The following is a 106,587-nucleotide window of genomic DNA, read 5'->3' as shown; positions in this document are numbered from 1 at the left end:
AAGGTCTTCACCATCCGCACCGCCAGCTTCGACGCGGCCGGCGAGGGCGGTTCGGCCAGCGTGGCCGAGACCGCCGCTGCCGCCGATCCCGGCCTGTCGGCCTGGGTCGCCGATGAGGTGGCCGAGAGCGACCGTCCCGAGCTGACCTCGGCCAAGCGNGTGGTCTCGGGCGGCCGCGGCCTCGGCTCGAAGGAGAGCTTCGCCATCATCGAGCAGCTGGCCGACAAGCTCGGCGCCGCGGTGGGCGCCAGCCGCGCGGCGGTGGATTCGGGCTATGCCCCGAACGACTGGCAGGTCGGGCAGACCGGCAAGGTCGTCGCCCCCGAGCTCTATGTCGCGGTGGGCATCTCCGGCGCCATCCAGCACCTGGCGGGGATGAAGGACAGCAAGGTGATCGTGGCGATCAACAAGGACGAGGAGGCGCCGATCTTCCAGATCGCCGATTACGGCTTGGTCGGCGACCTGTTCTCCGTGGTGCCCGAACTGACCGGGAAGCTCTGAGTAGGTTGAATCAGAGGAGTGACTACATGAGTCAGGAGCCGACTCCCTTCTCGTGGTCGGACCCGCTCCTGCGAGAGGATCAGCTGACCGGGGAAGAGCGGTTAACCCGCTAGACTCCAGCGCAGATATTTCGGAAGTGGCCTCGGTTCCGATTGAGGGTGTCACGTTCGGAAGAGCCTGGCTCAGTCCTCAGTTCGATCTATCGATTTTTTATTCTCAGTAGAGAAAATGACGCTCTGCCGAAGCCCTTTAGCCTTTCAGACCGACAGGCACATGTATTTGATCTCGAGATAGTCCTCGATGCCATAGCGGCTGCCCTCGCGGCCGAGGCCGGATTGCTTGACGCCGCCGAAGGGCGCCACCTCTGTCGAGATCAGGCCGGTGTTCACGCCCACCAGGCCGACCTCCAGCGCCTCGGCCACGCGCCAGACGCGGGACAGGTCGCGGGCGTAGAAATAGCCCGCCAGCCCGAATTCGCTGGCATTGGCCAGGGCTACCGCCTCGGCCTCGGTCTCGAAGCGCCAGACCGGGGCGACGGGGCCGAAGGTTTCCTCGCGCGCGATCTTCATCGAGGGCGTCATGCCGGACAGCACGGTCGGCTGGAAGAAGCCGCCGCCAAGCGCATGGCGCGCGCCGCCGGTGGCGATGGTCGCACCCTGGGCGCGGGCGTCGGCGATATGGTCCTCGACCTTGGCCAAGGGCCGCGGCCGCGCCGGCGGCCTGAAGCATCGCCCGACGGCTTATTGCATTCATGGTCAGGCAAGCTCCTTCCGAGCGATTGGAATGAAAACGGCCGGAGACGTCTCCGGCCGTTGCGATTTCACGCCTCTTCCTCCTGGAAGGCCTCCTCGCGCTTCTTGCGGAAGCCGGGCAGGATCATCAGCGCCAGCAGGATCACGGTCGCGATCAGCATCACCAGGCTGATCGGACGCTCGACGAAGATGCTGGCGTCGCCCTGGGTGATCAGCATGGTGCGGCGCAGGTTCGATTCCAGCAATGGACCAAGGACGAAGCCCAGCAGCAGCGGACCCGGCTCGCATTTCGCCTTGCGGAAGGCATAGCCCAGCAACCCGAAACCGGCCGCCAGCAGCACGTCGAAGATGCGGTTGTTCATCGAATAGACGCCGACGCAGCAGAACAGCAGGATTGCCGGATAAAGCAGGCGGTAAGGCACGGTCAGCAGCTTTACCCACAGTCCGATCAGCGGCATGTTGATGATGACCAGCAGGGCGTTGCCGATCCACATGCTGGCGACCAGGCCCCAGAAGATCTCGGGCTGGTTGGTCAGCACGCTGGGTCCCGGCGTGATGCCGTGGATCATGAAGGCCGAGAGCATCATCGCCATCATGTTGTTGGACGGGATGCCCAGCGTCAGCAGCGGGATGAAGGACGATTGCGCGGCGGCGTTGTTGGCGGCCTCGGGCGAGGCGACGCCCTGGACCGCGCCGGTGCCGAACTTTTCCGGCGTTCTCGAGACCTTCTTTTCCAGCGAATAGGCGCTGAAGGACGCCAGCGTGGCGCCACCCCCCGGCAGGATGCCGAGGAAGGTGCCGATGCCGGTGCCGCGCAGCACCGCGGGCCAGGCGCGGCGGAAATCCTCGCGCGTCGGCCACAGCCGGGTCAGGCGGGCAACCGTCACGCCGGCCGAGCCGCTGCGTTCCAGGTTCGCGATGATCTCGGAAAAGCCGAACAGGCCGATGGCGATGACGGTGAACTCGATTCCGTCGAACAGCTCCAGCGATCCGAAGGTCAGGCGCTCGGCCCCGGTGGCCTGATCGGTGCCGACCATGCCGAACAGCAGGCCGATCAGGATCATGCCGATGGCCTTCAGCACCGGGCCGCTGGCCAGGATCGTCGCGGCCAGCAGGCCGAAAATCATCAGCGAGACATATTCGGCCGGCCCGAAATTCAGCGCAAAGCCCGCCAGCATTGGACCGGCGATGGCGATGCCGAAGGTCGCGACCGTGCCGGCAAAGAACGATCCCAGCGCCGCGACGGCCAGCGCCGAACCCGCCCGGCCCTGCCGCGCCATCTGGTAGCCGTCCAGCGTCGTGACCACGGCCGAGGCCTCTCCCGGCAGGTTCACCAGGATGGCCGTGGTCGAGCCGCCGTATTGCGCGCCGTAATAGATGCCCGCCAGCATGATGATCCCGGCAAGGGGCGGCAGGAAGAAGGTGATCGGCAACAGGACCGCGATGGTCGCGGTCGGGCCGATCCCCGGCAGCACCCCGATCAGCGTGCCAAGAAGCGCGCCGATCAGGCAGAACCCGAGGTTTGCGGGGCTCATCGCCTCGGAAAACCCCAGCAACAGAAGATCAAAGATTTCCATGATGTTTTCCTCGGCTCAGAACGGCCAGATCGTCATCTGGACGCCAAGGCCGTAGATGAAGACCAATGCGCCAAACAGGGTCAGGCCGCCTGCCAGCAGCAATGTCGTGCGCCACCGCCCGCCGGGATCGGCCAGCGATCCGGCGATGATCAGCCACAGCGACGCGACGACGAAACCGGCATGTTCGGCAAGATAGGCAAAGCCGACGATCGACAGCACGATCACCGCCAGCGGCCGCAGCTTCATCGCCTCCAAGGGCTCGCCCTGGCGATGCAGGGCCGAAAAACCGATGACAGCGCCCAGGACGATCAGTCCCCCGCAGACAACGCGGGGCAGAAAGCCCGGCCCCATCTGCGCCAGCGTTCCCTGATCCAGCGGCCGCGAAAGCCACAGGCCGAGCACGCCGAATCCGATGAATAGCGCCGCCGTCAGAAGATCGGGCATGTCCCCCCTTTTCGTCGCGCCCGGCCCGGTCATCACTGTCCCTCTTTGATCAGCGCGAAGATATCGCGGTAGCGGTCCAGCCGTGCAGGCATGGCTTCCTTCCACTCGGCACCCGACTGGAACGCCAGGGGCAGGGATTGCTGCTTGGCCTGGGCCTGGAATTCGGGGTTGGCCAGGGCCGCGTCGACGGCCTCGGCCAGGCGGGCGCGGATTTCCTCGGGCACTTCGCAGCGCGCGGCAAGGCCACGCTCGGAGGACATGATGACGTCGAAGCCCTGTTCCTTGGCGGTCGGCAGATCCTCGGCCAGGACCGAGCGTTCCTCGGCGAACTGCGCCAGCGCGCGCATCGCGCCCTTGTCGGCGGTGGCGTATTCGCCGACATTCAGTCCGATGGCGGTGATGTGGCCGCCCAGAAGCGCGGTCTTGGCCTCGTTGGCGCCGGCAAAGGGAACCGCCGTCAGGTCCACGTCCGCCGAACGCTCCAGTTGCAGCATCGCCAGATGCTCGTCGGTGCCGACGCCGGTGGTGCCGATGGACACGGCACCCGGGTTTTCCTTGGCATGGGCGATGAGATCCTCCAGCGTCTGGAAGTCCGAGCCCGCGGGAACGATGAAGGTGCCGGGGTCCTCGACGATGCGCGCGATCGGGCAGATCTCCTCGGGGTCGAAGCGCGGCTTGCGGTCGATCTGCATGGTCAGGAAGCCGGGCGTGTTCAGCGACGAGACGGTGTAGCCATCCGGCCGCGCCTGCGCCAGCGCGGTATAGGTGATCTCGCCTGCCGCCCCGGGACGGTTCAGCACCGGAAACTGCGTGCCCAGTTCCGCCTCGAGATAGGGAGCAAGGGTGCGCAGCATGATGTCGGTGCCGCCGCCGGGAGCGAAGGCGACGATCATCTCGATCGGTCGATCAGTCGGCCAGTCGGCATGGGCCATGGTCGCGGCCGATGCGAACAGCGCCGCAGCAAGCGGCAGACTCGTTTTAGCGGACATAGGTTTCCTCCCTTTGGTCCTGGCTGTTGGACTTAGATCCCTTCAGGGATCTCGCAGCCCAGTTTCTTCAGTGCGGCATCAACCCAGGAACGGTCGTTCGTCCCGGCCTCGATCGCCGCCATCTGCTTGGTTTCGGCGTCCTGCTTGGCGCTGGTCCTGGCATAGACCTCTTCCACGATGTCGAAGGGGACCGCCAGCACGCCGTCGCTGTCGCCCAGGACCAGGTCACCCGGCTCGATCACCATGCCGTCGATGGCGATGGGCACGTTGATCTCGCCCGGGCCGTCCTTGTAGGGACCGCGATGGGTCACGCCTGCGGCAAAGACCGGCAGGTTGGTGGAAAGGAACGCGTCCGCATCGCGGATCGCGCCGTTCAGCACGAAGCCCGCCACGCCGCGCTTGACCGCATAGGCGAGCATCAGCTCGCCCATCAGCGAGTTGGTCAGGTCGCCACCCGCATCGACGACGATGACGTCGCCGGGCCGGGCCATGTCGATGGCCTTGTGCAGCATCAGGTTGTCTCCCGGGCGGGCCTTGACGGTGATGGCCGGGCCGGCAAGCTGGCCGTCGCGGTGCATCTTGGCCAGACGCGGCCCGGCGGCGGTCATGCGGTGCATGCTGTCGCTGACATTGGCGACGGGCAGCTTCAGAAAACGCCGCACCACGTCGGCGGAAACGGCGCGTTCGCGTTTCAGGACACGAAATCCGGTTGCCATGAAAATGTCTCCTTAGACGCTGATCTTCAGTTCTGCGCGGTTGACGATGCGCGCTTCGGGCACGGGACGGCCCTCCAGCAGGTCCACGATGCCCTGCGCGGCCTCGACCCCGACGCGGATGTTCGCGGCTTCGGTGACGCCACCGATATGCGGGCTGAGGACAAGGCGCGGCTCTGTCCAGAACGGATGTTCGGCGGGGGGTGGCTCTTGTGCGAAGGTATCGAGCCCGGCGCCGGAGATCCGGCCGCTTGCCAGTGCTTCGGCCAGCGCGGGCTCGTCGATCAGCCCGCCCCGCGCGGTGTTGATGATGATGGCGCCCGGTTTCATCCGCGACAGGCGCTGTGCGTTGACCATGTTCCTTGTCATGGGCGTCAGCGGGCAATGCAGGCTGATGATGTCGCAACTGGCGAACAGCTCGTCCAGGTCCTCGACCCGCTCGACCCCCTCGGCCGCAAAGGCCTCCGTGGGCGAGAACGGATCGTGGGCGCGAACGCTGATGCCGAGCCCCTTGGCAAAGCGCGCGGTCTGGCGAGAGATGGCGCCGAAGGCGACCAGCCCCATGACCGAGCCCGCCAGTTCGCGGCCCTGAAAGCCCGGCTTTTCCCAGCGGCCCTCTCGGATGCCGCGATCAAGCGGGATGATCCGCTTTGCCACGGCGAAGAGCAGCGCCATGGCCTGCTCCGCCACCGAGACCGCATTTGCGCCCGCCGCGTTCAGCACCGGGATGCCCCGGGCCGTGGCGGCCTCGACGTCGATATTGTCCACGCCCGCACCGTGCTTCGAAATCACGCGAAGCCGGGGCGCCGCCGCGAACACGGTTTCATCGATCCGACCCATGCGCGCCAGGATGCCGACCGGATCGGCCATGCGCACGACCTCGATCAGACCCTCGCCGTTGGTATAGGGCGGAACGTAGACCGGAACATAACCCGCTCGCGTCAGCACATCTGCGGCGGCGGGTGCCAGGCTTGGCCCCGTGATCAGGATATTCTGTGACATGATCCTCCGTGTGCCACACCCCGTGGCAGCTCCTCGGCTTGGAATTTATCATTTGGATATCTGAAGGAAAGCGGATAAAACTGTTTGGTATATTCAGAAAAACTGCATCAAATGGATACACGCCAGCTAAAGACACTTCTCGCCATTGTGGAAACCGGCAGCTTCGCCCGTGCCGCGAACCGCGTTGCGCTGACGCCCTCGGCAGTGAGCCAGCAGATCCAGGCCCTTGAAAACGAAGTCGGAGCTTCGCTTTTCAACCGCGAGAACCGCCCGCCGACGCTGACCGCGGCGGGACAGCAGATGGTCGAGGCGGCGGCAGAGCTTGTCAGGGCGGCGGAAAACGCCATCGATGCGATTTCAGGCCGCCGGATCGTGGGAAAATTCGTCATCGGCTCGGTTCGCACCAGCGCGATAGGGCTGCTGCCGCAAGCGGTATCGCGCGTCGTGGCGAATCATCCCGGCCTCAAGATCCGGCTTCTGGTCGGGAACTCGGAAAACCTGGTCCAGGATGTCTATGCCGGCAGGCTGGACGCCGCGATCATCGCCGAGAACAGCCTGTCCTCGCGCGATCTCGACTGGTCGCCCTTTATCCGCGAGCCGCTGTTCCTGATCGCGCCACCGGGAACCCCGGTCGTTGATGTCCGGCAGGCGTTGTCGGCGCTTCCCTACGTGCGGTTCCGCAGCAACGTGCCCCTGGCGCGGCTGATCGAAACCGAGCTGGGCCGGATGAACCTGCCGCTGAACGACATCGCCGAGATGGACACGATTTCGGCGGTGACCGCCTGTGTCGAAAACGGGCTCGGGGTGTCGATCGTGCCGCGGATCGCCGCGATCGAGCGCGGGGTGGACCTGGTCATGCTGCCCTTCGGCGATCCGCCGGTCTTTCGCCAGATCGGGCTGCTGCAACGCCCGAAAGGGCCTCGTGCCGGGCTGATCGCCGAATTGCACGAGCAACTGGCCCAGGTCAGCGGCGAGTATGGGGTCAAAAAAACCGCCTAAAGCCTTCCTGTTCTAATCCGCGACACATCCTGCGGCCTTGGTGAAGGTTCGTGCGCCGATCCTGCGCATGTGAGGGATGGGCAATACGGTTGCTGCATCATCTGCCGCTCGGATCGGAGCGAAATTGTACCGGGGCTGACGCCACAGGGCCGAGCGGTCCGGAACCACAGGCGAGGGCATCGGCCACGCGGCTTCTGTCTTTTTTAGAAGACTTGGCTTACCCGGGATCGTCTCGGATGAAGCTTCGGCCTTTGGCGAAAGCCTTGATCTGCAGGGAGAAAATAATCCGCGGCGATGTTAATTCACGAAGCCGCATCGCATTGGTCCCTTCAGGCCCGAAACCCGCGGCTAACGCGGACACTTCAATACCGACAAGGCCAGTTCGAGCGCGGGCGAGACAGTGGCGGAACGCATCCATGTCGCGCCGATTTCGCGCGTCATGGTGAAATCCTCGATGGCCAGGGGCGCGATCCGATCCCTGAGCGCAGGCAGCTCCATCTTCAGCCCCGAGATGAAGCTCAGATAGTCCGTCCCTGCGATCAGTTCCTCCAGGATGGCGATGGAGGATGTCTCGACATGCGGCTCCGGCGGCGCATAGCCCCGGGCAAGGAAAGCCGCGTCGAACCACTGGCGCATCGCGACCCGTTGCGAGGGCAGCACCCATTTCTGCGGCAGCACCTCCTCCAGGCCGACCTTTCGTCCCTGCAGGGGATGGTGCGTCGCGGCGACGATCCGAACGCGGTCCTCCGCCAGGACATGGCATTCGGCGGCGGCAGGATCGCTCCGGTCGATCACCCCCAGCACCATGTCGATCTCGCCGACGCGGAGGGCCCGGTGCAGGACATCGTTCATGCCGTTGACGATCGAAACGCGAAGATCCGGATGCGCAGAGGTCAGGCGGCGAAGGAACGAAGGCAGGTAAATGGCGGCCATTGTCGCCGCCACGCCCAGCCGGACGTGTCCGTGCCGCCCTTCGCTTACATCCCTGACCTGCCTGCGGATGATTTTCAGCTGCTCCACGACCCCCATGGTCCGTTCGGCAAGAAAGATCGCGGCCTCTGTCGGCTCGACGCCCCGGCCGACGCGCGTGAAGAGGGCAGCGCCCAATTGATCCTCCAGCCTTCGCACCGCCTTGGTCAGCGCGGGCGGGGTGCGCCCGACGGCGTCCGCCGCCGAGGCAACGCTGCCTTCGCGAATGATCGCGTGCAGATAGGCCAGATCCCGCACATCCATGATAGCGTCCCAGAAGTTTTCTTTTCCTGAATATAACTGAATTTTCTGATCCTGTCTTCTCTGTCATGTTCCCACCATGGAGGAGACTGGAATGCTGTCATTTGCCGGCTTCGCCATGATCGCGCTGTTTCTGGGGCTGATCATGACGAGAAGACTTTCCGCACTTGTCGCGCTGGCGCTGATCCCGGTGCTGTTCGGCCTGGTCATCGATCCCGCCGGCCTGGGCGAGATGATGCGCGAGGGTTTGGTCAAGCTTGCGCCCACCGGCGCCATGCTGATGTTCGGCATCCTGTTCTTCAGCATCATGACGGATGCGGGCCTGTTCGATCCGCTGATTTCCCGGGTGCTGCGAGTGGCCAGGGGCGATCCTCTGAAGATCCTCGTCGGCACGGCTGTGATCGGCACCTCGGTCGCCTTGGACGGCGACGGGGCGACCACCTATGTCATCTGCGTCACCGCGCTGCTGCCGATCTACCGGGCGATCGGTTTGCGCCCGCAATACATGGCGACGCTGCTGCTGATGTCGATCGGGATCATGAACATCCTGCCATGGGGCGGCCCCACGGCACGCGCGGCCTCGGCGATGCATGTGGACGTGGCGGATGTCTTCGTGCCGCTGATCCCGGCGATGGCGGTGGGCTTCGGCTACCTGCTGATCGTCGCCACCCTGTTCGGCTTGCGGGAGAGGCGGCGCGTCGGTGTCCTTTCCCCCGATCGGGAAGCCGCGCTGGAACATGACATGGAAGAAGCGCCCGCCTATCGCCGTCCGAAGCTGATGCCTGTCAATCTGGCGCTGACGGGTGGCCTGCTTGCCGGATTGATCACCGGCATCCTGCCGCTGCCGATCCTGTTCATCCTCGCGACCGCGCTCGCCCTGGCCATCAACTACCCGACCCTCGCGGAGCAGCGCGAGCGGATCCAGGCGCATTCCTACAACATCGTCTCCGTCGTCGGCCTGATCTTCGCAGCCGCCATCTTTACCGGCGTGCTGTCGGGAACCGGGATGGACGATGCCATGTCGCAAAGCCTGCTGGCGATCATGCCCGACAGCCTCGGCCCCTACATGGCGCCGGCCACGGCGCTGTTCAGCGCCGCCGCGACCTATGCGGTGACGAACGACGCCTTTTACTTCGGAATGCTGCCGATCCTCGCCTCGACCGCCGAGGTCTATGGCATCAGCGGGGTCGAGATGGCGCGCGCCTCGCTGATCGGGCAGCCGATCCATCTGCTCAGCCCGCTGGTCGCCTCCACCTACCTGCTCGTGAACCTTGTCGGTGTCGAATACGGCGACAACCAGCGTGCCTCGATCCTGTGGGTTGCAGGACTGGTTCTGGCGATGCTGGCCGGCGCCCTGGCCTTCGGCATCATCCCTCTTGCCGGAGCAATCGCATGAACGCGCAAACGGACATCACCTTGGGAAAAACCACCATGAAACCGCTGAACGGCATCCGTGTGCTGGATCTGACGAACGTCCTGGCCGGTCCCTTCTGCTGCCACCAGCTTGTCCATTTCGGGGCCGAGGTCATCAAGGTCGAAGCTGCCGGTCGCGGGGATCTGGCCCGCAACCTCGGCGCCGATGCCGCGCTGAACAAGGCCGGGATGGGCGTGTCCTTTCTGGCGCAGAACGCCGGCAAGAAATCGGTCACCGTCAATCTCAAGCACCCCGAGGGCAAGGCGCTGCTGAGGCGCCTGGTCCGGACGGCCGATGTGCTGGTCGAGAATTTCCGCCCCGGCGTGATGGACCGGCTGGGCGTCGGCTACGAGGTGCTGAAGGCCGAGAACCCCCGGCTGATCTATTGCGCCATCTCGGGCTTCGGCCAGGACGGGCCGTGGCGGGACCGCCCGGCCTATGACCAGATCATCCAGGGCGCGTCGGGGGTCATGTCGATCACCGGCGACAAGGACAGCGCGCCCCTGCGCGTCGGTTATCCGCTGGCGGATACGGTCGGCGGGCTGACGGCGGCCATGGCCATCGCGGCGGCGCTGAACGCGCCGGAGCGCGGCGGCTTCATCGACGTCTCGATGCTCGAAGCGGTGGTGGCGACGATGGGATGGGTGGTGTCGAACTATCTTGTCGCCGGTGTCGAGCCGCAGGCGAACGGCAACGAGAACGTCACCTCTGCCCCTTCGGGCGCCTTCGAGACGGCAGACGGCCCGATCAACATCGCCGCCAACAAGGACGAGCAGTGGCAGAGCCTGGCCAGCTATCTGGGCCGCGACGACCTGCTGGACGATCCGGATTTCGCGACGCGAGAGCTGCGCAAGGCCAATCGCATCCGCCTGCGCGGCGAGCTGGAAAAGACGCTGGCGACCCGCGGCGCCGAGGAATGGGCCGCCGACCTGAACCGCATCGGCGTTCCGGCCGGTGCGATCCTGACCGTGCCGCAAGTCCTGTCCGCCCCGCAGATCGCGGACCGGGGATTGCTGGCCACCTATCCCGCACCGGAAGGGGTCGGGCGCGACATCACCGTGGTGCGGACCGGGGTCAAGCTGAACGGCGCGGCGCCGGTGGTGGACAGCCCTCCGCCGCGGCTCGGGGCCGATAATGACGACATCTATGCCGCGCTGGGAATGTCCCCGAAGGACATCGCGCGGCTGAAATCAGAAGGGGTGATCTGATGGGCGACGACCGGAAACTGGCCGAAGACTGGTGGGCGACATCCATCATCAAGATGCGCCCCGGCGAAATCCGGATGCGCGGCTATGCCGTCGAGGATCTGATCGGGCGCGTCACCTATCCGCAGATGGTCTGGCTGATGACCCGCGGCGAACTGCCGACCGAGGCGCAGGCCCGGCTGCTTGAGGCGGCGATGGTGGCGGGCGTCGACCACGGCCCGCAGGCGCCCTCGATCGCGATCTCGCGCATCGCGGTGACGGGGGGCGTCGGGATCAACGGCGCGATGGCCTCGGCGATCAACGTGCTCGACGATGTCCATGGCGGCGCGGGCGAGCAGGCGGTGGAGCTTTATCACGAGATCGACGCGGCAGGCGGCCCCGAGGCGGTGCCGGAAGTGCTGGCGCGACAGGCGGCGGCCGGCATGAAATACCTGCCGGGATTCGGCCACCGCTTCCATCCGGTCGATCCGCGCGCGCCCCGGCTTTTGTCGCTGATCGACGATGCCGTGGCGGCGGGAACGGTCGAGGGGCGCTTTGCCGCCATCGCCCGCGCCATCGACGCGCATCTGCGCCGGACGAAGTCGCGCCCGGTGCCCATGAACATCGACGGGGCCACGGCCGCGATCTATGCCGAGCTGGGCTTTGCGCCGCCGCTCTGCCGGGGGCTGTTCATCCTGTCCCGCTCGGTCGGGATCCTGGCGCATGCCTATGAACAAAGCCTGGGGTCGCAGCGCAACAAGGGGCCGATCCCCCGGCAATGGCTCTGGACCTATGAGGGTCCCGAGAACCGCAAGCTTCCGGGCGACGGGGACTAGTCGCGCGGGACCGCACCTTCAGGGAGGAGAAGAGACCATGAACCGGAGAAACTTCATGATGACGACCGGCGCCATCGGCCTGATGGCGGCCATGCCGACCTTGACGCTGGCGCAAGAGATCGGCTCGCTCGAGATCTTCGTGCCGGCGGCGCCGGGCGGCGGCTGGGACCAGACCGCGCGCGTGATGGACCAGATCCTGCGCGGCGAAGGGCTGATCGGCTCGGCCCGGATCACCAATGTCGGCGGCGCCGGCGGCACCATCGGCCTGCCGCAGTTCATCAACCAGTATTCCGGCGAGGGCAATGCGCTGATGACCGGCGGCATGGTGATGATCGGCGCGATCATCACCAACAACGCGCCGGTGGACCTGACGATGGTGACGCCCATCGCGCGGCTGACGGGCGAATACCTGACCATCGTCGTGCCCGCCGCGTCCGACATCCAGACCATGGAGGACCTGGTGGCCAAGCTGAAGGCCGATCCCGGCTCGGTCTCCTGGGCGGGCGGCAGCGCGGGTGGCAGCGACCACATGCTGGCGGGCCTTGTCGCCCAGGCCGCGGGCGTCGATCCGCTGGCGCTGAGCTATGTCGCCTTTGCCGGCGGCGGCGAGGCCATGGCGGCGCTTCTGGGCAACCAGGTCACCTGCGGCGTGTCCGGCTGGGGCGAATTCTCGGAACAGGTGGGGGCGGGCAACCTGCGCGTCATCGGCATCTCGGCGCCCGAGCGGGTCGAGGGCATCGACGCGCCGACCATCCGCGAGCAAGGGCTTGATGTCGAACTGCTGAACTGGCGCGGCGTCTTCGCGCCTCCGGCGATCAGCGACGAGGACCGCGCCCGGTTGATCGACATGCTGACCCGGATGGACGCCTCCGAGGCCTGGCAGGCCGAATTGGCAAGCCGCTCCTGGGACCGGCTGTTCCTGGCCGGCGACGACTTCGCCGCCTATCTGGCCGAGGACACGGATCGGATCCGCTCCGTGCTCCAGGGCCTTGGCCTGGCAGCCGGGTAGGGCCATGGAACGGCGTTCGCGACTTGGGCCCACCATCGTCGCGCTGGCGGTTCTGGCGACGGGCATCGGCGTGGTCTGGGCGACCACGCTGGTCACCGTCTCGCCAGCCTATGCGCGCATCGGCCCGACCTTCTTTCCCCGCATCGTCGGCACGGCGCTTGTCGTGCTGGGCACGCTTCTGCTGGTTACTGCCCGGACCGGGACCTGGCGGTGCGAGGCCACCGACCCCGATGAGCCGCGCCCCGACCTGATCCCCATGGCCTGGGTCGGCGGGGGTCTGGTCCTGAACCTGCTCCTGATCGCGCCCCTCGGCTTCATCCTGTCCTCCAGCCTGATGTATCTGATGGTCGCCAAGGGGTTCGGCGCCCGGCGCATCTGGCTGGCGGCGCTGATCGGCTTCGTCCTGGCACTCGTCGCTTATTACGGCTTCGCGCAGCTTCTCGGGCTTCGCATGGGCGGCGGACTTATCGAGGATCTCCTCTGATGGAAGGCTTCACCTCACTCCTGCACGGCTTCTCGGTCGCGTTGACGCCGATGAACCTGCTCTGGTCGGTCGTCGGTGTCACGCTGGGCACCGCGATCGGCGTCTTGCCCGGCCTTGGGCCCGCACTGACCATTGCCCTGCTGCTGCCGATCACCTTCCAGGTCGAACCGGCCGCAGCCTTCATCCTGTTCGCCGGCATCTATTTCGGCGCGATGTTCGGCGGCTCGACGACCTCGATCCTCATCAACACGCCCGGCGAAAGCGCGACCATCGTCACGGCCCTCGAGGGGCACAAGATGGCCCGGTCCGGCCGCGGCGGCCCCGCGCTGGCCACCGCCGCCATCGGCTCCTTCGTGGCAGGCACCATCGGAGTCGTCGGCATCACGGTCCTGGCGCCGATCATCGTCAAGCTGGCGCTGCTCTTCTCGCCCGCCGATTACTTCGCCTTGATGGTGCTGGCCTTCGTCACCGTCTCGGCGGTGCTGGGCACATCGATCCTGCGGGGGTTGTCGGCGCTGGCGATCGGCCTCTTCATCGGGCTGATCGGCGTGGACCTGCAGACCGGCCAGGCGCGGTTCACCTTCGGGCAGATGGCGCTGCTGGACGGGATCGACGTGGTGATCGTCTGCGTCGGCCTGTTCGCCGTGGGCGAGACGCTGCACCTCGCCTCGCGCTATCGCCGGGGCCAGGACGAGATCGTGCCGATCAAGGGCTCGCTGTGGATGAATGCGCGTGACTGGGCCCGGTCCTGGAAAGCCTGGCTTCGCGGCGCGCTGATCGGCTTTCCCATCGGCGCCATGCCCGCGGGCGGCGCCGAGATCCCGACCTTCCTGTCCTACTTCATGGAAAAACGGCTCTCGAAACATCCTGAGGAGTTCGGCAAGGGCGCCATCGAAGGCGTGGCCGGTCCCGAGGCGGCAAACAACGCCTCCGCCGCAGGCGTGTTCGTGCCGCTGCTGACGCTTGGGCTGCCGACCTCGGCGACCGCCGCGATCATGCTGTCGGCGTTCCAGAGCTACGGCATCAATCCCGGGCCGCAGCTTCTCTCGACCCAGCCGGACCTGGTCTGGGGCCTGATCGCCAGCCTCTATATCGGCAACATCATGCTGCTGGTCCTCAACCTGCCGCTGGTCGGGCTGTGGGTGCAGATCCTGAAGATCCCGGCGCCCTATCTTTATGCCGGCATCCTGGTCTTCGCCACCATCGGCACCTACGGGATCAGCCGTTCGGTCTTCGACCTGGCTCTGCTTTACGGCATCGGCGTGATGGGTTTCTTCATGCGGCGCTATGACTTCCCCACCAGTCCGGTGATCATCGGCATGATCCTCGGCCCCTTTGCCGAACAGCAGTTCCGCCGCGCGATGACCATCAGCCAGGGCGACATGACCGTGTTCGTCACGCGTCCCATTGCCGCAACGCTGCTTGCGATCGCATTCCTCGCGATCCTGGTGCCGGTGCTGTTCGAGGTTGCGCGGCTCTATCGGTACCGGAACAACACGAGTTCCGCTTGATCTGGTGAGCGTCCCGTATCCTGCTCTACCCTATGTCCTCCACCACAAAGTTGTAGGCGCGTGGATGCAGAGGGTGGTGTTACAGGAATGCCGGTCGGCACCGCACACCATATCGGCGCGCCTGCAACATGGGCGCGCCGTTTCACAGGCGCGTCCGGGTGCGGTGTGCAGGTCGCGGACCGCTGGGACCTTCTCCGGACTGCGAGCAATGTTTTCCTGTCCGCTGTGGGCCGCGCCATGCCTCGGACCCGCAAGGGGACCTTTTTCCCATGGGCCTCACCCAGTCGCTCTTGCCCGGCTTTTCAGGGGCCCCAGCGCCGCCAGATGCTGGCGCATGAATTCCGAGGCTTCTTCGTTGCGGCCCATCAACACCAGGTGCAGCAGCTCGATATGCTCAAGGCAGCGTTCGCGCGCCACGTCGCGATCCAGCATCTGGCGATAGTCGATCAGGCGCCGCAGCCGGTCCACCCGCTTCAGCGCGTCGATGAAGAAGATGTTCTGGCTGCATTCGATGACCGATTCGTGCATGCCACTGTTCAGCTCGAACAGTTTCGCATCCGGCACGGTCCAGATCCCGCCCTCGACCAGCCAGCGTTGTTCGGCCAGCCGGCTTTCCAGCACCGGGCGGTTCAGCTGGAAGCGCGGTTCCAGCAGCGCCGCCGGCTCGATCAGCTGGCGGAAGCGATAGCTGTCGCGATAGGATTCCAGCGAGGTCAGCACCGGCAGGAATTCCCAGCCATGACCCGGAAGGCGCTCGATCCACCCCTCCTGCGCCATGCGCCGCAACAGCTTGGCCAGCCGGCCCTTGGTCAGGTCGTATCGGCGCTGAAACTCGCTTTCCATGATCCGCTCCGGCAGTTTTCCGGTCACGCGGTCGTCGGCGATCTGCAGATAGATCCTTTCATCTTCATCGACTTCCGCGACAGGGGCGTTGAACTGCTCGGCGGCTGCGGCATCGACCAGCCGATAGCCGCTGCGGTCGCCTGAGACCAGCACCCCGGCCTCTTCCAGCTGCTTCAGCGCCGCCCGCACCGGCGAGCGCGAGACGCGGAACTGCTCGGCCAGCTTGCGCTCGGTCAGCCGGTCGCCGGGTTGCAACCCGTCCGCACTGATATGCGCGGCGATCTGGCTGACGAGGGTGTTGGCGAGGTTGGTCATGCGAGCCTTTCCGAGGGGGTTTCCATGAAAATGGCATGCGGCAGGGCATCTGCCAAGACAATTGGTATTTTTGTGTTGCAAAATTCCGAATCATTACGTATCTGGCATTTACATACATCAAAAGACCACTGGAGGAGGTCGCGCCGGAAACGCGGACGGGATACCGGCTCGCGCCCCGACAGCTCTCCAGCAAACAACAAGGATGAACGACGTGCGCCTTCTGGTTCTGCCCGGAGACGGGATCGGCCCTGAAATCACCCAAGCCACCCTGCGCGTGCTGGATGCGGCCGACCGCCGTTTCGGCCTGGGGTTGCAGATCGAACAGGCCGATATCGGCCTGAAATCGCTGGCCGAGCAGGGCACCACGCTGTCCGATGCGGTGATGGAGCGCATCCCGCAGATGGACGGCGTCATCCTGGGCCCGGTTTCGCATTACGACTATCCGACTCGCGACAAGGGCGGCATCAACCCCTCGGGCGAGTTGCGGGTCAAGTTCGAGCTTTTCGCCAATGTCCGCCCCTGCAAGTCGCGGCCCGACCTGACGGTGCTGCGTAAGCCGATGGACCTGATCATCGTGCGCGAGAACACCGAGGGCTTCTATTCCGACCGCAACATGTTCGCCGGAACCGGCGAGTTCATGCCCGACCCGGACATGGCGCTGTCGGTCCGCAAGATCACCGCGCGTGCCTCGCGCAATGTCGCGAAAGCCGCCTTCGAACTGGCGCGCGGCCGCCGCAAGAAGGTGACGGCGGTGCACAAGGCCAATGTGGTGAAGCTGTCGGACGGCCTGTTCCTGCGCGAGGTGCGCAAGGTCGCCGCGGATTATCCGGACGTCGCTCTTGAGGAGCTGATCGTCGACGCGACGGCCGCGCTGCTGATCCGCAAGCCCGATGCCTTCGACGTGATCGTCACCACCAACATGTTCGGCGACATCCTGTCGGACGAGGCGTCCGAACTGTGCGGCAGCCTGGGCCTGGGCGGCTCGATCAACCAGGGCGCCGATGTCTGCGTGGCGCAGGCGCAGCACGGCTCGGCGCCCGACATTCAGGGCCAGGGCAAGGCCAACCCGACTTCGCTGATCCTGTCGGCGGCGATGCTTCTGGATCACCTGGGCAGCAAGCAAGGCAAGCCGGTGCTGAACCAGGCCGCCCGCGCCATCGGGGCCGCCGTCGAAGCCACACTGGACCGGCCCGAGAGCCGCACCGCCGATCTGGGCGGGCCGCTGGGCACTGCGGCCTTCACCGACGCGGTCGTCGCCGCGCTGGCCTGATTTTTCAACGAACGGTCCGGGAGGGACCGAAAGGGAGGAAGAGCCATGACCAGGATCACCCGTCGCGCCTTTGCCGTGCTGATGGCCGGCGCGCTGAGCGTCGCAAGCCTTGCCCCGGCGCAGGCCGACGCACTGCTGCCCTCGCTGGAGCTGCTGGCCCCGTCCAGCCCCGGCTCGGGCTATGACCAGCTGGCCCGCGCCGTGCAGGGCGTCTTGCAGGCCCGCGGCACCGTGCCGGCGGTCGAGGTGACGAATGTCGCCGGCGGCGGCGGCACCGTGGGGCTGGCGCAATTCGTGACCTCGCGGCCCAGGAAGCCCTCGGCCCTGATCGTGGGCTTTGCGCTGGTCGGCGGCGTGCTTTCGACCAAATCGGCGGTGACGCTGGAGGACGTGACGCCCATCGCCCGGCTGATGGGCGACGTCGATGCCATCGTCGTGCCGGCCAAGTCCGATATCAAGACGCTGGATGACCTGATCGCGAAGCTGAAATCCGATCCGGGCGCGGTGTCCTGGGCGGGCGGGTCCATCGGCGGGGTCGATCACATCACGGCGGGGCTGTTTGCCAAGACCGTGGGCGTCGATCCGACCGCGATCAACTACGTCGTCCATGCCGGCGGCGGCGAGGTTCTGGCCTCGGTCCTCGGCGGCCATGCCACGGTCGGGATTTCGGGGTATGAGGAGTTCCGCGCCCAGGTCGAGAATGGCGATCTGCGCGCTCTGGCGGTCTCGGGCGAGGAACGCATCGACGGCGTGGACGTGCCGACCTTCAAGGAGGCCGGGGTCGATCTGGCGGTGCAGAACTGGCGCGGGATCGTCGCCAATCCCAAGGCGAAGGATGCCGACCGCGAGGCGCTGAAAGCCGCCATCGACGACATGGTGAAATCCCCGGAATGGGCCGAGGCGCTGAAAACCCGCGGCTGGATCGACAGCTATCAGCCGGCCGAGGAATTCGATGCCTTCCTGCAATCCGAGACCGACCGCATCGGCCAGGCCCTGAAGGACGCGGGCGTCCTGTGATCGGGGCGCGGAGGGCTTCGTCATGAAACGCTTGCTGCGTCCTCACAATGCCGAACTGGTGCCGGGGGTCTTCTGCCTTGGCCTGGGCGCCTACATGCTGCTGGATGTCTGGTCGAAGCCCGGCATCGCCACCAAGGCTGCCGTCGGGCCGGGGCTGTTTCCGGCCATCATCGGCGCCGGGCTGGCGGCGGTCGGCGCCAAGCTTTGCCACGAGGCATGGCGCCGCCGGGGCCAGCTCGAACCTTTCCGCGAACTGGACCTGCGCGCGGCCTTCCAGGGCGCCATCGCCTTTCTGGTGATGATCCTGACGCTGGAATGGCTGGGCTGGGTCATCGCCGGGTCGCTGATGTATGCGACCGTCGCCCATGCCTTCGGCGAGCGCCGCATCGGCCGCTCGCTGGCGCTGGGACTGGCGCTGACCATCGTGACCTGGGGGCTCTTCGACCGCGTGCTGGATCTGGCGCTGCCGGTGGGCACCGTGGTCGAGCAGGTGCTGACCCATTTCGGCTACGAGATCTGAGGGGCAGGGATGGACACGTTTTCCGCATTGATGCACGGCTTTTCGGTTGCGACCACCATCGGCAACCTGGGCTGGTGCCTTCTGGGCGTGGTGCTGGGCACCGCCATCGGCGTGCTGCCCGGCATCGGCCCGGCGCTGACCGTGGCGCTGCTGCTGCCGGTGACTTACGGGATGGAGCCCGCCTCGGCCTTCATCATGTTCGCCGGCATCTATTACGGGGCGATGTATGGCGGATCGACCACCTCGATCCTGCTGAACACGCCGGGCGAAAGCGCCTCCATCGTCACCGCGCTGGACGGGCACGCCATGGCCCGGCAGGGACGCGGCGCGCAGGCCCTGGCGACGGCGGCCATCGGGTCCTTCGTCGCGGGCACCATCGCCACAGCCGCGCTGACCTTCGTCGCGCCGCTGATGGTCAAGCTGGCGCTGCTGTTCGGCCCGGCGGACTATTTTGCGCTGATGGTGCTGGCGCTGACCACGGTGACGGCGGTGCTGGGCGACTCGCTCTCGCGCGGGCTCGCCAGCCTGCTGTTCGGCCTGGCGCTGGGCCTTGTGGGCATCGACCTGCAGACCGGGCAGGCGCGCTTCACGCTGGGCATCCCCGAGCTGCTGGACGGCATCGACGTGGTCGTGGTCGCGGTGGGCCTGTTCGCCGTGGGCGAGACGCTCTACACGCTGGCCCGCCACCGCTACGAGAACGAGGAAATCTACGCCCTCAAGGGCTCGAAATGGATGGACCGCGAGGACTGGCGGCGGTCCTGGAAGCCCTGGCTGCGGGGCACCGCGCTGGGCTTCCCCATCGGCGCGCTGCCGGCCGGCGGCTCGGAAATCCCGACCTTCCTGTCCTACCTGACCGAAAAGCGGCTGTCGAAAAAACCCGAGGAATTCGGCAAGGGCGCCATCGAGGCCGTCGCCGGTCCCGAGGCCGCCAACAACGCCTCGGCCGCAGGTGTCCTGGCGCCGCTGCTGGCGCTTGGCCTGCCGACCTCGGCCACGGCGGCGATCATGCTGGCGGCTTTCCAGCAATACGGCATCCAGCCCGGCCCGACGCTGTTCGACAAGCAGCCAGAACTGGTCTGGGGCCTGATCGCGAGCCTTTATATCGGCAACCTGATGCTTCTGGTGCTGAACCTGCCGCTGGCCGGGGTCTGGGTGAAGGTTCTGGCCGTGCCGCGGCCCTGGCTCTATGCCGGCATCCTGCTGTTTGCCACCATGGGCGCCTATACGCTGAACAACAACATCACCGATGTGGTGCTGCTCTGGATCATCGGCATCATCGGCTTCGGGATGCGTTGCTATGACATCCCCATCGCGCCCTGCATCGTCGGCCTGATCCTTGGCCCGCTGGCCGAGCAGCAGTTCCGCCGCGCGCTGACCATCAGCCAGGGCGACGCCACGGTCTTCTTCACGCAGCCCCTGTCGCTGTCCCTGCTGATGATCGCTGCGGCTCTTGTCGTCCTTCCCATGATCCTGCGCCAAAGGAGCAAGCCATGACGCAGCTTTTCACCGCCGAGGCGCTGACCGATTATGCCCGGGCCATGTTCCTCGCCGCCGGGCTGCGCGAGGCCGATGCCGCCCTGGTCGCGGGCGATCTGGTCAAGGCCAACCTGCGCGGGGTGGACAGCCATGGCGTCAGCCGCATCCCGATGTATCTGGAGCGGCTGCGGCGCGGACTCGTCAATCCGCGCCCCGAAGTCCGGGTCGCCCAAGTCGCGGGCGCGGTCGCCCATGTCGATGGCGACAACGGCATGGGCTTCATCGCCTCGGACGTGGCGATGAATGCGGCCTGCGATCTGGCGGGCGAGATGGGAATCGGCCTCGCCGGCGTGCATCGCTCGACCCATTTCGGCATGGGGGCCTGCTATGCGCTGCGGGCGATCGAACGCGGCTATATCTCGCTGATCTTCACCAATTCCTCGCCGGCGATCCCGATGTGGGGCGGGCGGACCACCTTCCTGGGCGCCAGTCCCATCGCGGCAGGCATCCCGGGCGGCACGCATCCGCCCTATGTCATGGACATGGCGATGACCGTCATCGCGCGCGGCAAGATCCGGCTGGCGGCGATGAAGGGCGACCCGATCCCGCCCGGGCTGGCGCTGGATGTGGACGGCAACCCGACCACCGATGCGGCCAAGGCGTTCGAGGGCGTCTGCCTGCCCTTCGGCGGCGTCAAGGGCTCGGTCCTGGGCACGCTGATGGACCTTTTGTCGGGCGTGTTCACGGGGGCCAATTTCGGCGGTGACGTGAAGTCGCTCTATTTCGACCACTCGGAACCGCAGAACGTCGGCCACCTGTTCTTCGCCATCCGGCCCGACCTGTTCATGGCCCTGACCGATTTCCAGGCGCGGATGGATACGTTCTATGAACGCATCAAGGAACTGCCCCGCGCCGCTGGCGTCGATGAGATCATGCTGCCCGGCGAGCCCGAGCAGCGGCGCGAGGATCAGCGCCGCCGCGACGGCATCCCCGTCACCGACAACGTGATCGCCGATCTGACCGCCGAAGGCGCGCGGCTGGGCGTCGTCTTCCCTTCGGCGCTGGCGGCATGATCCGGCTTTCGGCCCATATCGGCTATCTCTACGCCGATGTGCCGCTGGCCGATCGGCTGGCGGCGGCCGCCCGCGACGGCTTCACCGCCGTCGAGCATCCGGGGCCTTACGAGATTCCGGCGGCCGAAATGCGCAGGCGGCTCGACGATCTGGGCCTGGGCTTCTCGCAGATCACCTCGGGGATGGGGCGCGAGGGCGAAAAGGGTCTTGCCTGCCTGAAGGGGCGAGAGGCCGAGTTCCGCGCCGGTTTCGACCGGGCGCTGGATTACGCACAGGCCATCGGCTGCCCCTATCTCCACCCGATGGCAGGCGTTGTCACAGGGGGCTGGCTGGACGCGGGCGAGGTCTATCGCGCCAATCTCGGCTGGGCGCTGGAGCACTGCGAAGGCACCGGCGTGCGCCTGCTGGTCGAGGCGATCACCATCCCCGGCTATTACATGGGCACGCTGCGGGCGGCGGCGGAATTGCAGGATGCCTTTGCCCGCCGCTTCGACCTGCTCTTCGACAGCTATCACGCCGCCGTCCTGGGCGAGGATCCGGCGGCATGGGTCGCGGCCAATGCCGACCGCATCGGCCATGTCCATATCGCCGATCATCCCGGGCGGCACGAGCCCGGCACGGGGCGCATCGACTTTTCGGCTCTGCTTTCGGCGCTGGCCGGCGCCGGCTACGGCGGCGCCATCGGCTTTGAATACATCCCCGGCATCCCCATGGCGGAAAGCGCGCGCTTTCTGTCCCGCTGGAAGCGCCTCCTCCCCGGCGCTTCCAGCCTTTCAACAGGAGTCACCGAATGAGCACGATCACCTCTGTCAACCCAGCGACCGGCCAGCCGATCCAGAGCTACGATTTGCAGGACGCCGCCGCCGTCGATGCCGCGCTGGAGGCCGCCGCGCGGGCGCAGCGCGCCTGGCGCCTTGTTCCCGTGGCCGAGCGGGTCGGGCTGCTGACCCGCATGGCCGAGGTGCTGCGCGCCGGCAAGACGCGCTATGCCGAGATGATCACCCGCGAAATGGGCAAGCCCATCGCGGAATCCGAGGCCGAGATCGAGAAATGCGCCTATAACTGCGATTTCTACGCCGAGCACGCGCCGCACTACCTGGCGGATGAACCGGTGCCCTCGAATGCCACCGAAAGCGTGGTCGAATTCGACCCGCTTGGCGTGGTGCTGGCGATCATGCCCTGGAACTATCCGTTCTGGCAGTATTTCCGCTTTGCCGCCCCGGCGCTGGCGGCGGGCAACGGCGCCATCCTGAAACACGCCAACAACGTGCCGGAATGCGCGCTGGCGGTGCAAGAGGTGATGGAGAAGGCCGGCGCGCCCAAGGGCCTGACCGCGACGCTGCTCATCGACAATTCGCAGGTCGCCGGCATCATCGCCGACGACCGCATCGCCGCCGTGACCCTGACCGGCTCGACCGAGGTCGGGGCCATCGTTGCCGCACAGGCAGGCCGCGCGCTGAAGAAGCAGGTGCTGGAACTGGGCGGCTCGGACCCGTTCATCGTGCTGGCCGACGCCGATCTGGAGGCCGCCGCCGAAACGGCCGTGAAGGCGCGCTACATCAATGTCGGGCAAAGCTGCGTCAACGCCAAGCGGTTCATCGTCGAGGAAAGCGTCGCCGACCGCTTCGTCGAGCTGTTCGTGCAGAAGGCGGCTGACCTGAAAATCGGCGATCCGATGGAGCGGGATACGAAAATCGGTCCCATGGCGCGCGGCAACCTGCTGGCCACCTTGCACGACCAGGTGCAGCGTTCGGTCGCCGAAGGCGCCGTGCTGAAGCTGGGCGGTGCGCCGGTCGAAGGTGACGGCTTCTATTATCCGCCGACCGTTCTGGATCATGTGAAACCCGGCATGGTCGCCTTCGTCGAGGAAACCTTCGGCCCGGTCGCCGCCATCGTGCGCGCCAGGGATGCCGACCACGCCATCGCCATGGCCAATGACAGCGAATACGGCCTTGGCTGTGCGTTGTGGTCTGGCGACGCCGCCCGCGCCCGCGATCTGGCGCGACGCATCGACGCCGGGGCGGTCTTCGTCAACGGCATGACCGCCTCGGACCCGCGCTATCCGTTCGGCGGCATCAAGCGTTCGGGCTATGGCCGCGAGCTTGGCGTCTACGGCATCCGCGAATTCGTCAACATCAAGACCGTCTGGATCGGTCCCGCAAAGTGAGGTGAAACCATGGCTGAACCCGCCATCCTTCGTCCGTCCGAACTGAAGACCAATGACCGCGGCGGCGGCGCGCGGACGACGCCGCTGGTCACGCGCCGCTGCGGCTCGACCAGCATGATCAACGGCATCACCCATTTCGACCCCGGCGCCGCCATCGGGCTGCACACGCATAATTGCGAGGAAAGCGTGATGGTGATCGAGGGCGAGGCGGTGGTCGAGATCGACGGCACCCGCCACCACCTGGGCACCTTCGACACCACCTGGGTGCCCGCGAACGTGCCGCATCGCTTCCTGAACGAAACCGACCGGCCGATGAAGATCTTCTGGACCTATGCCACGGTGGACGCGACCCGCACCATGATCGCCACCGGCGAGACGCGCAGCATCGATGCCGAACACGGCCACGCCAAGGCGTGAGTCCCTGCCGGGCCGGCATGGCCCGGCCTCATCCCGCAAACAGGAGTCCAGGCCATGTCCCATGTCCTTGAGGTGGCGGAGATTTCCGTGACCGAGCCCGCCGCATTCGAGCAAGCCGTTGCAGCCGCCCGCCCGCATTTCCTTGCCGCCGAGGGCTGTCTGGGTCTTGCACTGCGCCGCGTCCTCGAGGCGCCCGACACCTATCGCCTGCTGGTGAAATGGCGCAGCGTCGAGGATCACATGGTCACTTTCCGCGCCTCGGAAGGGTTCCAGAAATGGCGCGAACTGGCCTCGCCCTTCTTCGCGAAGCCGCCGGTCGTCACCCATTCCACAGAAGTCGAACTGGGCTGAGAGATGCCCGCCATGCTGTCCCTGGCTGGCCGGAAAGTGCTGACCCTTCTGCTGGGTCTGGGCGGAGTGGCGGCGTTCTGGCTGCTGGGGCTGCCGCTGCCTTTCCTGTTCGGACCGATGACGGCCTGCCTGGTCGCCGCGCTGCTGCGTGCGCCCCTGACCGGGCCGGGACGGATCTCGGTCGCGGCCCGCACGGTGCTCGGGGTCGCGATCGGCGCATCGGTGACGCCCGAGGTCATCCAGCGATTGCCCTCGATGCTGGCCTCGGTGGCGCTGGTGCCGGTCTATATCGTCGCCATCGTCCTTGTCGGGGTGCCCTTCTTTCGCCGGATCTGCGGTTTCGATCCGATAACGGCCTTCTATGCGGCGATGCCGGGCGGTGCGGCCGACATGACCATCTTCGGCCAGGAGGCCGGCGCCAATGTCCGGCAGCTGTCCCTGGTCCATGTCACCCGGCTGATGGTGATCCTGGTGCTGGTGCCGTTCCTGCTGGTCCATCTTTACGGTGTCGGTCTGGGCAATCCGGTCGGCCCGCCCGCGACCGACCTGCCTCTTTCCGAGCTGGCGACGATGCTGGCCGCGGCCATCCTGGGCTGGAAGGCGGCCGAGCGCGCCGGGCTTTTCGGCGCGGCCATCCTCGGGCCGCTGATCGTCGCCGCGATCCTGTCGCTGGCCGGATTCCTGCACATGCGCCCGCCGCGCGAGGCGCTTTGGGCCGCGCAATTCTTCATCGGGCTGGGCATCGGCATCGGCTATGCCGGCGTCACCCTGCGCGAGTTTCGCGACACCGTCATGGGCAGCGCGGCCTTCGTGCTGATCCTTGCCGCCCTGGCCGCGATCGTGACCGAGACCGTGACGCTGACCGGCATCGCCCCGCCGGTCGAGGGGTTCCTGGCCTTTGCCCCCGGCGGCCAGGCCGAGATGTCGATGCTGGCGATCATTGCCGGCGCCGACCTGGGCTTTGTCGTCATCCACCACCTGACCCGCATCCTGCTGGTCATCCTGGGCGCGCCGCTGGTCGCCCGCTGGCTGATCCGCGTGCCGGACGAAAGGAAACCCTCATGACCGCACTTCCCGCCGGAGCCTGCGACAGCCATGTCCACGTCTTCGACCCGGACCATTTCCCCTATGTCCCGGACCGGGCCTATACGCCCGGTCCCGCCGGCTGCGAGGCATTGCAACAGCATATGGCGCGCCTTGGCCTGGGTCGATGCGTCCTGGTGCAGCCCAGCGTTTACGGCACCGACAACCGCTGCTTGCTTTCGGCCCTGCAGGCGCTTGGCCCGCAGGTCTCGCGCGGGGTGGCGGTGATCGATCCGCAAACCGTCAGCGATGCCGAACTAGAGGCCCTGCACGCCGCCGGCATCCGCGCCCTGCGGGTGAATTTCGAGGCCGGTGGCGGCAAGGCGGTCGACAAGCTGGCCACGATTCAGGCCACGGCGCGGCGACTCGCCGGCACCGGCATGGCCGTGCAGCTTTACGTGGATACCGCGACTGCGGCCGCCGCGGTGCAGGCGGTCCGCGAGGTGCCGCTGATCCTTGACCATTATGCCGGCTTCAAGGCGGGAACTGAGGTATCCGGGCGCGATTTCACCGCCATCCTGCGGGCGCTGGAAAGCGGGAGGGTCTGGGTCAAGCTGTCGGCCCCCTATCGCTGCGGTTGCCGCAGCCCCGACCATTCGGAACTGCGCCCGGCGGCCGAGGCGATGATCGAGGCGGCGCCGCAGCGCATGGTCTGGGCGTCGGACTGGCCGCATACCGGCGGCGGCGCCGACCGGGCCGCCCGCAGCCCCGACCAGATCGAGCCGTTCCGCCAGATCGACAGCAACGCCGATCTTGGCCGGTTGCGGGCATGGGTGGCCGACGATGCGCGGATGGCCGCGATCCTGACCGCCAATCCGGCCACGCTCTTCGATTTTCCGTCTTTCGCCTGATCGCATTCCGGGAGGATGTCATGACCGCTTCTACCCCAACCCACGCCATTCCATCCGCCGAGCCGGAACGCCGCAGAAACGCATGGGCCCGCCTGATGGACCACGACCTCGGCATCATCCCGCTGCCCGCCTATGTGCTGCTGGTCGTCGTGCTGGCGAGCTTTGTTCATCTGGGCAAGGTCAAGGGCGACATTGCCACCGTCATCGGCATCATGGCCGCCTTCGCCTTCACCCTGGGCGAGATCGGCAAGCGCCTGCCCATCGTGCGCAATATCGGCGGCGCGGCGGTCGTCGTCACATTCGTGCCGTCCTATCTGGCCTATAAGGGCTGGATTCCCGAGCAGATGACCTCGGTGGTCGAGACCTTCTTCAAGTCCACCGGCGTGCTTTACGTGTTCATCGCGGCGGTGATCGTCGGCTCGATCCTCAGCATGGACCGCTCGACGCTGATCAAGGGCTTCATGAAGATCTTCGTGCCGCTGGCGGTCGGCTCGGTCTGCGCGGCGACGGTGGGCACCCTGGTCGGCACCTTGCTGGGGCTGGGTACCTGGGACACGTTCTTCTTCATCGTCGCGCCGATCATGGCCGGCGGCGTGGGCGAGGGGGCCATCCCGCTCTCGGTCGGCTATCATGGCATCACCGGCATGGACCAGGGCGAGGTGCTGGCCCGGGTGATGCCGGCCATCCTGGTCGGCAACCTGACCGCCATCATCTGCGCCGGCGCACTCAGCTGGCTGGGCCGTCGCAAGCCGGCACTTACCGGCAATGGACAGCTGCAACCGCATGGCGACGATGATCTTCTGGCCGGCGCCGAGCCGGTGAAACCCGACGGAAACGTCCAGAACATCGCTGCGGCCGGCATGATCGCGGTCACGCTTTATCTGGCGGGCGCCCTGTCCCAGCAGCTTTGGGGCTTTCCGGCGCCGGTGGTGATGCTGGCGCTGGCGGTGGCGCTGAAGTTGTTCCACGGCATCACGCCCCGCCTGCAGGCCGGCTCCTATACGGTCTACAAGTTCTGCCTGACCGCAATCGCCTATCCCATGCTTTTCGCCTTCGGCATCGTGCTGACGCCCTGGGAAAAGCTGAGCGAGGGCTTCGCGCCCGCCAATCTGATCACCATCGTGGCGACCGTGCTGACGATGACGGCCTCGGGCTTTCTGACCGCGCGGCTGGTCAATCTTTATCCGATCGAATCCGCCATCGTGACCAGCACGCATAGCGGCATGGGCGGGGCAGGGGATATCGCCATCCTGTCGGCTTCGAACCGGATGATGCTGATGCCCTTCGCGCAGATCGCCACCCGCATCGGCGGCGGCATCACCGTGGCGCTGGCGCTGATCCTGATGGCGGCACTGGCTTGACGCATCGCCGGCGGCGTGGCTTTCCGCGCCGCCGGTTCCCCTCCTCGGGTCAGTTCGCCGCCTTGGCCCGAGCCGCGCGGTCGAGGATCAGGGGCAGGAGGCCGCCTTGCGCCAGCGTCTCGATCTCAAGGCTGGTTTCGATGGCGGCGGTGGCGTCGAATTCCTCGACCGTGCCCGCGGTGCGATGGATCGCCACCGCGACAGGCGCGCGCGGTTGCAGCCGCGACGGATCGAGCGCGATCTCGATCCGGTCGGCGACCGTCAGCGCCAGCGATTGCGGCGATGTTCCGGCCGGCAGGCGCAGCGGCAGGATACCCATGCCGATCAGGTTCGCGCGGTGGATGCGCTCGAAGCTTGTCGCCAGCACCGCCCGCGTGCCCAGAAGCGCCGCGCCCTTGGCTGCCCAGTCGCGCGACGAGCCCATGCCGTAACGCTCGCCCGCGACGATGACGACCGGGGTGGAGCTCTCGCGGTAATGCTCGGCCGCGCGCCAGAGCGGCAGGATCCGCCCGTCGGGCAGGATGGTGCTGCCGGGCGGGATGTCCTCGGCCAGCAGGTTGCGCACCGATTTGTTGGTGAAGAGCCCGCGCAGCATCGCCTGCCAATTGCCGCGCCGCGAGGAGAAGACGTTGAGGTCGTCGGGTCTCTCGCCGCGCTCGATCAGGTAGCGGCCGGCCTCGCTGTCGGCCGAGATGGCGCCGGCGGGCGAGATGTGGTCGGTGGTGATGTCGTCGCCCAGCACCAGGATCGGCGCCGCAATGATCTGCCGCGGCCGCGTGCCGGCGAAATCCGCGAAGGGCGGCCGGCGGATATAGGTCGAGGCCGGATCCCAGGGAAACAGCGGCGCGTCCGGGGCGTCGAGGTCGCGCCAGAGCCCGCTCGCCTCGGCCTGGTCATAGGCGGCGGCATAGTCGTCGGCGTCCTGCGCCCGGGCCAGCGCCGCGTCGATCTCGGCCCCCGAGGGCCAGAGATCGGCCAGCCCCACGCCCGGCGCGATCTCGTCGTGCAGGATGTCGCGTTCCACGTCTCCGGCCAGGGCGAAGGCCACGACCAGCGGCGGCGAGGCAAGGAAGCCGGCCTCCAGCTGCGGATGCACCCGGCCGGGAAAGTTGCGATTGCCCGACAGGACCGCGACCTGCAGCCGTCCCGCGGCCTGTGCCTCGACGGCCGTGTCCGGCAGCGGACCGGAATTGCCGATGCAGGTGGTGCAGCCATAGCCGACGATGCCGAAACCGACGGCCTCCAGATCCTCCAGCAGGCCCGCGCGCTCCAGGTAGCGTTGCGCGGTGGGTGATCCCGGCGCCAGCGAGGTCTTGACATGGGCGGGCGGGCGCAGCCCCAGGGCGCGGGCCTTGCGCGCGACCAGGCCCGCGGCGACCAGCAGGCGCGGGTCGCTGGTATTGGTGCAACTGGTGATGGCGGCGATGGCGACGGCGCCGTCCGGCGACTGGCCCGGCGGGGCGGGAAGGGGCGCATGGCCGCGCATCGCCGCCGTGGCCTGGGCGGTGGCCGAGGCCGGGATGCGGTCCTGCGGCCGGCGCGGGCCGGCGACGCTGACCTCGACCGCGCCCAGGTCCAGGTCGATCACCTCGGTGAAGACCGGGCTCTGGCTTGGATCGAACCATAGGCCCTGACGGCGGCAATATTCCTCGACCAGCGCGCAATGGCCGGGCGTGCGGCCGGTCTGGCGCAGATAGGCGATAGTCGCCTGATCGACCGGGAAGAAGCCGGAATTGCCGCCGAATTCCGGCGTCATGTTGGCGACGACCGCGCGATCCCCGGCCGAGAGCGCCGAGACGCCGGGCCCGAAGAACTCGACGAAACGGTCGGCCAGATCGATGCGGCGCAGCCGTTCCGTGACGGTCAGCGCCAGATCGGTGGCGGTCACGCCCTCGCGCAGCCGCCCGGTCAGCCGCACGCCCACCACCTCGGGCACGCGCAGCATTACCGGCATGCCGAACATCACGCTTTCCGCCTCGATCCCGCCGACGCCCCAGGCCAGCACGCCGATGCCGTTGATCATCGGCGTATGGCTGTCGGTGCCGATCAGCGTGTCGGGCATGATCCTGCCGTCGCGTTCCGTCACCACCGTCGCCAGCCGTTCCAGGTTCAGCGTGTGCATGATGCCGGTCCCCGGCGGGTGGGCGCGAAAATTCGCCAGGCTGTTCGTTGCCCATTTCATGAAGCGGTAACGCTCGGCATTGCGGCGGTATTCGTTCCGGATGTTGCGGGCCATGGCGCCGGGCACGGCATAGGCGTCCACCGCCAGCGAATGATCGGTCGAGACATCGACCGGCAGCACCGGGTTCAGAAGCTGCGGGTCGTGCCCGGCCTCGGCCAGGGCCGAGCGCATGGCGGCGATATCGACCAGCGCCGGGCCGCAGGTGGTGTCGTGCATCAGCACGCGGCCCGGCAGGAAGGGGATCTCGGCTTCCGAGCGGCCGGTTTCCAGCCAGGCGAGGATCGCGGCACGGGCGGCCTGCGGGTCGGGCGCATTGCGCAGCACGTTTTCCAGCAGCAGGCGATGGATATGCGGCAGGCGGATCAGGTCGGCTCCTGCGGCGGCGGGCAGGTCGATGATCTTCTGGTCCTGCCGCAACATGTCGGACTGCTCATGCGGTTCGGGCGCCGGAATGTCGCAGCGGTCCGGACGTTCGACGGCGTCAAAGCCGTCGCGCCCTGCCGCACCCGGCCGCCCGGCCAACGGCAAGCCGCCATGCAGATGGGCAATATAAGCCGGCAGCCGGCTCATGTCGCAAAGCGCAGCAGGCCGCCGGGGGACGTGATCTTCCTGCGGATTTCGGCACGACATGATCCCGGTGTTTCCCTGTGTGACATGCTCATTGTCTCCGGACCTTTCTGCAGCGTTGACTCGGACGGCTCATTCCGGGATGACCGCATCCGCCATGCCATGCCGCCGGAAACTGTCGGCCACCGTGCCGTCCGCCTTCATCCGCGCGATCAATTCGCTGGCGGCGGCCAGAGCCTCGGGACGCCCCTTGGGAACGGCAATCGCGGTTTCTGCGATGTGAAAGTTGCCTTCGGTGATTCGGGTGCCCGGCAGGCGCCGCACCAGATCGTCGAGCGCAAGCCGGCCAAGCGCCAAAGCGTCGCATTCCCCGGCCTCGAACGCCGCGACCGCCTGGGGCAGGGCGGCCGCGCCTGTCACCTGCGCGCCCGCTGCCGCCTTCTGCGCGGAACGGATGGTCGCGGTTTCGGCCACGCCCATGATCCTGACGCCGGGGCGATGCAGATCCTCGGCCCGGAGGAAGGGACTGGTCTCTCGCACCAGATAGCTGCTTTCCCCGACATGATAGGCCGGGCCGAAATCGACGATCTCGCGGCGGGCTGCGTCGACAGGGGTGAAGGACAGGTCCCAGATGCCTTGGTCTGCGGTGGCGATGATCTCGCCCGAGCTGGACAGAGGCACCAGCCGCACCGGCAGGCCGGTGATCTCGCCGATACGGCGGGCCAGGTCGACGGTGACGCCTTCGGGTTCGGTCCCGCCCTCGGGGATCCGGGTCCAGACCGCGGATTTCGTCGGACCGACGGCGATCGCAATGCGGATTTCCCCGGTCGGGGCCAGAACTTCGAACATCTCGCTTCTCCTATCGCATGGCGGCGGCATAGCGCGCTTCCAGCGCCTCGATATCCGCGCCCTTCAGCAGCCGGACCTTGCGGCCGGCCAGCAGGACGGCCAGTTTCGCGGTTTCCTCCAGCTCCTCGGCGGCATAGACCGCCGAGCGCAGATTCCGGCCCGAGACGACCGGGCCGTGATTGGCCAGCAGCACGGCCGGATGCCGGCCCTCCAGCCCCCGGATCAGGTCGCCCGAGGCCGGATCGCCGGGGATGACATAAGGAAGCAGCGGCACCCGCCCGACACGCATCACCACATAGGGGGTCAGCGGCGGAATCGTATCCTCGGGGTCCAGATCCTCAAGGCAGGACAGCGCGGTCGCATGGGTCGAATGCAGATGCACCACCGCGCCGGTGCCGGGGCGGGTTTCGTAGAAGGCACGATGCAGGAAGACCTCTTTCGAGGGCCTGTCGCCGCCGACATGATTCCAGTCCCGGTCCAGCCGCGAGATGCGGTCGGCCTCAAGGAAACCCAGGCAGGAATTGGTCGGCGTCATCAGCCAGCCATCCGGCAGCGCCACGCTGATATTGCCGGCCGAGCCGACCGAGAAGCCGCGCTCGTAAAGCGAGCGCGCCAGGCGGACCAGTTCTTCGCGCAATTCCTGTTCGGTCATGCCTTGCCTCTCATCATGTCCAGAGCGCGGATGAAGAAATCCTCATCCCCGAAATTGCCGGATTTCAGCGCGAGGGCCAGCCCCTCCGCCGAGGTCAGGACCGGCACGCCCGGCGCGATCTCGGCTCCGATCTCCAGCGCGCCGAGGTCCAAAGCCGAGACCACCGCGCCCGAGGTCTCGCCCCCCGCAACCACCAGCCGGCCAACGCCCGAGGCGACCAGGCGGCGGGCAACATCGCCGAACAGGGCGTCAAGCCGTCCGGCGACCGCTTCGCGGCCATATCGCGCCTGCATCGCGGCGACCTGCCCGGGGTGGCCCGAAGAAAAGGCCAGAGGGGCGCGGTCCGGGTGATGCAGCAGGAAAGCGGCGATGTCATCCACGCCCAGCCGGTCCTGCATCACTGCCTCGACGTCGATTTCCAGCACCGGATGGTCGCGCCCATGCGCCTCGATCTGGCGGCGCGTCATGCCCGAGCAGCTTCCGGCAAGGATCGCGCCCGGCGCGTCATTGGCCCGGGCCGCCGCTGCACCGAGGCGGCCTGCGCCCGGGAAATTGCGCGCAAGGCCAAGCGCGATGCCGGAGCCGCCGGTCACCAGGCGCGCCCCGGCGACGGCGCGGCCGATCTGCATCAGATCGGCGTCGTCGATGGCGTCGACCACGACCAGCGTGGCATCGCTGTCGGCCAGCGCCTGCCGGATGGCGTCGGCGCCCTGTCGCACCACCGGCGCGGGCACCAGCCCGACCGGCCCCGGCACCTGATGGGACAGCCAGCGGCGGATATCCGGGTCGGTCATCGGGGTCAGGGGATGATCTTGCATCCCGCTTTCGCTCAGCAGGCGGTCATTGACGAAAAGGTGCCCCTGATAGATCGTGCGACCCATCGTCGGAAAGGCCGGGCAGACCACGACCCCGCTTGCGCCCAGCCGCTCGGCCAGCGCCTGCGCCACCGGGCCGATATTGCCCTCAGGTGTGGAATCGAAGGTCGAGCAGTATTTGAACACGATCTGCCGACAGCCCTGCGCCAGCAGCCAGTCCAGCGCGGCAAGCGACTCCCGCACCGCCTCGGCCACCGGGGTCGAGCGGCTTTTCAGCGACACCACCCCGGCCTCGACGCCGGAATCGGCGGGCCGGTCGGGAATGCCCAGATACTGCACGACGCGCAGGCCGGCACTGTCCTCATGCCCCTTGGCCAGCGTGTTGGCGATATCGCTCGCCCCGGTAAAATCGTCCGCGATCACCCCGATCAGCATGGTTTTCCTCTCTGCGCTCGGTCAGGCGCCAATGCCGTAGAGCGCCGCCGCATTGTCCACGAACAGCTTTTGCCGCGCTCCTCCGGCGCGATCACTTTTTCAGGCCAGAAGGCTTCTCAGCCTTGCGATTGCCGCCGGCGGGCTGGCGAAGACCGGAATCTCCGTCGCCGCCCGCACCGCCTCCAGCGCATGGGTCGTCGAAAAATGCGCCAGCGTGATCGCGTCGAAACCCGTCAGCCCCTTGGCGGCCTCGGCCACCAGCCGGTTATGCGTTGCGATATCCCCGGCCCTGACCGCCTCGATGGCGCCGGGCGCGAGGATCGAGGTCAGGCGGGCATCCGGGTTCAGCCGGGCGGCCTCGTCGCGGAATTCCTCCTCCATCGAGGCGGCGGCGGGCGGGAAGGTATAGATCATCGCCACCCGGCCGCCGGCGCGGATCGCGGACTGGAACATCGCCTCGTTGGGCTTCAGCACCGGCACCGGGCATTCCGCCGCCGCAGCCTCGATGGCGCTGCCGAAGGCGGAACAGGTGAACAGCACCGCCCGCGCGCCCGTGCTGACGCCGTAGCGGGCCAGTGCCGCGATCCGCTCGGCCAGTTGCGGGGTGATGCCGCCGCCGGCCGCCCGGTCGGCCGAGAGGCTGTAATCCATGATGTCGATGGGCTCGGCCTCGGGCCAGTCGCGTGCGAAGGCGGCATGGATCGGGTCCACCGCGATGGGGGTGGCGTGGATCAGGGCAATACGGGGCGGCATCGGATGGTCCTTGGGAAAATGGCGGACGCGCGGTCAGGCGCGCCCTTGCGACGTCATGCGGCCTGTGCCGGGAACACCCAGACATGTTCGGGCGAGATGTCGGCATAGACCCGGCCGGCGGGCAGGCTGTGCGCCCCGTGGGCCTTCAACGCGAAATCGCCGCGCCGCAGCCGGTATTCCCAGCGGTCGCCGAGATAGAGGCTGTCGTCCAGCTGCATCTCGATCCGGCCCGCGCCGGGCTCTTGCGCGACGCGGATCTGTTCGACCCGGATCACCGCCTGCGCCTCCGCGCCGGGCGCAAGGCCGGCCGGATCGCGCACCGCCCCGTTCAGCTGCCAGCCGTCGCCGCCCAGCAGGACCTGGGGCCCGTTCACCGACAGCACCTTGCCGCGCGCGATATTGTTCGCGCCAAGGAAATCCGCCGCGTAGAAGCTGGTCGGGTTGGTATAGATGTCATGCGGAGAGCCGTCCTGCACGATCCGCCCGTTTTCCAACAGCAGGATATGGTCGGCCGCGGCCAGCGCCTCGGTCTGGTCATGCGTCACCAGGATGGCGCAGATCTCCAGGTCCAGGATCAGCTTGCGGATCCAGTAGCGGGCTTCCTCGCGCAGCTTGGCGTCGAGGTTCGACAGCGGCTCGTCCAGCAGCAGCACGCGGGGCTCGTAGACCAGCGCCCGGCAGATGGCCACCCGCTGCTGCTGCCCGCCCGAAAGCTGGCTGGGATAGCGGTCGGCCAGATGGCCGAGGCCAAGGCGGTCCAGGATATGCTGGATGCGCCTGCCCATCTCGGCCGCGTTCACGCCGCGCAGCTTCAACCCGTAGCCCACGTTTTCCTTGACCGTGCGGTGCGGCCACAGCGCATAGGACTGGAACACCAGCCCGATATTGCGCTGTTCGGGCGGCAGCTGGATGGCTTTCTCGCTGTTCAGCGCGATCTTGTCGCCGATCTTGATATAGCCGATCTCGGGCTGTTCGAGCCCCGCGATGCAGCGCAAGAGCGTGGTCTTGCCCGAGCCCGAGGCGCCCAGCAGCGCCACGATCGAGCCGCGTTCCCCTTTCAGCGAGGCGCCTTTCAGGATCTGCAGGCCGCCCAGCCATTTCTGGACATTTTCGACGATGAGTTCAGTCATGGATTTTCGCTCCCAGACGAAGGGCAAGGGTCAGACCGGCGGCGGTCATGATGATCGAGATGAAGGCCAGCGCGGCGATCGTGTCCATCGCCCCGGTCTGCAGCAGCGTGACCATGAGCGAGCCGATCACCTCGGTTCCCGCGCCCATCAGATAGACGCCGGTGGCGTATTCGCGCAGGAAGATGATCATGATCAGCGCCCATGCGCCGGCCAGGCCGGGACGCACGATGGGGATCACTACGTCGCGCCATGTCCGGCCGATGGTGGCGCCGGTGGTGCGGGCGGATTCCTCAAGCTCGGGCGCGACCTGGATCAGCGTGCCCTGCAGCAGACGTAGGCCATAGGACAGGCCGACGATCATATAGGCCACGAACAGCGCGATCAGCGTCGGGCGCAGCGGGGTCAGGAAGGGCACGAACAGGAACACCCAGAAGAAGGCCAGCCCGACCACCAGCCCCGGCAGCGCGCGCGGCAGCAGCACGATATAGTCCAGCACCGTGTTGCTGTGGCCGGTGTTGCGATGCCCGGCAAGGCCGATCAGCAGATAGAGGAACACCGCCGCGGCCCCGCCCACCACGCTGAGCAGCAGCGTGTTCACGATCCCCCGGCTGAGGCTGGGCACGCTGAGCATCCGGTCGAAATTGGCCAGCGTCAGGTGATCCCACAGGCTGATGCCCTGTCCCCAGGCGCTGACGAAGGCGCGCACGGTGATGCCGCCGATGGGCAGGACCACAGACACGAACAGCCACAGCCCGATGATGGACAGCGCGATGGTCTGGCCCTTCGTTCCCAGCTTCAACCGCGTGGTCCGCGCGCCCTTGCCGCCAAGCGCGGCATAGCGGCGGCTGTTGCGCAGCAGGCGGCGCTGGAAGAAGACCAGCGGCAGGGTGATCAGGATCAGCACCACCGCGACCACCGCCATCAGCTGATAGGTCGGCACGCCGAACAGCGTCGTCAGCTTGTAGATATAGGTGGTCAGGACCAGGATCCCGTTCGGATCGCCCAGCACCAGCGGGATGCCGAAGGTCTCGAAACCCAAGAGCAGGTTCAGCGCGGCGGCGAAGATCAGCGCCGGCAGCACCATCGGCAGGGTCACGTCGCGCGAGACCTGCCAGATGCTGGCGCCCGAGGTGCGCGCCGCCTCTTCCAGGTCCGAGGGCAGGTTGCGCATCGCGGCCGAGACATACAGGTAGACATGCGGCACATGGCTGAGACCGGCGATCAGGATGATGCCCGGCAGCGAATAGAGGTTCCACGGCACGAAGCCGAAGACGCTGCGCATCCACATCGACACGAAGCCCGACGGCCCGACCGAGACGGTATAGCCGAAGGCCAGCACGATGGACGAGATGAACATCGGCACCAGCACCAGGATTTCCAGCGTCCGCTTGAAGCGGATGTCGGTCCGGGTCAGCAGGAAGGCCAAAAGCCCGCCAAGCGGGACCGCGATCGCGACCATGCCGACCGCGAAGACGGTCGTCGTCCACAAGGCCTTCCAGAACATCGGGTCGGTCAGCACATAGCTGTAGGCGCTGAAGCTCAGCGTGGCGCGGGGGCTGAAGAAGGGCCCGTCGAGAAAGCTTTGATAGATGATGAGGCCGACCGGCGCCATGACGGCGATGGCGAGCAGGCCGATGACGATGATGCGATACAGGCCCGCATCGCTGCGATGGCGGATCTTCGGCGGCGGGGCGGGGATCCCGGTCCCGGCACTTGCCCGCGCGGCAAGGATGGAATTGGCGGTCATGTCTGGTTACTCGTCCTGCAAGGGGGTGCCGCGCGAACGGCGACGGCACCCGGGAGGATCATTTGCCGATGGCGGCGTTCCACTCGCGGAAGAACTCCACGCGCTTTTGCGGCGCCATGTAGGTCAGCAGGTCCTCGCTGACCGCAATGGGCTTCAGGCTGCCGCCCACGCGCTCGTTGAGCGAGTCGATGTTCAATCCGGTCGTCACGTCGCTGCGCACCGAGGGCAGCCCGCCCGCGGCGAGTGCCGATTGCCCCTCATGCGAAAGCATGAAATCGATCAGCAGCTTGCCGGCGTCGGGATGCGGGGCGCCCTTGGTCAGAAGCGCAAGACGCGAGAAGGCGGCGGTGTAATCCTCGCCGAAGGCGACGCCCAGGTTCGGGCTGTCCTGGACCCATTCCAGCGCGTAGGAGCCGATGATGTTGATCGACATGACATTCTCGCCCGACACGACGGTCTCGCGCATCGAACCGGAGCTGGAATAGGTGCGCACGCCGACGGCGCCCAAGGCCTTTGCCAGATCCCAGAAATTGTCGGTCTGCTCGACGTCGTTGGTGTGATGCAGGAAGCCGGTGCCGCTTTTTTCCGGGTCGAAGGTGGCGACCTTGCCCCGCAGCTTGTCCCGGTTTTCGTTCAGATAGGCGATCAGATCGGCCCGGGTCCGGGGGAATTCCTCCTCGGAGATCGCGCCGGTATTGTAGATGATCCCGATCGGCTCGACCGTGGTGGCATAGATCTGGTCCTGATAGACCGCCCATTCCGGCAGGTTGCCGGTTTCGGGGGACGCGTAGGTTTCCGCATAGCCGTCGGCGGCCAGCACCATCTGCAGGTCCATGGCGGAACTCCAGACGATATCCGCGCCCATCTGGTTCGCGGCGGCCTCGGAAATCGCGCGGTTATAGGCGCCATTGGTGCCCAGGTCGTTATATTCGACCTGGATGCCGTATTTCTGCGTGAAGGCGTCCAGCATGGCCTGGGCCTGGGCAATGTCGGTAGAGGTGTAGACCACCACCTTTCCCTGCGATTTCGCCGCCTCGACAAGTTGCGCATAGTCGTCGGGATAGCCTGCGGGAACATCCTGGGCCCATCCCGCCCCGGCCGCCAGGGCCAGAGCGCAGCCGGCTGTCGCGAATGCGCGTCTTGTGAGTTTCATCGTCATTCCTCCCTGAATTACGAGATATGGTGATGCCGCTGCCGCCGATGCGCGGCTCGCCTGCCGATCTTTCCGGGCCCCTTCTGGCCCGATATCATTCGCGGAGCCCTCCTCCGGGCCCCGCGAAGCCGGTGCTTTCTCAGGCCGCCGACGAAGCCGCCGGCCTTGCGATCTCGGCCGCGACCAGCGCGCCGAAGGCGTCGGTATTGACCGAGCCGCCCAGATCGCGGGTGCGGTTTTCCGGCCTTTCCAGCACGGCATCCACCGCGCGGTCGATCTCGGCCCCGGCGGCGCACAGCGCCTCGTTGCCGTTGCGCTCGCCCAGCCAGCTCAGCATCATCGCCACCGACAGGATCAGCGAGCAGGGGTTGGCGATGTTCTGGTTCTCGATATCGGGCGCCGATCCGTGCTGTGCCTGCGCGCAGACCAGCCCGGTTTCCGCATTGGCGTTGATCGAGCCGGCCAGCCCGAGGCTGCCCGACAGTTCCGAGGCCAGATCCGAGATGATGTCGGAATAGAAATTGGTCGAGACGATGACGTCGTAGCGCGAGGGGTCGCGCACCAGATGCGCGGCCATGGCGTCGATGATGACATCGTTCAGCTCGACTTCGGGGAAGTCCTTGTGGACCTTGCGCACCCAGTCGAGAAAGAAGCCGTCGGTGATGATGAAGTTGTTGGCCTTGTGGACCGCCGTCACCTTCTTGCCCCGCCGCATGGCCAGCTTGAATGCCTCGCGGGCGATCCGCTCGCAGGCCTTCGAGGTCAGCTTGCGCACCGACAGCGCCACGTCCTCGGTCGGCATGAACTCACCAAGGCCCTTGAACATGTTGCGGTCGGGATAGAAGCCCTCGGTCGCCTCGCGCATGATGACCAGGTCCATCTTCTTGCCCGGCAGGAAGGGCCGGGTCCGCGCCGGGCGCACATTGGCGTAAAGGTCCAGCCTGACGCGGAACCCGCCCGAGACGTTCACCCCGCCCTGGTCGCGCGGCGGATAGTCCATATGCGATTGCGGGCCAAGGATGATCCCGTCATAGGTTTTGGCTTTTTCGATCACTTCATCGCGCAGCGTCGTGCCGTATTTCGCCAGGCTGGGGAACCCAACATCCTCGTAGTCGCTGGCGATACCCAGTCCGAAGCGCGCATTGGCCGCCTCGAGAACTTCCATTGTGGCCTTGGTAATTTCGGGCCCGATGCCGTCGCACGGCAGGACGAGGAAACGCATTCATCTTCTCCCTTCTGCCGCGCTGCGAATCGAGGCGGCCTGGGGTCAGATTGGCTTTGTTGCGAAATAAAGGCAATCATAATTTTGGATTTGTGCGTCAAGAAAATCATCTGTAGGATGGGGCCATGAAGAGCAGCAGGCGGAAAGCGATGCGAGACGAACCGGAAAGCAGCCGTTCCCCAGCTCCGACGCCGCTGGTGATCAGCCTGGCCGGCCGCATCCGGGACGACATCCTGGGCAAGGAGCTGCCGGTGGGGACGAAGCTTGTTACCCAGGGGCTGGCCGATCAGTTCGGGGTCTCACGCTCTCCGGTGCGCGAAGCCCTGGCGCTGCTTTGCGAGCAGAAGATCATCGAGCAGATTCCCAATCGCGGCTTTTTCACCTGTGCAGCGCCGCAGGAGGTGTTGAAATCCAGCGATCCGCTCCCACGAGAGGCGAACCGGGCCTATTACAGGCTGGCCGACGACTGGATCGACGACCGGATCGAGGCCGATGTCACCGAGCAGATGCTGCGCGACCGCTATGGCCTGACCCGCACGCAGGTGACCGATATCCTGATGCGCGCCTCGCGCGAGGGCTGGGCCGAGCGCAAGCAGGGCTATGGTTGGCGCCTGCTGCCGGTTGCCAAGACTCCGGAGTCCTTCGAGCAGATCTATCGTTTCCGGATGATCATCGAGCCTGCGGGGATGCTGGAGCCCAGCTTCCGGCTCGACCGCCAGATCCTGTCCGAACAGCGCCGCATCCAGGAGCGGATGCTGGAAACCGACATCGCCAATCTTCCCGCCGAGCGGCTGCTGGAGAACGGCTCGCTGTTTCACGAGGAATTGCTGCGCATGTCCGGAAATCCTTTCCTGCACACCTCGCTGGTGCGCATCAACCGGATGCGGCGCCTGCTGGAATATCGCGCCAATGTCGATCGCGACAGGTTCCGCATCCAGTGCTCCGACCATCTGCGAATTCTCGACGCGCTGGACCAGAACGAGGTGCTGGAGGCGTCCTATCTGATGCGAAAGCATCTCAGCGGCGCGCTGGAAAGAAAATCTCCGCTGCGTTGGACGCCCACCGGAGGCGTTTCACCAGAGGAAGCTTCCGATACGGCATAGCCGGAAAGCAGAAGCTGGGCCGTTTTGTCCGGATTGGCGAGCTTCCCCGCTTGCGCATGCCGGCGTGGCGAATGCGATGCCGCCGAGAAGGTCGGATCGGGCTTCGTCGCTGATGCGTTCCATCATGCGGACATAGCCCGCCCCGCCCATCGAGCGGGTGATGCCGCTGTCGGCAAGCAGGTGCTGGAACTGCGCGCCGGTGGATCGCGATCCCTGATCCGAACGATGGAGGAGCGCATCGGCCTTCTCCCACCGCCAGCGGCAAAGATGCGCCTTGCCCCGGCTTCCTCAACAACGCCTCCTTGACCGAGGCAGGGAAGCGCGCCGACCTCGGGTCCGGGCTCGTGTCCTGCCTCAGGCGACGGCCTGCGCGCCGGTGATCTCGACCAGAGAGCCGCACATGAAGGCGGCTTCGTCCGAGGCGAGGAAGGCGACCAGCGCCGCCACCTCCTCGGGCTTGCCGATGCGGCCGAAGGGCACCAGCCTGTCCAGGTCGGCGATGGTGCGGCCTGCGCGCCTGACCCCCGCCTCCAGCATCGGCGTGTGGATCTCGCCCGGGCAGACGGCGTTCACGCGGATCTTCTGGGGCGCATAGTCGCGGGCGAGGTTCTGGGTAAAGCTCGCCACCGCCGCCTTGGTCACGTTATAGGCGATGTGGTTCGGCGCCGGATGAAGCCCCCATTGCGAGGCGGTGTTGACGATGGCGCCGCCGCCCGCCGCGATCATGTGGGGCAGGGCGGCCTGGCACAGGTGGAACATCGCATCGATATTGATGGCGAAGGACAGCCGCCAGTCCTCGGGCGTCAGCGACAGCAGGTTGCCGCGCCGGTTGATGCCGGCATTGTTGCACAGCACGTCGATGGCGCCCTCGGTGGCGATGACGTTCTCGACGATCGCCCGGCAGCCTTCGGGCTGCGCGATGTCGCCGGCCAGCGCGCGCGCCGTGCCGCCCTGCGCCAGGATTTCGGCCACGGTCGCCTCGGCGCCTTCGGCGTTCACGTCGGTGACGACGACCTGCGCGCCCTCGGCGGCGAAGCGGGCGCTGATCGCCGCGCCGATGCCGCCCGCGGCGCCGGTGACGATGACGGTCTTGTTCTGGAAACGCATGGTGTTACCTCAGGTAGCTGCCGCCGTTCACATCCAGCACCGCACCGTTCAGCGACGCTTGCGAGGGACGGAAGGCGAATGCGGTGATTTCGCCGATCTCCTCGGGCGCGGCCATGCGGGCGATGGGGATGCCGGCCAGCGCCGCCGCCTCGCCATGCTGGGCGATATAGGCCTCGGCCATCTCGGTGCGCACCCAGCCGGGCGCCAGAGCGACCGAGGTCACGCCTTCATGGCCATGGCTTTGCGCGATGGATTTGGTCAGGTTGATCAGCGCGGCCTTGGAGGCGCCATAGGCCATGGCAGTCGAGGCATAGCCGCGCTGCCCGGCGCGGCTGGCCATGTTGACGATGCGCCCGCCGCCATTTTGCCGGAAATGCAGGATCGCCAGCTTCGACAGGTCCACGGCCGACAGGAAATTCACCCGCATCTCGCGGGCCCAGACCCGCTGCCATTCCTCCATGGGTGCGTTGACGGCGACCTCGGAACGGATGCCGGCATTGTTGACCAGCCCGGTCAGCCGCCCCGCCGCCGCCACGGCCCGATCCCACAGCGCCTGCGGGGCCGCGGGGTCGGACAGGTCGGCCGAAAGGCACCAGCCCCGGCCGTCCAGCGCGGCCAGCAGCGCCTCGGCCGCGTCCCGGTTGCGGCCGTAATGGATGACGACCCGCGCCCCCTCGGCCACCAGCGCGTGGCAGATCGCCCGGCCGATGGCGCCGGTCGCGCCGGTGACGAGGATGGATTGCCCGGACAGCGTCACAGCTCGCCCACCTGCGGACCCCAGGTGTCCGACATGGCAAAGCCCTGCGCAAACGGATCCTGCGGATCCAGCCGCAACTGCTGGCGGCCGAAGATATAGCCCTGTCCGGTGATGCGCGGCAGGACGGCGGGGCGGTTGCCGACGGTGGTTTCGCCCAGGATCTCGGCGGTGAAGGTGCCGCCGATGATGCTGTGCGACAGCCGCTTGTCGCCGGTCTTCGCCAGTCCGCGCGCATGCAGCACCGCCAGGTTGGCCGACGATCCGGTGCCGCAGGGCGAGCGGTCGACCCGGCCCGGCTTCAGCGTGGTGCAGGTCACGACCGAGCCGTCCGGCTGGTAGTCGCGGAACATCACATAGGCGATCTCGTTCAGGCTGGCGATCTCGGGGTGCTGGACCGCGACCTGCTCGGCCAGCAGCGCCTTGATCTCGGTCCCGGCCTCGGCCAGGGCGCGGGCCGCCTCGGGGACGATGCGCAGGCCGACCTGGTCCACGTCGATCTGGGCGTAGAAGACGCCGCCAAAGGCGATGTCGGCCTGGATCGTGCCCCATTCCGGGGTCGAGACCGGAACGTCGAGCTGCTGGACGAAGGCCGGCACGTTGTCGAGGCTGACCGAGAGGCAGCGGCCGTCCCTGCATTGCGCGCGCGCCACGATCAGCCCGGCGGCCGTGTCCAGCCGCACCACGGTTTCCGGCTCGACCATCTTGACCCACCCGGTTTCCAGCAGCGCCGTCACCACGCAGATGCAGTTCGAGCCGGACATGGGATGGGCGCGATCCGGCTGCAGGACGATGAAGCCCGCATCGGCATCGGGCCGGGTCGGTTCCAGCAGCAGGTTGGTGGTATGAACCACCTGCGCCCGCGGCTCGCGCGTCAGGAACAGGCGCAGCGAGGAATCCACCTGGTTGAGGTGGTTCATCTTGTCGAGGATGGTGGCGCCCGGAATCTCGGGCGCGCCGCCGACCAGCACGTTGCCGCTTTCGCCCTGGCAATGCACCAGCAGGATGTCGAGGGATTTCTCGAAGGTCATTTCAGATACCATCCCCAGGGCTCTTCGCTGGTGAAGCTGGTGATCTGCTTGGTTTCCAGGTAGTTATCCAGACCCCAGCGGCCCAGTTCGCGGCCGATGCCGGATTGCTTGTAGCCGCCCCAGGGCGCCTCGGTGAAGGTGGGCTGGCTGCAGTTGATCCAGACGATGCCGGCGCGGAAGGCGCGGGCCACCCGCTCGCAGCGCGCCTCGTCGGCGGACATCACCGCCGCGGCCAGGCCGAAGCGCGAATCGTTGGCCAGCCGGATCGCCTCGTCCTCGGTGTCGAAGGGACGGATGCAGACCACGGGGCCGAAGATCTCCTCGACCCAGGCGTCGCTGTCCAGCGCCATGTCGGTCAGGATGGTGGGCGCCACCCAGAAACCCTTGTCGAAGCCGTCGTAGCGGCCGCCGCAGGCGACGGTCGCGCCCTGTTCGACGGCGCGGTCGATATGGCGCAGCACGTCTTCATACTGGCTTTTGTTGACCAGCGGGCCAAGCAGGGTGCCCTCGTCCAGCCCGTTGCCGATGCGGATCTTTCCGGCTTCCTCGACCAGCCGCTCCAGCAGGCGCGGGTAAAGCGGCGCCTCGACCAGCACGCGGGAGGTGGCCGAGCAGACCTGTCCCTGGTTCCAGAAGATGCCGAACATGATCCATTCGACCGCCTTCTCGATATCGCTGTCGGCAAAGACCACGAAGGGCGACTTGCCGCCCAGTTCCAGGCTGATGCGCTTCACGTCCTTGGCGCCCGTGGCCATGATCCGCGACCCGACCGGACCCGAGCCGGTGAAGGCCACCTTGTCCACCTGCGGATGCTCGACCAGCGCCTGGCCGACGACCGAGCCCTTGCCCGACAGGATGTTCAGCACCCCCTTGGGCAGGCCCGCCGCCTCGGCGATGGCGCCCAGTTCCAGCGCGGTCAGCGAGGTGGTCTCGGCCGGCTTCAGGATCATGGTGCAGCCCGCGGCCAGCGCCGGGGCGACCTTCCACGAGGCCATCAGCAGCGGATAGTTCCAAGGCACGATGGCGACCGCGACGCCCAGCGGCTCGCGCACCGCCTTCGAGGCGAAGCGGTCGTCGGCCAGCTTCACCTCCTCGACCTCGCCGTCCAGTTCCTCGGCCAGATCCGCGTAGAAGTCGAAGCAGCCGGCCGCGTCGCTCAGATCCCATTCGGATTCGGGCAGCGGCTTGCCGTTGTCGCGGGTCTCGATATGCGCCAGTTCCGGCAGCCGGTCGCGGATGCCCTGGGCGATGGCGCGCAGGTATTTCGCGCGCTCGGCGCCGGTCAGGCGCGGCCAGGGGCCGTTGTCGAAGGCCTCGCGCGCGGCGGCGACGGCGATTTCGGCATCGGGGGCGGCGGCGGCGGGGATGTGGTGGAATACTTCCTCGGTCGCCGGGTCGATGACCGGCAGCGTCCCGCCCTCGACCGGGGCCACCCATTCGCCATTGATATAGAGTTTGGTCTGCATCTTGTTCCTCACATATGCCGGGTCAGACCGCCATCGACCCGAAGGCTCTGGCCGGTGATGTAGCTTGAATCGTCGGTCAGCAGGAAAGCGGCGGCCTTGGCCTGTTCCTCGACCTTGCCGATGCGTTTCAGCGCCGTCAGGTCGCCGAATTTCTCAACGTCCAGGCTGTCGGTGAAGCCCGGAAGCAGGCAGTTCATGCGGATGTTTTCCGGCCCGTAGCGGTCGGCGTAAAGCTTGGTAAAGGACGACACCCCGGCGCGATAGACGCAGGAGGCCGGAAACCACAGCGAGGGTTCGAAGGCCGCATAGGTGGTGATGTTGACGATGGACCCGCCGCCCTGCGCCTGCATGATCGGCGTCACCAGCCGCGCCATGCGGACGACCGATTTCACGATCATGTCGTTCGCCAGATCCCAGTTTTCATCCGTGATCTCAAGCAGATCGCCTTTCGGCGGGTGGCCGGTATGGTTCAGCACCGCATCGATGCGGCCATAGCTGGACATCGCCAGGTCGACGATGCCCTTCAGGTCCTCGGCGCTTTGCGCGACCCCGCGCCGGGCCACGCCGCCCAGTTCCGCCGCCAGCGCCTCGCAGCTTTCCGAGGGCGACATCAGCGCCAGGCGGTAGCCGCGGGTCTGCATCTCGCGCGCGACGGCGGCACCCATGCCGCGGCCGCCGCCGGTGATCAGACAAACCTTCTGGGTCATGGGATCTCCTTTCTCAGAAACGGTCGATGCGATAGGGGCGCATGTCGATGGGCGGGGGCGCCCCGGTGATCAGGTCGGCCATCAGCCTGGCATTGGTCGCGGCATAGGTCACGCCCAGATGGCCGTGGCCGGTGGCGTAGAACACGCCCGGCACCTTGCCCGAGGCCGACATGACCGGCACCGTATCGGGGAAGGCCGGCCGGTGGCCCATCCATTCGGTGAAATCCTCGCAACGCAGGTTCGGCAGCGCCTCGCGCGCGCGCTTCACGGTGATCTTGCTGCGCCGATAGTCGGGCGGCGCGTCCAGCCCCGCCATCTCGACCGTGCCGCCGACGCGGATGCCGCCCGCGGTGGGCGTGACCATGAAGGCGCGGGCGGGCCAGATGATCGAATGCCGCATCGCGATGCCGGGCGCCATGATCTGGGTGTGATAGCCGCGCTCGGTCTCCAGCGGCATCGGCTCGCCCAGCAGTTTCGAGAGCCGCGCGCTATGGGCGCCGGCGCAGATCACCACCTCGTCGGCAGGAATGGTGCGGCCGTCCGTCAGCCGCACGGCGGTGATGCGGTCGCTGCGGTCGAAGCCCGCGACCTCGCCCCGTTCGATGCGGCCGCCAAGCGCGGCGAAGCGGTCGGCAAGGGCGACGACCAGCCGATAGGGGTCGCGCAGGCTGCGATTCTGCGGGAACAGCACGGCGATGCCGATGCTGTCCGACAGCTCCGGTTCCAGCTCGCGCGCCTCGGCGCCGGTCAGCCGCCGGTGCGGAAAGCCGAAGCGTTCGAGGATCTCGATATGCTCGCGGTCGGCGCGGAATTCGGCCTCGTCGCTGTAAAGCGACAGGCAGCCTTCCTCGGTCAGCTCGCCCTCAAGGCCCGTTTCGCGCAGCAGCGGCAGCAGGTCGTCGTAGACGCGCGCGCACAGCGCCGCGCCCTGCGCCTCCAGCTGGCGGAGCTTCGAGGGGCGAGAGGCGGCGATGAACCGCATGAACCAGGGGATCAGTTTCGGCATGTAAGCGGGGCTGACGCGCACCGGGCCTTCGGGGTCCAGCATCCAGCCGGGGATCTGTTTCCAGACCGAGGGGCGCGAGGCGGGCATGAACTCCGTCACCGCGATCGAGGCCATGTTGCCATAGGAGGCGCCGCGTCCGACCTCGCCCTTGTCCAGCAGGATGACCTGCCGGCCGCGCTTTTGCAGCTCATAGGCAAGGCTTGTCCCGATGATGCCCGCGCCGACGATGACCGTGGCCATGCTTGTCCTCCTCCCGTTGATCGTGGGCCGGGCGGGGTCCGCCGCCCGGCCGGGTTGGCTTACCAGTTCAGGATCGGCTCCATGGCGGCGCGGAAATCGGCCTTTTCCTCATCCGTCAGCGGGCCAAGGGGCGCGCGGCATTCGCCGACCGGCATGCCCTGGATCTCGCAGCCGTATTTCAGCTTCTGCACGAACTTGCCCGATTCCAGGATGTTCATCGCGGTATAAAGCGTCGCCATCTGCGCGCGCGCCTTGTCGAGGTCGCCCGAGCGATAGGTGCGGTCGAGGTCGCAGACCGCCTTGGCCATGCAGTTCGCCGGCCCGCAGATCCAGGCGTCGGCGCCCCAGAACATGAAGTCCAGCGCGATGTCGTCCGAGCCCGAGACCAGCTGGATGCGGTCCTTGTAGCGGGTGGCGATGCCGATGGCGCGCTGCAGCGAGCCCGAGCTTTCCTTGATGCCGATGATGCGCGGATCGTCGGCCAGAGCGTCCAGCACCTCCCAGCCCAGCTCGATCCCGTCCTTGTCGGGATAGCTGTAAAGCACGATGGGCATGTCGGTGGCTTCCAGCACCGTCTGGAAATGCTTGATCAGCTCGGCCTGCGTCGGCTTGGTGTAGAAGGGCGTCGCCAGCAGCACGGCATCATAGCCCATTTCCTTGGCGCGCAGCGTGTTGGCGATGACGCCGGCGGTCGACGGCGCGTTGGTGCCGGCGATCAGGATCTCGCCCGGCTTGGCGAAGTCCTTGACGAATTTCAGCACGCTGTCGCGTTCCTCGTCGGACATGAAGTTGTATTCGCCCGAGGAGCCGCAGGGCACCCAGCCCGAGACGCCGGCTTCGCGCAGGTTGGTCAGCAGCTTCTCGAAAGCGGCGAAGTCGATCTTGCCGGCCGCGTCGAAGGGCGTGACAAGGGCGGGCATGACACCTTGCAGTTTCATGGTGTTTCCTTTCTTTTCAGTAAATTATGCGGAGAATTTGCGCAACAGCTTCTGCTCGACGACGGTGACGGCCCGCGTGAGGGGGAAGGCGATGACGAAGTAGATGCCGGCAACCACGGTCAGCACCTCGACCGGGCGGGCCGTGTTGTTCGAGATGTTCTGGCCGATGAACATCAGGTCGGCCATGCCCACCGCCGAGACCAGCGCGCTTTCCTTGAACAGCGACACGGCGTTCGACAGCAGCGTCGGCACGGCGCGCAGCACCGCCTGGGGCAGGATCACGTTCACGATCTGCGCCGCACGCGGCAGGCCAAGCGCCACGCAGGCATCCATCTGCTCGCGGCCCACCGAACGCAGCGAGGCGCGGAAGGTCTCGGAGGTGATCGCGCCCATATAGAGCGTCAGGGCGATGGTGGCCGAGACGAAGTTCGAGAATTCGACCCCCAGGATCAGCGGCAGGCAGAAGAAGATCCAGAACAGCTGGATCAGCACCGGCGTGCCCCGGAACAGTTCGACATAAAGGCCCAGCAGGCCGCGGACGAAGGCATTGCCGCTGCTGCGCAGCAAGCCGATGACGAAGCCCAGCGAGGTGCCCAGGACGATGCACAGCAAGGTCAGCTTGATCGTGGTCCACAGCCCGATGGCCAGCGCATCGGTAAAGCGCAGCAGGATCGAGAAATCCAGTGTCATACCCATGATCGGTCCCCCTTACGAATGGCTCTGCCGGCGCTCCAGCCAGTTCACGAACTGGCCGACCGGGTAGGAGATGGCGAGATAGATCAGGGCGACGACCGTGAAGGTCTCGATCGGGCGATAGGTGGCCGTGGCCAGCGTCTTGCCCTGATACATCAGGTCGGCGACGCCGACGATGGCGACCAGCGCGCTTTGCTGGAAGATGCCGATGCCGTTGGTCAAGAGCACCGGCACCGAATTGCGCAGGGCCTGCGGCAGCACGATGTTCAGGATCCGCTGCGTCGGCGACAGACCCAGGGCGATGCCGGCATCCAGATGCTCGCGCGGGACCGCCTGGATCGAGGCGCGATAGGCTTCGGCATTGAAGGCGGTCAGGTTCAGGCCCAGGGCGATGATGCCCATGAAGACCGGGCCCCAGAACACGTTGAAGATCATCGGCACGCAATAGAAGAACCAGACGATCTGGACGATGGCCGGGGTGCAGCGGAAGAATTCCACGAACAGCATCGACGGCCCGCGCAGGATGGCAAGCTTGCTGGTGGTCAGCAGGGCCAGCGCGAAACCGGCGATGACGCCGATGACATTGGCGGCCAGCGTCAGCTGCAGCGTCACCCAAAGCCCGTCCATGAGCGGGCCCATGTTCCGGGTGACCGCTCCCAAGTCGAGTGTGTAATCCATGACGCGCCTCAGGCCTTGATATGGAAGACGCGGTTGATGAATTCGCGGGTGCGTTCCTCCTTGGGATCGCCCAGCACCTGCTCGGGCGGGCCGTCCTCGACCACCACGCCGCCGGCGCAGAAGATCACCCGGCTGGCGACGTTGCGGGCAAACCACATGTCATGGGTCACCATCATCATCGGCATGCCCTGTTCGGCCAGCTGCAGGATCACCGCCTCGACTTCCGCCACCAGTTCCGGGTCCAGCGCCGAGGTCACCTCGTCGAAGAGCATCAGCCGCGGGTCCAGCATCAGCGCGCGGGCGATGGCGACGCGCTGCTTCTGGCCGCCCGACAGCTGGCTGGGATAGGCGTCGGCCTTGGCGCCCAGGCCGAAACGCTCCAGGATCTTCTGTCCGCGCTCGCGGGCCGAGGCGCGGCTTTCGCCGTTCACCTTGCGCGGGGCGAGGATCAGGTTTTCCATGATGCTCAGATGCGGGAACAGGGTGTAGTGCTGGAAGACCATGCCGATCTGCTTGCGCACCTCGGTGTCGATGACGGTCTTGCCGCCCTTGGTCGAGATATAGGGCTTGCCGCCGAAGCGGATCTCGCCGCCCTGGATCTGTTCCAGACCCATGACCACGCGCAAGAGCGTCGACTTGCCGCCGCCCGAGGGGCCGATGACCACGACGCGCTCGCCCGGCATCATCTCGATGTTGATGCCCTTGAGAACCTGGATGTTCGGACCATAGCTCTTGTGAAGGTCGTGGATCTCGACCAGCGCAGACCCGTCCTGCATATCCGCCATAAGCCTCTCTCCCGAATATGGCTGTTCCGCGAACCGCCGCCTCCCGCGGCGGTTCGGTGTTTGCATGTCTTGTAAGGTTGGTCTCAGTTCCCGCTTGCGGCCAGAACCTCGTCGGCCGCCTTGGTGATCAGCGCATCGACGGCGCCGGTGGCGACCTTTTCCTCAAGGAAGATGTCCACGACGGCCACGTCCGCGGCGCGCAGGCTCAGCGGCAGGCCGAAGGACACGCCCTGCTTGGCCAGCGCCGGTTCGGGGTTCAGGGCGACCGCCCAGTCCGGGTTCGCCTGCGTGAACAGCAGGTTGGTGTCCGAGGCGTCGACGATGATGTCGGCGCGGCGCGACTGCACGGCCAGGCGGGTCTCGTCGGCCGAGGGCAGGCGCAGGATGGTCGCGTTCTTGACCGCGGCCGAGATCGCCTTGTCCTGGGCGGTCCCGGACATGACCGCCATGGTGACGCCGGCCACGTCGACATCCGCGACCGAAACCGGGTTCGCCGGGATCTTGGGGTTGTCCTTGTTGTAGACGAGCGAGATCTGGTATTCCATCGCCGGGATCGAGAACTGCACCGCCATGGCGCGCACCGGGGTGCGGTTCAGCGCCAGCGACATGTCCCACTTCCCGGCCTGAAGCCCGGCCACGATATTGTCCCAGGTGGTGTCGACGAATTCCGGCTGCACCTCCAGCACGGCGGCGAATTCGCGGCAGAGATCGGCGTAGAAGCCGGAATACTCGCCCGTTGCCGGATCGCGCATCACATAGGGCGGGGCGACGGCGGCGCCGCAGCGCAGCTTGCCGGCACTTTGAACCTTCTGCCAGTAGCCACCGGCCTCTTGGGCAGAGGCAACGCCTGCCGAGAGCGCGACGGCCAAGGCCATGATTGACGCCGGTTTCGAGATTTTCCTCATCAGCATGTCCAGTCTCCTCCTGATCGTTGGACGGCTAATCTGTCGTCTTTGCGGCATTCCACTTGTCAACAACGTGCCGACATGAAAACAGCATGCCGACACAATGACGGCACGTCAATAAAAACTTTGTGTCGACAACACTGGCGCCGTCGCCCTATCATCGGGTGCAGAAAACACCGGCAGGAGAACGCGTTTGGCCGACGAAGCTGAGATCAGGCATGCCAAGGGGACGGGCTGGCGCTTTGTCTACCAGACCTTGCACGACGAAATCCTGTCCCTGGCCCTGGAGCCGGGGGCACTTCTGGACGAGACGACATTGGCCGAGCGATTCGGCATGTCGCGCTCACCCATCCGCGAGGCGCTGATCCGCCTGTCGGGCGACGACCTGGTGGTGACGCTGTCGAACCGCTCGACCATCGTGGCGCCGATCGACGTGCTGAGCTTTCCGAAATATGTCGAGGCGCTGGACCTGGCGCAGCGCATGAACACACGCCTGGCCGCCGAATTGCGCAGCGAGGCCGACCTGAAGGCCATTGCCGCGCGGCAGAAAGAGTTCGAGGCGGCGGTCAAGAGCGGCAATCACCTGCTGATGTCCGAGGCGAACAAGCAGTTCCACATGGCCATTGCCACCGCCGGCCGAAATCCCTATCTGGCCGCCTTTTACGAGCGGCTGCTGAATCAGGGCCGCCGCATGCTGCACCTGCATTTCGACTATATCGAGCGCAGCAACGACAGCTACCTGCTGACGGACGAGCATACCGAGATGCTGGAGGCGATCCGGGCGCGGGATGTCGAGCGGGCCGATGCGCTGGCCCATGCCCATACCCGGCAGTTCCGCGACAACTTCATCGAGTTCATGAAGGAGAACTATTCGCAGAACTTCTCCTTCGTCGGGAAGTAGGCACCCGATCCCCGCGATGAGCCTGACTGACCCGGCATTCTGATGCCGGGTTTTCCGTTCTGTTCCTGCGAGGGCGAATTTCCATGTTGCCGCCATAGAATCGTTGACGGTGCCGACATTCAGGCGACATATTGTTGGCGACACGTAGTCGGCAGTTGACCCACTTTTTTTCGCATCGCCGCCGGTCGGGGCCAAACCGTGCAGGGCCGGGGACATCGCGCGGCAAGGCGACCATGCGGCCCAGCTGCGGATCGCGTCAGAAACCTGTCCTGAAAGGAGACGAGATGCGCTGGAAGCGGACCCTGAACGTCGTCGACAGCCATTGCGAGGGCGAGATCGGCCGGGTGATCACCGGAGGGATCGGGCAGGTTCCCGGCCGGACCATGTTCGACAAGAAGCTCTGGCTTGAAAGCAACCTGGACGAGATCCGCAAGCTGGTGCTGTTCGAGCCGCGCGGTGCGGTCTGGCACAATGCCAACATCATCCTGCCGTCCAACCACCCGGAAGCGACGATGGGCTACGTCATCCTTGAGACGACGGAATATCCGGCCATGTCCGGCTCGAACACGATCTGCGTGGCGACCGTCCTGCTGGAAACCGGCATTCTGCCGATGGTCGAGCCGGTGACCGAGCTGGTGCTCGAGGCGCCCGCCGGGCTGATCCGGGTCCGCTGCGAATGCCGGGACGGCAAGGTGCTGAGCGTCCGCTTGGTCAACCAGCCCGCCTTCTGCTATCACCGGGACGCCATGGTCGAAGTCGCCGGCCTGGGCTCGGTCCGCATGGACGTCGCCTATGGCGGCATGACCTATGCCATGGTCGAGGCGGCCGACCTGGGCTTTGCCATCGAACCGCACGAGGCCCGCGACCTTTGCGACCTGGGCCAGCGTCTGAAGGCGGCAGCGGTCGAGCAATTGCCGGTTGCCTATCCCGGAAACCCCGACATGCCGGGTATCACCAATACCGAGTTCATGGGGCCGCTTCGCCGCGAAAACGGCTGCCTGGTGGCGCGCAATACGGTCGTCGTCTCGCCCGGACGCTGCGACCGCTCGCCTTGCGGCACCGGCTCTTCGGCGCGGCTGGCGCTGATGCATGCCCGCGGCGAGATCAAGCCGGGAGAGACCTTTATCCACGAATCGATCACCGGCAGCCGCTTCACCTGTCAGATCGACGGGCTGACCCGGCTTGCGCAATACGATGCGGTGATCCCCGCCATCGCCGGGCAGGCCTGGATCACCGGCCTTTATCAGATGGGGCTCGACCCGACGGATCCCTATCCCGAGGGCTTCACGCTTGCCGACACCTGGTTCGACGGTTGACCGAGAGATGACATGATGACCTTTGCCCTTGACCCGAATGCCACGCATATCCCGTTCGACCTGCTGGTCCTGCGCTTGCGAAGCCTGCTGGAGGAGGCGGGCGCCTCGGAAGAGGTGGCGGCGATCCTTGCCCGGAACTGCGCGGGTTGCGAGCGCGACGGCACCTTCAGCCATGGCGTGTTTCGCATCCCCGGCTATCTTGCGACCTTGCGCAGCGGCTGGGTGGACGGCCATGCGCAGCCGCAGATCGCTCGTGTCGGCGCATCCTATCTGCGCATCGACGCCATGAACGGCTTCGCCCAGCCGGCCCTGGAGGCCGCAAGCGAGGACATCCGGGCCATGATCGGGGAAAGCGGCGCTGCGATCGTCGCGCTGCGCAATTCGCATCATTTCAGCGCGCTCTGGCCCGATGTCGAGCCCTGGGCCGATGCCGGGCTGGTTGCCCTGACCATGGTGACCGGGGGGCCGGCCGTCATGCCGAGGGGCGTCGCCCGGCCGGTCTTCGGCACCAATCCGATTGCCTTCGCCACGCCGGTCGAGGGCGGCCTGCCCATCGCGATGGATTTCGCCACCTCGTCCATGTCGCAGGGCGACCTGCGCATCGCGCGGGACGAAGGGCGGCGCGTTCCCCTTGGCACCGGGATCGGTCGGCAGGGACGGGATACGGATGACCCCGCGGAAATCCTGGACGAGGGCGGCATCCTGCCCTTCGGCGGCCACAAGGGCGCCCTGCTGTCCCTGATGGTCGAGCTGCTCGCCTCGGCCCTGACCGGCGGGCCCTTCTCGCATGAGGTGGATATGTCCTCGGCGCCGGGGGCCGAGATTCCGCGCACCGGGCAGTTGCTGATCGTGCTGGATCCGCAACGCGGTGGCAACGATCAGTTCGGCCGGCGCGTCGCCGGGCTAGTGCAGATGCTGCGCGACGCGGGAATGGCGCGCTTGCCCGGCGACCACCGCTACCGGCGGCGTTCCGAGGCGGCCGGGCGGGGAATTCCCGTGACCCCTGCGATCCGGGAATTGTTCGCCTGACGGCATCAAGACCGGCGGGCATGTGCCGTCCGGGTCAGTAGCCGAAGAATTGCAGCATCAGTTCAAGCTGGCTGTCCAGCATCGGCGCGCCGTAACGGATCTGGCAGCCCTTCGCCTGCGCGGCGCGCAGCAGCGGGGTTTCGCGCGGCTTCATGATGATGTCGGCGACGAGGATGTCCGGACGCAATCGGGACAGATCGACCGGCGCCGGATCGGTTTCCGGGTGCAGCCCGCAGGGCGAGGCATTGACCAGCAGGTCGATCCCCTCCAGATCGTTCGACCCCGCGGTGGCACGCAGCTGCGGATAGCTTGCGACGATCCTGTCGGCCAGCGATTGCGCGCGGGCCACGTCGGGATCATGCACCCGCAACGAGGCCACCCCGCTGCGGGCAAGGCCGAAGGCAATGGCGCGCCCGGCGCCGCCGGCGCCCAGAAGCAGCGCCTCGCGTCCTCTGGCATCGGCACCGCCGTTCAGCAGCCCTTGCAGGAAGCCGCGGCCATCGAAATTCTCGGCCACCATGGTGCCGTCCTCTTCCCGGCGGACGGTGTTCGCGGCGCCAAGCTCCATCGCTTCATCGCCGACGCGATCCGCCAGTTCGGCCACCTGTTCCTTCAGGGGCACGCTGACCACCATGCCGCCCAGGTTGCGCATCCGCTTCATCGCCTGCCAGGCGGCGGGGAAGTCTGCCGGCGCGTAATGGACCGGCACCATTACTGCGTCGATGCCCCGCGCCCTGAATAACGGGTTCAGCACCTCGGGGGTGCGGACGTGGTGGATCGGATCCGCGAGCATGAAGAAGATCCGGGTTTTGCCGGTGATCATTCGTCCGTCCCTTTGTCTGCGAGCTCATCCTGCCAGCCGCCGACCCTGCAATCCGGTTCGGCGGCTGGTTTGCGCCATGCCTTGATCGGCGGCGGCGCGCGCCTCTTGCCCGCGTCGCCGCGTTTGGTCAGATCGCAGCCAGTGCGTTGCGCGTCTCGGTCAGCAGCCGGTCCACGTCGCTTTCCGAGAACACCAGCGGCGGCCGGATCTTCAGCGTATTGGCGTGATGGCCGGTCGCCGAGATCAGCACCCGCCGCTGCCGCAGGCCGTCGACCACGGCCAGGGCCGTCGCCGAATCCGGTTCCTTGCTGTCGTGGTCCCTGACGAACTCGACCCCGATATAGAGGCCCGCGCCGCGCACGTCGCCGATGCGCCCGTCTTCCTTGGCAATCTGGCGGAAACCGTCCTGGATCATCGCGCCGATCCGGGCGGCGTTTTCCTGCAACCTGTCGTCGCGGATCACGTCGAAGGTCGCCTGCGCCGCCGCGATGGCCACGGTATTGCCGCCGAAAGTGTTGAAATAGCGCATTTCGTTGCCGAAACGCTCGACCACCTCGCCGCGCACCGCGACCGCCGCGACCGGGAAGCCGTTGCCCATCGGCTTGCCCATGGTGACGATGTCCGGCACCTGGCCGTGGCGCTGGAACCCCCAGAGCCGGTCGCCCGAACGGCCGAAGCCCGCCTGCACCTCGTCGGCGATGACCACGCCGCCGGCGGCATGGACGACCTCGGTGATCTGCTGAAGGATGTCGGTCGGATGGGCATAGATGCCGTCCGAGGAGAACAGCGAATCCGCGATGAAGGCGGCGATGCCTTCGCCGCGACGTTCCAGCTCGTCGATCTCGTGCCGGACCTGCCGGGCCAGTCGGGCGCCGATCTCGGACGGGTCCATGCGATAGGAGTCGGGTGTGGATATGCGGCGCACCCATTGCCCCGGCGGGCTTTTCCTGCCCAGCGAAGGCGACAGGCCCGCCGTCAGATGGGAATTGCCGGTATAGGCTTCCGAGGTGATGACAATGCCCTTGCGCCCGGTCTGGTGCATGGCGATGCGCAGCGCCAGATCGTTCGCCTCGGAGCCGGTGCAGGTGAACATGATATGCTCGATCGGTTCGCCGAAGCTCGGCACGATCTGTTCGGCGAATTCCAGGATTTCGTCCTGCACATAGCGGGTATGGGTGCAGAGCGTCTGCATCTGTCGATGCACGGCCTCGACCACGCGCGGGTTGCAATGGCCGACCGAGACGACGTTGTTATAGGCGTCCAGATATTCGTTGCCGTCGCGGTCCCACATCCTGGTGCCCAGGGCGCGGCTGATCTGCACCGGATCGGCATACATCAGGCGATAGGCGGGGCCCAGCAGGCGACGGCGCCGGCGGATCAGATCCTGCATCGCCGGATCCAGGTTGCCCATGTTGTCCGGGTCGAAGCCGTTCACCATGCCGATGTTGATCCGGGGCTTGTCCTGCGCATTCATATCCGTGCTTCCTCTGTCGTGCGGGCCGCCTCGTTTGCGGCGCTTGGGGCGAATGTCCGGCTGATTTCGTCCAGCGGCAGGCTGAGAAACTGGTGCAGCTGCTTCCAGCCCTGATGGGTGTTTCGCATGATATAGGGCTCATTATCCGGGAATTGCCCGGCCCGCCATGTCGTGATCAGCGCGCGGGCGATGACCCGGGCCATGATCAGATGCGGCAGGACTTCCAGCTCGTCCGGGGTCAGGTCGGCCACCGAGAGATAGCCGGCCAGCAAGTCCCGGCCATGATCGAACATTGCCGGCCCCCCTGCGGGATCGAGTTGATTGAGCAGCGCGGTCGAAAGATCGATCACGATATAGGTGCGCAGCGCATCGCCGAAATCGATCACGCCGGTGACGAAAGCCGGATCGTTTCGGTCGATGACGATGTTGGAGCGGCTGAAATCGTTGTGCAGCACCTGACGGCGGCAGGCTTTCAGCCTGCCCTCGATCTGGCGAAAGCGCGCCATCCCCTCGGCCAGCATGGCGCGATGTTCGGGATCGGCCACCCCGTTCAGCAGGAAGGCGAGCTTCGGCAGGTGCTGGACGTCCCAGGCGATTTCGCGGCTGTCATGCGGATGCGAGAAATCCGCCATGGCAAGCCGCAACCGTGCCAGGGTGGCGCCGACCCTGGCCCGTTCCTCGGCGGTCGAGGCGATCCGGTCCAGCGGCGTGCCCTCCAGATAGGTCAGCATCCGCACCATGCGCGGCTGGCCGTGGCTGTCGGTGATGGCGAAGAAGCCCTTGCCATCGCGGTTGCGCATCACGCGCGGCACCGGCAGGCCGGGATCGACGCGCGCCAGATGATCCAGCAGATCGGTCTGCAGCGACAGTTCGGCAGGATCCTCGTCGGGGTTCGAGACCTTGACGATGAAGCGATCCCCCTTGGGCGTGGCCAGCCGGAAGGTGTCGTCCTTTTCGGTGTCCAGGCGCCGCAGGGTGCCGGTCACGCCATAATGCGCATCCAGCACCGCCAGCGCCTCCTCGACGGGGATCGACCTGAACGGCGTGGCAAGACCGCCTGCCGACAGAAGGTTGGTTGAGGACATGGAATGCCTTTCGGATCGGCTTGGAAGAAGGGGGCGGGACGCCCCCAAAGGTTCAGGCGTTTGGCTGGCGTTGCGAGCTGTGCCAGGGCAAGGCGATCCGTTCCATCACGTCGACGGCATAGAACAGGATCGTGCCCATCACCCCCAAGAGCACCAGCGAGACGAAGACCCGCGTCGTGTCGAACTGGCCCTGCGCGGTCAGGACCAGGAATCCCAGGCCGCGGCCGCCGGCGACGAACTCTCCGACGATGGCGCCGACCAGCGCGAAGGAGATGCCGACCTTCATGCCGGAAAACAGCGAGGGCAGGGCGTTCGGCACCCGGATCTTGTAGATGATGTCGAATTTCGAGGCCCGCGTCGCCTTGGCGAGATTCAGCATGTCCGGGTCGACCGAGCGCAGGCCCAGGACCGTGTTGATGACGATGGGAAAGATCGCCAGCATCACCGCCACCGCCAGTTGCGACGACATGCCGGTGCCCAGCCAGATCACGAACAGCGGCGCCAGCGCCACCTTGGGAACCGAGTTGATGGCGATGAGCAGCGTGTAGACCGTGCGTTCAAGGAACTTCGACTGCACGATGCCGACGGCCATGACCACGCCCAGCACCACGGAAATGGCAAAGGCCAGGCCGGTGGTCATCAGCGTGTAAAGCATGTTGCGGATGAACACCCAGGGGCTTTGCATGAAGGCCGCCCAGATCGCCGAGGGGGCGGGCAGGATGATCGCCGGCGGATGGAACAGCCGCACGGCCAGTTCCCACAGCAGGATGGTTCCCAGAAGCACCAGGACGATGTCCAGCGAGCGGTTGTCCCGCATGATTTTCGCGATGAGGCTGTTCTTCATTCCTTGAGCACTCCCAATTCGGCGAAATGGTGGCGGATACGCTGGGCATAGACGCCGAAGGCATCGGATTCGCGCACCGACAGCGGGCGCGGCCGGGGCAGCTCCACCTCGAACACATCGACGATGCGGCCGGGCGTGCGCGACATCATCACCACGCGGTCGGCCAGGAAGACCGCCTCGGAAATCGAATGGGTGATGAAGATCACCGTCTTGTTCGTCTCTTGCCACATCCGGGCCAGCTCGACGTTCAGATCGTCGCGGGTCATCGCGTCCAGCGCGCCGAAAGGCTCGTCCATCAGCAGAAGGTCCGGATCGCAAAGCAGCGCCCGGCAGATCGAGGCGCGCTGCCGCATGCCGCCCGACAGCTCCCAGGGATGGCGTTTTTCATAGCCCTTGAGCCCGAAGCGTTCCAGCAGCTGCAGGGCGCGTTCGCGGTATTGCTCGCGCGGATGGCCCAGAAACTCGGCCTGCAACAGCACGTTGTCGAGAATGGTGCGCCAGTCCAGCAGGACGTCGCGCTGGAACACCACGCCCATGCGATCCGGCGGGCCGGACAGCGGCTTGCCGGACACGGTGATGCCGCCCGAGGTGATGTTTTCCAGCCCGGCCAGGCATTTCAGCAGCGTGCTCTTGCCGCAGCCGCTGGGCCCGACGATGCTGAGGAACTCGCCCGGGCGCACGTCCAGGTTGATGTCGCTGAGCGCGACGACGGGGCCGTGCTGCGACGGGTAGGTCTTGCCCGCGCCCCTGATGCGCAGATAGGTGTCGGGGGTGGTGTCGGCCATCATGTTCATGCTCACCGCCTCATTCCGGGATCAGGTCGTTGGTGAAATAATCGGCGACCTGCCAGCCGGGGTTGACCACGCCGGCGCGCTCCATGCCCTTCAGCGCGGCTTCCCAATCCTCGTCCGCCTGCCAGCCGATCGGCTTGCCTTCGGTCGCCGGCGTGTCGAAATATTCCACGGTCAGGCGGATCTGTTCGCGCAGGACGTCCGGGTTCAGCATGGCATCGGGGCGCTGGGCCAGCATCGCCTCGACGCCCAGGTCGGGATTCCTGGCGATTTCCGCCCAGGCGCGCTGCTGGACCTCGACCAGTTTCTTCAGCGCATCCGCCCGGTTCTCGATCGTGTCGTCCGAGGCGACAAGGCCGTAGCTGGGGAAATACAGGTCGGCGGAATCCGAGGTCAGGCACTTGGACGGCCGCTGCGCCTCGGCCAGGGGCAGGGCCGAGGCGACGGTGGACATCATCGCGTCCGCGCGCCCCGAGGTATAGGTGCCCCACAGCGCCGAGGCATCGACGAATTCGATGGTGGTGTTGTTGCGGTCCAGACCGCCCGCGGCGAGGAAGGTGTCGATATAGGGCGTCCATGGGCTGGCGGCGAAGACGACCACCTTCTTGCCCTTGAGATCCGCGATCTGCTCGATGGGCGCGTCCTTGTCGACCAGCACGCAAAGATCGGTGCGGCGGTCCCAGCCGGCGATGCCCTTGACCTTGGCGCCGCCCTGACGCGCCGCGGGGATCAGGCCCAGCTGGATCTGGCCGACATCGGCCTGCCCGGCATTGACCAGCTGCAAGGTATTGCCCGAGCCGCGCCCGTCCTGCACGTCCACGTCCAGTCCGGCCTCGTCGAACCAGCCCTGTTGCTGCGCAAGGTGCATGGCGGCGTGACTGCCCCAGGGCGAGAAGTCCAGCCGCACGGTCAGCTTGTCCTGCGCCAGGGCAGGCCCGGCAAGGATCAGCAGCGCGGCGACGGCGGCTGACGGCGAAATCTGCATCTTTCTCATTCGTCCTCTCCTGTTGTGCGGCCTGCGGCGAATCGCCGGCGGCTGTTCTTGTTTCCAAGGCATTAATAGCACCACTAGTCCAATTATAATCAAGTTTCTTTGGTGCATCCGGAGAAAATCAACTTCAACATATTGAAATATAAGGAATAAAAAATCGCTTGTCGGTTCGGAAATCTGCATGTTACTAAACTAACCAACTAGTACAATAAGGGTGAGAATCATGACGGCTTCAGCGACCAGAACTGCGCGAATCGGCGTCGATATCGGCGGCACCTTCACCGATCTCGTGATGATCGAAGGCGACGGGCGGCTTTATCACGCCAAGGTGCCCTCGACCCCCGCCGCGCCCGAGGAGGCGGTGATCGCCGGCATCTCTGACCTGGTGCGGGATTCGGGCATCTCGGTTGCCGATGTGCGCGAGATCGTGCACGGCACCACCGTCGGCTCGAACACCCTGCTGCAAAAGGTCGGCGCCCGTGCCGGGCTGATCACCACGGCGGGATTCCGCGACGTGCTGGAGATCGGCCGGCTGCGCACGCCGAACATGTTTGACCTGCAATGGGACAAGCCCGTTCCGCTGATCCCGCGCCGCTACCGGCTTGAGGCGCAGGAGCGCATCGCCGCCGACGGCACCGTCATCACGCCCCTGGACGAGGCAAGTGTCGTCGCCGCCGCCGCCGCGCTGGTCGAGGCCGGGGTGGAATCCATTGCCATCTGCTTCCTGAACAGCTATCGCAATCCGGTCCACGAACAGCGCGCCGAGGAACTGATCCGCGCGCGGTTCCCGAAGGTCCAGGTCACCACCTCGGTCTCGGTCCTGCCCGAGGCCAAGGAATACGAACGCACCAGCACCACGGTGGTGAACGCCTATGTCGGCCCGGTTCTGGCCGCCTATCTGGAGCGCCTGCAGACCGGCATCAAAAGGCTGGGCGTGAACGCGCCGCTGCTGGTCAGCAACTCGAACGGCGCGCTGGCCTCGGCCGAGACCGCCTGCGAGAAGCCGGTGTTCTTCATCTCCTCGGGGCGGGCCGCCGGCGCGGTCGGCGGTGCGCGCCTGGGCGAGGCGCTGGCGCAGGAAAACCTTGTCATCTTCGACATGGGCGGCACCACCGCCTCGGCCACGCTGGTCAATGGCGGCGAACTGAGCCGGGTCAGCGAATACGAATTCCGCGCCGGCATCTCGACGCCCTCGCGCTTCATCAAGGCCGGCGGCTACATGATGAGCGTGCCGACCGTCGACGTGGCCGAGGTGGGCAGCGGCGCCGGCTCGATCGCCGCGCTGGACAGCGCCGGGCTGATCCGGGTGGGCCCGGTTTCGGCCGGGGCCGATCCGGGGCCGGTCTGCTACGGGCTTGGCGGCGACCAGCCGACGGTGACCGATGCGAACCTCGTGCTGGGCTATCTGCCCGAGGAACTGGCCGGCGGGGCGCGGCATCTGGACAAACCCGCCTCGGCGGCCGCCATCGCGGCGCGGCTGGGCGATGCGCTGGGGCTTGAGGCCGAGGATGCCGCCTATGGCATCCGCGAGGTGGTGAACGCCAACATGGCCCGCGCCATCCGCGCCGTGACCGTGGAGCGGGGGGTGGACCCGCGCGACTTCACCCTGGTCGCCATCGGCGGCTCGGGCCCCGTGCATGCCGCCGCCATCGCCTCGCTCCTGTCGATGGACAAGCTGCTGATCCCGGCCACCCCCGGCGTCTTCACCGCCATGGGCATGCTTTCGGGCGATATCGAGCGCTATTTCACCGCCCCCATCGGCCGCGTGGTCGAGGATGTCGATCTGGCGCGCCTTGCCGAGGCGACCGAGGATCTGCGCCGGCAGGCCATCGCCAACCTGCGCGAGGAGGGCATCCCGGAGGACGCGATGGAACTGCTGCCCGAGGCGAACATGCGCTTCCGCGGCCAGGAAATGTCGCTGGCGATTCCCTTCGCCGAGCCTTTCGATCCGGCCCGCGTGCGCGAGGATTTCCTGGAAACCTATCGCTCGATCTACAGCTATGTGTCGTCCGATGCGGTCGAGGTGGTCGGCATCCGCATGACCGGCCGCGGGTTGCGGCAGGGGCGGCTGGACTTCCGCAAGCTCTCGGCGCCGGACCATGAAGAAGCGGGGCCTGTCTCGCAGCGCAAGGTCTATTTCGGCAAGGATGCGGGCTGGATCGAGACCCCGGTCTATGACCGCATCCGCTCGCCGCGCAGGCTGACCGGCCCGGTCGTCCTGGAATCGAACGACTCGACCGTGGTCGTGCCGCCGGATGCCACCGTCGAGCGCGACGACTTCCTGAACCTTCACATCCGTCTTTCGTAAGGAGCGCAGCCATGGCCGAGATTTCCGCCAACGACCCGATTACCTTCGCCGTGCTGAAAAGCGCCGTCGAATCCATCGTGGACGACATGGCCTATACGGTGATGCGGACGGCGCGTTCGCCCATCGTCCGCGACGTGCTGGATTATTCGACCACCATGTGCGACGCCAAGGGCCGCATCCTGGCGCAGGCCAAGACCGTGGCGCTGCATCTGGGGGCCGTTCCCGACGCGATGGAGGCGCTGCTGGCGCGGTTCCAGGGCGATCTGCATCCCGGCGACGTCATCATCTTCAACGACCCCTATGACGGCGGCATGCACCTGCCCGACATCTTCATGTTCAAGCCGATCTTTCACGGCGACGAACATCTCGGCTTCTCGGTGGTGATCTGCCACCACTGCGACGTGGGCGGCCGCGTGCCCGGTTCGAATGCCAGCGACTCGACCGAGATATTCCAAGAAGGACTGCGGCTGCCGCCGCTGAAGCTTTATGATCGCGGGGTCCGCAACGACATCGTGTTCCAGATCATCGAGCGCAACGTGCGCCTGCCCGACCTGGTCATCGGTGATCTTGAGGCCCAGCTGGCGACCTGTGCGCTTGGCGAGCGCGAGTTGCTGCGCATCGTCGACAAATACGGTGCGCCGACCTTCAACCGGTTCCTGGCCGATTTCCTCGATTACGGCGAGCGCCTGACCCGCAACGAGATCGCCAAATGGCCCGATGGAAGCTACGAGTTCACCGATTACATCGACGGCGACGGCTTCGACCCGGCGCCGATCCCGATCAAGGTGACGATCACCGTCAAGGGCGACCATCTGGACGTGGATTTCACCGGCAGCGCGCCGCAGGTCAAGGGCGCGATCAACTCGACTCTGTCCTTCGTGAAGTCCGCGACCTATCTGGCGATTCGCTGCACGCTGGACAGCGAGGTGCCGAACAATTCCGGCATGTATCGCGCCATCGACATCGCGGCCCCCAAGGGCTGCTTCCTGAACCCGCATTTCCCGGCGCCGGTGGCGGCGCGCGCCCTGACCGGCTATCGCGTGGTCGATACCGTGCTGGGCGCGCTGGCCAAGATCGTGCCGACGCGCGTCGCCGCGGCGGGCGAGGGCGGCAACTCGGTGGTCTGCCTGGGCGGCTATGACAAGGACACTCGCCAGCCCTTCGTCATGGTCGACATGATCAACGGCGCCTTGGGCGCGCGCGCCAGCAAGGACGGCATCGACGCGATCACCAACCCCTCGCAGAACATGTCGAACATGCCGGTCGAGCTGATGGAATCGACCTATCCGATCCGCATCGAGGAATATTCGCTGCGCACCGATTCCTGCGGGGCGGGCAAGCAGCGGGGCGGGCTGGGCGTGGTGCGCCAGTATCGCCTGCTGGCCGAGGATGCGGTGCTGCAGCTGCGCGCCGACCGCTACGAGCATCGGCCCTATGGGCTGTTCGGCGGCAATCCGGCGGCACCCTCGCGCAACCTGCTGAGCCTGAACGGCGGCGCGTTCGAACTGCTGGACAGCAAGGTCACGCGCAATGTCGCAAAAGGCGACGTGATCCGGCACGAACAGGCCGGGGGCGGCGGCTATGGCGACCCGCTGCAACGCCCGCTGGAGCAGGTGCTGGAGGACGCGCTGGACGGCAAGATCACCCCGGCCTTCGCCCGCGAGCATTATCGCGTCGTGATCGAGGACGGCCGCATCGACGAGAAGGCCACGGCCGAACTGCGCAACCTGCAACCGGAGATGGTCTGATGCCCGATCTGCGCCGTTTTGCGATCAACCAGATCACCACGCGGGACTGGACCCTCGAACAGGCGGTGAACGGCTATGCCCGGCAGGGCGTCGCCGGGATCGGGGTCTGGATGGAATATCTGGACGCTGCCGGAATCGGTCAGGGCACCCGGCTGATCCGCGATGCGGGGCTGTTCGTGCCCTGCCTCTGCACCAGCGCCTGGGTCAATATCGCGGACAAGGGCGGCTTTGCCGCCGCCCTTGACGAAAACCGCCGCCGTCTGGATGCCGCCGCCGAGATCGGTGCGCCTTGCCTGGTCGTCGTGCCGGGCGGGCTGGCGACGGGCGAAAAGGATCTGGCGGCGGCGCGGTCGCGGGTGATCGGGGCGCTGGAAGAGCTTTTGCCCCATGCCCGCAAGGTGGGGGTCAAGCTTGGCCTTGAGCCCCTGCATCCGATGTATGCCGCCGATCGCAGCTGCCTCAACAGCTTCGCGCATTGCCTGGATCTTTGCCGCAGCCTGGGCGAGGGCACGGGCATCGTCGCCGATACCTATCATTGCTGGTGGGACGCCGGCTTCATGCCGGGGCTGCGCGAGGCGGGGCCGGAAAATATCCTGACCTTCCATCTCTGCGACTGGCTTGTGCCGACCCGCGATGTATACCATGACAGGGGCATGATCGGCGACGGCGTGGTCGACTTCGCGGCTTACAAGGCGCTTCTCGACGAGATCGGCTATGACGGCCCCTTCGAGATCGAGCTGTTCTCGAAGTTCGACTGGTGGCTGCGCGACGGCAACGAAACGGTCGCCGTTTCGGTCGAGCGTTGCGCGCCCTTCGTGGCGGAAAGGCAGAGGGAGCCGTGCTGAACGGCCCTTCGATGGAAGTGGTGGGAGGGCAGATGGCGGAGAAACCCGCTATCCGGGATGCGATCCGGACGCAGGAAAAGATCCTGGCGGCAGCGCAGGCGGAATTCGCGCGCCGCGGCTATGACGGGGCCCGCGTGGACGCCATCGTGGCCCGGGCCAAGGTCAGCAAGAACCTGCTCTACCACTATTTCCGCGGCAAGGAGGATCTGTATATCCGCATCCTCGAACGCACCTACGAGACGCTCCGCCGCCGGCAGAGCGACGTCCCGGTCAACGGGCTCGATCCGCTGAACGCGATGATCCGGCTGTGCGAGAACACCTTCCGGGTCTTCGTCGAAGAACCCGACGTGATCGTGATGCTGAACACCGAGAACCTGTATCGCGCCCGGCATATCGCCAAGTCCACGATCATCCGCAGCATGTATGACCGGCTGTCGGAAAACCTGCGCGAGATCCTGCGCCAGGGCGAAGAGCAGGGCGTGTTCCGCAAGGGCGTCGATCCGGTCGAGCTGTATATCTCGATCTCGGGCCTGGGCTATTTCTACCTGTCGAACCGGCACACGCTGTCGATGCTGTTCAACCGGAAACTGAGCGCCCCCGAGAATATCGAGCACCGCCAGGCGCATCTGGTCGACATGGTGATCAGCTATCTGACGCGCAAGCCCGAGCCCGGAGACTGGACGCCGGAACTGGCGCGCTGAACCCGGCGCGCCGGCAAGGATCATCCGACCGCGAGGATTGGCATGGCTGACCGGAATGCCGGCCGCTTCATCGGCACCGCCATCGGGCCGATGCTTTGGGGCACGACCTATGTCGTCTTTGTCCAGACATTGCCGACGGATCACCCCGTCCTGATCTCTGCCCTGCGGGCGCTGCCGGCCGGGCTTTTGATGCTGCTTCTGGTCCGGCGCCTGCCGCCGCTTCGCATCCTGTTTCCCGTCACCGTCCTGGCGCTGACCAATATCGGCTTGTTCTTCGCGCTGCTGCTGATCAGCGCCGCGCGGTTGCCGGGCGGGATCACCGCGACTCTGGCCGCCTGCCAGCCGCTGCTGGTCGCGCTGCTGGCTTGGCCGCTGCTGGGACGGCGGCCAAGGATGGGCCAGATGGGATTGGCGGTGCTGGGCATGGCCGGCGTCGGGCTGATGGTGCTGAACGGCGGCCTCGCCTTCGACCCGGCCGGCGTGCTGGCCGGGATCGGCGCGGCATTGTCCATGGCGCTCGGCATCGTGCTGATGGAGCGCTGGCGCGATCTTGCGCCGCCGGTGCAGATGACCACGTGGCAGCTGCTGATCGGCGGCGTCCTGATCCTGCCCTTTGCCTTGCTGGTCGAGGGCTTGCCCGCGCAGTGGGACATGCGGAACACCTTGGGTCTGGGCTATCTGGTGCTGTTCGCAACCGCCCTGGGCTATTGGCTTTGGGTGGGCGGGGTGCAGCGATTGGGCAGCCGGGTTTCCGTTCTGGCCTTTCTCAGCCCGGTGGTGGCATTGGTTCTTGGCATCGGCATCATGAACGAGACGCTGGATGCGCAGCAGGTGCTGGGCGTGGCGATGGTCTTCCTGTCCATCGGCCTTTCGGTAGGGAAAAATGCCTGTCCCCCTTAGGCATGAGCGGCGCAGTGCCAGCGTTAATCCGACATCGCAAAGGCCGCGGATGTTTCAGCAGGATGATGGGGTCGCAGCAATCGCTGCCCTGCGTGAGGCGCTTTCAGCGACGAAACGCTGCCGTGTCAGGGCAAGGAAATGCTCGTGCAGAGGGGAGAGATCGAAATTCCGCCGCCGGATAATCCCGATGTTTCGTTGAAAGTCGAAACCTTGAATCCGGAAACGTCCGATGCCGTCGAAACCGCGGCTGCCTGCGGTAAATTCGGGCACGATACTCAGCATGGATTGCCGGATGACCGCATATTTCAGCAGTTCGATGGAATCGGTGGCAAGGGAAACCACCGGAAAGCGGATGCCGGCAGAGGAGAATACGCTACGCAGCGCGCTCATCGCGGATTGCTCGATCAAGGGCATCGCCCAGGGATGACGGGCAAGCTCCTCGGGGTCGGCCTTCCTGTTTTCGACCGGGTGGCCGGCAGGGCATATCCCGATGAAACCGTCCGTCGACCAATGCTCATAGGCAAGCTCGTTCCGGCGATCCTCTTGCTGGATGCCGTTATACATCGCCAGCACGATATCGATCCTGTTTTCCGCCAGAAGCTTGCCCAGATGCCCGGCAAAGCCGGTGATGACCTCCAGCCGGGCATCGGGATAGCCGTCGCGGAAGGTCGCCAGGACGTCCTGTACGGATTCGACATAGGGCGTGCCGATCCCGGCGATGATGCGCCCCGAAGCGCCGGCCGACACATCGCCCATTTCCGCCGCCGCGCGCCGGGCATCGACCAGGATGCGCCGGGCGTAACGCTCGAACGCGATACCGTGCGGGGTGGGGCGCACGCCGCGGGAAAGCCGCTCGAACAGCGTGACACCAAGCCGATCCTCAAGGGTCTTGATGCTTTTGCTCAGCGCCGGCTGGGTGACATTCACTGTTAGCGAGGCCCTGAGAAAGCTCGACGTTTCCATGACCGCAAGGAAATGGACGATCTGGCGCAATGAGAAATCCATCCGATTTCCTCCAATTGTGATATTCCTATTGGTTATATATCTATGGCAAAAATGCAATTGTTATAATAACGCATTGCCTCCATGTTGCCTTCCAACGGGCAGCGAGAAGTGAGCCTGCTTCGCAATTGAAACGTCAGGCGAGGCCGAAACCCATGGGATCGAACCGACACCCCATCCGCGCTGCCGATATCGACGGGGCGCGCTTCGATATCGTGATCGTCGGCGCGGGCGCCGCCGGCAGCATCCTGGCTGCCCGTCTTTCCGAGGATGCGGCACTGAATATCGCGCTGATCGAGGCGGGCGGCGATCTGCCCCCGGGCGAGGAGCATCCCGACATTCTGGACCCGTTGCCAATCGCCTATGGGGTGGCGGGCCGGTCATGGTCCGAGCTGAGCGCGGACATCACCGTGCATGCGCGCAGCGCCCCGGCCCGGCGGACGAAGCGGTTCACGCAGGGCAGGGGAATCGGTGGCGGCTCGGCGATCAACGGCTCCTTCGCCTTCCGGGGGCAGCCCGAGGATTACGACGGCTGGGCGGCAGCCGGGGCCACCGGCTGGGGATGGCAGGAGGTGCTGCCCTATTTCCGCAAGCTGGAGACGGATCTGGATATCGACAACGCCCTTCACGGCTCGGACGGACCGATGATGATCCGGCGCGAGCGTCGCTCGGCTTGGTCGCCGTTTTCGGAGCATCTTGCCGGCGCGTTGCAGAAACAGGGCTATCGCTGGCTGGACGACTACAATGGCGAATTCGAGGATGGCTATGCCGCGCCGCCGATGGCCAATCTGCCGGAACGCCGGATACCGACCTCGACCGCCTATCTGACTGCCGAGGTCCGTCAGCGTCGGAACCTGACCATCCTGCCGGATACCGAGATGCGGGAGTTGATCTTCGAGGGCCGGCGCGCGACTGGCATTCGCGCGGCGCTGCCCGACGGGACGGCCCGGATCTTCGCGCGCGAGGTGATCTTGTCCTGCGGGGGGATCTTCACGCCCGCGCTGCTGCAACGCTCGGGGATCGGGCGGGCCGATCACCTGAAAAAGCTGGGGATCCCGGTCAGGGTGGACCTGCCGGCTGTGGGCGAGGGGCTGAAGAACCACCCCAAGCTGGACATCGCCTTTCATCTTCCCGATGCCTCGCGCCAGCGCGCCGATATCCGCAGCATCGGACAGGTTTGCGCGCGGCTGTCCTCGGGACGGCCGGGATGCATGCCGCATGACATGGGGCTGCTGGCCATCAACCGGACGACATGGCACGCGCTGGGACGGCAGATCGGTGCGCTGATGCTGGCGCTTTACCAGCCGAAATCGGCCGGGCATGTGCGGATAACCGGGATGCAGGGGCTGCCCTCCGAGATCGATATCGACTTCGCGCTGCTGGGTCACGACGATGACTTCCTGCGCATGCGCGACGGCTTGGCCTTGGCCTTGCGCCTGCTGGCGGGCGCGCAGGCGCGGGGCGTCATCAATACCGTCTTTGCGCCGAACCAGAAACTGGTCGCAAGGCTTCAGAAGCACAATACGGCCAATGCGGTCGCGGCCGGGATCATCGGGGGCATGTTCTCCAGCAGCCTGATCCGCAGGCTTGCCCTCGGGCCCGGGATCATCGAGCCCGAGGCGCTGGCCGAGGACGCCGAGGGGCTGGAGCAGATCGTCCGGCGCCACGCCAACCTGTCCCACCATGTCTGCGGCACCTGCCGCATGGGGGCGGAGGGCGACCCGAATGCCGTCCTGACGCCCGATTGCCGGGTGCGCGGGACCGAGGGGCTGCGCGTGATCGACGCCTCCATCTTCCCCGAGATTCCGCGGGCCGGGATGTTCGTGCCGGTGATGATGGCGGCCGAGAAGATGGCCGACCAGATCAAGCGGGAATGGCAGATACCGGCAGCATGAATGAAGGCCGAACCCTGGCAGGAGTTCGGCCTTTGATTTGCACCATATGCGGACAGGGCTCGCGGTCGGGCGGCCGCCTATCCGGTGGCAAAGCCGATCGCGCGCACCAGTTCCTGGACCGTGGCATATTCCTCGGTGATCCTGTCCGCGAATTCCTGGCGCGAGATCTTGACCGGGTTCACCATGTTGAGCTCCAGCGCCTTGAGAATATCGGGCGCAGACACGCAATCCTGGATGATCCGGTTCAGATCGTCGGCGATGTCGTCGGGGATTCCCGCTGGCCCCTGCATGCCATACCAGCCGAGCAGGCTTTTCATCCGCGGCAACCCGACCTCGGTCGAGGCGGGAATGCCGGGGAAGTTGGGGTCTTCGGCATCGCCCACCGACAGCAGGGGCCGTATGTACCCTTCCTTGTAGGCGCCCATGGCCAGGGCCGGGGTCGCGAAGCCCAGCTGAACGCGGTTGCTCATCAGATCGGGCAGCATCGCGCCGCCGCCCTTGTAATGGACCGCATCCATCTTGATCCCCGTTTCCAGCGCCAGAAGTTCGGAGGCGAGGTGCTGTTGCCCTCCGATGCCGCTGGTGCCGTAAAAGATGGGTGCGTCACCAGCCTGCCCGAGCCGGATCAGATCGTCGAAGGTTTCGGCGGCGAAGCGGGAACTGGCCCATAGAAGATAGGGCGATTCGCCCACCAACCCGACATGCGTGAGCCCCTTGATCGGATCGAGGTTCAGCGAGGGCGTGGTCGCGGGCAGCAGCACGATTTGCGACTGGGTCGAGGCCAGAAGATGATAGCCGTCGGCCGGCTGTTTCGCCACCGCTTCCCAGCCAAGCGCGCCATTGGCCCCGGGCCTGTTCTCGACGATGGCCGGGCCGGGGAAGGTGTGGCCCAGATAGCCCGAAACCAGACGGGCGATGATATCGGCCAGCCCTCCGGGCGTATAGCCGCATGTCAGCGTGAACTGCTTCGAGGGGAAGGATTGGGCGAAAGCCATTCCTGTCCCCGACAGGCAGGCCGCGGCCAGGCTGCCGGCGATCAGGCCGCGTCGAGAAATTTCCGTCATTGTTTCCTCATCGGTAATGGATAAGCTTCATGGGGTGGGCCTTATCCGGTTATTTGAAACAGGACTCATGCGCATTCAGTTGGAAAAGCATGGTTCCAAGTGAATGAATCGGTTCCCCTTTCGCATCTTTTGCATATTAACTTCTGTCCGTTTCCAAGGATGGAAAAAATTCTCAGGCAGGGACAAAATTTATTTGTCGCGAAAATCTTTCAAAGCAGGATTGCCTGGAGTGCTCGCAGCATGGAGTCGGAGGATAAATCTTCCCTCTATTGAATTTATTTGACTTGGATCATCTATGGGAACGGTGATCCATAGGAACAAATTCCAACCGCAGAGGCTTGAGATGAACAGTCGGAATGAACGGACCGGGTTTCGCCGGCGTATCCTGGACGGTGAGAAACTTCTGGGAGCGTTCTGCCCCGCCCCCAGTCCGGAACTGATCGAGGTCGCAGCCTATTCCGGCTTCGATTTCGTCGTGATCGATGCCGAGCATGGGCCGATCACCATCTCGGACGTGGTCCATATGACCCGCGCCGCCCATGCGGCGGGGGCGCCGGTGATGGTCAGGGTGCCGGAATACAGCGGCGAGTTCATCATGCGTTCGCTGGATGCGGGGGTGGATGGAATCCTGGTGCCGCAGGTCGAGACGGCCGAGGAAGTGCAAAGGATCTTCCAGGCAATGCATTATCCGCCGGTCGGGGTGCGGGGCCTGGCCTTCTATGCCCGGGCGCATGGTTTCACGCGCAGAAGCGGCCCCGGCGTGATCCAGAGCGCGAACGAGCATGTCCTGACTTCGGTATTGGTGGAAACGCCGAAGGGTGTCGAGAATATCGACGAAATCATGGCAGTCGAGGGGCTGGACATGGTGCTGATGGGCACGGGCGATCTGGCCGCCAATATCGGCTACGGTCCCGAGACCGTGATGAAGGTGGACGACGCCGTGACCCGCGTGGCGGAAGCCGGCAAGCGTCACGGCGTGACGACCGCCATTGCCGTTCAGTCCTCGGAGGATGCGGCGAAATTCGCGCGGCGCGGCTACAAGGTCGTGGTGACCGGCATGCTGCCGCATCTGCTGCGCTTCTGCAGCGATTTCGTGGATGCCGCGCGCAAGGCCATGGCTGGGGGTTGATCCAGACCCTCCCGCCCGGCGGCTGGTCGCCGTCAGGCGGGGACAGGACTCATGCAGCCACCAGCGTCCCGGAATGCTCCGCTTCGCGTTGAAGCCAGGCCCAGAATTGCGCGACCGGCTTCAGGTCGAAATTGGCCGAGGTGCAGACGAAATCGTAGGTTCGCTTGCTGCGGTCGGAATAGTCGAACGGGTTGACCAGTTCGCCGCGTGCCAATTCGCTTTGGACCAGCACATCCTTGGCCAGCGCAACGCCATGTCCGTCGGCGGCATAGCGATAGGCGGTGAAGTTGTTGCTGAAGCGGATGCTGTCGCTGGTGTCGATGGGGCCGTGCCCGGCACCGCGCAGCCAGCTGTTCCAGTCCACGCCGTCGACCTGCTTCAGCCCTTCGTCGTGCAGCAGAGGGTGCTTGTGCAGGTCGGACAGGCTGCGGATCGCGTTCGGGCCGGTCAGCAGCTTGGGGCTGCAAACGGCGATGATCCGGTAGCCCAGGAAGGGGCGGCGTTCCAGGAAGGGCGGGGTCTCGGCGCTGCAAACGATGCCGATATCGCTGGTCCGCCAGCTTTTTTCCGACGTGACCGGACGGATCGAGACGGAAAGTTCGATCTTGCGCGTCGACTGGAAGCTTGCGATCCGGGGGACCAGCCATTGCGCGGCGAAAGAGGGCGGCGCCACCACCGACAGGCGGACACGATTGTCCGGGGTCGAGACCTTTTGCGACACGGCCCGGATCAGGTCGATGGCCTGGTTGGAGCCGACGAAGAACGTCTCGCCCGCCGGGGTCAGGCAAAGGGCCGAGCCCTTGCGGATGAAAAGATCGACGCCCAGCCAGCGTTCCAGCGCCCGCACCTGATGTGTCACCGCCGCCGGAGTCACGCATAGCTCATTGGCGGCTTCGGTGATGCTTTCGTGACGCGCGGCCGCCTCGAATGCACGCACTGCCGTCAGCGATGGCAAGCTCGTCGTCATGTCAGTTTCTCCTTTGCCGGCGCGGCGCGGCAGATGGTGCGCGCGCTTGTCTGTGAGTCTGGCCAGGGCCCTGCGAGCTGCCGGTCAGGATGGTTGTTCCGGAATAATAACGACAGAAATGATCGTCTTTATCAAGGGAAGGAAACCGTCTCAATCCATCGGGACAAGGGAATATTTTTCGCTGCATGGCCCTGCTTTCATGTGCGGGCGGCATTCGCCCGGAACTTTCCCATCCGCTCGCAAAAGAACCGCATGCCATTGGCGATATGGGATTCCAGCAGGGCGGTTGCCTTGTCCACGTCGCCCTCTTCGCTGGCCTGCACGATCATCTCGTGCTTTCTCAGCGATCCCATCACGGTTTCGGCGTCGTGCTGGATGCGGTTGCGCAAAGCCGCAAGCCTGCCGCCGACACGTCGATAGGCCTCGATCAGGAACCGGTTGCGGGACCTGGACAGGATGGTTTCGTGAAAGCTGGTGTCCAGAACGCCGTAAGCCTTGCCGTTCCTGGTGACGATGCTGGCTTTCATCTCTTCCAGCAGGGCGTTCAGTTGCGCGCAGAGCCCTGCCGCATCCGATTTCAGCGCCGCCCGAAGCGCGGCGGTTTCCAGAATCGCGCGATAGTCGCCCAGTTCCTCGAATTCGGCTTCGTCCATGTCAAAGACGAAGGCGCCCCGAAACGGGACGATCTGGACAAGGTTCTGGCCTTGCAGCTCGATCAGGGCTTCGCGCACCGGCGTCCGGCTGACCCCCAGGCTTTCGCACAGGGCTTTTTCGTTCAGCGTCATGCCAAAGGCGAATGTGCCATCGATGATGGCGTCGCGCAGCGTCAGGGCGACATTTTCCTGGGTCGAAAGCCGCCGCAATTTCAGGCCGTTTCCCGCCTGCACCATCCTGGACCCCTCCCGAACGCAGCTTACTCGACAAAATATTGCATACAATATTTTTGAGCAACATTCAAACGATTCTGATGCCGCCTCTCAGGGGAGATGCTGAATCCGTGGAAAAGAGGCGCCTTCAGCCCTGCTTTGCACGACTGACGAAATCCCGCCCCGCCCCCACGACCATCGCCATCGGGGGCGAGATCACCAGATGCGCGCCATCGGCAAAAGCCTGACGTGCACCTTCGGCATCCGAGGCCGAACAGGCCACCCATTTGCCATGGGCGCGGGCGCATTCGGTGACCTTTCGGGTGGCGGCAAGCACCTCGGGATGCTTGCGTTCTCCGGGCCGGCCCATGCTGGCCGCCAGATCGCCCGAGCCGATAAGCACGGCGTCGACGGCGGGCGAGGCGGCGATGGCGTCGACCGCCTCGATGCCGGCCATGGTCTCGACCATCGCGCCGCAAATGATCTGGGCATTGGACGCCGCCACGAAGTCGCGCGGTGCCATGTCGATGCCGTAATTCGCGACGCGGGTGATGGTCGTCAGCCCGCGGCTGCCCTCGGGCGGGTATCGCATCGCGACACCGGCGGCCTCGGCCTCTTGCACGGACTGGATATGCGGCACGAAGACTCCCTCCGCGCCCATGTCCAGGAATTGCTGGATCGCATGAGGCACGCCCGGCGCGCGCGCCAGGACGCTCATGCCGCCGGCCTGCGCGGTGCGCAGCATGATCTCGCATTGCATCGGGTTCAGGATGCCGTGCTCGCCGTCCAGCATGATGAAATCGAAGCCGGACAGGGCCAGCATGTCCACGAACCAGGGGCTGTCGAAATTGATCATCGTCCCCAGCGCGGGCTCTCCGGCTTCGAGTTTCGAGCGCAGGCGCTGGGTGCCTATCATCATCTCGGGACCCCTTCTTCGTGCATCAGCGCAGGCGATAGCGGCACGCGGCGTCCGACAGGGAGAGCCCCTGTCGCAGGCTTTCCTGCATCTCCTGCTCGGCGTCGCAGATCTCGACCGCGCGCATCCAGACCATTCGGAGGTCCTTCTCCCCGACGACCACGATGCCGTCCGTATCTCCCAGGATCAGATCGCCGGGCTGGACCCGAACGCCGCCGCAGATCACCGGTTCATCGACCGAGACGCTGACGAGGTTGCCTTCGGACGGGATGAGCGAGCGGCCTGCCGCAAAGGTGCCGAAGCCGAGCGCCTCGATCTCGACCGAATCGCGGATCGCGCCGTCGGTCACGACGCCCGCCGCCCCCAGCGCCATGGCGCGAAGGGCGAGGTTGTCGCCGAACGTGCCGATATGGCCGGCATTCTGGGTCGCGATGACCAGCACCTCGCCCGACGAGAGCGAATCCACCACTGCATCCAGGCTGGCTCCGCAGGGCGCGGCCTCGTCCCCGTCCGGGGTGTTTCGTGGACGGGGAATGCGGCCAAGCGTCCGGGCGTAGCCGATGATGCGCGGTCCGGCCATCTGGCGGATCGCGGGATCCATCACGCTGCAGGGCAGGCCAAGGCGATACATTGCGTCCACGACGCAGGACAGCGGCAGGGGGGCGAATTCGCGCAGGAAGCCCTCGGTATCCCATTCCGTCGTCAAATGCCTGACCATATTTCGCGCCCAAATCAATTCCTGCTGTCCGTCGTGCCGCAATCCCCCCGCATCAGACAACTCAAATAAATTCAGCGCGAGCGAAAAACATTCAGCCAATTCCGATTCCCTGTCGAACCATATTTCAGGGGCGTTGAAATTTTTTGCGAAAGCGGCGATGCGCGCCGTGCTATCGCTGCGGAAATGTCCGGTGGCGGGCTGGTGACAGCTGCGGCGATCAGCCTGCGATGCCCTTGGTTTCCTGCCCTGTTGCTGTGACAGTTCCTGAATCGAAGAGATCGAGGACATGATGCTGCCCATTCCCGACAGGCTTCTGACCGTGACCCATTGGGGGATCTACCGGGCCGAGATGCGCGATGACCGGCCGTCGCGTCTGGTCCCGGCCGGTGATGATCCCGATCCCTCGCCGATTGCCGAGGGGATGCTGGACGCGCTGCACAGTCCGGCAAGGATCCTGAGGCCCGCGGTCCGGCACTCCTTTCTGGAAGGGAAAACGGGGCCGGGTCGCGGGGCCGAGCCTTTCGTCGAGGTGTCCTGGGACGAGGCGCTGGACCTGGCCGCCAGCCATCTTGCCCGGATCAGGGACGAACACGGCAATCGGTCGATCTTCGGCGGCTCTTACGGCTGGTCCAGCGCCGGGCGCTTCCACCATGCGCAAAGCCAGGTCCACCGTTTCCTCAACATGATGGGCGGCTATACGCGCTCGGTCCAGAACTACAGTTTCGCGGCGGCGGATGTCATCCTGCCGCATGTCACCGGGGATGCGCGGGGGTTGTCCAGGGATCACACGCTGCTGCGCGACATCGCCCGACATACCGAACTGCTGATCACCTTCGGGGGGATTGCCGCGAAGAACGCGCAGGTCAGCGCGGGCGGGCTGCTGCGCCATATCCTGCCCGGCTCGGTCGCCGAGGCCGAGCGCAACGGCGCCCGACTGGTCAATATCAGCCCCATCCGCGACGATATCGAGGGGCCGCACAAGGTCGACTGGCTGCCGATCCGGCCCAATACCGATGTGGCGCTGATGCTGGGGCTTGCCCATGTGCTGGCCAGCGAAGGGCTGCATGACCGGGCCTTTCTGGACAGCCATGCCACCGGATACGACCGCTTCGAGGCCTATCTTCTGGGCCGGACCGACGGCACGCCGAAAACCCCGGAATGGGCGGCGGCCATCTGCGGCGTTCCGGCCGACCGCATCCGCGCGCTTGCCCGCGCCATGCCGCGCCACCGCACGATGATCATGATGGCCTGGTCGCTGCAACGCGCCGACCATGGCGAACAGCCCTATTGGATGGCGATCACGCTGGCTGCGATGCTGGGACAGATCGGCCTGCCGGGCGGCGGCTACGGTTTCGGGTATGCCTCGGTCGGCGGGATCGGTGCGCCGGCGGCGGCCGTCAAATGGCCCTCGCTGCCACAGGGCCGGAATCCCGTGGACGAGTTCATTCCCGTCGCCCGCATCGCCGACATGCTGCTGCATCCGGGCGAACCCTATGACTATAACGGCCAATCGCGCATCTATCCCGATATTCGCGCGATCTATTGGGCGGGCGGCAACCCGTTCCACCACCATCAGGATCTGAACCGGCTGCGCAGGGCATGGCAGAAGCCCGAACTGGTGATCGTCAATGATTCCTGGTGGAACCCGATCACGCGGCACGCGGATATCGTCTTCCCCGTCGCCACCGCGCTGGAGCGCAACGATATCGGCTGCTCGTCGCGCGACATCTTCATTTCGCCCTCGCACAAACTGGCCGAACCGGCGGGCGAGGCGCGATCCGATTACGACGTCTTTGCCGCCCTGGCCGAACGGCTGGGATGCGGGCGGGCCTTTACCGAGGGCCGCGACGAAGAGGGCTGGTTGCGCCATCTCTATGGTCTTGCCTGCGACGAGGCCGCGGCATCCGGCGTCAACATGCCCGATTTCGACACCTTCTGGCAGGGAGCGCCGCTGGAACTGCCCGAGGCTGCCGAACAGCCCCCCTTGCTGGCCGCATTCAGGGCGGACCCGCAGGCGAATGCCCTGCGCACGCCTTCGGGCCGGATCGAGATCCATTCCCCGGTCATCGAAGGCTTCGGCTATGCGGATTGCCCGGCGCATCCGGCATGGCTGGAGCCGTCGGAATGGCTGGGCTCGGAGAAGACGCGCGACTATCCCCTGCATCTGCTGTCGAACCAGCCCAAGACGCGGTTGCACAGCCAGTATGACGTCGGCAGCCATTCGCGCGCCAGCAAGATACGGGGGCGCGAGCCGATGCGGATGCATCCGGGCGATGCCGCCGCGCGCGGAATCCGCGAGGGCGATGTGGTGCGGGTTTTCAACGGACGGGGCGCCTGTCTGGCGGGCGTCACCCTGTCCGACGCGCTGATGCCGGGCGTCGTGCAGCTTTCGACCGGCGCGTGGTATGATCCCGACGATCCCGCCGCCGAAATGCCTCTGGAAAAGCATGGCAATCCCAATGTGCTGACCCGCGATGCGGGCACCTCCGGGTTGGCACAGGGTCCAAGCGCCAACAGTTGCCTGGTCGAGGTCGAGCTCTTCCGCGATCGGGTCCCCGCCATCACCGCCTTCGAGCCGCCCGAGTTCCGGCAGGCGCGGTCCCAGCGGCGGCTGCCCGCGGATGCGATCGGGAAGCGGATGGGGTCAAAAACTTTCAGGCATCCTGAAATCAGTTGAATTGGCTGATGTAACGGGCCGGGCCCATAGTCGGCCTGGTGAACGAATGGCGCGGGAGCGTGTTCCGGCTGTCCGGGCCGTCGGAAGGAAAGGGAATAATTCCGGCTCGTCAGGATGGCTTCAAGCCCATGGCCGGGCCGCAGAATTCACCGGCCGCCCGCCCGGCCAGGGTGCCAGGCGCTCCGGCAGGGGCCGGAAAAAGAGGGAGGAACTCTTGATGATTGCCGAGCAAGACGGCGCAAAAAATCCCAGGCCGGACCCGCAACTGGTCATGAGATGGGACCGCACGCATCTGATAGGCGGCGCGATCCAGTCCCTGATCGGCCTCGGCGCTCTTTATGTCGCGTCGGGCTACAGTTTCGGATCCTCGGTCCAGATGGGGCCCGGCTATTTCCCCCGGATCCTCAGCGTGATCTTCGTCGTCCTGGGGCTGATCACCATGGCGACGGGGCGGCGCGCCGTCCTGCCCAGCGAAATTGCCGCAGAGAGGCGGCCGCTGAACTGGCGTCCGCCTTTGTTCATTTTCGGAAGCATCCTTCTGTTCCTGCTTCTGATCGACCGCGCAGGCTTCGTGGTGACGATCTTCGCGGTGACGGTGTTCGCGCGTCTTGCCGACCGCAACGTGAGCTGGAAGTCCACCTTGGTCGTGGCCGCGGTCACGACGGCGCTCAATGTCCTGATCTTCATCCTGGGGCTTGGAATGCCTCTGAAGGTCTGGTGGTAGTCGCGATGGAAAACCTGATCTCCAACCTTGCGACCGGTTTTGCCACCTCCATGACCCCCGCGGCGCTGATGTATTGCTTTGCCGGGGTGTTCCTGGGCACCTTCACCGGGGTCCTGCCCGGCATCGGGGCGATGGCGGCGATTTCGATGATGCTGCCGGTGACCTTCTACCTGGAGCCCACCCATGCGCTGGTCATGCTGGCGGGCATCTTCTACGGCGCCGAATATGGCGGCTCGACGGCGGCCATCCTGCTGAACCTGCCGGGAACGACCTCCTCGGCAGTCACCTGCCTCGACGGCAACCCGATGGCGCGTCAGGGCCGGGCGGGGGTGGCGCTGCTGGTCTGCGCGCTGTCCTCCTTTGTCGGCGGCAGCATCGGCATCGTCGCGATCACGCTTCTGTCGGGGGTCATCTCGCAATTCGCGCTGGCCTTCGGGCCTGCGGATTACTTCTCGGCAATGTTGCTGGGACTGATCGCCGCATCCTCGATGACGGAGGATCCGCCGGTCAAGAGCGCCAGCACCATCGTTCTTGGCCTGCTGCTGGGGACGGTGGGCGCCGATGTCGAAACCGGCATCGCCCGGTTCACGTTCGGCTCGATCTCGCTTTACGATGGGCTGAGCATCGTGGCGATCGCAATGGGGCTGTTCGGTCTCCCCGAGATCATCAGCGCGATCCAGCAGGGCGACGGCTATGTCAGGCAAAGCCGCGTCACCCTCCGCTCGATGGTTCCGACGCGAGAGGACGTGAGGCGGAGCGTGGGTCCGACACTGCGCGGATCGGGACTGGGCGTGTTCTTCGGCGCGCTGCCCGGCACCGGTCTGTCGGTGGCCTCGTTCCTTTCCTATGCGCTTGAGAAAAGGGTCGCGAGGGACCCGAGCCGGTTCGGCAAGGGCGCGGTCGAAGGGATCGCGGGACCTGAACCGGCCAATAATGCCGCGGCGCAAGCGTCCTTTATTCCCACGCTGACCCTGGGAATTCCCGGCAGCGCGACGATGGCGCTGATGCTCGGTGCGCTGATGATCCACGGCATCGCGCCTGGGCCGGGCCTGATCCGCGACCACCCCCAGATGTTCTGGGGTCTCATCACCAGCTTCTGGGTCGGCAACCTGCTGCTGCTGGTGCTGAACATTCCGATGGTGGGGGTCTGGGTGCGCCTGTTGCAGATCCCGTTCAGCTACATGTTCCCCGCCGTCATCGGCTTCGTCTGCGTCGGCGTCCTCAGCGTCATGTTCAACTCTTTCGACGTCGGCCTGCTGCTGGTTGCCGGGATACTGGGATTTGCCATGCGGGCTTTGCAATATTCGCCGGCACCGCTTCTTCTGGGGTTCATCCTGGGACCGCTGATGGAGGAGAACCTTCGGCGCGCGCTGGTCCTGTCGCGCGGGGATTTCTCGGTCTTCGTGACGCAGGTCCTGCGGCTCGTCTGGCCAGCCGCCGGGCGGAGTTTCGTTCTCCGGCCGGCTCGCGACGGGAAGGGGCGCCCTTGGGCGCCCCTGTCGTCACTCCATCTCGACCATGAGGTCTTTTGCGTCGATCTGCTCTCCCGGCCTGACGTGGAGGGCTTTCACCACGCCTGGCTTGTCGGCATGGATGCCGGTTTCCATCTTCATCGCCTCGATGGTCAGCAGCAGGTCGCCGGGATTGACCTTCTGGCCTTGCGTGACCGCGACCGAGGCGACGACGCCGGGCATCGGCGCGCCGAGATGGCCCTCGTTCGCGGGGTCGGCCTTGGGACGGGCGGCGGTCTGCGATTTCACCAGACGGTTCGGCACCCGGATCACCCGCGGCTGGCCATTGAGTTCGAAGAACACCTTCACCTCGCCCTTCTCGTCGGTCTCGCCCACGGTCTGCAGGCGGATCTCCAGCGTCTTGCCGGGGTCGATCTCGGCCTCGATCTCCTCGCCCGGCTCCATGCCGTAGAAGAAGGTCCGCGTCGGCAGCGTCCGCACCGGCCCGTATTGCCGGTGCCGGCCCATGTAGTCGAGGAAGACCTTGGGATACATCAGATAGCCGTTCAGGTCCTCGTCATCGACCGCCTTGCCTTCCAGCTGGCGGATCAGGTCGGCGCGGGTGGCCTCGATATCCACCGGCGGCATCGCCGCGCCGGGGCGGGCGGTCAGCGGCGCCTCGCCCTTCAGGACCTTCTTCTGCAGCGCCGCGGGCCAGCCCCCGGGCGGCTGGCCCAGGTTGCCCTTCATCATGTCGACGACCGAATCGGGGAAGGAGACCTCGACATTCGGATCCTCGACCTGCGCCCGGGTCAGCCCCTGCGCCACCATCATCAGCGCCATGTCGCCCACCACCTTGGAGCTGGGCGTGACCTTGACGATGTCGCCGAACATCCGGTTCACTTCGGCATAGGCTTGGGCGACCTCGTGCCAGCGGTCCTCAAGGCCGAGCGAGCGCGCCTGGGCCTTGAGATTGGTGAACTGGCCGCCGGGCATCTCGTGCAGCCAGACCTCCGAGGCCGGGGCCTGCAACCCGCTCTCGAAGGCGGCATATTGCTCGCGCACCGCCTCCCAGTAGTTCGAGATCCGGCGGATCGCCTCGATGTCCAGCCCGGTGTCGCGATCGGTGTGGCGCAGCGCCTCGACCACCGAGCCCAGGCAGGGCTGCGAGGTATTGCCGGAAAAGGCGTCCATGGCGCAGTCCACCGCATCCACCCCGGCCTCGGCCGCGGCCAGGATCGAGGCGCCGGCAATGCCGCCGGTGTCATGGGTGTGGAAATGCACCGGCAGGCCGATCTCCTCCTTCAGCGCGCGGACCAGAATCGAGGCCGAGGCAGGCTTCAGCAGGCCGGCCATGTCCTTCAGCCCCAGCACATGCGCGCCGGCGTCGCGAAGCTCGCGCGCCATCTTCAGATAGTATTGCAGGTCGTATTTCGCGCGCGCCGGATCGAGCAGGTCGCCGGTATAGCAGATCGTGCCCTCGCAGATCTTGCCGCTCTCGATCACCGCATCCATGGCGACGCGCATGTTCTCGACCCAGTTCAGGCTGTCGAAGACCCGGAACACGTCGACCCCGGTCTTTGCTGCCTGGCGGACGAATTCCTGCACCACGTTGTCGGGATAGTTGGTGTAGCCGACGCCGTTCGAAGCCCGCAGCAGCATCTGCGTCATCAGGTTGGGCATGCGGGCGCGGATGTCGCGCAGCCGCTGCCAGGGGCATTCCTGCAGGAAGCGATAGGCGACGTCGAAGGTCGCGCCGCCCCAGCATTCGACCGAGAAGAGCCCGGGCAGGTTCGCGGCATAGGCCGGCGCCACCCGGATCATGTCGATGGACCGCATCCGCGTCGCGAGCAAGCTCTGGTGGCCGTCGCGCATCGAGGTGTCGGTGATCAGCAGCCGCTTCTGGTCCAGCATCCAGTCGGCGACGGCTTTCGCCCCCTGTTCCTCCAGAAGCTGCCTTGTCCCCGGCGCCGGCTCGGCCTTGGCGGGCGGCGGCATCGGGATGCGCGCCTCGGCCGGCGGCAGCGGGCGGCCGGCGGTCTCGGGATGGCCGTTCACGGTGATGTCGGCGATATAGACCAGGAGCTTCGTCGCCCGGTCGCGGCGCTTGCGGAACGCGAACAGGTCCGGCGTGGTGTCGATGAACTTGGTCGTATAGCTGTCGTCGAGGAAGGTCGGGTGCTTCAGCAGGTTGATGACGAATTCGATATTCGTCGCCACGCCGCGCACCCGGAACTCGCGCAGCGCCCGGTCCATCCGCGCGATGGCCTTCTCGGGCGTCTGGGCATGGGCCGTGACCTTGACCAGCAGAGAATCGTAATAGCGGGTGATGACGCCGCCGGAATAGGCGGTGCCGCCGTCGAGCCGGATGCCGTTGCCGGTGGCCGAGCGATAGGCGGTGATGCGGCCGTAATCGGGGATGAAGTTGTTCAGCGGATCCTCGGTCGTGACCCGGCATTGCAGCGCGTGGCCGTTCAGATGCACGTCGGACTGCGCGGCGACGCCGGTGGCCTCGGCCAGCGTCGCGCCCTCGGCGATCAGGATCTGGCTTTGCACGATGTCGATGCCGGTGACTTCCTCGGTCACGGTATGCTCGACCTGGACGCGCGGGTTCACCTCGATGAAGTAGAACTGCTGGCTGTCCATATCCATCAGGAATTCGACGGTGCCGGCGTTGCGGTAGCCGACGGCGCGGCCGATCCTCAGCGCCAGCTCGCAGACCTCGGCGCGCTGTTCGGGGGTCAGGTAGGGCGCCGGGGCGCGCTCGACCACCTTCTGGTTGCGGCGCTGCACGGTGCAGTCGCGTTCATAAAGATGGTAGAGCCCGCCATGACCGTCGCCCAGCAGCTGCACCTCGACATGGCGGGCGCGCAGGATCATCTTTTCCAGGTAGCCCTCGCCGTTGCCGAAGGCGGCCTCGGCCTCGCGCCGGCCCTCGCGCACCTTCTCGGGCAGCTCCTCGGGGCCCATGATCGGCCGCATGCCGCGCCCGCCGCCGCCCCAGCTGGCCTTGAGCATCAGCGGATAGCCGATCTCGGCGGCCTCGGCCTTGATCGCCTCCATGTCCTCGCCCAGCACCTCGGTGGCCGGGATCACCGGCACGCCGGCCTGGATCGCCACGCGCCGCGCCGAGGCCTTGTCGCCGAGCGCCCGCATGGTGTCGGCGCTCGGCCCGATGAAGGCGATCCCCGCCGCGGTGCAGGCATCGACGAAATCGGGGTTCTCGGACAGAAGCCCATAGCCCGGATGGATGGCATCGGCGCCGGATTCCTTCGCGACGCGGATGATCTCGGGGATGGACAGATAGGCCGCCACCGGCCCCAGGCCGCCGCCGATGCGGTAAGCCTCGTCCGCCTTGAAGCGGTGCAGGCTCAGCTTGTCTTCCTCGGCATAGACCGCCACCGTCTTCTTCCCAAGCTCGTTCGCCGCCCGCATCACGCGGATCGCAATCTCGCCACGGTTCGCAATAAGAATCTTTCGGAACATCAGTCCCCCCATGTTCGCCCGGCGGGCATCCTATCCATGCTGCGGTGCAGCGCAAGCACCCTTCGCGACGTTTTCATGACGCGGGTTTTCTCATTTCACCGGCGTTCGCGAAAGAATTCTTGCAGCAGCCGGCGCGATTCTTCTGCCGAAATGCCGTCCACGATCTCTGGCCGGTGGTGGCATTGCGGATGGTCGAAGACCCGCGCGCCATGGCGCACGCCGCCCATGCGCGGGTCATCGGCACCGTAATAGAGCACCGCGATCCGCGCCGCGGAAATGGCGGCGGCGCACATCGGGCAGGGTTCCAGCGTCACCCAGAGCCGCGCGCCCGGCAGCCGTTCCGACCCAAGGGCGGCGCAGGCGGCGCGGATCGCCAGGATCTCGGCATGGGCGGTGGGGTCGCGCATCTCGCGGGTGCGGTTGCCGGCGCGGGCCAGCACGGTCCCGTCCGCGCCCACCAGCACCGCGCCGACCGGCACCTCGCCGCGCCGGGCGGCGGTGCGGGCTTCGTCCAGGGCCGCGGGCATGCAAGAGGCGAATGTCATGCCCCCTTCTGGCCCGCCGCGCCGCGTCCCGCAAGAATGGATATTTATGCAAGAAAGAAGTCAGGGCTGCCGTCTCCCCTCCGGCCCCGGCTTCTTTCTTGCACAAATATCCTGGGGGGTGAGGAGCGCAGCGACGAGGGGGGCAAAGCCCCACTCCGCACTTTCCTTTCCGCCGCCGTGCCCGTAGATTGCCGACTTTGCCACCGCAGCGATGCGCAGGAGATCGCCATGACCGAAGACAGCCCCGAAACCGCCCCGAATCCGCAGGCCGACCGCATCGCCAAGGTGATGGCCCGCGCCGGCGTCGCCTCGCGCCGCGAGGCCGAGCGCATGATCCTGGAAGGCCGGGTGACGGTGAACGGCAAGAAGATCGACAGCCCGGCGCTGGACGTGACCCCCGCCGACAGGATCCGCGTCGACGGCAAGCCGCTGGACGAGCCGCAGGAGACGCGGCTGTGGCTCTATTACAAGCCCCTGGGCCTCGTCACCTCGACCTCGGACGAGAAGGGCCGGCAGACGGTGTTCGACGCCCTGCCGCGCGACCTGCCGCGGGTGATGACCGTGGGCCGGCTGGACCTGAATTCCGAGGGGCTGCTGCTGCTGACCAATGACGGCGAGCTCAAGCGCCGGCTGGAACTGCCGACCACCGGCTGGCTGCGCCGCTATCGCGTGCGGGTGAACGGCCAGCCCAACGACCTGACCTTCGCGCCCTTGCGCCGCGGCGTCACCATCGACGGCGAGGATTTCGCGCCGATGGAGATCAGCCTCGACAGCCAGCAGGGCGCCAATGCCTGGCTGACCGTCGGCATCCGCGAGGGTCGCAACCGCGAGATCCGCCGTGCCATGGCCCATGTCGGGCTGATCGTGAACCGGCTGATCCGCATCGGCTACGGCCCCTTCAAGCTGACCGGGCTGGAGGAGAACGAGGTGCGCGAGGTCAAGCGCAAGGTGCTGCGCGACCAGCTGGGCGGGCTGTTGACCGGCGAGACTGAGGAAAAGCCGCGCAGCTTCCGGGAGCGGGGCGCCGCCAGGCCGGCCGAGGGCGATGCCCGGCCGCGCAAGCCGCGCGCCGAAGGGGATCGCAAGCCCTTCGCGCGGCGCGAAGAGGGCGACCGCAAGCCCTTTGTCCGCCGCGAGGAGGGGGATCGCAAACCCTTCGCCAGGCGTGCCGAGGGCGACCGCAAGCCCTTCGCCAGGCGTGAAGACGGTGCGCGTCCCTTCGCCAAGCGTGAGGATGGTGATCGCAAACCCTTCGCGCGGCGTGCGGATAGCGAGGGCAAGCCGGCCCGCGAGGGCGCGCGCAAGCCCTTCGGCAAGGGACCGCGCGACGAGGCGCGGCGCGACGGCGACCGGCCGCCGCGCGGCGGCAAGCCCGGCTTCAAGGGCGGCGCGAAAGCCGCCGAGGGCGGGCGCAGCTTCAAGCCGCGCGGCGACAAGCCCGAGGGCGGTTTCAAGCCCCGGGGCGAGAGCAAGCCCGGCCGTTCCTTCAAGCCCGGCGCGAAACCCGGCGCGAGGCCGGGGCCTGCAAAAACCAGTCGCGCCCCCGGGAAGGGAGCGCGACCAGAGGGAAAAGGCCCGCGGCGCGGCTGATCGCGCCGTTTCGGGGCAGAGGGCGCAATGCGCGGCCTTGGGGCGATGCGATGCGCGGCGCGCTCTGCCGCCTTCCGGCGATCATCCGGTGCGGCTGCCTCGCGCCGGCCTCATGCGGACCGGCCGGGCCGCGCCTCGCTTTTCACTTGGTCAGGATAAGCTTGCCGGCGCGGGTGATGCGCAGGTTGTAGACCTGATCGCCCAGGACGATCAGCGCCTGGTTGCCGCCAGCGGTCAGCATTTCGGCATCGTATTCGGGAAGGCGCTGCAGGGCGGTCACGCCGGGACGCGTGAATTCGGCGGGGCGGGTCGCGGTCATGTCCAGTTCCTCGTTTCTGTCGCGGTGATTGTAACCTGACAAATTTCCTAAGGGATGTCAAAGGAAAATAGTCGGGAATTTTGCGCGCGGATAACCGCCGGTTATGAAAGAGAAAAGGCGGGCCTTGCGCCCGCCTTGCCGGTTTGCTCGTGTCGTTTCACCCGGCCCTTCAACCGTCCGTCAGGCAGTCCGCCAGCGCCTCGCCCATGCCGCGCAGGATCTCGGCATAGAGCCGCGGTCCGGGGGCCGAGCCGCTGCCCTCGGGGTCCAGTGGCGCGCCCTGCCGGGCGGCGCTGCCCTCGGTGACGGCGGCGATCAGCCTCGGGTCGTGATTCGCCTCGGGAAAGGCGCAGATGGCGTCCTTTTCGGCGATCTCGTCGCGAATCGCCTTGAGCCGCGCCGCCGAAGGGGTGGAGGCATCGCCCAGGCTGACGGCGATGGCCGGCTCAAGCCCGTAATGCGCGGTGAAATAGCCATAGGCGTCGTGGAAGACCACGAATCGCCGGCCCTTGGCCAGGGCCAGCCGGAGCTTGAGCTCGGCATCCAGCGCGGCGATCTCCTCGGCCGCCCGGGCGGCGTTGGCGGCATAGGTGGCGGCATTCTGCGGGTCGCGGCGGGACAGGGCTTCGGCGATGGCGTCCAGCCAGGCCCGGCCATTGGCCGGGTCCAGCCAGGCATGCGGATCGGTGCCGCTGTGGTCATGGCCGTGATCGTCTTGCGCCCCGGCATGATCGGCGCCGCCATCGTCGTGGTCGTGGTCGTGGTCGTGGTCGTGGTCGTGGTCGTGGTCGTGGTCGTGGTCGTGGTCGTCCGCGCCGCCGCCATAGTCGCGGCGATGCGTGCCGGGCAGGTCCAGCAGGGTCACGACCTCGTCCGGCGCGCCAAGGCTGGTCGTCGCCCGTTGCAGCCAGGGGGTCAGCTGGGGCCCGACCCAGACCAGCAGCCCCGCCTCCTGCAGGCTGCGGGCCTGGCTGGGGCGCAGCTGATAGCTGTGCGGATCGCCGCCGGGTTGCAGCAGGATCTCGGGCTGGCCCAGATCGCCCATCACCTGCTGGACGAGCGAGGCGGTGACGGCGATGTCGGTCACCACGCGCGGCACCTCGGCCCGGGCGGGCAGGGCGTCCGCGCCAAGCGCGGCGGCAAGGACAAGGAAAGAATATCGGTTCATGGCGGTCTCGCTTGCAGAAACGCCCAGGTTATTTATGTTATATCGTAACCCGTCAAGCAGAAATGTAACGATATAACATCATGTCCGACCCCGAAGCCGCGCCCGACCCGTTCCACGAGCACGACCATGCCCATTGTGCCGCCGCCGTGCTGCGCCGCGCCGAGGACCAGGCCAAGGCCGAGGGCGTGCGCCTGACCCCGGTGCGCCGCCGCGCGCTGGAGATCCTGCTGGAATCGCATCGTGCCATGGGCGCCTACGAGGTGCTGGAGCGGCTGTCGGCCGAAGGGTTCGGCAAGCAGCCCCCGGTCGCCTATCGCGCGCTGGACTTCCTGGTGGAGCAGGGGCTTGCGCATCGCGTGCAGCGGCTGAACGCCTATGCCGCCTGCCTGTCGGCCGAGCGCGACCATTCCCCCGCCTTCCTGATCTGCCGCGGCTGCGAGCAGGTGGCCGAGGCCGACGCGCCCGAGCTGCGCGCGGCGCTGGACCGGCTTGCCGCCGCCTCGGGCTTCCGCATCGAGCGCAGCACCGTCGAGCTGCTGGGCCTTTGCGCCCGCTGCACCGAGGCCGGCCTGTGACGGCGCTGATCCGCGCGGCCGACCTGTCGGTCAGCCATGGCGGCGACCTGCCGGTGCTGAGCCATGTCGATTTCCAGATCCGCCCGGCCGAGATCGTCACCGTGGTCGGTCCGAACGGCTCGGGCAAGTCGACGCTGGTGCGGGCGCTTCTGGGCCATGTCGCGCTGGCCTCGGGCCGGGTCGAGCGGGCGCCGGGGCTGCGCATCGGCTATGTCCCGCAGCGCGTGCATATCGAGCGCGCCATGCCGATGACCGTGCGCCGCTTCCTGTCCCTGCCGCGCCGGGTGGGCGATGCCCAGGCCGCCGCGGCGCTGGAGCGGACCGGCGTGCCGGGGCTGGAAAGGCGGCAGATCACCCAGCTGTCGGGCGGGCAGTTCCAGCGCGTGCTTCTGGCCCGCGCCCTGCTCAGCGACCCGCAGCTGCTGGTGCTGGACGAGCCGACGCAGGGCCTGGACCAGCCCGGCATCGTCGCCTTCTACAAGCTGATCGAAGAGGTCCGGGCCGAGACCCGCGCCGCCGTGCTGATGGTCAGCCACGACCTCCTGGTGGTCATGCGCGCCTCGGACCGGGTGGTGTGCCTCAACGGCCATGTCTGCTGCGAGGGCACGCCGCAGGCGGTCAGCGCCGCCCCCGCCTATCGCGCCATGTTCGGCGCGGAATCGCAGGGCACGCTGGCGCTTTACCAGCATCACCACGATCACGACCACGACCATGTCGCAGAGGGCCACCATCACGGCCCGGCCTGCGCCCATCCGCATTGAGGCCCCATGCTTGACGATTTCCTGACCCGCGCCGTGCTGGCGGGGCTTGGCCTGGTTCTGGCGACCGGGGCGCTGGGGTCCTTCGTGGTCTGGCGCCGCATGGCCTATTTCGGCGACTCGACCGCGCATGCCGCGATCCTGGGCGTGGCGCTGAGCTTCGTCTTCTCGCTTCCGATCTATCTGGGCACGCTGGCGGTGGCCGTCGCCATGGCGCTGATCGTCGCGCAGCTGGCCGGGCGCGGCCAGTCCATGGACACGGTGCTGGGGGTGCTGGCGCATAGCGCGCTGGCGCTGGGGCTGGTGGCGGTCAGCTTCGTGCCTTCGCTGCGCGTGGGGCTGGACGCCTTCCTGTTCGGCGACATCCTGGCGGTGACCCGCGCCGACCTGGCCTGGATCTGGGGCGGCGCCGGGCTGGTCCTCGGCCTGCTGGTCTGGCGCTGGCAGCGGCTGGTGACCGCCTCGGTCAACGAGGAGCTGGCCATGGCGGCGGGAATCGACCCGGCGCGCGAGCGGCTGATCCTGTCGCTGGCGCTGGCGCTGGTGGTGGCGATCGCGATTCGCATCGTGGGCGCGCTGCTGATCTCGGCCATGCTGATCGTGCCGGCCGCGGCGGCGCGCGGATTCTCGGCAACGCCCGAGCAGATGGCGGGTTCCGCCACCGCCATCGGCGCGGTGGCCGTGCTGGGCGGGCTTTGGGCCAGCCTGTGGCTGGACACGCCGGCCGGCCCCTCGATCGTGGCGATTTCTGCGACGATTTATGCTGTTACTTTAGTGCTTTGCAGGAAATGACCTGCATTTTGCCGCTGGCGGAAACCCGCGGGTTTCCGCCGGTCCGGCGGCAGCATCCCGCCTAGCGCCAGGGGTGTTGGCTAATATGCAACAGTTGCCTGTGACGCGCATGTTTTCCCGATCAAGACCGCTTTCCAAGTCCTTGGGATTATGCGACTGTCGCAGCGATGTTGCCGGAATCGGCAGCCGTCAAAGTACTGAACGGAGCATGATCATGACCAAATTCGCTACCTTCGCCCTGGCCCTTGGCCTGTCGGCCTCGACCGCTCTCGCCGGTGGCTATGTTGCCCCGGTCGTCGAAGTCGAGCCGGTTGTCGTGGACGAAAAACCCGCTTCGACCAATGCCGGCCTCGTCGTTCCGGCCCTGCTGCTGCTGGGTGTCATCGCCGCCATCGCGTCGGATGATGACGATGATGATGACTCGACCCCGGCCGAATAATTTCGGTTCGACAGTCGTCGATAAAAGGGCTGGCCTTTCGGGTCAGCCCTTTTTTCATGCGCCGGCCCCGGCTGGTGCCGGCCCCGGCCACGCCTCTCGGCGGTGGTTGCAGCGCCGGTTCCAGACCCCGGCCGCGAGCCCTGAAGCTCCGGCTTCGGCATTCCTCCGCATCGGGGCAAATGAAAAGGCCCGCGCGCGCCGGCCAGCGGGCCGGGATCGCGATCCCCGGCTGCGGCCACGCGCTCGGCTGCAACTGCGGGGCCGGTTCAGGCTGCGGCGCCAGTCCTGAAGAGGCTCCGGCCTCGGCCTTCCGCCTTTTAGCGCCGCAAAGGAAAAGGCCCGCGCGTGGCGGGCCTCTGCGGTTCGGGCTTGCGGCTTGCGGCCCGCGTCAGGGCCGCAATTCCTGGATCGTCACATAGCCGAGCGCCGGCCCGATCCATTGGCGCGAAACCGTGGCGCGTCCGCCCTGCACCAGATAGCTGTTCTCGAAGGTCAGGCCGAAGCCCTGGCAGCGTTCCACCATCACCCCGGGCTTGGGACCGGGGCCGACCCGGCAATCCAGGGGCAGCGGCCGCTCCAGCCCGTCTCCGGTCCAGTAGCGCATCACCCGCCGGGCCTCGCCGCTGCGGCCGGCCAGAACCAGCGCGGCCGAGCCGGACATCTCGGCCACCGAGAGGTCGTTGCCCAGCCCGCGCGTGCCGGCCAGCATGCCGTTGCGCAGGATCAGCGCCTGCTCGTTCTTGGTCATGTAGGTGCGGCGGCCGGCATTCTCGCCGGTCATGGCCATGACCTGGGTGCTGCCGGCGCTTTCCAGCCCGACCAGGATCAGCGGGCCGGGATTGACCCGCAGCGCCTCGGCCGCCATGGCCGAGGGGTCGGGGGCCGGGGCGGGCTCGGCATTGCGCTGCGCCACGCTCTGCCGGGCGGCCTGGGCCAGCTTGCCGAAGACCGAATCGTTGTTGCTCTGGTTGCCGCAGGCGGCCAGCGCGCCCAGCAGCAGGCCGCCCAGCAGTATCCGTTTCGTCCGGGTCATCGCCAGAACCTCCCCCAACCCTGGTAAAGCTGGCCCGAGTGGCTGTCGCGGACCTTGTCGTAAAGCCTGCCGCCGACGCGCAGGCGCGAGCCGCCGTCGCGCGACAGCGAGCGGATGTCGCCGCCGATGCGGCGCAGCGAGGGATCGCCGGTGCCCCAGCCCAGCGGGATCGAGATCGAGACGCCCTTGTCGAACGAGCCTTCGCCGAAATCCTCGGTGCTCATGTCGGTCTTGGTGACCCAGCCGCCGATCCGCCAGCCATTGGCGAATTCGCGGCTGAGCGTCAGCGTGGCGCCCTTGTCGCCGGCCAGATACTTGCCGACATCCAGCTGCGCGGTGATGCCGTTGCCGAATTCGTAATAGGCCGAGACATGGCCGGTCGTGGTCTCGTAGTCGCGGAAGGCGAAGGTGTCGCGGAAATCGCGCTTCCTCACCCGGTTGATCTCGGCGCCGATGGCCAGCGGCGAATTGGCCGGCCACCACAGCACCTCGCCCGAGACGCCGCCATAGGCGCGCTCCAGCAGGCCCACGGTCAGGCGGGAATAGACCGTTTCGGTCGGCTTGGCATACCAGGCCAGCGTCAGGCTGGAGACCCAGGGGCTCTTGTTGCCCGAATACATCCGGCCGTCCGAGCGCACGCGCGGCACGCCGTTCTCGTCGTAATCGCTGTCCAGCGCCTCGTATTCCTCGGGGGTCATGCCGCCCGGCGCTTCCTGCCTGGTGGTGCCCAGCACGCGCTGGCGCACCGATCCGGCCAGCACCAGGCCCGGGGTCAGCTCGTATTCCCCGGACAGCTCGGCGCCGATCTCGTAGCGGAGCGGATCGTCCGGGTCGAAGAGCGAGGTCGACAGATAGGGCTTCAGGCCCCAGCTGAAGCGCGGGAACAGGCCCGGGGTCATCACCAGGTTGCCGGGGCGCGGGTCGGCGTCCCTCAGCTGCGCGGCATTGGCGATCTGCCCGGCCTCGGTATTCTCCAGCCGCTCGACATCCGAGCGGCGCAGCACCACCGAAGAGGTCGGCAGCCCGTCCTCGGAGGAGGTGATCACCAGCGTCTCGACCGAGGGCGGCAGGGCGCGGCTCATCAGCCGCGCCGTGCGGCCGATGGCCTCGGCCTGCTGGATATAGCGGTTGTTGCGGATGCGGACCTCGGCCCGGTTGGCGTCCAGCGCCATGCTCTCCAGCACCTGGCCTTCCTTGGCCAGGGCATCCCCCAGCGCCTTCTGGATCGCCGGCTGCGCGGTCGGATCGGCCGACCAGGCCCCCGACCAGCCGTCGGGATCGGCCTGCCGCGCCGGGCGCGGCCTGACCGGGGCCGGGGCCTTTTCCAGCCCCGAGGGATAGGGCGCCTGCCGGGCGTTCATCGCCACGCTGAACTGCACCCCGAACTGCTTGCCGCCCAGGGCATAGCCGCCCAGCTGGTAATGCTCGCCCAGCTGATAGGTGAAGCCCAGGTTCAGCTGGTTCTTCAGCGCGTCCTTGTCGTCCAGCCAGATCGGGCGGCGGCAATTCTCGGCATCGCCGGTCTCGCAGGCATAGTCGTCGCCGGAATATTCCGCGGTGAGCGTCAGCTTGTCGGTGGCCTGCCAGCTGGCGCTGACGAAGGGCGCCATCTCGCCGCGGAACCACTGGTCGATATTGGGCTTGCCGCCCTCGCCCTCGTCGGGGGCGGGGCGGTCGCCAAGGCTGCCGATCCCGCCGGTGCTGGCCAGCCGGCCCCAGCCCAGGCCGGCGCTGACGCGCAGGCGCGGGGTCAGCGTCTTGGTGGCCACCAGGTATTCGGCGCTGTAGATGCCGGTGCCCATGAAGTCCTGCAGGCCGACGGCCACCGCCGGACGCCAGCCCTGCGGGTCCTCGTCCAGGAACTGATAGCGCAGGTCGAAGCTGCGGTCCCAGATATAGCCGCGCGCCTCGCGCGTGCTTTCCACCCGCGAATAGCGCAGCGCGACGGTCAGCCGGGGCAGGGCCTGGAACACCATGGTGTTGCGCCGCGCCAGGTCGGAATAGGACAGCGTGGCGCCCAGCGTGGCGTCGGGCAGGACCTCGGCGCTGGGGGTGTCGATGCCGCCCGGCAGGCCGTAGCTGTTGAAATGGCTGCCGATCAGCGGATCGGCATGGGCCGGGCTGGTGCCGAGACCCAGAAGAAGCGCCACCGGCACGGTCGAGGCCAGCAGGCGGCGGGTAGGGATCGAATGGGCGCGCATCGGCGGGTCCTTTCAGGTCGTGGCCCGCAGCGGGGGCGGCGGGTGGGCCGGCGCCGCGCGGAGCCTGTCCGCGCGGCGCCCGGATCTTTCGGCTTATTCGCTGGGGGCGGGCGGCTCGGGCAGGATCAGCGCCGGAGCGGGAACGCCGCTGGCCGCGTCCGACCCGCCGCCGCTGGCTGCCGGGGCTTCCGCCGCCGGCGGGGTCGAGGGGCTCGCCGCGGGGGTCTCGCTTGCGCCCGCGCCGGTGGCCGGGGTCTCGGTGGCCGGCGTCTCGGCGGGCGCGGCCGGGCTCGTCGTCGGGGCCGGCGGCATGGTCTCGGGCGCCGTGGCTGCCGGTGCCGGGGTGGCGGGCGTCGTGGTGGCGGGCGTGTCGGTGGCCGGGCCCGTCTCGGGGGTCGCTGCCGGTGCCGTCGCCGGGGTTTCAGCTTCGGTCGCGGCGGGTTTCGCCGCCGGCGCCGCCGGCTTCGGCTGGGCCTTGGGCTTCGGCGCCGCCGAAGAGGCGCGGACCTGCGGCTTGGGCATGCTGTCGGTGGGCGCCGCGCAGCCGCTCAGCCGCTGGCTTCCGACGCGCAGCCGCGCGGTGAAGGGCGTCTTCTGGTCGCCCGCCCGGCATTCCGCCGCCTGGATGTTCAGCGCGAAGACCGTGCCGTTCATCGAGCCGATGAACTCGACGCCGCGGCCATAGACCATGCGGCGCACGGTGACGCCGACCGAGCGCGCGCCCGGCCGCTCGTAGACGGCGATCTTGTCGTCCGCGGTCACGGTCCAGCCGGCGCCGGCGGCGCGGAACATGGCGGTGTTGAGGGTGCTGGCCTCGGCGGTGGCGACGGGCTTGCCCTCGCTGCCGGTCTCGATCGGCTGCTCCAGCGGCGAGACGCTGGGCGGGCCGGAATGGCCCTGCGCCTCGGGCTCGTCGGATTTCTGGAAGGGCAGGTCGCCGCAGGCGGCAAGGGCCACAGTCATCGAGAGGACGGCGAATGCCGAACGGAATTTCATCTGCTCTGTCCCGGTTCCATGGGTTTTGCTTATGCAGATTGGCTACAGGAAGCCCGGGACTTGGGCAAGCACAGACAGGCCCCGCGGGCCACCACAGCCGGGTTTTGCGCGATTCTTCGCACGCGGCTCAGCAGTTCGGCACGTTGACGGCCAGACCGCCCAGCGAGGTCTCCTTGTATTTGTCGCTCATGTCGCGGCCGGTCTGGCGCATGGTCTCGATGGCGGCGTCCAGCGGCACGAAATGCTGGCCGTCGCCGCGCAGCGCCAGGCTGGCCGCCGAGACCGCCTTGATGGCGCCCAGGCCGTTCCGCTCGATGCAGGGCACCTGCACCAGCCCCTTCACCGGGTCGCAGGTCATGCCCAGGTGATGCTCCAGCGCGATCTCGGCGGCGTTCTCGACCTGGGTGACGGTGCCGCCCATCGCGGCGCAGATCCCCGCCGCCGCCATGGCCGAGGCCGAGCCGACCTCGGCCTGGCAGCCGCATTCCGCGCCCGAGATGCTGGCATTGTGCTTGATCAGCCCGCCGATGGCGGCGGCGGTCAGCAGGAATTCGTCCAGCTGGCGCTCGGAGGCGCCCGGAACGTGGTCCAGCCAGTAGCGGATCACCGCCGGCACCACGCCCGCCGCGCCGTTCGTCGGCGCCGTCACCACCTGGCCGCCGGCGGCGTTCTCCTCGTTCACCGCCATGGCATACATCGACATCCAGTCGTTGATGACATGCGGCGCGGTCAGGTTCATGCCGGCCTCGGCCCGCAGGGCCTCGCGGATGCCGGCGGCGCGGCGGCGGATCGACAACCCGCCGGGCAGGATGCCGCGCGCCTCCAGGCCCCGGTCCATGCAGTCGCGCATCACCTGCCAGATGCGGCGGATACCGGCGGAAATCTCGGCATCGCTGCGAAAGACCCGCTCGTTCTCGCGCTTCATCTGGGCGATGGACTTGCCCGATTTTTCGGCCATTTCCAGCATCTCGGCGGCCGAGGCGAAGGGGAAGGGCACCTTGGGCGAGGCGTCGGTGCGGGTGTCGTCGCCGCGCGCCGCCAGCTCGGCCTCGGTCATCACGAAACCGCCGCCGATCGAGTAATAGACCTCGCGGAAGATCACGTCACCCTGCGCGTCGGTCGCCATCAGCACCATGCCGTTGGCATGGCCGGGCAGGGCGCGGTCATAGTCGAAGATCAGGTCGCGCGCCGGGTCGAAGGCCAGATCGCCCAGCCCCTGGGGCGAGAGGACCTTCGTCTTGCGGTTCTTCTCCAGCGCCGCCTCTGCAGCCTCGGCATCCATGGTTTCGGGCAGGAATCCCGCCAGGCCCAGGATGGTGGCGCGGTCGGTGGCATGGCCCTTGCCGGTAAAGGCCAGGCTGCCATGCAGGCTGGCGCGCAGCCCGTGGGCGCGGAACGGCTGCCCGCGCAGCGCGTCCAGAAAGCGGCCTCCGGCCACCATCGGCCCCATGGTGTGGGACGAGGACGGGCCGACTCCGATCTTGAATATGTCGAAGACGGAAAGAAACATCGCGGACTCCCAGGCTGGCGCGGCAAGCCTAGCCGCGGACCCGCCGGCAAGCCAGAGCGGTTGCGACAGCCGGCCTGAAGCTCCGCGACATTTGACGAAACGGCGCCTGCCCCCTATTTAGGCAGCAAGCACGAAAAACCGGCAAAACCCGCCGCGGCAGGACCGCCTGCCGACCGGGCATGCGCCGCATTCTTTCGCATTCCCGCCGGCTGGCATACGAGTTCTCCCATGACATTGCCCGAACCCATCACCCTCGGCACCACGCGGCTCGGCCCGCCGGTCTTCCTGGCGCCCATGGCCGGGATCACCGACCTGCCCTTCCGCCGCGCCGTGGCCCGCCATGGCGGGGCCGGGCTGATGGTCAGCGAGATGGTCGCCTCGACCGAGATGGTGACGCCGCGCCCCTCGACCCGCGCCGCGGTGCGCGCCAAGGCGCTGACCGAGGGCGCGCTGCCGGTCTCGGTCCAGATCGCCGGGCGCGAGGCGGGGGCCATGGCGGAAACCGCGCGAATCGTCGCCGGCATGGGCGCGCGGATCGTCGACATCAACATGGGCTGCCCGGCCAAGAAGGTCACCGGCGGGCTGTCGGGGGCGGCGCTGATGCGCGACCTCGACCATGCGCTGGGGCTGGTCGAGGCGGTGGTCGCCGCCGTGCCCGACCTGCCGGTGACGCTGAAGATGCGGCTGGGCTGGGACGCGGATTGCCTGAACGCGCCCGAGCTGGCCGCCCGCGCCGCCGGGGCCGGGGTCCGGATGCTGACCGTGCACGGCCGCACCCGGGCGCAGTTCTATACCGGCAGCGCCGACTGGGCGGCGATCCGGGCGGTGGCGAACCTGCCGGGCCGGCCGCCGCTGGTCGCCAATGGCGATGTGGTGGACGCGGCCAGCGCCCGCGCCGCCCTGCGCCAATCGGGGGCCGATGCGGTCATGGTCGGCCGCGGCGCCCAGGGCGCGCCCTGGAAGCTGGCGCAGATCGCGCATGAATTGTGGAACACGCCCGCGCCGCTGGTGCCGCAAAGCGCGGCGCTGGCCGAGGCGGTGGCCGAGCATTACGAGGACATCCTGTCGCTTTACGGGCGCGAGCTGGGCCTGCGCGTCGCCCGCAAGCATCTGGGTTGGTATGCCGAGGCGAACGGCGCCCCGAACCGCGCCGAGCTTCTGCGCGCGCCCACGCCCGAGGCGGCGCTGGCCGCGATCCGCGCCGGTTTCGGCGATGCCGATGCCGCGCTGGCCGATGCCGTCCATGCCAACGCCCAGGCGACCGAGGTGCCTTCATGACAGCCCGGGCCAGGTCCGACATGCTGCCCGATCCCGAGATGGAAGCCGGCGGCGGCTTCGTCCCGGCAGAGGTCGGGCCGAACTGGTCGGCGCTTCCCCTGCCCGCGATCATCCTGGACGCGCGGGGCCGCATCGCGGCGATGAACGACCTGGCCGAGGCTTTCCTGAACATCTCCTGCCGCTCGTCGCTGGGACAGGCGCTGGAGGGGCCCGAGATGCGCAAGCGGCTGCGCATCGTGCCGCGGCTGGGCGCGATCCTGGAGCGCATGCGCGAGGGGCACGAGGCGCTGAACCGCGCCGGGGTGCGCTTCGAGATCGGCGACCGCTCGGGCGGGCATACCGACCGCATCGCCACCGTCCATGCCGGCCAGGCCCCCAGCCCCGAGGGCGGCACCGTCATCCTGCTGGCGCCCGCCGATGGCGGCGGCCGGCTGGGGCAGGGGCAGGCGGCGCGCTCGGCCGCGCGCTCGGCCATCGGCATGGCCGAGATGCTGGCGCATGAGATCAAGAACCCGCTGGCCGGCATCCGCGGCGCGGCGCAGCTGATCGGCATGAACCTCAAGGCCGAGGACCGCGACCTTGCCGACCTGATCGTCGCGGAATCGCGCCGCATCGTCGAATTGCTGGACCAGGTGGAACGCTTCGGCGACACCTCGGCGCCGCGGCTGGCGGCGGTGAACATCCACGACGTGCTGGAGCGGGTGCGCCGCTCGGCCGCGGTGGGCTTCGGCAAGGGGCTGCGCATCGTGCCCGATTACGACCCCTCGCTGCCGCCGGCGCTGGTCGATGCCGACCAGCTGGTGCAGGTCTGCCTGAACCTGGTCAAGAACGCGGCCGAGGCCATCGGCCGGGCGGGGCAGGGCGGCAGCATCCGCCTGCGCAGCTTCTACGACGGCACCCTGCGCCTGGCCCCGACCGAGGCCGAGCCGCAGGGCCGCAGCCTGCCCCTGCAGATCGAGATCGAGGACGACGGCCCCGGCATTCCGGACGCCATCCTGGACGAGGTCTTCGAGCCCTTCGTCTCGGGGCGCGAGAACGGCACCGGCCTGGGCCTTGCGCTGGTGTCCAAGATCATCACCGACCACGGCGCCTGGATCGCGCTGGAATCCCGCCCCGGTCGCACCGTTTTCCGCATTTCACTGCCCAAAGCCTGAGGTTTTCCCATGGACGGCACCGTTCTGATCGCCGACGACGACCGCACCATCCGCACGGTGCTGACCCAGGCCCTGACCCGCGCCGGCTGCCGGGTCCATGCCACCGGCTCGCTGGCGCAGCTGCTGCGCTGGGTCGAGGAGGGCCGGGGCGATCTGGTCATCACCGACGTGATGATGCCCGACGGCAACGGCATCGACATGATCCCGGCGATCCGCAAGGCGCGGCCGGACCTGCCGGTGATCGTGATCTCGGCCCAGAACACCATCGTCACCGCCATCCGCGCCACCGAGGCGGCGGCCTTCGACTATCTGCCCAAGCCCTTCGACCTGCCCGACCTGATGACCCGGGCCGGGCAGGCGCTGTCGCGCGTGCGCAGGTCCGAGCCGGCCGCGGCGGCTTCGGCCCCGGCCCCGGCCGCGGCGCCGGAATCCGGCGCCGATCCGGCCCTGCCGCTGATCGGCCATGCCCCGGCCATGCAGAACCTGTTCCGCATGGTGGCGCGGGTGCTCAACGCCGACCTGCCGGTGATGATCGCGGGCGAGGCCGGGGTGGGCAAGACCGTGGTCGCGCGCTCGTTCCACGATCTTTCCGACCGGCGCGAGGCGGGCTTCGTGGTGCTGACCTCGGCCGACCTGTCCGAGGAGACGATCCACAGCGCCGCCGAGCGCGCGCAGGGCGGCACGCTGCTGATCGAGGATCCGGCCGGCTTCGACACGGCCGCCCAGGCCCGGCTGATCGGCATGATCGAGGCCTGGGAGGTCGGGCCCGGCCGCAACCTGATGCCGCGCCTGGTCTCGACCACCGGGCCCGACCCGCAGGCCGACGTGGCCTCGGGCCGGCTGCGGGCGGACCTGTATTACCGGCTGGCGGGGGTGACCGTGACGGTGCCGCCGCTGCGGGCGCGGGTGGACGACATCCCGCCGCTGGCCCGGCACCTGCTGGCCCGCGCCGCCGCCCAGGGCCTGCCGCAGCGCAGCCTGTCCGAAGGCGCGACGGCGCTCATCCGCGCCTATCCCTTCCCGGGCAACGTGCGCGAGCTGGAAAACCTGATGCGCCGCCTGGCCCTGACCGCCGCCGCGGCCGAGATCACCGAGGCCGAGGCCGCCGCCGCGCTGGCCGAGTCGAGCCCGATCGTGCCGCCCGCCCCGGCGGCGGCGCCCGCCGCCCGGCCGGCAGCCGCGACCGCCGCCGGCCCAGCGGCCGCTTCGGCCAATCCGCTGGGCGAGCCCGCGAACATGCGGCTGGCGCAATCGGTGGAAATGCACCTGCAACGCTATTTCGACCTGCATGGCGACGACCTGCCGCCGCCCGGCCTTTACGACCGCATCCTGCGTGAGATCGAAAAGCCGCTTCTGGAGATCGCGCTGGACGCCACCGGCGGAAACCAGCTGCGTTGTGCCGATCTTCTGGGCATCAACCGCAATACGCTGCGCAAGAAACTGACCGACCTGAATATCGAGGTGACACGGCGGCGCAAACTGATGTAAAACGGCCACAGATGGCCTTGCGAGAGTCGCTGAACGGCCACAGAACGGCCGCGGACACAGCGGCGAAACCGTGAGGACGGGCAAGGTGGCGGGAACGCTGTCCAGGGGCACATGGGAACGCGTCGCACGGTTGCGGCGCCTGCGGCTCTATCGCAATGCGGCGACCCTTGGCCTGGTGCTGCTGGGTCCGGCGCTGGCGGGGCTGACCTTCGCGGTGATGGGGCCCTTCGCCAATGCCGTTTCGGGCGGTTCGCTGCTGCGGCTGGTGCTGCTGGCCGATCTGCTCTACCTCATCGTGCTGACCGGGCTTGTCGTGGCGCGCATGGCGCAGATCGTCGCGGCGCGGCGCAAGTCGACGGCGGGCTCGCGGCTGCACATGCGGCTGGTGGGGGTCTTCGCCACCATCGCGCTGGTGCCGACGGTGCTGGTGGCGCTGTTCGCCGGGCTGACGGTGAATATCGGCCTGGAGGGCTGGTTCTCCAACCGCGTGCAGCAGGTGGTCTCGACCTCGCTGGCGGCCGCCGAGGCCTATCAGGACGAACATCGCCGCGACCTGACCAATGACGCCAAGCTGCTGGCCGGGGCGCTGACGCAAGAGGCGCGGCGCAACCCGATGCTGGACGACGGCGAGCTGCGGCTGCTGCTGGGCCAGTTTCAGGCGCTGATCCAGCGCGGGCTGCGCGAGGCCTATATCATCGACGGCCGCGGCACCATCCGCGCCCGGGGCGAGCGCAGCTATCAGTTCTGGTATGAACAGCCCGGCCCCGCCCAGTTCGACGAGGCGGCGACCCGCGGGCTGGTGCTGATCGAGGACTGGCAGAACAACGAGTTCCGCGCCCTGGTGCCGCTGGCGCCGCTGGCCGACCGCTATCTCTACGTCACCCGCGACGTGGACGGCAGCCTGCTGGGCCTTCTGGACGACACCCGCCAGACCGTCGGCGAATACCAGCGGCTGGAGCAGGAGCGCGGCCGGGTGCTGTTCGAGTTCTCGCTGCTCTATCTGGGCTTTGCGCTCTTGCTGGTGGCGGCGGCGATGTGGCTGGGCCTGTGGTTCGCCGACCGGCTGTCGCGGCCCATCGGCCGGCTGGCCGAGGCCTCCGAACAGGTGGGCGAGGGCAATCTGGACTTCCAGATCCCCGCCCCCGACACCGGCGACGAGATCCAGACCCTGGGCGAAAGCTTCAACCGCATGACCCGGCAATTGAAGCAGCAGCGCCAGGAGCTGGTGGAGAGCTACCGCGCCGCCGACGACCAGCGCCGGCTGTTCGATTCCGTGCTCTCTTCGGTCACCGCCGGGGTGATCGGCCTCGATGCGGCGGGAGAGATCGACTTCCTGAACCGTTCGGCGGCGCGGCTCCTGGGCCTCGATCCGGCGACGGCGCATGACCGGCTGCTGTCCGAGGCGGTGCCGGAATTCGCGCCGCTGTTCGAGCGCCTGTCGCAATCGGTCAACGAATCGGTGCAGGACGAGATCCGCCTGACCCGCGAGGGCCGCGTCGAAAGCCTGCTGGTGCGCATGGCGATCCGCCGCGGCGCCGCCGGGGGGCTGGAAGGCTATGTCGTGGCGCTGGACGACGTGACCGACCTCGTGTCGGCGCAGCGCATGGCGGCCTGGGGCGACGTCGCCCGCCGCGTCGCGCATGAGATCAAGAACCCGCTGACCCCGATCCAGCTTTCGGCCGAGCGGCTGAAGCGCAAGTTCGGCCCCATCGCCGGCGAGGAGCGCGAGGCCCTGGAGCAATATACCGAGGTCATCATCCGCCAGACCAACGACCTGCGCCGCATCGTCGACGAGTTCAGCCGCTTCGCCCGCATGCCGGAACCCGACCGCAAGGAAACCGACATCGCCAAGCTCCTGCGCGATGCCGAGCTGATGCAGCGCGACGCGCTGCAGGGCGCTCTCGTCTCGGATATCCCCGACGAGCCGGTGATCGTCGATGCCGATGCCGGCATGATGCGGCAGGTCTTCACCAACCTGCTGAAGAACGCCGGCGAGGCGCTGGACGAGCTGCGCGCCGACCCGCCCGAGGGCTGGCAGCCGCAGGTCCGGGTCATGCTGCGCGTGGCCCCCGATGCGGTGACCATCCGCATCACCGACAACGGCCCGGGCCTGCCCCAGGACCGCACCCGGCTCTTCGAACCCTATGTCACCATGAAACCCGGCGGCACCGGGCTCGGCCTGCCGATCGTCAAGAAGATCGTCGAGGAACACGGCGGCAGCCTGATGCTGACCGACGCCCCCGAAGGACGCGGCGCCATGGCCGAGATCCGCCTGCCGCGCGAGCGCCAGCCGGTGCGCCTGTCCGCGCGCCGCCACAAACACGAGCAGGAAACATTCAAATGAGCGATATTCTGATTGTCGATGACGAGCGGGACATCCGCGAGCTGATTTCCGACATCCTGCGCGACGAGGGCTTCTCGACCCGCCTCGCCGCCAATTCCGACCAGGCGGTGGCCGAGCTGAACGCGGCCGAGCCGGCGCTGATGATCCTCGACATCTGGCTCAAGGACAGCAAGATGGACGGGATCGACATCCTCAAGCAGGTCAAGCGCAACAATCCCGACGTGCCGGTGGTCATCATCTCGGGCCACGGCAATATCGAGATCGCGGTGGCGGCGATCAAGCAGGGCGCCTACGACTTCATCGAGAAGCCCTTCAACATCGACCAACTGCTGGTGGTGATCCGCCGCGCCATGGAGACGGCGCGGCTGCGGCGCGAGAACTCGACGCTCAAGCGCGGCGAGGCGCGGGCCTCCGAGATGCTGGGCAATTCCGCGCCCTTCCGCCGGCTGCGCGAACAGCTCGACAAGGTGGCGAAATCGAACGGCAGGGTGATGCTGACCGGCGAGCCGGGGGCGGGCAAGGAGATCGCCGCGCGCTATGTCCACGCCCACAGCCCGCGGGCGCGCGAGCCCTTCGTCACCGTGCCCTGCGCCACCATCGAGCCCGACCATATGGAGGAGGTGCTCTTCGGCCGCGAGACCCCCGAGCGCGGCATCGAGCCGGGGCTGCTGGAGCAGGCGCATGGCGGGGTGATCTATTTCGACGAGGTGGCGGACATGCCGCTGGGCACCCAGCCCAAGATCCTGCGGGTGCTGACCGAGCAGCAGTTCCAGCGCGCGGGCGGCACCGACAAGGTGCGGGTCGACCTGCGGGTGATTTCCTCGACCAACCGCGACCTCGCGGCCGAGATCGCCGCCGGCCGCTTCCGCCAGGAGCTCTACGACCGGCTGAACGTGGTGCCGGTGCCGGTGCCGTCGCTGGCCGACCGCCGCGACGACATCCCGATGCTGGCCGAACATTTCATCGAGAGCTTCCATGCCGGCCAGGGCCTGCCGCTGCGCGCCCTGCCCGAGGAAACCTGCGCGGCGCTGCAGGCGATGAACTGGCCGGGCAATATCCGCCAGCTGCGCAACGTGATCGAGCGGGTGCTGATCCTGGGCGACGGCACCGGGCCGATCCAGCCCGCCGAGCTGGAAACCCAGAACGGCGGCGCCAGCACCGGCGAGGCCCTGGCGCTTGGCCCGCAGATCACCAGCCTGGCGCTGCGCGAGGCGCGCGAGCTCTTCGAGCGGGAATACCTGCTGGCGCAGATCAACCGCTTCGGCGGCAATATCAGCCGCACGGCGCAATTCGTCGGCATGGAACGCTCGGCCCTGCACCGCAAGCTGAAGTCGCTGGGCGTCGTCGGCGGGATGCGCGTCGAGGAGGAGCTGATGGGGAAATGACGGCGGCGCCATGCCGGTGGCGCGGTCGCATGAGTATTTGGAAAACGGTGAATGGCAGATGCTGCGCCCCGGATCACCGGGAGTTCTGCAGATCACTCCAGGGCGACCCCGGGGCGCTTTCACCGTTTGCGGTCATCGGCTCTCCAGCCTGTACCGCATGGTCTGTCTACAGGGGCGAGGTTAAGAAAAGCCTAACCGCTTCACCGTTTCCCAAATACTCATGCGGCGGTGGGACAGGCGCTGCGACTGCACGGGTGGCCCTGATGTTTTCGCTGTATCCGTCGCCCGCGCCGCGCGATAGGATCGCGCTTCACGAAGGGCATGGACCGGGGCCGGAATGAAGATCATCATCTGCGGGGCGGGGCAGGTCGGCTGGCATATCGCGCGCCATCTGGCGGGCGAGCGGAACGACGTCACCATCATCGACACCAATGCCGAGCTGGTCCGGCGCGCCACCGATGCGCTGGACGTGCAGGGCGTCACCGGCTTTGCCAGCCATCCCGACGTGCTGGACCGCGCCGGGGCGCGCGATGCCGACCTGATCATCGCCGCGACCCATTCCGACGAGGTGAACATGGTCACCTGCCAGGTCGCGCATTCCGTCTTCCAGGTGCCGCGCAAGATCGCCCGGCTGCGCAGCTCGGCCTATCTGGATGCGATCTATTCCGATCTCTACCGTACCGACCACCTGCCCATCGACGTGGTCATCAGCCCCGAGCGCGAGGTGGCGCGGGCGGCGATCCAGCGGCTCTCGGCGCCCTCGACCTTCGATGCCGAGACCTTTCTCGAGGGCCGGCTGCACCTGCTGGGCATCCTGCTGGAGCCGGACAGCCCGGTGCTGAACACGCCGCTGCGCCAGCTCAACGACATGTTCATCAGCCTCAGCGCCATCGTCAGCGGCGTGCGGCGCGGCGGCAAGCTCTTCGCGCCCGAGCCGGGCGACCAGCTGTTCGAGGGCGATCAGGTCTATGTCTTCACCCTGGCCGAGGACGTGCCGCGCACGCTGGAGATCTTCGGCAAGCCCATGGCCAAGCAGGAAAGCGTGGTCATCATCGGCGCCGGCAATGTCGGCCTTGCCGTGGCCCAGGCGCTGGAGGCGCGGCCCGAGCGCATCCGCGTCAAGCTGATCGAGCGCAGCCGCGCCCGGGCCGAGGATGCGGCCGACGCGCTGAACCGCACCATCGTGCTGAACGGTGACGGGCTTTCGGCCGAGCTGCTGGAGGAGGCGGCCGTGCCGCGCGCCGATGCGGTGCTGGCCATCACCGACGACGACAAGACCAATATCCTGGCCGCGGTGCGCGCCAAGCAGGCCGGCGCCAAGCTGGCGATTTCGCTGGTCAACGATCCGACGCTGATGTCGCTGATGGAGCCGCTGGACATCGACGCCTTCATCAATCCGCGCGCCAGCACCGTCTCGACCATCCTGCGCCATATCCGGCACGGCCGGGTGCGCGACATCTATTCCATCGGCGATGCCGAGGCCGAGGTGATCGAGGCGCAGGTCCTGTCCACCTCGCCCATCGCCGGCCGGGCGGTGCGCGACATCGAATTCCCCGAAGGCGCGCTGATGGGCGCGGTGCGCAAGGGCGAGCGCGTGATCAAGCCGACGGGCGACCTGCGCATCGAGGAGGGCGACATCGTGGTGATCTTCGCCCTGACCTCCGACATCCCCGAGGTCGAGCGCCTGCTGCAGGTCTCGATCGACTTTTTCTGAGGCGTCGGCATGAAGCTCCTGCTGCGCCTGCCGCTGATCGTGCTCCTGGGGGGGATCGGGGCGCTGGCCATGGTGCTGCCGGGGCTTTACGCCCATGCGCAGGACAGCCACAAGATCGGCTCGATCTTCCTGGGCGCGGCGGGGCTGTTCGTGCTGCTGGCGGCGATCCTGGGCATCGCCACCGCCGGCACGCCCGAGGGGCCGCGGGCGCGCAGCGTGCTTCTGACCATGCTGGGCACCATGGCGCTGCTGCCGGCCATGCTGGCGGTGCCCTTCGCCCTGGCCCTGCCCGATACCGGGTTCTTCAACGCCTGGTGGGAGATGATCTCCTGCCTGACCACCACCGGCGCCTCGCTTTATTCCCCCGAGCTGCTGCCGGCGCCGCTGCATCTGTGGCGGGCGCTGGTCGGCTGGCTGGGCGGGCTGTTCATGCTGGTCGCGGCCATCGCGCTGCTGGCGCCGCTGCGGGTCGGCGGGTTCGAGATCATGTCCTCGCCCTATGGCCGCAGCGAGCGGTTCGAGCGCCTGCCGCGCTCGGCCGAGGGCCCGGACGCCCTGGCCCCGCTGACCCATCCCGCCTTCCAGACCGAGCTGGCCGATCCGGCGCATCGGGTGATGCGGGCGGGGCGGGTGGTGCTGCCGGTCTATGCCGGGCTGACGCTGCTGATGTGGATGCTGCTGCTGATGCTGGGCGAAACCGGTCTGGTGGCGCTGACCCGCGCCATGGGCACGCTGTCGACCAGCGGCATCAGCCCGGTGGGCGGCCCGGCCGGGCAGGGCAGCGGCATCGCCGGCGAGGTGGTCATCTTCCTGTTCCTGATCCCGGCGCTGTCGCGCCGGTTCTGGCCGGGCGGCGGCGAGCTCAGGGCCAGCGAGAGCTGGGCCGGGGATCCCGAGCTGCAGATGGCCGCCGGCGTGGTGCTGCTGGTCTCGGTCGTGCTGTTCGCCCGGCATTTCGCCGGCGCCATCGGCGTCTCGCCCGAGGGCGGCATGGGGGTGCTCGGCACGCTGGACAGCGCCGCCTCGGCCGCCTGGGGCGGGATCTTCAACGGGCTGAGCTATCTGACCACCACCGGCTGGAACTCGGTCGAATGGCAGGGGGCGCGCAACTGGTCGGGGCTCAGCTCGCCGGGGCTGATGCTGGCCGGGCTGGCGATGATGGGCGGCGGCGTCGCCACCACGGCGGGCGGGGTCAAGCTCCTGCGGGTCTATGCCCTCGCGCGCCATTCCGAGCGCGAGCTGGAGCGGATCGTGCATCCCAGCTCGGTCGGCGGCGGCGGGCTGATGGCGCGGCGGCTGCGGCGCGAGGGCGCCTATCTCGCCTTCATCTTCTTCATGCTCTTCGCCAGCTCCATCGCGGTGACGGTCATGCTGATCTCGCTGCAGCGGGTCGAATTCGATTCGGCAACGATTCTCTCCATCGCGGCGCTGACCAATACCGGGCCGCTGGCCGGCGCGATTCCGCTGACGCCGACCTTCCAGGGCTCGGCCGGCATGGCGGGGGCGCCCTGGGCGGGCTGGGCCGGGCTGCCGGGGCTGACCAAGGCGGTGCTGGCCGGTGCGATGATCGTCGGCCGGGTCGAGACCCTGGCGATCCTGGCGCTGGTCTCGCCCGAATACTGGCGCCGTTAGGGCGGACACATGCTTGCAAGCGGCTGCCCGCTCGCCTAAGTCTTGAAAACCAGCGATAAGAACAAGGTGCCCCGAATGGCCGGCGACAAACAGAACCTCCAGGACGCTTTTCTGAACCATGTGCGCAAGGGCAAGGTCCCGGTCACGATTTTCCTTATCAATGGTGTGAAATTGCAGGGTGTCATCACCTGGTTCGACAATTTCTGCGTGCTCCTGCGCCGCGACGGACAGTCGCAGCTGGTCTACAAGCACGCCATTTCCACCATCATGCCGGGGCAGCCGATCAGCCTCTATGATGGCGAGGATTGATTGGCCGAGCCCTCGGAAACCCGCGAGCGGCCGACCCGCGCCTATGTGATCCATCCCGATCTGGGCAATTCGCGCACCCGCCGCTCGCCCGAGCTGGCGCTGGAAGAGGCCGTGGCGCTCGCCCATGCGCTGCCCGCCATCGCGGTGACGGGGGCCGAGGTGGCGCGGCTGCGCAATCCCGATCCGGGCATGCTGTTCTCCAAGGGCAAGCGCGAGGAGATCGGCGAGCACCTGCAGGCCGCCGCCGAAGGCGAGGGGGCGGAACTGGTGCTGATCGACGGGCCGGTGACGCCGGTGCAGCAACGCAACCTGGAAAAGGAATGGGGCGTCAAGATCCTCGACCGCACCGGGCTGATCCTGGAAATCTTCGCCGACCGGGCGCAGACGCGCGAGGGCGTG

94 protein-coding genes and 2 pseudogenes (1 of these 96 cut by a window edge) are annotated in these 106,587 nt (G+C 67.1%); 48 read left to right on the top strand and 48 right to left on the bottom strand.

What is annotated here, in order from left to right; genetic code table 11:
* The coding region (locus tag L632_RS0109440) for an electron transfer flavoprotein subunit alpha/FixB family protein (RefSeq protein WP_028716704.1) at positions 1–501 on the top strand (501 nt) is incomplete at its 5' end.
* A gap of 257 nt (positions 502–758) precedes the next feature.
* On the opposite strand, the pseudogene L632_RS0109435 reads toward L632_RS0109440, so the two are convergent.
* The 6 genes and pseudogenes from L632_RS0109435 to L632_RS0109410 all read right to left on the bottom strand — a co-directional run.
* A pseudogene (locus L632_RS0109435) lies at positions 759–1,199 on the bottom strand (aldehyde dehydrogenase family protein); the annotation flags it as partial.
* A gap of 122 nt (positions 1,200–1,321) precedes the next feature.
* Positions 1,322–2,830, bottom strand: coding sequence for a tripartite tricarboxylate transporter permease (locus L632_RS0109430; RefSeq protein ID WP_028714652.1), 1,509 nt, complete (start codon positions 2,828–2,830; stop codon positions 1,322–1,324).
* Between the two features lie 15 nt (positions 2,831–2,845).
* Positions 2,846–3,307 (bottom strand): tripartite tricarboxylate transporter TctB family protein, encoded by a 462-nt coding sequence (locus L632_RS0109425; protein WP_028714651.1) that lies wholly within the window; start codon positions 3,305–3,307, stop codon positions 2,846–2,848.
* Complete coding sequence (locus L632_RS0109420; RefSeq protein WP_051476414.1) at positions 3,307–4,263, bottom strand: tripartite tricarboxylate transporter substrate binding protein; 957 nt, start codon at positions 4,261–4,263, stop codon at positions 3,307–3,309. Before L632_RS0109420 ends, L632_RS0109425 begins: the two co-directional genes overlap by 1 nt.
* 32 nt (positions 4,264–4,295) lie before the next feature.
* Positions 4,296–4,979 carry an RraA family protein gene (locus L632_RS0109415; protein ID WP_028716702.1) on the bottom strand — a complete coding sequence of 228 codons (684 nt, stop codon included), beginning with the start codon at positions 4,977–4,979 and terminating at the stop codon, positions 4,296–4,298.
* A 12-nt stretch (positions 4,980–4,991) separates the two neighbouring features.
* Positions 4,992–5,978, bottom strand: a complete 987-nt coding sequence (locus L632_RS0109410; protein ID WP_028716701.1) for a hydroxyacid dehydrogenase — start codon at positions 5,976–5,978, stop codon at positions 4,992–4,994.
* A 111-nt stretch (positions 5,979–6,089) separates the two neighbouring features.
* Here L632_RS0109410 and L632_RS0109405 point away from each other — a divergent pair, with 111 nt between their 5' ends.
* Positions 6,090–6,977 carry a LysR family transcriptional regulator gene (locus tag L632_RS0109405; protein WP_028716700.1) on the top strand — a complete coding sequence of 296 codons (888 nt, stop codon included), beginning with the start codon at positions 6,090–6,092 and terminating at the stop codon, positions 6,975–6,977.
* Between the two features lie 348 nt (positions 6,978–7,325).
* On the opposite strand, the gene L632_RS0109400 is transcribed toward L632_RS0109405, so the two are convergent.
* Positions 7,326–8,210 (bottom strand): LysR family transcriptional regulator, encoded by an 885-nt coding sequence (locus L632_RS0109400; protein ID WP_028716699.1) that lies wholly within the window; start codon positions 8,208–8,210, stop codon positions 7,326–7,328.
* A gap of 91 nt (positions 8,211–8,301) precedes the next feature.
* On the opposite strand from L632_RS0109400, the gene L632_RS0109395 reads away from it, so the two are divergent.
* From L632_RS0109395 to L632_RS0109370, 6 genes are read left to right on the top strand one after another with little or no spacing between them, the layout of a single operon-like run.
* Positions 8,302–9,603: a CitMHS family transporter gene (locus L632_RS0109395; RefSeq protein ID WP_028716698.1), complete on the top strand. Its 1,302-nt coding sequence runs from the start codon at positions 8,302–8,304 to the stop codon at positions 9,601–9,603.
* On the top strand, positions 9,600–10,829 hold the full coding sequence (locus tag L632_RS0109390) for a CaiB/BaiF CoA-transferase family protein (protein ID WP_230378318.1): 1,230 nt from the start codon (positions 9,600–9,602) through the stop codon (positions 10,827–10,829). Before L632_RS0109395 ends, L632_RS0109390 begins: the two co-directional genes overlap by 4 nt.
* Positions 10,829–11,641 (top strand): citryl-CoA lyase, encoded by an 813-nt coding sequence (locus L632_RS0109385; RefSeq protein ID WP_028716696.1) that lies wholly within the window; start codon positions 10,829–10,831, stop codon positions 11,639–11,641. Before L632_RS0109390 ends, L632_RS0109385 begins: the two co-directional genes overlap by 1 nt.
* Before the next feature lie 37 nt (positions 11,642–11,678).
* Complete coding sequence (locus L632_RS0109380; RefSeq protein WP_232220958.1) at positions 11,679–12,650, top strand: tripartite tricarboxylate transporter substrate binding protein; 972 nt, start codon at positions 11,679–11,681, stop codon at positions 12,648–12,650.
* 4 nt (positions 12,651–12,654) lie between these two features.
* On the top strand, positions 12,655–13,134 hold the full coding sequence (locus L632_RS0109375) for a tripartite tricarboxylate transporter TctB family protein (RefSeq protein WP_028716694.1): 480 nt from the start codon (positions 12,655–12,657) through the stop codon (positions 13,132–13,134).
* On the top strand, positions 13,134–14,645 hold the full coding sequence (locus L632_RS0109370; RefSeq protein WP_028716693.1) for a tripartite tricarboxylate transporter permease: 1,512 nt from the start codon (positions 13,134–13,136) through the stop codon (positions 14,643–14,645). The genes L632_RS0109375 and L632_RS0109370 overlap by 1 nt, the downstream gene beginning before the upstream one ends.
* A gap of 276 nt (positions 14,646–14,921) precedes the next feature.
* Here L632_RS0109370 and L632_RS0109365 read toward each other — a convergent pair whose 3' ends face one another.
* Positions 14,922–15,803, bottom strand: a complete 882-nt coding sequence (locus L632_RS0109365) for a GntR family transcriptional regulator (protein ID WP_028716692.1) — start codon at positions 15,801–15,803, stop codon at positions 14,922–14,924.
* 211 nt (positions 15,804–16,014) lie between these two features.
* Here L632_RS0109365 and L632_RS0109360 point away from each other — a divergent pair, with 211 nt between their 5' ends.
* From L632_RS0109360 to L632_RS0109305, 12 genes are all read left to right on the top strand, one after another.
* Positions 16,015–17,073, top strand: coding sequence for an isocitrate/isopropylmalate dehydrogenase family protein (locus tag L632_RS0109360; protein WP_028716691.1), 1,059 nt, complete (start codon positions 16,015–16,017; stop codon positions 17,071–17,073).
* Between the two features lie 45 nt (positions 17,074–17,118).
* Positions 17,119–18,090 (top strand): tripartite tricarboxylate transporter substrate binding protein, encoded by a 972-nt coding sequence (locus L632_RS0109355; protein ID WP_028716690.1) that lies wholly within the window; start codon positions 17,119–17,121, stop codon positions 18,088–18,090.
* A gap of 22 nt (positions 18,091–18,112) precedes the next feature.
* Complete coding sequence (locus L632_RS0109350) at positions 18,113–18,610, top strand: tripartite tricarboxylate transporter TctB family protein (RefSeq protein WP_028716689.1); 498 nt, start codon at positions 18,113–18,115, stop codon at positions 18,608–18,610.
* Between the two features lie 9 nt (positions 18,611–18,619).
* Positions 18,620–20,104, top strand: coding sequence for a tripartite tricarboxylate transporter permease (locus tag L632_RS0109345; protein ID WP_028716688.1), 1,485 nt, complete (start codon positions 18,620–18,622; stop codon positions 20,102–20,104).
* Positions 20,101–21,159 (top strand): Ldh family oxidoreductase, encoded by a 1,059-nt coding sequence (locus L632_RS0109340; protein WP_028716687.1) that lies wholly within the window; start codon positions 20,101–20,103, stop codon positions 21,157–21,159. Before L632_RS0109345 ends, L632_RS0109340 begins: the two co-directional genes overlap by 4 nt.
* Positions 21,156–21,953 carry a TIM barrel protein gene (locus L632_RS22365; protein WP_051476413.1) on the top strand — a complete coding sequence of 266 codons (798 nt, stop codon included), beginning with the start codon at positions 21,156–21,158 and terminating at the stop codon, positions 21,951–21,953. Before L632_RS0109340 ends, L632_RS22365 begins: the two co-directional genes overlap by 4 nt.
* Positions 21,950–23,326, top strand: a complete 1,377-nt coding sequence (locus tag L632_RS0109330; protein WP_028716686.1) for an NAD-dependent succinate-semialdehyde dehydrogenase — start codon at positions 21,950–21,952, stop codon at positions 23,324–23,326. Before L632_RS22365 ends, L632_RS0109330 begins: the two co-directional genes overlap by 4 nt.
* Positions 23,327–23,335: 9 nt before the next feature.
* Positions 23,336–23,743: a cupin domain-containing protein gene (locus L632_RS0109325; RefSeq protein WP_028716685.1), complete on the top strand. Its 408-nt coding sequence runs from the start codon at positions 23,336–23,338 to the stop codon at positions 23,741–23,743.
* A gap of 54 nt (positions 23,744–23,797) precedes the next feature.
* The gene (locus L632_RS0109320) at positions 23,798–24,094 is read left to right on the top strand and encodes a putative quinol monooxygenase (protein ID WP_028716684.1); all 297 of its coding nucleotides are present in this window, start codon (positions 23,798–23,800) and stop codon (positions 24,092–24,094) included.
* Positions 24,095–24,106: 12 nt separating this feature from the next.
* Positions 24,107–25,159, top strand: coding sequence for an AbrB family transcriptional regulator (locus L632_RS0109315; protein ID WP_036697812.1), 1,053 nt, complete (start codon positions 24,107–24,109; stop codon positions 25,157–25,159).
* The gene (locus L632_RS22360; protein WP_051476412.1) at positions 25,156–26,028 is read left to right on the top strand and encodes an amidohydrolase; all 873 of its coding nucleotides are present in this window, start codon (positions 25,156–25,158) and stop codon (positions 26,026–26,028) included. Before L632_RS0109315 ends, L632_RS22360 begins: the two co-directional genes overlap by 4 nt.
* 95 nt (positions 26,029–26,123) lie before the next feature.
* Positions 26,124–27,389: a 2-hydroxycarboxylate transporter family protein gene (locus L632_RS0109305; protein ID WP_028716682.1), complete on the top strand. Its 1,266-nt coding sequence runs from the start codon at positions 26,124–26,126 to the stop codon at positions 27,387–27,389.
* Positions 27,390–27,438: 49 nt separating this feature from the next.
* Here the strand turns inward: L632_RS0109305 and L632_RS0109300 are convergent, their stop codons facing one another.
* The 9 genes from L632_RS0109300 to L632_RS0109260 all read right to left on the bottom strand — a co-directional run bounded on the left by L632_RS0109300 (position 27,439) and on the right by L632_RS0109260 (position 38,894).
* The gene (locus tag L632_RS0109300; protein ID WP_028716681.1) at positions 27,439–29,991 is read right to left on the bottom strand and encodes an aconitate hydratase AcnA; all 2,553 of its coding nucleotides are present in this window, start codon (positions 29,989–29,991) and stop codon (positions 27,439–27,441) included.
* Between the two features lie 279 nt (positions 29,992–30,270).
* Complete coding sequence (locus L632_RS22355; RefSeq protein WP_051476411.1) at positions 30,271–30,987, bottom strand: transporter substrate-binding domain-containing protein; 717 nt, start codon at positions 30,985–30,987, stop codon at positions 30,271–30,273.
* A 10-nt stretch (positions 30,988–30,997) separates the two neighbouring features.
* On the bottom strand, positions 30,998–31,639 hold the full coding sequence (otnC, locus tag L632_RS0109290; protein ID WP_028716680.1) for a 3-oxo-tetronate 4-phosphate decarboxylase: 642 nt from the start codon (positions 31,637–31,639) through the stop codon (positions 30,998–31,000).
* Positions 31,636–32,889, bottom strand: a complete 1,254-nt coding sequence (gene otnK / locus L632_RS0109285; RefSeq protein ID WP_028716679.1) for a 3-oxo-tetronate kinase — start codon at positions 32,887–32,889, stop codon at positions 31,636–31,638. Before otnK ends, otnC begins: the two co-directional genes overlap by 4 nt.
* A gap of 99 nt (positions 32,890–32,988) precedes the next feature.
* Entirely contained in the window at positions 32,989–33,642 is a 654-nt protein-coding gene (locus L632_RS0109280) for an arylsulfatase (protein WP_028716678.1), read from the bottom strand.
* A gap of 53 nt (positions 33,643–33,695) precedes the next feature.
* Positions 33,696–34,772, bottom strand: a complete 1,077-nt coding sequence (locus L632_RS0109275; RefSeq protein WP_028716677.1) for an ABC transporter ATP-binding protein — start codon at positions 34,770–34,772, stop codon at positions 33,696–33,698.
* Positions 34,765–36,519: an iron ABC transporter permease gene (locus L632_RS0109270; protein WP_028716676.1), complete on the bottom strand. Its 1,755-nt coding sequence runs from the start codon at positions 36,517–36,519 to the stop codon at positions 34,765–34,767. The genes L632_RS0109275 and L632_RS0109270 overlap by 8 nt, the downstream gene beginning before the upstream one ends.
* Positions 36,520–36,577: 58 nt before the next feature.
* Positions 36,578–37,672 carry an ABC transporter substrate-binding protein gene (locus L632_RS0109265; RefSeq protein ID WP_028716675.1) on the bottom strand — a complete coding sequence of 365 codons (1,095 nt, stop codon included), beginning with the start codon at positions 37,670–37,672 and terminating at the stop codon, positions 36,578–36,580.
* A 139-nt stretch (positions 37,673–37,811) separates the two neighbouring features.
* Complete coding sequence (locus L632_RS0109260) at positions 37,812–38,894, bottom strand: isocitrate/isopropylmalate dehydrogenase family protein (protein ID WP_028716674.1); 1,083 nt, start codon at positions 38,892–38,894, stop codon at positions 37,812–37,814.
* Between the two features lie 149 nt (positions 38,895–39,043).
* Between L632_RS0109260 and L632_RS22350 the strand changes: the two genes are divergently transcribed.
* On the top strand, positions 39,044–39,997 hold the full coding sequence (locus tag L632_RS22350) for a GntR family transcriptional regulator (RefSeq protein WP_051476418.1): 954 nt from the start codon (positions 39,044–39,046) through the stop codon (positions 39,995–39,997).
* 354 nt (positions 39,998–40,351) lie between these two features.
* Here the strand turns inward: L632_RS22350 and L632_RS0109250 are convergent, their stop codons facing one another.
* From L632_RS0109250 to L632_RS0109200, 11 genes are all read right to left on the bottom strand, one after another.
* Positions 40,352–41,104, bottom strand: coding sequence for an SDR family NAD(P)-dependent oxidoreductase (locus L632_RS0109250; protein WP_028716673.1), 753 nt, complete (start codon positions 41,102–41,104; stop codon positions 40,352–40,354).
* 4 nt (positions 41,105–41,108) lie between these two features.
* Positions 41,109–41,861, bottom strand: a complete 753-nt coding sequence (locus L632_RS0109245) for an SDR family NAD(P)-dependent oxidoreductase (RefSeq protein WP_028716672.1) — start codon at positions 41,859–41,861, stop codon at positions 41,109–41,111.
* Entirely contained in the window at positions 41,858–42,889 is a 1,032-nt protein-coding gene (locus L632_RS0109240) for a proline racemase family protein (RefSeq protein WP_028716671.1), read from the bottom strand. The genes L632_RS0109245 and L632_RS0109240 overlap by 4 nt, the downstream gene beginning before the upstream one ends.
* A complete protein-coding gene (locus L632_RS0109235; RefSeq protein ID WP_028716670.1) occupies positions 42,886–44,355 on the bottom strand; it encodes an aldehyde dehydrogenase family protein in 1,470 nt (489 codons plus the stop codon). The genes L632_RS0109240 and L632_RS0109235 overlap by 4 nt, the downstream gene beginning before the upstream one ends.
* A gap of 8 nt (positions 44,356–44,363) precedes the next feature.
* Entirely contained in the window at positions 44,364–45,062 is a 699-nt protein-coding gene (locus L632_RS0109230) for an SDR family oxidoreductase (protein ID WP_028716669.1), read from the bottom strand.
* Positions 45,063–45,075: 13 nt separating this feature from the next.
* Entirely contained in the window at positions 45,076–46,308 is a 1,233-nt protein-coding gene (locus tag L632_RS0109225) for an FAD-binding oxidoreductase (protein ID WP_028716668.1), read from the bottom strand.
* A gap of 59 nt (positions 46,309–46,367) precedes the next feature.
* On the bottom strand, positions 46,368–47,246 hold the full coding sequence (gene dapA / locus L632_RS0109220) for a 4-hydroxy-tetrahydrodipicolinate synthase (RefSeq protein WP_028716667.1): 879 nt from the start codon (positions 47,244–47,246) through the stop codon (positions 46,368–46,370).
* A 24-nt stretch (positions 47,247–47,270) separates the two neighbouring features.
* Positions 47,271–47,942 (bottom strand): amino acid ABC transporter permease, encoded by a 672-nt coding sequence (locus tag L632_RS0109215; RefSeq protein ID WP_198021808.1) that lies wholly within the window; start codon positions 47,940–47,942, stop codon positions 47,271–47,273.
* A gap of 12 nt (positions 47,943–47,954) precedes the next feature.
* Complete coding sequence (locus L632_RS0109210) at positions 47,955–48,617, bottom strand: amino acid ABC transporter permease (protein ID WP_028716665.1); 663 nt, start codon at positions 48,615–48,617, stop codon at positions 47,955–47,957.
* Positions 48,618–48,625: 8 nt separating this feature from the next.
* Positions 48,626–49,402, bottom strand: coding sequence for an amino acid ABC transporter ATP-binding protein (locus L632_RS0109205; RefSeq protein ID WP_305809636.1), 777 nt, complete (start codon positions 49,400–49,402; stop codon positions 48,626–48,628).
* Positions 49,403–49,485: 83 nt separating this feature from the next.
* Positions 49,486–50,313 (bottom strand): ABC transporter substrate-binding protein, encoded by an 828-nt coding sequence (locus L632_RS0109200; protein WP_051476410.1) that lies wholly within the window; start codon positions 50,311–50,313, stop codon positions 49,486–49,488.
* Between the two features lie 187 nt (positions 50,314–50,500).
* On the opposite strand from L632_RS0109200, the gene L632_RS0109195 reads away from it, so the two are divergent.
* The 3 genes from L632_RS0109195 to L632_RS0109185 all read left to right on the top strand — a co-directional run bounded on the left by L632_RS0109195 (position 50,501) and on the right by L632_RS0109185 (position 53,553).
* Positions 50,501–51,208, top strand: a complete 708-nt coding sequence (locus L632_RS0109195) for a GntR family transcriptional regulator (RefSeq protein WP_028716662.1) — start codon at positions 50,501–50,503, stop codon at positions 51,206–51,208.
* Between the two features lie 284 nt (positions 51,209–51,492).
* Positions 51,493–52,524, top strand: coding sequence for a proline racemase family protein (locus L632_RS0109190; protein ID WP_028716661.1), 1,032 nt, complete (start codon positions 51,493–51,495; stop codon positions 52,522–52,524).
* 15 nt (positions 52,525–52,539) lie between these two features.
* On the top strand, positions 52,540–53,553 hold the full coding sequence (locus L632_RS0109185) for an Ldh family oxidoreductase (RefSeq protein WP_028716660.1): 1,014 nt from the start codon (positions 52,540–52,542) through the stop codon (positions 53,551–53,553).
* A gap of 34 nt (positions 53,554–53,587) precedes the next feature.
* Here L632_RS0109185 and L632_RS0109180 read toward each other — a convergent pair whose 3' ends face one another.
* The 6 genes from L632_RS0109180 to L632_RS0109155 all read right to left on the bottom strand — a co-directional run bounded on the left by L632_RS0109180 (position 53,588) and on the right by L632_RS0109155 (position 59,564).
* Positions 53,588–54,376, bottom strand: coding sequence for a shikimate dehydrogenase (locus L632_RS0109180; RefSeq protein WP_028716659.1), 789 nt, complete (start codon positions 54,374–54,376; stop codon positions 53,588–53,590).
* 127 nt (positions 54,377–54,503) lie between these two features.
* Complete coding sequence (locus L632_RS0109175; protein ID WP_036697736.1) at positions 54,504–55,850, bottom strand: aspartate aminotransferase family protein; 1,347 nt, start codon at positions 55,848–55,850, stop codon at positions 54,504–54,506.
* On the bottom strand, positions 55,847–56,935 hold the full coding sequence (locus tag L632_RS22345) for a phosphotransferase (protein ID WP_051476409.1): 1,089 nt from the start codon (positions 56,933–56,935) through the stop codon (positions 55,847–55,849). The genes L632_RS0109175 and L632_RS22345 overlap by 4 nt, the downstream gene beginning before the upstream one ends.
* Before the next feature lie 52 nt (positions 56,936–56,987).
* Complete coding sequence (locus L632_RS0109165) at positions 56,988–57,779, bottom strand: ABC transporter permease (RefSeq protein ID WP_028716657.1); 792 nt, start codon at positions 57,777–57,779, stop codon at positions 56,988–56,990.
* Positions 57,776–58,573, bottom strand: a complete 798-nt coding sequence (locus tag L632_RS0109160; RefSeq protein WP_028716656.1) for an ABC transporter ATP-binding protein — start codon at positions 58,571–58,573, stop codon at positions 57,776–57,778. The genes L632_RS0109165 and L632_RS0109160 overlap by 4 nt, the downstream gene beginning before the upstream one ends.
* Before the next feature lie 10 nt (positions 58,574–58,583).
* On the bottom strand, positions 58,584–59,564 hold the full coding sequence (locus tag L632_RS0109155) for an ABC transporter substrate-binding protein (protein ID WP_051476408.1): 981 nt from the start codon (positions 59,562–59,564) through the stop codon (positions 58,584–58,586).
* Between the two features lie 220 nt (positions 59,565–59,784).
* Between L632_RS0109155 and L632_RS22340 the strand changes: the two genes are divergently transcribed.
* From L632_RS22340 to L632_RS22330, 5 genes are read left to right on the top strand one after another with little or no spacing between them, the layout of a single operon-like run.
* A complete protein-coding gene (locus L632_RS22340; RefSeq protein ID WP_051476416.1) occupies positions 59,785–61,869 on the top strand; it encodes a hydantoinase/oxoprolinase family protein in 2,085 nt (694 codons plus the stop codon).
* Between the two features lie 11 nt (positions 61,870–61,880).
* Positions 61,881–63,617, top strand: a complete 1,737-nt coding sequence (locus L632_RS0109145) for a hydantoinase B/oxoprolinase family protein (RefSeq protein ID WP_036697734.1) — start codon at positions 61,881–61,883, stop codon at positions 63,615–63,617.
* Positions 63,617–64,462 (top strand): sugar phosphate isomerase/epimerase, encoded by an 846-nt coding sequence (locus L632_RS0109140; RefSeq protein ID WP_028716653.1) that lies wholly within the window; start codon positions 63,617–63,619, stop codon positions 64,460–64,462. Before L632_RS0109145 ends, L632_RS0109140 begins: the two co-directional genes overlap by 1 nt.
* Before the next feature lie 32 nt (positions 64,463–64,494).
* Positions 64,495–65,163, top strand: a complete 669-nt coding sequence (locus L632_RS22335) for a TetR/AcrR family transcriptional regulator (RefSeq protein ID WP_198021806.1) — start codon at positions 64,495–64,497, stop codon at positions 65,161–65,163.
* A gap of 42 nt (positions 65,164–65,205) precedes the next feature.
* Positions 65,206–66,063 (top strand): EamA family transporter, encoded by an 858-nt coding sequence (locus tag L632_RS22330; protein ID WP_036697732.1) that lies wholly within the window; start codon positions 65,206–65,208, stop codon positions 66,061–66,063.
* A 54-nt stretch (positions 66,064–66,117) separates the two neighbouring features.
* Here the strand turns inward: L632_RS22330 and L632_RS0109125 are convergent, their stop codons facing one another.
* A complete protein-coding gene (locus L632_RS0109125) occupies positions 66,118–67,068 on the bottom strand; it encodes a LysR family transcriptional regulator (RefSeq protein WP_084648078.1) in 951 nt (316 codons plus the stop codon).
* 152 nt (positions 67,069–67,220) lie between these two features.
* Between L632_RS0109125 and L632_RS0109120 the strand changes: the two genes are divergently transcribed.
* Complete coding sequence (locus tag L632_RS0109120; protein ID WP_051476407.1) at positions 67,221–68,960, top strand: GMC family oxidoreductase; 1,740 nt, start codon at positions 67,221–67,223, stop codon at positions 68,958–68,960.
* A 77-nt stretch (positions 68,961–69,037) separates the two neighbouring features.
* Here the strand turns inward: L632_RS0109120 and L632_RS22325 are convergent, their stop codons facing one another.
* The gene (locus L632_RS22325; RefSeq protein ID WP_051476406.1) at positions 69,038–70,024 is read right to left on the bottom strand and encodes a tripartite tricarboxylate transporter substrate binding protein; all 987 of its coding nucleotides are present in this window, start codon (positions 70,022–70,024) and stop codon (positions 69,038–69,040) included.
* Positions 70,025–70,367: 343 nt separating this feature from the next.
* Between L632_RS22325 and L632_RS22320 the strand changes: the two genes are divergently transcribed.
* Positions 70,368–71,153, top strand: coding sequence for an HpcH/HpaI aldolase/citrate lyase family protein (locus L632_RS22320; RefSeq protein WP_051476405.1), 786 nt, complete (start codon positions 70,368–70,370; stop codon positions 71,151–71,153).
* A 49-nt stretch (positions 71,154–71,202) separates the two neighbouring features.
* Here L632_RS22320 and L632_RS22315 read toward each other — a convergent pair whose 3' ends face one another.
* From L632_RS22315 to L632_RS23470, 4 genes are all read right to left on the bottom strand, one after another.
* On the bottom strand, positions 71,203–72,120 hold the full coding sequence (locus L632_RS22315) for a LysR substrate-binding domain-containing protein (protein WP_084648076.1): 918 nt from the start codon (positions 72,118–72,120) through the stop codon (positions 71,203–71,205).
* 197 nt (positions 72,121–72,317) lie between these two features.
* Positions 72,318–73,010, bottom strand: coding sequence for a GntR family transcriptional regulator (locus tag L632_RS23475; RefSeq protein ID WP_051476403.1), 693 nt, complete (start codon positions 73,008–73,010; stop codon positions 72,318–72,320).
* 124 nt (positions 73,011–73,134) lie between these two features.
* The gene (locus L632_RS22305) at positions 73,135–73,905 is read right to left on the bottom strand and encodes an HpcH/HpaI aldolase/citrate lyase family protein (protein ID WP_051476402.1); all 771 of its coding nucleotides are present in this window, start codon (positions 73,903–73,905) and stop codon (positions 73,135–73,137) included.
* A gap of 22 nt (positions 73,906–73,927) precedes the next feature.
* Entirely contained in the window at positions 73,928–74,920 is a 993-nt protein-coding gene (locus L632_RS23470; protein WP_084648075.1) for an RraA family protein, read from the bottom strand.
* Between L632_RS23470 and L632_RS22295 the strand changes: the two genes are divergently transcribed.
* The 3 genes and pseudogenes from L632_RS22295 to L632_RS25155 form a co-directional block, all read left to right on the top strand.
* Positions 74,907–77,297 carry a molybdopterin-dependent oxidoreductase gene (locus L632_RS22295; protein WP_232220957.1) on the top strand — a complete coding sequence of 797 codons (2,391 nt, stop codon included), beginning with the start codon at positions 74,907–74,909 and terminating at the stop codon, positions 77,295–77,297. The two genes, L632_RS23470 and L632_RS22295, sit on opposite strands and share 14 nt — an antisense overlap.
* 217 nt (positions 77,298–77,514) lie before the next feature.
* Complete coding sequence (locus L632_RS23805) at positions 77,515–78,021, top strand: tripartite tricarboxylate transporter TctB family protein (protein WP_198021805.1); 507 nt, start codon at positions 77,515–77,517, stop codon at positions 78,019–78,021.
* A gap of 5 nt (positions 78,022–78,026) precedes the next feature.
* A pseudogene (locus tag L632_RS25155) lies at positions 78,027–79,286 on the top strand (tripartite tricarboxylate transporter permease); the annotation flags it as partial.
* 237 nt (positions 79,287–79,523) lie between these two features.
* Here L632_RS25155 and L632_RS0109060 read toward each other — a convergent pair.
* Together L632_RS0109060 and L632_RS0109055 are read right to left on the bottom strand one after the other, a co-directional pair.
* Complete coding sequence (locus L632_RS0109060) at positions 79,524–82,958, bottom strand: pyruvate carboxylase (protein WP_028716648.1); 3,435 nt, start codon at positions 82,956–82,958, stop codon at positions 79,524–79,526.
* Between the two features lie 95 nt (positions 82,959–83,053).
* Positions 83,054–83,503, bottom strand: coding sequence for a nucleoside deaminase (locus L632_RS0109055; RefSeq protein ID WP_028712267.1), 450 nt, complete (start codon positions 83,501–83,503; stop codon positions 83,054–83,056).
* 228 nt (positions 83,504–83,731) lie between these two features.
* Here L632_RS0109055 and L632_RS0109050 point away from each other — a divergent pair, with 228 nt between their 5' ends.
* The gene (locus L632_RS0109050; RefSeq protein WP_028712266.1) at positions 83,732–85,093 is read left to right on the top strand and encodes a pseudouridine synthase; all 1,362 of its coding nucleotides are present in this window, start codon (positions 83,732–83,734) and stop codon (positions 85,091–85,093) included.
* Positions 85,094–85,235: 142 nt separating this feature from the next.
* Here the strand turns inward: L632_RS0109050 and hemP are convergent, their stop codons facing one another.
* On the bottom strand, positions 85,236–85,412 hold the full coding sequence (gene hemP, locus L632_RS23795) for a hemin uptake protein HemP (protein ID WP_084637789.1): 177 nt from the start codon (positions 85,410–85,412) through the stop codon (positions 85,236–85,238).
* A gap of 169 nt (positions 85,413–85,581) precedes the next feature.
* Positions 85,582–86,580, bottom strand: a complete 999-nt coding sequence (locus L632_RS0109040) for a zinc ABC transporter substrate-binding protein (protein WP_028716647.1) — start codon at positions 86,578–86,580, stop codon at positions 85,582–85,584.
* A gap of 80 nt (positions 86,581–86,660) precedes the next feature.
* On the opposite strand from L632_RS0109040, the gene L632_RS0109035 reads away from it, so the two are divergent.
* The 4 genes from L632_RS0109035 (at position 86,661) to L632_RS0109020 (ending at position 89,144) form a co-directional block, all read left to right on the top strand.
* Positions 86,661–87,155 (top strand): Fur family transcriptional regulator, encoded by a 495-nt coding sequence (locus L632_RS0109035; RefSeq protein ID WP_028712264.1) that lies wholly within the window; start codon positions 86,661–86,663, stop codon positions 87,153–87,155.
* Positions 87,152–87,916 carry a metal ABC transporter ATP-binding protein gene (locus tag L632_RS0109030; RefSeq protein ID WP_028712263.1) on the top strand — a complete coding sequence of 255 codons (765 nt, stop codon included), beginning with the start codon at positions 87,152–87,154 and terminating at the stop codon, positions 87,914–87,916. The genes L632_RS0109035 and L632_RS0109030 overlap by 4 nt, the downstream gene beginning before the upstream one ends.
* Positions 87,917–87,922: 6 nt before the next feature.
* Complete coding sequence (locus L632_RS0109025; protein ID WP_028712262.1) at positions 87,923–88,705, top strand: iron chelate uptake ABC transporter family permease subunit; 783 nt, start codon at positions 87,923–87,925, stop codon at positions 88,703–88,705.
* A gap of 214 nt (positions 88,706–88,919) precedes the next feature.
* Positions 88,920–89,144 carry a hypothetical protein gene (locus L632_RS0109020; protein WP_371255972.1) on the top strand — a complete coding sequence of 75 codons (225 nt, stop codon included), beginning with the start codon at positions 88,920–88,922 and terminating at the stop codon, positions 89,142–89,144.
* Between the two features lie 388 nt (positions 89,145–89,532).
* On the opposite strand, the gene L632_RS0109015 is transcribed toward L632_RS0109020, so the two are convergent.
* The 4 genes from L632_RS0109015 to L632_RS0109000 all read right to left on the bottom strand — a co-directional run bounded on the left by L632_RS0109015 (position 89,533) and on the right by L632_RS0109000 (position 94,884).
* On the bottom strand, positions 89,533–90,177 hold the full coding sequence (locus L632_RS0109015; protein WP_036697730.1) for a YjbF family lipoprotein: 645 nt from the start codon (positions 90,175–90,177) through the stop codon (positions 89,533–89,535).
* Positions 90,174–92,378, bottom strand: a complete 2,205-nt coding sequence (locus tag L632_RS0109010) for a YjbH domain-containing protein (protein ID WP_028712259.1) — start codon at positions 92,376–92,378, stop codon at positions 90,174–90,176. The genes L632_RS0109015 and L632_RS0109010 overlap by 4 nt, the downstream gene beginning before the upstream one ends.
* 93 nt (positions 92,379–92,471) lie before the next feature.
* Positions 92,472–93,374, bottom strand: a complete 903-nt coding sequence (locus tag L632_RS23465) for a hypothetical protein (RefSeq protein ID WP_028712258.1) — start codon at positions 93,372–93,374, stop codon at positions 92,472–92,474.
* Between the two features lie 127 nt (positions 93,375–93,501).
* On the bottom strand, positions 93,502–94,884 hold the full coding sequence (locus L632_RS0109000) for an L-serine ammonia-lyase (protein ID WP_028716646.1): 1,383 nt from the start codon (positions 94,882–94,884) through the stop codon (positions 93,502–93,504).
* 228 nt (positions 94,885–95,112) lie between these two features.
* Between L632_RS0109000 and dusB the strand changes: the two genes are divergently transcribed.
* The 9 genes from dusB to hflX form a co-directional block, all read left to right on the top strand.
* Positions 95,113–96,162, top strand: coding sequence for a tRNA dihydrouridine synthase DusB (gene dusB, locus L632_RS0108995; protein ID WP_028716645.1), 1,050 nt, complete (start codon positions 95,113–95,115; stop codon positions 96,160–96,162).
* Complete coding sequence (locus L632_RS0108990) at positions 96,159–97,316, top strand: nitrogen regulation protein NR(II) (protein ID WP_036697727.1); 1,158 nt, start codon at positions 96,159–96,161, stop codon at positions 97,314–97,316. Before dusB ends, L632_RS0108990 begins: the two co-directional genes overlap by 4 nt.
* A gap of 9 nt (positions 97,317–97,325) precedes the next feature.
* The gene (locus L632_RS0108985) at positions 97,326–98,804 is read left to right on the top strand and encodes a sigma-54 dependent transcriptional regulator (protein ID WP_028712254.1); all 1,479 of its coding nucleotides are present in this window, start codon (positions 97,326–97,328) and stop codon (positions 98,802–98,804) included.
* 85 nt (positions 98,805–98,889) lie between these two features.
* Positions 98,890–101,148: a PAS domain-containing sensor histidine kinase gene (locus L632_RS0108980; RefSeq protein ID WP_028716644.1), complete on the top strand. Its 2,259-nt coding sequence runs from the start codon at positions 98,890–98,892 to the stop codon at positions 101,146–101,148.
* The gene (locus tag L632_RS0108975; protein ID WP_028712252.1) at positions 101,145–102,533 is read left to right on the top strand and encodes a sigma-54 dependent transcriptional regulator; all 1,389 of its coding nucleotides are present in this window, start codon (positions 101,145–101,147) and stop codon (positions 102,531–102,533) included. The genes L632_RS0108980 and L632_RS0108975 overlap by 4 nt, the downstream gene beginning before the upstream one ends.
* A gap of 337 nt (positions 102,534–102,870) precedes the next feature.
* The gene (gene trkA / locus L632_RS0108970; RefSeq protein ID WP_028712251.1) at positions 102,871–104,247 is read left to right on the top strand and encodes a Trk system potassium transporter TrkA; all 1,377 of its coding nucleotides are present in this window, start codon (positions 102,871–102,873) and stop codon (positions 104,245–104,247) included.
* A gap of 9 nt (positions 104,248–104,256) precedes the next feature.
* The gene (locus L632_RS0108965) at positions 104,257–105,879 is read left to right on the top strand and encodes a potassium transporter TrkG (protein ID WP_028712250.1); all 1,623 of its coding nucleotides are present in this window, start codon (positions 104,257–104,259) and stop codon (positions 105,877–105,879) included.
* Positions 105,880–105,954: 75 nt separating this feature from the next.
* Positions 105,955–106,188, top strand: coding sequence for an RNA chaperone Hfq (hfq, locus tag L632_RS0108960; protein WP_017999735.1), 234 nt, complete (start codon positions 105,955–105,957; stop codon positions 106,186–106,188).
* On the top strand, positions 106,189–106,587 hold the beginning of the coding sequence (gene hflX / locus L632_RS0108955; protein WP_028716643.1) for a GTPase HflX. Its footprint extends 909 nt past the window's final position; 399 of the gene's 1,308 nt are visible here — the first part of the coding sequence; its start codon is at positions 106,189–106,191; the stop codon falls past the right edge of the window. It begins immediately after the preceding gene.

It is taken from the genome of Paracoccus sp. J39 (assembly GCF_000518925.1).
Classification (GTDB): Bacteria; Pseudomonadota; Alphaproteobacteria; order Rhodobacterales; family Rhodobacteraceae; genus Paracoccus.
Note: the sequence above shows the minus strand (reverse complement) of the source record. Positions and strands in the feature narration are given on the sequence as shown.

Excerpts from the sequence above, each read along its gene's own strand:
- L632_RS0109430 (WP_028714652.1), bottom strand. The coding sequence starts at position 2,830 with ATGGAAATCTTTGATCTTCTGTTGCTGGGGTTTTCCGAGGCGATGAGC.
- L632_RS0109425 (WP_028714651.1), bottom strand. The coding sequence starts at position 3,307 with ATGACCGGGCCGGGCGCGACGAAAAGGGGGGACATGCCCGATCTTCTG.
- L632_RS0109420 (WP_051476414.1), bottom strand. The coding sequence starts at position 4,263 with ATGTCCGCTAAAACGAGTCTGCCGCTTGCTGCGGCGCTGTTCGCATCG.
- L632_RS0109415 (WP_028716702.1), bottom strand. The coding sequence starts at position 4,979 with ATGGCAACCGGATTTCGTGTCCTGAAACGCGAACGCGCCGTTTCCGCC.
- L632_RS0109410 (WP_028716701.1), bottom strand. The coding sequence starts at position 5,978 with ATGTCACAGAATATCCTGATCACGGGGCCAAGCCTGGCACCCGCCGCC.
- L632_RS0109405 (WP_028716700.1), top strand. The coding sequence starts at position 6,090 with ATGGATACACGCCAGCTAAAGACACTTCTCGCCATTGTGGAAACCGGC.
- L632_RS0109400 (WP_028716699.1), bottom strand. The coding sequence starts at position 8,210 with ATGGATGTGCGGGATCTGGCCTATCTGCACGCGATCATTCGCGAAGGC.
- L632_RS0109395 (WP_028716698.1), top strand. The coding sequence starts at position 8,302 with ATGCTGTCATTTGCCGGCTTCGCCATGATCGCGCTGTTTCTGGGGCTG.
- L632_RS0109390 (WP_230378318.1), top strand. The coding sequence starts at position 9,600 with ATGAACGCGCAAACGGACATCACCTTGGGAAAAACCACCATGAAACCG.
- L632_RS0109385 (WP_028716696.1), top strand. The coding sequence starts at position 10,829 with ATGGGCGACGACCGGAAACTGGCCGAAGACTGGTGGGCGACATCCATC.
- L632_RS0109380 (WP_232220958.1), top strand. The coding sequence starts at position 11,679 with ATGAACCGGAGAAACTTCATGATGACGACCGGCGCCATCGGCCTGATG.
- L632_RS0109375 (WP_028716694.1), top strand. The coding sequence starts at position 12,655 with ATGGAACGGCGTTCGCGACTTGGGCCCACCATCGTCGCGCTGGCGGTT.
- L632_RS0109370 (WP_028716693.1), top strand. The coding sequence starts at position 13,134 with ATGGAAGGCTTCACCTCACTCCTGCACGGCTTCTCGGTCGCGTTGACG.
- L632_RS0109365 (WP_028716692.1), bottom strand. The coding sequence starts at position 15,803 with ATGACCAACCTCGCCAACACCCTCGTCAGCCAGATCGCCGCGCATATC.
- L632_RS0109355 (WP_028716690.1), top strand. The coding sequence starts at position 17,119 with ATGACCAGGATCACCCGTCGCGCCTTTGCCGTGCTGATGGCCGGCGCG.
- L632_RS0109350 (WP_028716689.1), top strand. The coding sequence starts at position 18,113 with ATGAAACGCTTGCTGCGTCCTCACAATGCCGAACTGGTGCCGGGGGTC.
- L632_RS0109345 (WP_028716688.1), top strand. The coding sequence starts at position 18,620 with ATGGACACGTTTTCCGCATTGATGCACGGCTTTTCGGTTGCGACCACC.
- L632_RS0109340 (WP_028716687.1), top strand. The coding sequence starts at position 20,101 with ATGACGCAGCTTTTCACCGCCGAGGCGCTGACCGATTATGCCCGGGCC.
- L632_RS22365 (WP_051476413.1), top strand. The coding sequence starts at position 21,156 with ATGATCCGGCTTTCGGCCCATATCGGCTATCTCTACGCCGATGTGCCG.
- L632_RS0109330 (WP_028716686.1), top strand. The coding sequence starts at position 21,950 with ATGAGCACGATCACCTCTGTCAACCCAGCGACCGGCCAGCCGATCCAG.
- L632_RS0109325 (WP_028716685.1), top strand. The coding sequence starts at position 23,336 with ATGGCTGAACCCGCCATCCTTCGTCCGTCCGAACTGAAGACCAATGAC.
- L632_RS0109320 (WP_028716684.1), top strand. The coding sequence starts at position 23,798 with ATGTCCCATGTCCTTGAGGTGGCGGAGATTTCCGTGACCGAGCCCGCC.
- L632_RS0109315 (WP_036697812.1), top strand. The coding sequence starts at position 24,107 with ATGCTGTCCCTGGCTGGCCGGAAAGTGCTGACCCTTCTGCTGGGTCTG.
- L632_RS22360 (WP_051476412.1), top strand. The coding sequence starts at position 25,156 with ATGACCGCACTTCCCGCCGGAGCCTGCGACAGCCATGTCCACGTCTTC.
- L632_RS0109305 (WP_028716682.1), top strand. The coding sequence starts at position 26,124 with ATGGACCACGACCTCGGCATCATCCCGCTGCCCGCCTATGTGCTGCTG.
- L632_RS0109300 (WP_028716681.1), bottom strand. The coding sequence starts at position 29,991 with ATGTTGCGGCAGGACCAGAAGATCATCGACCTGCCCGCCGCCGCAGGA.
- L632_RS22355 (WP_051476411.1), bottom strand. The coding sequence starts at position 30,987 with ATGTTCGAAGTTCTGGCCCCGACCGGGGAAATCCGCATTGCGATCGCC.
- otnC (WP_028716680.1), bottom strand. The coding sequence starts at position 31,639 with ATGACCGAACAGGAATTGCGCGAAGAACTGGTCCGCCTGGCGCGCTCG.
- otnK (WP_028716679.1), bottom strand. The coding sequence starts at position 32,889 with ATGCTGATCGGGGTGATCGCGGACGATTTTACCGGGGCGAGCGATATC.
- L632_RS0109280 (WP_028716678.1), bottom strand. The coding sequence starts at position 33,642 with ATGCCGCCCCGTATTGCCCTGATCCACGCCACCCCCATCGCGGTGGAC.
- L632_RS0109275 (WP_028716677.1), bottom strand. The coding sequence starts at position 34,772 with ATGACTGAACTCATCGTCGAAAATGTCCAGAAATGGCTGGGCGGCCTG.
- L632_RS0109270 (WP_028716676.1), bottom strand. The coding sequence starts at position 36,519 with ATGACCGCCAATTCCATCCTTGCCGCGCGGGCAAGTGCCGGGACCGGG.
- L632_RS0109265 (WP_028716675.1), bottom strand. The coding sequence starts at position 37,672 with ATGAAACTCACAAGACGCGCATTCGCGACAGCCGGCTGCGCTCTGGCC.
- L632_RS0109260 (WP_028716674.1), bottom strand. The coding sequence starts at position 38,894 with ATGCGTTTCCTCGTCCTGCCGTGCGACGGCATCGGGCCCGAAATTACC.
- L632_RS22350 (WP_051476418.1), top strand. The coding sequence starts at position 39,044 with ATGCGAGACGAACCGGAAAGCAGCCGTTCCCCAGCTCCGACGCCGCTG.
- L632_RS0109250 (WP_028716673.1), bottom strand. The coding sequence starts at position 41,104 with ATGCGTTTCCAGAACAAGACCGTCATCGTCACCGGCGCCGCGGGCGGC.
- L632_RS0109240 (WP_028716671.1), bottom strand. The coding sequence starts at position 42,889 with ATGACCTTCGAGAAATCCCTCGACATCCTGCTGGTGCATTGCCAGGGC.
- L632_RS0109235 (WP_028716670.1), bottom strand. The coding sequence starts at position 44,355 with ATGCAGACCAAACTCTATATCAATGGCGAATGGGTGGCCCCGGTCGAG.
- L632_RS0109230 (WP_028716669.1), bottom strand. The coding sequence starts at position 45,062 with ATGACCCAGAAGGTTTGTCTGATCACCGGCGGCGGCCGCGGCATGGGT.
- L632_RS0109225 (WP_028716668.1), bottom strand. The coding sequence starts at position 46,308 with ATGGCCACGGTCATCGTCGGCGCGGGCATCATCGGGACAAGCCTTGCC.
- dapA (WP_028716667.1), bottom strand. The coding sequence starts at position 47,246 with ATGAAACTGCAAGGTGTCATGCCCGCCCTTGTCACGCCCTTCGACGCG.
- L632_RS0109215 (WP_198021808.1), bottom strand. The coding sequence starts at position 47,942 with ATGGGTATGACACTGGATTTCTCGATCCTGCTGCGCTTTACCGATGCG.
- L632_RS0109210 (WP_028716665.1), bottom strand. The coding sequence starts at position 48,617 with ATGGATTACACACTCGACTTGGGAGCGGTCACCCGGAACATGGGCCCG.
- L632_RS0109205 (WP_305809636.1), bottom strand. The coding sequence starts at position 49,402 with ATGGCGGATATGCAGGACGGGTCTGCGCTGGTCGAGATCCACGACCTT.
- L632_RS0109200 (WP_051476410.1), bottom strand. The coding sequence starts at position 50,313 with ATGCTGATGAGGAAAATCTCGAAACCGGCGTCAATCATGGCCTTGGCC.
- L632_RS0109190 (WP_028716661.1), top strand. The coding sequence starts at position 51,493 with ATGCGCTGGAAGCGGACCCTGAACGTCGTCGACAGCCATTGCGAGGGC.
- L632_RS0109185 (WP_028716660.1), top strand. The coding sequence starts at position 52,540 with ATGACCTTTGCCCTTGACCCGAATGCCACGCATATCCCGTTCGACCTG.
- L632_RS0109180 (WP_028716659.1), bottom strand. The coding sequence starts at position 54,376 with ATGATCACCGGCAAAACCCGGATCTTCTTCATGCTCGCGGATCCGATC.
- L632_RS0109175 (WP_036697736.1), bottom strand. The coding sequence starts at position 55,850 with ATGAATGCGCAGGACAAGCCCCGGATCAACATCGGCATGGTGAACGGC.
- L632_RS22345 (WP_051476409.1), bottom strand. The coding sequence starts at position 56,935 with ATGTCCTCAACCAACCTTCTGTCGGCAGGCGGTCTTGCCACGCCGTTC.
- L632_RS0109165 (WP_028716657.1), bottom strand. The coding sequence starts at position 57,779 with ATGAAGAACAGCCTCATCGCGAAAATCATGCGGGACAACCGCTCGCTG.
- L632_RS0109160 (WP_028716656.1), bottom strand. The coding sequence starts at position 58,573 with ATGAACATGATGGCCGACACCACCCCCGACACCTATCTGCGCATCAGG.
- L632_RS0109155 (WP_051476408.1), bottom strand. The coding sequence starts at position 59,564 with ATGAGAAAGATGCAGATTTCGCCGTCAGCCGCCGTCGCCGCGCTGCTG.
- L632_RS22340 (WP_051476416.1), top strand. The coding sequence starts at position 59,785 with ATGACGGCTTCAGCGACCAGAACTGCGCGAATCGGCGTCGATATCGGC.
- L632_RS0109145 (WP_036697734.1), top strand. The coding sequence starts at position 61,881 with ATGGCCGAGATTTCCGCCAACGACCCGATTACCTTCGCCGTGCTGAAA.
- L632_RS0109140 (WP_028716653.1), top strand. The coding sequence starts at position 63,617 with ATGCCCGATCTGCGCCGTTTTGCGATCAACCAGATCACCACGCGGGAC.
- L632_RS22335 (WP_198021806.1), top strand. The coding sequence starts at position 64,495 with ATGGCGGAGAAACCCGCTATCCGGGATGCGATCCGGACGCAGGAAAAG.
- L632_RS22330 (WP_036697732.1), top strand. The coding sequence starts at position 65,206 with ATGGCTGACCGGAATGCCGGCCGCTTCATCGGCACCGCCATCGGGCCG.
- L632_RS0109125 (WP_084648078.1), bottom strand. The coding sequence starts at position 67,068 with ATGGATTTCTCATTGCGCCAGATCGTCCATTTCCTTGCGGTCATGGAA.
- L632_RS0109120 (WP_051476407.1), top strand. The coding sequence starts at position 67,221 with ATGGGATCGAACCGACACCCCATCCGCGCTGCCGATATCGACGGGGCG.
- L632_RS22325 (WP_051476406.1), bottom strand. The coding sequence starts at position 70,024 with ATGACGGAAATTTCTCGACGCGGCCTGATCGCCGGCAGCCTGGCCGCG.
- L632_RS22320 (WP_051476405.1), top strand. The coding sequence starts at position 70,368 with ATGAACAGTCGGAATGAACGGACCGGGTTTCGCCGGCGTATCCTGGAC.
- L632_RS22315 (WP_084648076.1), bottom strand. The coding sequence starts at position 72,120 with ATGACGACGAGCTTGCCATCGCTGACGGCAGTGCGTGCATTCGAGGCG.
- L632_RS23475 (WP_051476403.1), bottom strand. The coding sequence starts at position 73,010 with ATGGTGCAGGCGGGAAACGGCCTGAAATTGCGGCGGCTTTCGACCCAG.
- L632_RS22305 (WP_051476402.1), bottom strand. The coding sequence starts at position 73,905 with ATGATGATAGGCACCCAGCGCCTGCGCTCGAAACTCGAAGCCGGAGAG.
- L632_RS22295 (WP_232220957.1), top strand. The coding sequence starts at position 74,907 with ATGATGCTGCCCATTCCCGACAGGCTTCTGACCGTGACCCATTGGGGG.
- L632_RS23470 (WP_084648075.1), bottom strand. The coding sequence starts at position 74,920 with ATGGGCAGCATCATGTCCTCGATCTCTTCGATTCAGGAACTGTCACAG.
- L632_RS23805 (WP_198021805.1), top strand. The coding sequence starts at position 77,515 with ATGATTGCCGAGCAAGACGGCGCAAAAAATCCCAGGCCGGACCCGCAA.
- L632_RS0109060 (WP_028716648.1), bottom strand. The coding sequence starts at position 82,958 with ATGTTCCGAAAGATTCTTATTGCGAACCGTGGCGAGATTGCGATCCGC.
- L632_RS0109055 (WP_028712267.1), bottom strand. The coding sequence starts at position 83,503 with ATGACATTCGCCTCTTGCATGCCCGCGGCCCTGGACGAAGCCCGCACC.
- L632_RS0109050 (WP_028712266.1), top strand. The coding sequence starts at position 83,732 with ATGACCGAAGACAGCCCCGAAACCGCCCCGAATCCGCAGGCCGACCGC.
- hemP (WP_084637789.1), bottom strand. The coding sequence starts at position 85,412 with ATGACCGCGACCCGCCCCGCCGAATTCACGCGTCCCGGCGTGACCGCC.
- L632_RS0109040 (WP_028716647.1), bottom strand. The coding sequence starts at position 86,580 with ATGAACCGATATTCTTTCCTTGTCCTTGCCGCCGCGCTTGGCGCGGAC.
- L632_RS0109035 (WP_028712264.1), top strand. The coding sequence starts at position 86,661 with ATGTCCGACCCCGAAGCCGCGCCCGACCCGTTCCACGAGCACGACCAT.
- L632_RS0109025 (WP_028712262.1), top strand. The coding sequence starts at position 87,923 with ATGCTTGACGATTTCCTGACCCGCGCCGTGCTGGCGGGGCTTGGCCTG.
- L632_RS0109020 (WP_371255972.1), top strand. The coding sequence starts at position 88,920 with ATGACCAAATTCGCTACCTTCGCCCTGGCCCTTGGCCTGTCGGCCTCG.
- L632_RS0109015 (WP_036697730.1), bottom strand. The coding sequence starts at position 90,177 with ATGACCCGGACGAAACGGATACTGCTGGGCGGCCTGCTGCTGGGCGCG.
- L632_RS0109010 (WP_028712259.1), bottom strand. The coding sequence starts at position 92,378 with ATGCGCGCCCATTCGATCCCTACCCGCCGCCTGCTGGCCTCGACCGTG.
- L632_RS23465 (WP_028712258.1), bottom strand. The coding sequence starts at position 93,374 with ATGAAATTCCGTTCGGCATTCGCCGTCCTCTCGATGACTGTGGCCCTT.
- L632_RS0109000 (WP_028716646.1), bottom strand. The coding sequence starts at position 94,884 with ATGTTTCTTTCCGTCTTCGACATATTCAAGATCGGAGTCGGCCCGTCC.
- dusB (WP_028716645.1), top strand. The coding sequence starts at position 95,113 with ATGACATTGCCCGAACCCATCACCCTCGGCACCACGCGGCTCGGCCCG.
- L632_RS0108990 (WP_036697727.1), top strand. The coding sequence starts at position 96,159 with ATGACAGCCCGGGCCAGGTCCGACATGCTGCCCGATCCCGAGATGGAA.
- L632_RS0108985 (WP_028712254.1), top strand. The coding sequence starts at position 97,326 with ATGGACGGCACCGTTCTGATCGCCGACGACGACCGCACCATCCGCACG.
- L632_RS0108975 (WP_028712252.1), top strand. The coding sequence starts at position 101,145 with ATGAGCGATATTCTGATTGTCGATGACGAGCGGGACATCCGCGAGCTG.
- trkA (WP_028712251.1), top strand. The coding sequence starts at position 102,871 with ATGAAGATCATCATCTGCGGGGCGGGGCAGGTCGGCTGGCATATCGCG.
- L632_RS0108965 (WP_028712250.1), top strand. The coding sequence starts at position 104,257 with ATGAAGCTCCTGCTGCGCCTGCCGCTGATCGTGCTCCTGGGGGGGATC.
- hfq (WP_017999735.1), top strand. The coding sequence starts at position 105,955 with ATGGCCGGCGACAAACAGAACCTCCAGGACGCTTTTCTGAACCATGTG.